This window comes from Janthinobacterium sp. GW460-12-1-14-LB5 (genome assembly GCF_059423585.1).
In genome coordinates, this window is record NZ_JBWKYD010000016.1 from 1 (window position 1) to 115,343 (window position 115,343).

The 115,343-nt window shown below is 64.4% G+C and carries 97 protein-coding genes and 1 pseudogene (1 of these 98 running past the window's edge); 68 read left to right on the plus strand and 30 right to left on the minus strand.

The features are described 5' to 3' along the window. On the plus strand, positions 1-1,060 hold a 1,060-nt coding region (locus tag AC07X6_RS17280; RefSeq protein ID WP_494791773.1), incomplete at its 5' end, for a chitinase. Positions 1,061-1,096: 36 nt separating this feature from the next. Here AC07X6_RS17280 and AC07X6_RS17285 read toward each other — a convergent pair. Then, positions 1,097-1,681, minus strand: a complete 585-nt coding sequence (locus AC07X6_RS17285) for a TetR family transcriptional regulator (RefSeq protein WP_494791774.1) — start codon at positions 1,679-1,681, stop codon at positions 1,097-1,099. Positions 1,682-1,773: 92 nt separating this feature from the next. On the opposite strand from AC07X6_RS17285, the gene AC07X6_RS17290 reads away from it, so the two are divergent. Next, positions 1,774-2,175 carry a nuclear transport factor 2 family protein gene (locus tag AC07X6_RS17290; RefSeq protein ID WP_494791775.1) on the plus strand — a complete coding sequence of 134 codons (402 nt, stop codon included), beginning with the start codon at positions 1,774-1,776 and terminating at the stop codon, positions 2,173-2,175. A gap of 148 nt (positions 2,176-2,323) precedes the next feature. Beyond that, positions 2,324-2,746, plus strand: coding sequence for a DUF2061 domain-containing protein (locus AC07X6_RS17295; RefSeq protein ID WP_230537817.1), 423 nt, complete (start codon positions 2,324-2,326; stop codon positions 2,744-2,746). A 9-nt stretch (positions 2,747-2,755) separates the two neighbouring features. On the opposite strand, the gene AC07X6_RS17300 is transcribed toward AC07X6_RS17295, so the two are convergent. Continuing rightward, a complete protein-coding gene (locus tag AC07X6_RS17300; RefSeq protein WP_494791776.1) occupies positions 2,756-4,192 on the minus strand; it encodes an amidase in 1,437 nt (478 codons plus the stop codon). A 101-nt stretch (positions 4,193-4,293) separates the two neighbouring features. On the opposite strand from AC07X6_RS17300, the gene AC07X6_RS17305 reads away from it, so the two are divergent. The 5 genes and pseudogenes from AC07X6_RS17305 (at position 4,294) to AC07X6_RS17325 (ending at position 9,282) form a co-directional block, all read left to right on the plus strand. Next, entirely contained in the window at positions 4,294-5,217 is a 924-nt protein-coding gene (locus AC07X6_RS17305) for a LysR family transcriptional regulator (protein ID WP_494791777.1), read from the plus strand. 96 nt (positions 5,218-5,313) lie between these two features. Beyond that, positions 5,314-5,541, plus strand: coding sequence for a hypothetical protein (locus AC07X6_RS17310; RefSeq protein ID WP_494791778.1), 228 nt, complete (start codon positions 5,314-5,316; stop codon positions 5,539-5,541). A 266-nt stretch (positions 5,542-5,807) separates the two neighbouring features. Further along, positions 5,808-7,160: a S41 family peptidase gene (locus AC07X6_RS17315; protein WP_494791779.1), complete on the plus strand. Its 1,353-nt coding sequence runs from the start codon at positions 5,808-5,810 to the stop codon at positions 7,158-7,160. A gap of 255 nt (positions 7,161-7,415) precedes the next feature. Then, positions 7,416-7,919: pseudogene (locus AC07X6_RS17320) on the plus strand (c-type cytochrome); the annotation flags it as partial. A gap of 82 nt (positions 7,920-8,001) precedes the next feature. Continuing rightward, positions 8,002-9,282: an NRAMP family divalent metal transporter gene (locus tag AC07X6_RS17325; RefSeq protein ID WP_494791780.1), complete on the plus strand. Its 1,281-nt coding sequence runs from the start codon at positions 8,002-8,004 to the stop codon at positions 9,280-9,282. A gap of 6 nt (positions 9,283-9,288) precedes the next feature. Here AC07X6_RS17325 and AC07X6_RS17330 read toward each other — a convergent pair whose 3' ends face one another. Continuing rightward, positions 9,289-10,080 carry an SDR family NAD(P)-dependent oxidoreductase gene (locus AC07X6_RS17330; protein ID WP_494791781.1) on the minus strand — a complete coding sequence of 264 codons (792 nt, stop codon included), beginning with the start codon at positions 10,078-10,080 and terminating at the stop codon, positions 9,289-9,291. Positions 10,081-10,152: 72 nt separating this feature from the next. Here AC07X6_RS17330 and AC07X6_RS17335 point away from each other — a divergent pair, with 72 nt between their 5' ends. The 7 genes from AC07X6_RS17335 (at position 10,153) to AC07X6_RS17365 (ending at position 15,089) form a co-directional block, all read left to right on the plus strand. After that, entirely contained in the window at positions 10,153-10,545 is a 393-nt protein-coding gene (locus AC07X6_RS17335; protein WP_230537831.1) for a MerR family transcriptional regulator, read from the plus strand. A 3-nt stretch (positions 10,546-10,548) separates the two neighbouring features. Then, positions 10,549-11,199, plus strand: coding sequence for an SMI1/KNR4 family protein (locus AC07X6_RS17340; RefSeq protein ID WP_494791782.1), 651 nt, complete (start codon positions 10,549-10,551; stop codon positions 11,197-11,199). 100 nt (positions 11,200-11,299) lie between these two features. After that, positions 11,300-11,851 (plus strand): DUF4142 domain-containing protein, encoded by a 552-nt coding sequence (locus tag AC07X6_RS17345; RefSeq protein WP_494791783.1) that lies wholly within the window; start codon positions 11,300-11,302, stop codon positions 11,849-11,851. 113 nt (positions 11,852-11,964) lie between these two features. Beyond that, complete coding sequence (locus AC07X6_RS17350) at positions 11,965-12,351, plus strand: hypothetical protein (protein ID WP_230537841.1); 387 nt, start codon at positions 11,965-11,967, stop codon at positions 12,349-12,351. A 28-nt stretch (positions 12,352-12,379) separates the two neighbouring features. Next, entirely contained in the window at positions 12,380-12,796 is a 417-nt protein-coding gene (locus tag AC07X6_RS17355) for a hypothetical protein (protein WP_474291222.1), read from the plus strand. Between the two features lie 226 nt (positions 12,797-13,022). Beyond that, positions 13,023-13,478: a cache domain-containing protein gene (locus tag AC07X6_RS17360; protein ID WP_230537857.1), complete on the plus strand. Its 456-nt coding sequence runs from the start codon at positions 13,023-13,025 to the stop codon at positions 13,476-13,478. Positions 13,479-13,538: 60 nt separating this feature from the next. Further along, complete coding sequence (locus AC07X6_RS17365) at positions 13,539-15,089, plus strand: methyl-accepting chemotaxis protein (RefSeq protein ID WP_494791784.1); 1,551 nt, start codon at positions 13,539-13,541, stop codon at positions 15,087-15,089. Here AC07X6_RS17365 and AC07X6_RS17370 read toward each other — a convergent pair. Continuing rightward, a complete protein-coding gene (locus AC07X6_RS17370) occupies positions 15,086-16,168 on the minus strand; it encodes a hypothetical protein (protein WP_494791785.1) in 1,083 nt (360 codons plus the stop codon). The two genes, AC07X6_RS17365 and AC07X6_RS17370, sit on opposite strands and share 4 nt — an antisense overlap. Positions 16,169-16,180: 12 nt before the next feature. After that, on the minus strand, positions 16,181-16,612 hold the full coding sequence (cadR, locus tag AC07X6_RS17375; protein ID WP_034787498.1) for a Cd(II)/Pb(II)-responsive transcriptional regulator: 432 nt from the start codon (positions 16,610-16,612) through the stop codon (positions 16,181-16,183). A gap of 98 nt (positions 16,613-16,710) precedes the next feature. On the opposite strand from cadR, the gene AC07X6_RS17380 reads away from it, so the two are divergent. The 3 genes from AC07X6_RS17380 to AC07X6_RS17390 all read left to right on the plus strand — a co-directional run bounded on the left by AC07X6_RS17380 (position 16,711) and on the right by AC07X6_RS17390 (position 21,603). Next, positions 16,711-18,996 carry a heavy metal translocating P-type ATPase gene (locus tag AC07X6_RS17380; protein WP_494791786.1) on the plus strand — a complete coding sequence of 762 codons (2,286 nt, stop codon included), beginning with the start codon at positions 16,711-16,713 and terminating at the stop codon, positions 18,994-18,996. 85 nt (positions 18,997-19,081) lie between these two features. Beyond that, entirely contained in the window at positions 19,082-20,524 is a 1,443-nt protein-coding gene (locus AC07X6_RS17385; protein ID WP_494791787.1) for an alpha/beta fold hydrolase, read from the plus strand. A gap of 29 nt (positions 20,525-20,553) precedes the next feature. Further along, positions 20,554-21,603, plus strand: a complete 1,050-nt coding sequence (locus tag AC07X6_RS17390) for an alpha/beta hydrolase (protein WP_494791788.1) — start codon at positions 20,554-20,556, stop codon at positions 21,601-21,603. Between the two features lie 4 nt (positions 21,604-21,607). Here the strand turns inward: AC07X6_RS17390 and AC07X6_RS17395 are convergent, their stop codons facing one another. Continuing rightward, complete coding sequence (locus AC07X6_RS17395) at positions 21,608-23,086, minus strand: MFS transporter (protein ID WP_494791894.1); 1,479 nt, start codon at positions 23,084-23,086, stop codon at positions 21,608-21,610. 128 nt (positions 23,087-23,214) lie between these two features. Next, a complete protein-coding gene (locus tag AC07X6_RS17400) occupies positions 23,215-23,799 on the minus strand; it encodes a GNAT family N-acetyltransferase (RefSeq protein ID WP_494791789.1) in 585 nt (194 codons plus the stop codon). 97 nt (positions 23,800-23,896) lie between these two features. Between AC07X6_RS17400 and AC07X6_RS17405 the strand changes: the two genes are divergently transcribed. From AC07X6_RS17405 to AC07X6_RS17415, 3 genes are all read left to right on the plus strand, one after another. After that, positions 23,897-24,778, plus strand: a complete 882-nt coding sequence (locus AC07X6_RS17405) for a LysR family transcriptional regulator (RefSeq protein ID WP_070254474.1) — start codon at positions 23,897-23,899, stop codon at positions 24,776-24,778. 634 nt (positions 24,779-25,412) lie between these two features. Next, positions 25,413-25,634, plus strand: a complete 222-nt coding sequence (locus tag AC07X6_RS17410; protein WP_230537889.1) for a DUF6434 domain-containing protein — start codon at positions 25,413-25,415, stop codon at positions 25,632-25,634. A gap of 33 nt (positions 25,635-25,667) precedes the next feature. Then, the gene (locus AC07X6_RS17415) at positions 25,668-26,120 is read left to right on the plus strand and encodes a hypothetical protein (protein ID WP_494791790.1); all 453 of its coding nucleotides are present in this window, start codon (positions 25,668-25,670) and stop codon (positions 26,118-26,120) included. Between the two features lie 3 nt (positions 26,121-26,123). Here the strand turns inward: AC07X6_RS17415 and AC07X6_RS17420 are convergent, their stop codons facing one another. Next, complete coding sequence (locus tag AC07X6_RS17420; protein ID WP_494791791.1) at positions 26,124-27,188, minus strand: NAD(P)/FAD-dependent oxidoreductase; 1,065 nt, start codon at positions 27,186-27,188, stop codon at positions 26,124-26,126. Positions 27,189-27,208: 20 nt separating this feature from the next. Further along, positions 27,209-27,751: a GNAT family N-acetyltransferase gene (locus AC07X6_RS17425; protein WP_494791792.1), complete on the minus strand. Its 543-nt coding sequence runs from the start codon at positions 27,749-27,751 to the stop codon at positions 27,209-27,211. Positions 27,752-27,851: 100 nt separating this feature from the next. Between AC07X6_RS17425 and AC07X6_RS17430 the strand changes: the two genes are divergently transcribed. From AC07X6_RS17430 to AC07X6_RS17470, 9 genes are all read left to right on the plus strand, one after another. Next, the gene (locus AC07X6_RS17430; protein ID WP_494791793.1) at positions 27,852-29,033 is read left to right on the plus strand and encodes a citrate synthase family protein; all 1,182 of its coding nucleotides are present in this window, start codon (positions 27,852-27,854) and stop codon (positions 29,031-29,033) included. A gap of 44 nt (positions 29,034-29,077) precedes the next feature. After that, positions 29,078-29,602: a MarR family winged helix-turn-helix transcriptional regulator gene (locus AC07X6_RS17435; protein ID WP_494791794.1), complete on the plus strand. Its 525-nt coding sequence runs from the start codon at positions 29,078-29,080 to the stop codon at positions 29,600-29,602. A gap of 71 nt (positions 29,603-29,673) precedes the next feature. After that, positions 29,674-30,126: a PaaI family thioesterase gene (locus tag AC07X6_RS17440; RefSeq protein ID WP_070288367.1), complete on the plus strand. Its 453-nt coding sequence runs from the start codon at positions 29,674-29,676 to the stop codon at positions 30,124-30,126. A 234-nt stretch (positions 30,127-30,360) separates the two neighbouring features. Beyond that, positions 30,361-31,692 (plus strand): S41 family peptidase, encoded by a 1,332-nt coding sequence (locus AC07X6_RS17445; RefSeq protein WP_494791795.1) that lies wholly within the window; start codon positions 30,361-30,363, stop codon positions 31,690-31,692. After that, the gene (locus tag AC07X6_RS17450) at positions 31,685-32,170 is read left to right on the plus strand and encodes a MarR family winged helix-turn-helix transcriptional regulator (protein WP_494791796.1); all 486 of its coding nucleotides are present in this window, start codon (positions 31,685-31,687) and stop codon (positions 32,168-32,170) included. Before AC07X6_RS17445 ends, AC07X6_RS17450 begins: the two co-directional genes overlap by 8 nt. Positions 32,171-32,350: 180 nt before the next feature. Further along, positions 32,351-32,935: a LysE family translocator gene (locus tag AC07X6_RS17455; protein ID WP_494791797.1), complete on the plus strand. Its 585-nt coding sequence runs from the start codon at positions 32,351-32,353 to the stop codon at positions 32,933-32,935. Between the two features lie 9 nt (positions 32,936-32,944). Further along, entirely contained in the window at positions 32,945-34,414 is a 1,470-nt protein-coding gene (locus AC07X6_RS17460) for an aminotransferase-like domain-containing protein (RefSeq protein WP_494791798.1), read from the plus strand. A gap of 13 nt (positions 34,415-34,427) precedes the next feature. Then, positions 34,428-34,703, plus strand: a complete 276-nt coding sequence (locus tag AC07X6_RS17465; protein ID WP_494791799.1) for a hypothetical protein — start codon at positions 34,428-34,430, stop codon at positions 34,701-34,703. Positions 34,704-34,853: 150 nt separating this feature from the next. Further along, the gene (locus AC07X6_RS17470) at positions 34,854-35,186 is read left to right on the plus strand and encodes a hypothetical protein (RefSeq protein ID WP_494791800.1); all 333 of its coding nucleotides are present in this window, start codon (positions 34,854-34,856) and stop codon (positions 35,184-35,186) included. Between the two features lie 65 nt (positions 35,187-35,251). On the opposite strand, the gene AC07X6_RS17475 is transcribed toward AC07X6_RS17470, so the two are convergent. Then, positions 35,252-36,271 (minus strand): site-specific integrase, encoded by a 1,020-nt coding sequence (locus AC07X6_RS17475; protein WP_494791801.1) that lies wholly within the window; start codon positions 36,269-36,271, stop codon positions 35,252-35,254. A 221-nt stretch (positions 36,272-36,492) separates the two neighbouring features. Between AC07X6_RS17475 and AC07X6_RS17480 the strand changes: the two genes are divergently transcribed. After that, entirely contained in the window at positions 36,493-37,509 is a 1,017-nt protein-coding gene (locus tag AC07X6_RS17480; protein ID WP_494791802.1) for a DNA-binding protein, read from the plus strand. A 69-nt stretch (positions 37,510-37,578) separates the two neighbouring features. Here AC07X6_RS17480 and AC07X6_RS17485 read toward each other — a convergent pair whose 3' ends face one another. The 3 genes from AC07X6_RS17485 to AC07X6_RS17495 are packed head-to-tail and all read right to left on the minus strand — an operon-like array spanning position 37,579 to position 39,199. Further along, entirely contained in the window at positions 37,579-38,130 is a 552-nt protein-coding gene (locus AC07X6_RS17485) for a hypothetical protein (RefSeq protein ID WP_494791803.1), read from the minus strand. Continuing rightward, positions 38,127-38,561, minus strand: a complete 435-nt coding sequence (locus AC07X6_RS17490) for a DUF1801 domain-containing protein (RefSeq protein WP_494791804.1) — start codon at positions 38,559-38,561, stop codon at positions 38,127-38,129. The genes AC07X6_RS17485 and AC07X6_RS17490 overlap by 4 nt, the downstream gene beginning before the upstream one ends. Before the next feature lie 29 nt (positions 38,562-38,590). Then, positions 38,591-39,199, minus strand: coding sequence for a hypothetical protein (locus AC07X6_RS17495; protein ID WP_494791805.1), 609 nt, complete (start codon positions 39,197-39,199; stop codon positions 38,591-38,593). A 188-nt stretch (positions 39,200-39,387) separates the two neighbouring features. Between AC07X6_RS17495 and AC07X6_RS17500 the strand changes: the two genes are divergently transcribed. Together AC07X6_RS17500 and AC07X6_RS17505 are read left to right on the plus strand one after the other, a co-directional pair. Next, positions 39,388-40,296 carry a VirK/YbjX family protein gene (locus AC07X6_RS17500; RefSeq protein ID WP_494791806.1) on the plus strand — a complete coding sequence of 303 codons (909 nt, stop codon included), beginning with the start codon at positions 39,388-39,390 and terminating at the stop codon, positions 40,294-40,296. 136 nt (positions 40,297-40,432) lie between these two features. Next, on the plus strand, positions 40,433-41,785 hold the full coding sequence (locus AC07X6_RS17505; RefSeq protein ID WP_494791807.1) for a serine hydrolase domain-containing protein: 1,353 nt from the start codon (positions 40,433-40,435) through the stop codon (positions 41,783-41,785). 3 nt (positions 41,786-41,788) lie between these two features. Here the strand turns inward: AC07X6_RS17505 and AC07X6_RS17510 are convergent, their stop codons facing one another. The 3 genes from AC07X6_RS17510 to AC07X6_RS17520 form a co-directional block, all read right to left on the minus strand. Further along, the gene (locus tag AC07X6_RS17510) at positions 41,789-42,142 is read right to left on the minus strand and encodes a hypothetical protein (protein WP_494791808.1); all 354 of its coding nucleotides are present in this window, start codon (positions 42,140-42,142) and stop codon (positions 41,789-41,791) included. After that, on the minus strand, positions 42,139-43,707 hold the full coding sequence (locus tag AC07X6_RS17515) for an EAL domain-containing protein (protein ID WP_494791809.1): 1,569 nt from the start codon (positions 43,705-43,707) through the stop codon (positions 42,139-42,141). Before AC07X6_RS17515 ends, AC07X6_RS17510 begins: the two co-directional genes overlap by 4 nt. 92 nt (positions 43,708-43,799) lie before the next feature. Beyond that, on the minus strand, positions 43,800-45,296 hold the full coding sequence (locus AC07X6_RS17520) for an MFS transporter (protein ID WP_494791810.1): 1,497 nt from the start codon (positions 45,294-45,296) through the stop codon (positions 43,800-43,802). A gap of 63 nt (positions 45,297-45,359) precedes the next feature. Here AC07X6_RS17520 and AC07X6_RS17525 point away from each other — a divergent pair, with 63 nt between their 5' ends. Beyond that, positions 45,360-46,265, plus strand: a complete 906-nt coding sequence (locus tag AC07X6_RS17525) for a LysR family transcriptional regulator (RefSeq protein WP_494791811.1) — start codon at positions 45,360-45,362, stop codon at positions 46,263-46,265. A 2-nt stretch (positions 46,266-46,267) separates the two neighbouring features. On the opposite strand, the gene AC07X6_RS17530 is transcribed toward AC07X6_RS17525, so the two are convergent. Next, positions 46,268-46,837, minus strand: coding sequence for a helix-turn-helix domain-containing protein (locus AC07X6_RS17530; RefSeq protein WP_494791812.1), 570 nt, complete (start codon positions 46,835-46,837; stop codon positions 46,268-46,270). An 80-nt stretch (positions 46,838-46,917) separates the two neighbouring features. Between AC07X6_RS17530 and AC07X6_RS17535 the strand changes: the two genes are divergently transcribed. Next, positions 46,918-47,448, plus strand: a complete 531-nt coding sequence (locus AC07X6_RS17535) for a GNAT family N-acetyltransferase (protein ID WP_494791813.1) — start codon at positions 46,918-46,920, stop codon at positions 47,446-47,448. A 13-nt stretch (positions 47,449-47,461) separates the two neighbouring features. On the opposite strand, the gene AC07X6_RS17540 is transcribed toward AC07X6_RS17535, so the two are convergent. After that, the gene (locus AC07X6_RS17540) at positions 47,462-48,652 is read right to left on the minus strand and encodes a low temperature requirement protein A (RefSeq protein WP_494791814.1); all 1,191 of its coding nucleotides are present in this window, start codon (positions 48,650-48,652) and stop codon (positions 47,462-47,464) included. A 167-nt stretch (positions 48,653-48,819) separates the two neighbouring features. On the opposite strand from AC07X6_RS17540, the gene AC07X6_RS17545 reads away from it, so the two are divergent. From AC07X6_RS17545 to AC07X6_RS17565, 5 genes are all read left to right on the plus strand, one after another. Beyond that, positions 48,820-49,278, plus strand: a complete 459-nt coding sequence (locus tag AC07X6_RS17545) for a hypothetical protein (RefSeq protein ID WP_494791815.1) — start codon at positions 48,820-48,822, stop codon at positions 49,276-49,278. Between the two features lie 461 nt (positions 49,279-49,739). Next, the gene (locus AC07X6_RS17550; RefSeq protein WP_230538010.1) at positions 49,740-50,117 is read left to right on the plus strand and encodes a hypothetical protein; all 378 of its coding nucleotides are present in this window, start codon (positions 49,740-49,742) and stop codon (positions 50,115-50,117) included. 182 nt (positions 50,118-50,299) lie between these two features. Then, positions 50,300-53,968, plus strand: coding sequence for a hypothetical protein (locus tag AC07X6_RS17555; RefSeq protein ID WP_494791816.1), 3,669 nt, complete (start codon positions 50,300-50,302; stop codon positions 53,966-53,968). Next, positions 53,965-55,464: a hypothetical protein gene (locus tag AC07X6_RS17560; protein WP_494791817.1), complete on the plus strand. Its 1,500-nt coding sequence runs from the start codon at positions 53,965-53,967 to the stop codon at positions 55,462-55,464. Before AC07X6_RS17555 ends, AC07X6_RS17560 begins: the two co-directional genes overlap by 4 nt. 67 nt (positions 55,465-55,531) lie before the next feature. Beyond that, positions 55,532-66,052: a LysM peptidoglycan-binding domain-containing protein gene (locus AC07X6_RS17565; protein ID WP_494791818.1), complete on the plus strand. Its 10,521-nt coding sequence runs from the start codon at positions 55,532-55,534 to the stop codon at positions 66,050-66,052. 13 nt (positions 66,053-66,065) lie between these two features. Here AC07X6_RS17565 and AC07X6_RS17570 read toward each other — a convergent pair whose 3' ends face one another. Next, positions 66,066-67,016 (minus strand): 2-hydroxyacid dehydrogenase, encoded by a 951-nt coding sequence (locus AC07X6_RS17570; RefSeq protein ID WP_494791819.1) that lies wholly within the window; start codon positions 67,014-67,016, stop codon positions 66,066-66,068. 112 nt (positions 67,017-67,128) lie between these two features. Next, positions 67,129-67,806 (minus strand): hypothetical protein, encoded by a 678-nt coding sequence (locus AC07X6_RS17575; protein ID WP_494791820.1) that lies wholly within the window; start codon positions 67,804-67,806, stop codon positions 67,129-67,131. A 235-nt stretch (positions 67,807-68,041) separates the two neighbouring features. Between AC07X6_RS17575 and AC07X6_RS17580 the strand changes: the two genes are divergently transcribed. The 10 genes from AC07X6_RS17580 (at position 68,042) to AC07X6_RS17625 (ending at position 80,200) form a co-directional block, all read left to right on the plus strand. Continuing rightward, positions 68,042-70,225 (plus strand): TonB-dependent receptor, encoded by a 2,184-nt coding sequence (locus AC07X6_RS17580; protein ID WP_494791821.1) that lies wholly within the window; start codon positions 68,042-68,044, stop codon positions 70,223-70,225. A 99-nt stretch (positions 70,226-70,324) separates the two neighbouring features. Then, positions 70,325-71,200 carry a hypothetical protein gene (locus AC07X6_RS17585; protein WP_494791822.1) on the plus strand — a complete coding sequence of 292 codons (876 nt, stop codon included), beginning with the start codon at positions 70,325-70,327 and terminating at the stop codon, positions 71,198-71,200. A 226-nt stretch (positions 71,201-71,426) separates the two neighbouring features. Further along, a complete protein-coding gene (locus AC07X6_RS17590; RefSeq protein ID WP_494791823.1) occupies positions 71,427-72,872 on the plus strand; it encodes a hypothetical protein in 1,446 nt (481 codons plus the stop codon). Between the two features lie 86 nt (positions 72,873-72,958). Beyond that, positions 72,959-73,198, plus strand: a complete 240-nt coding sequence (locus AC07X6_RS17595; protein ID WP_494791824.1) for a hypothetical protein — start codon at positions 72,959-72,961, stop codon at positions 73,196-73,198. Positions 73,199-73,266: 68 nt separating this feature from the next. Continuing rightward, the gene (locus AC07X6_RS17600) at positions 73,267-74,424 is read left to right on the plus strand and encodes a sensor histidine kinase (RefSeq protein ID WP_494791825.1); all 1,158 of its coding nucleotides are present in this window, start codon (positions 73,267-73,269) and stop codon (positions 74,422-74,424) included. A gap of 128 nt (positions 74,425-74,552) precedes the next feature. Continuing rightward, on the plus strand, positions 74,553-76,022 hold the full coding sequence (locus tag AC07X6_RS17605) for a circularly permuted type 2 ATP-grasp protein (protein ID WP_494791826.1): 1,470 nt from the start codon (positions 74,553-74,555) through the stop codon (positions 76,020-76,022). Continuing rightward, on the plus strand, positions 76,016-76,960 hold the full coding sequence (locus tag AC07X6_RS17610) for an alpha-E domain-containing protein (protein WP_076572169.1): 945 nt from the start codon (positions 76,016-76,018) through the stop codon (positions 76,958-76,960). The genes AC07X6_RS17605 and AC07X6_RS17610 overlap by 7 nt, the downstream gene beginning before the upstream one ends. Then, positions 76,960-77,769, plus strand: coding sequence for a transglutaminase family protein (locus AC07X6_RS17615; RefSeq protein ID WP_230538020.1), 810 nt, complete (start codon positions 76,960-76,962; stop codon positions 77,767-77,769). The genes AC07X6_RS17610 and AC07X6_RS17615 overlap by 1 nt, the downstream gene beginning before the upstream one ends. Positions 77,770-77,860: 91 nt before the next feature. Then, positions 77,861-78,739: a proteasome-type protease gene (locus AC07X6_RS17620; protein WP_494791827.1), complete on the plus strand. Its 879-nt coding sequence runs from the start codon at positions 77,861-77,863 to the stop codon at positions 78,737-78,739. Between the two features lie 108 nt (positions 78,740-78,847). Continuing rightward, complete coding sequence (locus AC07X6_RS17625; RefSeq protein WP_494791828.1) at positions 78,848-80,200, plus strand: alpha/beta hydrolase; 1,353 nt, start codon at positions 78,848-78,850, stop codon at positions 80,198-80,200. 10 nt (positions 80,201-80,210) lie between these two features. Here the strand turns inward: AC07X6_RS17625 and AC07X6_RS17630 are convergent, their stop codons facing one another. Further along, positions 80,211-81,233, minus strand: coding sequence for an AraC family transcriptional regulator (locus AC07X6_RS17630; RefSeq protein ID WP_494791829.1), 1,023 nt, complete (start codon positions 81,231-81,233; stop codon positions 80,211-80,213). Positions 81,234-81,391: 158 nt separating this feature from the next. Here AC07X6_RS17630 and AC07X6_RS17635 point away from each other — a divergent pair, with 158 nt between their 5' ends. The 3 genes from AC07X6_RS17635 (at position 81,392) to AC07X6_RS17645 (ending at position 84,775) form a co-directional block, all read left to right on the plus strand. Continuing rightward, complete coding sequence (locus AC07X6_RS17635; RefSeq protein ID WP_494791830.1) at positions 81,392-82,870, plus strand: parallel beta-helix domain-containing protein; 1,479 nt, start codon at positions 81,392-81,394, stop codon at positions 82,868-82,870. 83 nt (positions 82,871-82,953) lie between these two features. After that, positions 82,954-84,162, plus strand: coding sequence for an SO2930 family diheme c-type cytochrome (locus AC07X6_RS17640; RefSeq protein ID WP_494791831.1), 1,209 nt, complete (start codon positions 82,954-82,956; stop codon positions 84,160-84,162). 187 nt (positions 84,163-84,349) lie between these two features. Continuing rightward, positions 84,350-84,775: a Fur family transcriptional regulator gene (locus tag AC07X6_RS17645; protein ID WP_070218730.1), complete on the plus strand. Its 426-nt coding sequence runs from the start codon at positions 84,350-84,352 to the stop codon at positions 84,773-84,775. A gap of 27 nt (positions 84,776-84,802) precedes the next feature. Here AC07X6_RS17645 and AC07X6_RS17650 read toward each other — a convergent pair whose 3' ends face one another. The 3 genes from AC07X6_RS17650 to zigA all read right to left on the minus strand — a co-directional run bounded on the left by AC07X6_RS17650 (position 84,803) and on the right by zigA (position 87,645). Continuing rightward, positions 84,803-85,321, minus strand: a complete 519-nt coding sequence (locus AC07X6_RS17650; protein ID WP_230538026.1) for a GNAT family N-acetyltransferase — start codon at positions 85,319-85,321, stop codon at positions 84,803-84,805. A 91-nt stretch (positions 85,322-85,412) separates the two neighbouring features. After that, entirely contained in the window at positions 85,413-86,399 is a 987-nt protein-coding gene (locus AC07X6_RS17655) for a CobW family GTP-binding protein (protein WP_494791832.1), read from the minus strand. A gap of 13 nt (positions 86,400-86,412) precedes the next feature. Further along, positions 86,413-87,645, minus strand: coding sequence for a zinc metallochaperone GTPase ZigA (gene zigA, locus AC07X6_RS17660; protein ID WP_494791833.1), 1,233 nt, complete (start codon positions 87,643-87,645; stop codon positions 86,413-86,415). 239 nt (positions 87,646-87,884) lie between these two features. On the opposite strand from zigA, the gene AC07X6_RS17665 reads away from it, so the two are divergent. The 5 genes from AC07X6_RS17665 (at position 87,885) to AC07X6_RS17685 (ending at position 93,984) form a co-directional block, all read left to right on the plus strand. After that, positions 87,885-88,931 (plus strand): hypothetical protein, encoded by a 1,047-nt coding sequence (locus AC07X6_RS17665; protein ID WP_494791834.1) that lies wholly within the window; start codon positions 87,885-87,887, stop codon positions 88,929-88,931. Between the two features lie 114 nt (positions 88,932-89,045). Further along, positions 89,046-91,148, plus strand: coding sequence for a bifunctional 2',3'-cyclic-nucleotide 2'-phosphodiesterase/3'-nucleotidase (locus tag AC07X6_RS17670; RefSeq protein WP_494791835.1), 2,103 nt, complete (start codon positions 89,046-89,048; stop codon positions 91,146-91,148). Between the two features lie 49 nt (positions 91,149-91,197). Then, positions 91,198-91,896 (plus strand): tetratricopeptide repeat protein, encoded by a 699-nt coding sequence (locus AC07X6_RS17675; RefSeq protein WP_494791836.1) that lies wholly within the window; start codon positions 91,198-91,200, stop codon positions 91,894-91,896. 128 nt (positions 91,897-92,024) lie between these two features. Continuing rightward, complete coding sequence (locus AC07X6_RS17680) at positions 92,025-92,288, plus strand: hypothetical protein (protein WP_230538031.1); 264 nt, start codon at positions 92,025-92,027, stop codon at positions 92,286-92,288. Positions 92,289-92,547: 259 nt separating this feature from the next. Beyond that, a complete protein-coding gene (locus AC07X6_RS17685; protein ID WP_494791837.1) occupies positions 92,548-93,984 on the plus strand; it encodes a catalase in 1,437 nt (478 codons plus the stop codon). A gap of 105 nt (positions 93,985-94,089) precedes the next feature. Here AC07X6_RS17685 and AC07X6_RS17690 read toward each other — a convergent pair whose 3' ends face one another. Next, positions 94,090-94,401, minus strand: coding sequence for a hypothetical protein (locus AC07X6_RS17690; RefSeq protein WP_230538033.1), 312 nt, complete (start codon positions 94,399-94,401; stop codon positions 94,090-94,092). Between the two features lie 170 nt (positions 94,402-94,571). Continuing rightward, positions 94,572-95,750, minus strand: a complete 1,179-nt coding sequence (locus tag AC07X6_RS17695; RefSeq protein ID WP_494791838.1) for a chymotrypsin family serine protease — start codon at positions 95,748-95,750, stop codon at positions 94,572-94,574. Positions 95,751-96,009: 259 nt separating this feature from the next. Between AC07X6_RS17695 and AC07X6_RS17700 the strand changes: the two genes are divergently transcribed. The 3 genes from AC07X6_RS17700 to AC07X6_RS17710 are packed head-to-tail and all read left to right on the plus strand — an operon-like array spanning position 96,010 to position 100,756. Then, positions 96,010-97,992, plus strand: coding sequence for a serine protein kinase (locus AC07X6_RS17700; RefSeq protein ID WP_494791839.1), 1,983 nt, complete (start codon positions 96,010-96,012; stop codon positions 97,990-97,992). A 2-nt stretch (positions 97,993-97,994) separates the two neighbouring features. Further along, positions 97,995-99,239, plus strand: a complete 1,245-nt coding sequence (locus AC07X6_RS17705; protein WP_494791840.1) for a DUF444 family protein — start codon at positions 97,995-97,997, stop codon at positions 99,237-99,239. Further along, the gene (locus AC07X6_RS17710; protein WP_494791841.1) at positions 99,236-100,756 is read left to right on the plus strand and encodes a SpoVR family protein; all 1,521 of its coding nucleotides are present in this window, start codon (positions 99,236-99,238) and stop codon (positions 100,754-100,756) included. Before AC07X6_RS17705 ends, AC07X6_RS17710 begins: the two co-directional genes overlap by 4 nt. Before the next feature lie 71 nt (positions 100,757-100,827). On the opposite strand, the gene AC07X6_RS17715 is transcribed toward AC07X6_RS17710, so the two are convergent. Both AC07X6_RS17715 and AC07X6_RS17720 read right to left on the minus strand, forming a co-directional pair. Beyond that, complete coding sequence (locus tag AC07X6_RS17715) at positions 100,828-102,012, minus strand: SDR family oxidoreductase (RefSeq protein ID WP_494791842.1); 1,185 nt, start codon at positions 102,010-102,012, stop codon at positions 100,828-100,830. After that, positions 102,012-103,316 carry a nucleotide sugar dehydrogenase gene (locus AC07X6_RS17720; protein ID WP_494791843.1) on the minus strand — a complete coding sequence of 435 codons (1,305 nt, stop codon included), beginning with the start codon at positions 103,314-103,316 and terminating at the stop codon, positions 102,012-102,014. Before AC07X6_RS17720 ends, AC07X6_RS17715 begins: the two co-directional genes overlap by 1 nt. 219 nt (positions 103,317-103,535) lie before the next feature. Here AC07X6_RS17720 and prsT point away from each other — a divergent pair, with 219 nt between their 5' ends. Genes prsT through AC07X6_RS17735 form a run of 3 tightly spaced genes read left to right on the plus strand, consistent with a single transcriptional unit; the run spans position 103,536 to position 109,598 of the window. Further along, on the plus strand, positions 103,536-106,319 hold the full coding sequence (gene prsT / locus AC07X6_RS17725; protein ID WP_494791844.1) for an XrtA/PEP-CTERM system TPR-repeat protein PrsT: 2,784 nt from the start codon (positions 103,536-103,538) through the stop codon (positions 106,317-106,319). Between the two features lie 4 nt (positions 106,320-106,323). Further along, positions 106,324-108,819 (plus strand): hypothetical protein, encoded by a 2,496-nt coding sequence (locus tag AC07X6_RS17730; RefSeq protein WP_494791845.1) that lies wholly within the window; start codon positions 106,324-106,326, stop codon positions 108,817-108,819. Then, positions 108,816-109,598, plus strand: a complete 783-nt coding sequence (locus AC07X6_RS17735; RefSeq protein ID WP_494791846.1) for a S1 family peptidase — start codon at positions 108,816-108,818, stop codon at positions 109,596-109,598. The genes AC07X6_RS17730 and AC07X6_RS17735 overlap by 4 nt, the downstream gene beginning before the upstream one ends. Before the next feature lies 1 nt (position 109,599). Here the strand turns inward: AC07X6_RS17735 and AC07X6_RS17740 are convergent, their stop codons facing one another. Further along, positions 109,600-110,346 (minus strand): N-acyl amino acid synthase FeeM domain-containing protein, encoded by a 747-nt coding sequence (locus AC07X6_RS17740; protein WP_494791847.1) that lies wholly within the window; start codon positions 110,344-110,346, stop codon positions 109,600-109,602. A 199-nt stretch (positions 110,347-110,545) separates the two neighbouring features. Further along, on the minus strand, positions 110,546-111,169 hold the full coding sequence (locus tag AC07X6_RS17745; protein ID WP_230538044.1) for an XrtA/PEP-CTERM system exopolysaccharide export protein: 624 nt from the start codon (positions 111,167-111,169) through the stop codon (positions 110,546-110,548). Between the two features lie 243 nt (positions 111,170-111,412). On the opposite strand from AC07X6_RS17745, the gene AC07X6_RS17750 reads away from it, so the two are divergent. The 4 genes in view from AC07X6_RS17750 to wecB are tightly spaced (at most 19 nt apart) and all read left to right on the plus strand, a layout consistent with a single transcriptional unit that may run on beyond the window. Beyond that, positions 111,413-112,942: an XrtA system polysaccharide chain length determinant gene (locus AC07X6_RS17750; RefSeq protein ID WP_494791848.1), complete on the plus strand. Its 1,530-nt coding sequence runs from the start codon at positions 111,413-111,415 to the stop codon at positions 112,940-112,942. 19 nt (positions 112,943-112,961) lie between these two features. Further along, on the plus strand, positions 112,962-113,786 hold the full coding sequence (locus tag AC07X6_RS17755; RefSeq protein ID WP_230538046.1) for an XrtA-associated tyrosine autokinase: 825 nt from the start codon (positions 112,962-112,964) through the stop codon (positions 113,784-113,786). After that, positions 113,770-115,299 (plus strand): TIGR03016 family PEP-CTERM system-associated outer membrane protein, encoded by a 1,530-nt coding sequence (locus tag AC07X6_RS17760; RefSeq protein ID WP_230538047.1) that lies wholly within the window; start codon positions 113,770-113,772, stop codon positions 115,297-115,299. The genes AC07X6_RS17755 and AC07X6_RS17760 overlap by 17 nt, the downstream gene beginning before the upstream one ends. A gap of 10 nt (positions 115,300-115,309) precedes the next feature. Continuing rightward, positions 115,310-115,343 carry the beginning of a non-hydrolyzing UDP-N-acetylglucosamine 2-epimerase gene (gene wecB, locus AC07X6_RS17765; protein ID WP_494791849.1) on the plus strand. 1,127 nt of this gene lie beyond the right edge of the window, so the window shows 34 of its 1,161 coding nt (coding positions 1-34); its start codon is at positions 115,310-115,312; its stop codon lies beyond the right edge, outside the window.

The following is a 115,343-nucleotide window of genomic DNA, read 5'->3' on the forward strand; positions in this document are numbered from 1 at the left end:
GCCTACGCCAACTCCCACCCCGACACCGACGCCTACACCAACTCCGACACCTACACCGACTCCGACTCCGACACCCACGCCAACACCGACGCCGACGCCGACGCCGACGCCCACCGGCCTGGCGAAGCACGCGCTGATCGGCTACTGGCACAACTTCACCAACCCCAGCGGCGCCACGTATCCGATCAGCCAGGTCAGCGACGACTGGGACGTGATCGTCGTCTCGTTCGGCGACAACGCGGGCGGCGGCAATGTCAGCCTCACCATCGATCCGGGCGCGGGCACGGAAGCGCAATTCATCGCCGACGTGGCCGCCAAGCGGGCCAAGGGCAAGAAAGTCATCCTGTCGCTGGGCGGGCAAAACGGTTCCGTTTCCGTCGGCAACACGGCCGAAGCGACGAATTTCACCAACAGCCTGTACGCCATCATCACCAAATACGGTTTCGACGGCATCGACCTGGACCTGGAAAACGGCGTGGCGCAAGGCGCGGCCATCCAGACCTATCTGCCGATCGCCGTGAAAAACCTGAAAACCAAGGTCGGCAGCAGCTTTTATTTGTCGATGGCGCCGGAATGGGTGTATGTGGAGGGGGGCTACACGAGCTACGGCAGCATCTGGGGCGCCTACATTCCCATCATCAATGCCTTGCGCAGCGAGCTGACGGTGCTGCACCCGCAGTACTACAACAATGGCGACATCTACACGCCGTACGCCATGGGCGCCATCAAGGCGGGTTCGGCCGACCAGCTGGTGGCCACGGCGCGCATGCTGATCGAGGGTTTTAACTATGGCGGCAATACCTTCGCCGGCTTGCGTCCGGACCAGGTGGGCTTCGGCGTGCCGTCGGGCCGCAGCTCGGCCGGCTCCGGCTTCACGACGAATGCCGACGTCAGCAATGCCCTGAATTGCCTGACGCGCCTGCTCAACTGCGGCACCATCAAGCCATTGCAGGCGTATCCGGACTTCCGCGGCGTGATGACGTGGTCGATCAACTGGGACCGCCACGACGGCTATAACTTCTCCGTGCCGACGAAGAATGTCCTGAAAACCTTGCCGTAAGCGGCATTGCCCGACTGCGCATGCGGGCTTTGCCGCTCACATGCGCAGCAGCGCCGCGCCCAGCACGCGCATCTGCAATGCAATGCCCTGGCGCAAGGCCTCCCCTCCCCCTTGCGTGTGCTTGATGCCATCCATGGCGGCCACCAGCAAGGCGGCCACTTGCGCGGCAGTCGCGTCCACCCGGTGCAGCGCGATGTCGCCTGCCGCTTCGGCCTGTTCCAGCGCGCCGGCCAGCGACGCCACCAAGGTTGCCCGCGCCGTCAAGGTGATGCCGGCAGCCAGGGTCATGTTGGCATCGAACAACTCCTGTCCGTGGGCGCTGGCCGAAATTTCCGCCATCAAGCCTTGCTGGAATGCCAGCAGCGCCGTTTCGATGCACGCAAGAACGGGACGGGGCTCGGCCAGTGCCGCCGCCACGTGCGCCATCACGGTCGCATGGGCCCGTTCGGAGCCGGCGCGGAACACGTCTTCCTTGTTCTTGAAGTGCAAATATAGCGCGGCGCGCGACATGCCGGCCGCCTGCGCGATATCGAGCATGGACGTCTTGCGGTAGCCGTAGCGGCAAAACACGGCCAGCGCCGCATCGAGGATCTGCTGGCTTTTAGGGGTATCGGTTGTCATGCGCGCATGTTGACACTATGGTCATATAGTGTCAACATGACTTTTGGACAAAAACCGTCAAAGTGTCAATCACCTACCCGAACAGGACTGCCATGCACGATTTCAATGCCGCACCGACTGAAGAACAACAGATGGACCTGCTGCGCCACACGGAACGCTGCCGTTTGCGCGCCCTCGTGGCTGCCGATACGGAAGCGGCGCGCGCCCTGCACGCCGACGACTTCCAGCTGATCACGCCCATCGGCAGCATGCTGTCGCGGGAACACTACCTGGGCGCCATCGCCTCCGGCCACATGCGCTATGTGAGCTGGGAACCGGAAGCGATCAGCGTGCGCCTGTACGGCACGGCCGCCGTCCTGCGTTACCAGGCGCAGCTGGAAATCGTCTTTGGCGGACACGCCGTGCCGCGCGCCCGCTATTGGCATATGGATAGCTACGAATGGCGCGATGGGCGCTGGCAAGCCGTCTGGTCGCAGGCGACGGCGGTTGCCTGAACGGGCGTCTTGCATCATTGCAAATGAATGTCTTTCTTGTGATAGTTTTAAACTATAGATGTGGTTGAAATATTTTGCTTCCTTTTGTAAATGAGAATCGTTACTATCTAAATCAAGGATAAGCGAATTCAACAGAAAGGAGCATCCCTTGTTCACTGCCATCAAAACATTCAGCCAGGTTTGCACGCACATGTCGATCGCCTTCGGCCTCGCCTATTTGCTGACGGGCTCGCTGGCACTCGGTGGCCTGGCCGCGATCATCGAACCCGTCATCAACGTGGGCTTGCTGCCCATGCATGAAAAAGCCTGGCACGCGATCCGCCGCCGCTATGCGGCCAGCCGCCTGGGCTTTGCCGCCCTGGCTGGCGAAAAACTGAGCCAGACGGCCATGCACATGGGCGTGGCCTTCGGCGTCATGTACTGGGCCACGGGTTCCATGGCCTTCGGCGGCCTGCTGGCCGTGGTCGAGCCGATCTGCAACGTGATCGTGCTGCCCTTCCATGACCGGTTGTGGGAACGATTTCGTTTTCGTATGGAAAGCCGTGGCGCGGCGCAGCTCGCGGCGCTGTAATCGCCCTTCTTAATTACCCGCCCACACAGGCGGCCGCCTTTGCCCCCACGGCGCCGCCCGCTCCAGCTGGCCGGCCAGGCGCAGCAAGGTTCCATCGTTTGCATACCCGGCCATGAACTGCATGCCGATCGGCAAGCCATCATTGGACATGCCCAGCGGCACGGACATGGCCGGCAAGCCCGCCACGTTGGCCAGCGGCGTGTACGGCGAATGCTCGAACAGGCGCGCCGTCCAGCCCAACCCATCGAGCTGTTCCTGCTGTTCTCCATAGCGCCCCAGCGGCCACGGCACATCCGGCATGGTGGGCGTGAGCAGCACGTCGTACCGGCCGAACAAGGCGCCGGCCTGGCGCGTGACCGTGTTGCGCACGTCGAGCGCGGCGACGACATCGACGGCCGACACCGTCTGCCCGTACCGGTAGCAGGCCAAAGTGGACGGTTCCAGCGTATCGGGCGACACGGCGCGCCCGCTTTCCTGCGCCAGGCCGGCTATCCACGGCACGAGGTTGGCGCACCAGATGCCGGCGTTGGCGTGGACAAATGCTTGCCACGACACGCCCAGCGCGGGCGCCACTTCTTCCACATGGTGGCCCAGGCTTTCCAGCAGGCGCACGGTGTCTTGCAGCGCGGCATCGACGGCAGGCACGGGTTGGGCGCCATTGCAGGCCATGCGCTGCACGGCGATGCGCAGCCGTCCCGGTTCCTGGCTGACCTGCGACAGCCAGCTGTGGCCGGGCGCAGAGGTCACATAGGGTTCGCCCGGCATTATTCCCTGCACGCAGTCGAGCAAGGCGGCGCTGTCGCGCACGCTGCGGCTCACGCCCAGCTGCACGCCCAGGCCGCTGAAGATTTCGTCCATGGCGGGGCCGTTCGAGACCCGGCCACGGCTGGGCTTGAAGCCGAACAGGCCTGTCGAGGCGGCCGGCACGCGGATGGAACCGGCCGCGTCCGTCGCATGGGCCAGCGGCACGATGCCGGCCGCCACGGCCGCCGCCGCGCCGCCGCTGGAGCCGCCCGCGCTCAGGTTGACGTTCCACGGGTTGCGCGTGGCGCCATATAAAACGGGTTCGGTGGTGGTGGCAAACGCCATTTCCGGCGTGCTGGTGCGGCCGAACGTGGCCAGGCCCGCTGCGCGGAACTGCGTCATCAGGTGGGAATCGAACGCGGCGACATGGCCGGCGCCCAGGCGGCTGCCCGCTTCGCTGCGCTGGCCCGCCATCGTGACGGCCACATCCTTGATCAGGAATGGCACGCCGGCGAATGGCGCGGTGTTGTCGATGTCAGTCAAATCGGCCGGCCACAGCTCAACCACGGCATTGATCTGCGGGTTGACGGCGGCGCAGGCGCGCTGGGCCGCGTCCTGCAATTCGGCGGCCGAGACGCGGCCCTCGCGCAGCAGCTGGGCCAATCCTAAGCCATCAAAGCTTGTATATTCATGGAGTTGCATCAGTTAGTTCCTGTAAAAGGTGAAGAATAGAAGTCACAGGAACAACTGTAGGGCTTGCGCTATCATAGCGGAAATGAATAGTTGATATACAAGGTATAGTCATGGACAATTTACGCAAGCTGGACCTGAACCTGCTGCTGACACTGAATGCCCTGTTGATCGAACGCAACGTCACGCGGGCGGCCGCGCGGCTGCACCTGAGCCAGCCTTCCGTCAGCGTGCAGCTGGGCAAGCTGCGCGCGGCCTTCGACGATCCGCTATTGCTGCCCGGCCCGCGCGGCATGCTGCCCACGGCGCGGGCGCTGGCCCTGCTGGCACCGTTGCAAGCCGTGCTGGCCCAGCTGGAACAGGTCTTGCAGCCCGAATCGGCGTTCGATCCCGCCACGGCCCAGGTGCGCTGGAACCTGGCGGCGGCCGACGCCGCCGAGTATGCGATCCTGCTGCCGATGCTGCCGTCCCTGCGCGCGCAGGCGCCGTTGTCGCGCATGGCCGTGTTCGAAGCCGTGCCGGCGCGCATGGAGCACGACCTGGAAATGGGCCAGGTCGACCTGGGTTTCCTGGCGCAGGAAGAAGCGCCGCCCGGCTTGCGCCACCGCACCTTGTTTACCGAGCACTACGTGCTGGCGGGCCGCCACGGCCACCCGCTGCTGCAATCGCCGCCCGACCTCGACCAGTTCTGCGCACTGGAATTCATCGTCGTCTCGCCCAACGGCGGCGGCTTCCGCAGCAACGTCGATACGGCACTGGAAAAGCTGGGGCGCACGCGCAAGGTGGTGCTGTCCGTGCCGCATTTCCTGATCGTGCCGCCTTTGCTGGAAGCGTCCGACATGGTGGCCTTGCTGCCGTCGCGCCTGCTGAAGAATGCGCTGGGCGCGCTGCGCACGTGGGAGCCGCCCGTCGCCCTGCCCGACTACGAAATGGCCATGGTCTGGCACGACCGCATGCATCTGGACCCGGCGCACCGCTGGCTGCGCGAGCGCATCCTGGCCAGCTTGCAGGCACCCCTACACGATTTTCCAGCGTAAAACACCAGGGAAGATTACCTAGTTGTTCGAAAGAACTTCCCAATGTTCGCCGTGGTGACGACTGCGTAAGCTTGCGCGTAATAATAAAGGGTCACCATGAACGCCATTTCCATCCTGCACCGCGGTTCGCGCCGCCCTCCTGCTTCTTCCCCCTCGATGTTCAGCCGGCTTGGCGCGACGGCGGCGTCAGTCACGTCGGCTGAACTGATCAAGCGCGGCGGATACGTCGCCCGCCTGGGCGACTGCGTGGCCTGCCATACCAGCCCGAACGGCGCCGCCATGGCAGGCGGCCTGGAACTCAACACGCCGTTCGGCACCATCTAGGGGGTGTAAGCCGGAACCGCCGAAATGTGTTTTACGACAGACCGTTATCTCCGGTCATTTGCAAGTTATAGCGATGCATTAAAGACGTCAGCCCGTTGCCGATAGCGTCCGCAGGACGTACGCAGACAAGCGCCGGGCCAGCGCAAATCGGCGCGCTGGGCCGGATGGTGTACTATTATTTTTCTGGTATGTAAATTGCTTGTATAAATTAGCCACCACTCTATAAAGGTCTTTGTTCAATGCGCAATCCATGCCGTTCGTTTCTTATGATGTTGGGACTGTTGCTGACAGTCGCGCCTGCTTTGGCTGAAGTCGCGCCCGTCCCGCCTCTGCTTTCAGTTATCCAGTTGCAGGAAGATCTAGCCTTCCTGAAAAAATCGATCCAGAAAACTCACCCGAATGTCGCCTACTCGGCAGATCCGGCGCAGCTAGAGCAGGCTTACGGGAAGCTGGAGCGCCAGCTGCAAACCCCGATGACGCGCGATGAGGCCTGGCGCGTGTTCGGCGCGCTGAACCCCGTGTATAACGACGCCCACCTGCAGGTCTCGATGGGCGACTTCGGTCCGGACGCCGCCGCGCATATGGCTGCCGGAGGCGGCTTTTTCCCGTTCGAGGTGCAGGTCAATGTCAGCGGCGAATTGATCATTCGCGCGGAAGTTGGCGGTGCGCCCAGCGCACTGGCGTCGATGCGGATTGAAACGATCAACGGCGTTCCCGCGCGCCAGGTGACGAGCCAGCTGCTGGCCCTCACCTTCGGCGACAACGCCACGCTGCGCGCAAACCTGCTCTCCGGCCGTTGGTGGCGCTTCTACTGGAAATCGTATGGCACGCCGGCCCGCTTCGACCTGACGCTGGCCACGCCGGCCGGGCCGCAACGCATCACCCGCGCCGCCGTTGCCTTGCCTCCCTCCAAGGACTCCGACTTCAGCAAGGCGTATCACTTCGAGATGCTGCCCGGCGGCGTCGGCTTGCTGACCGTGGGCACTTTCCTGTGGCCAGACAAGGAATTGTTTTATGCGTTTACCAAAAAGGTATTCACGACATTGCGCGACGCCAAGGTGAGCACCCTGCTGATCGATGTGCGTGACAATGGCGGTGGCGACGACGACATGTGGAAAGAGGGTTTGCTGCGCTACCTTGCCGACAAACCTTACCGGCACGGTTCTACCTACGAAAAGAAAGTGATCGAAGGGCGTGCTAGCGGCACCGAAAAGGTCGGCGATATCGTGCACGGTGAAATTGCAACCTGGCACCAACCGGAGTTGGCTAATCCGCTGCATTTTTCCGGCAAGACCTATGTGCTGATCGGCCGCACCACGTATTCCTCGTCCATCCTGTTCATCAACACGATGCAGGACTTCAAGTTTGGCACGCTGGTCGGCGAGAGCGGTTACGCGCGCGCCCGGCAGAGCGGCGGCATCCAGCATATGGTGCTGCCCAACAGCAAATGGGGCGTCATAGTGCCGCGCTTCATTCTCGACCGGCCGTCCGGTGCGCGTACGCCGGAACTGGTCTACCCTGACCTGATCCTGCCCGACAGCCCGCTCGACAAGCGTGCGTTGATCAATGCCTTGCATGCGCGCATCGCATTAGCGAAGCCTTTAGGCGCTAATCCGTAGAGCAAGACTGCCGAAAGTAGTTTCGCGCCGCTGGGCCGAGGTCGAGTGACGGAAATTTCGGCGGTTCCGGCTTACAACCCCATCTACAGCACGAATATCACGCCCGACGGCATGCAGGCGCACTACCTGCACGGCTTGCCCGCCAGGGATGGCGCGGCCGCGCCGCCGAAGAAAACGGCGCCCCTCGTGGCGGCCAGCAACGACGCGCTGTACAACACGCGGGGCGGCCTCGGCTACCTGCAGTTCTGCGCCACCTGCCACCGCCGCTCCATGCACGGCAAGCCGCTGCCCGTGGACGGCCCCGACCTGCAGGCGATGGTCGCCTGCATCGACTGGATGAAGGGCGCCACGCAGGCGGGCGACAAGGTGGCGGGACGCGGCGTGGCGAAGATCGACCGGGCTCTGCTGCCCGATCCCGTGCATGGCAAAAAAGTGTACGCCGAGCAATGCGCCGTCTGCCATGGCGCGAATGGCGAAGGCATCCGTGGCGCCAATGGCGTCGTCGCCTTCCCGCCGCTGTGGGGTGACCGTTCCTTCAACATTGGCGCCGGCATGGCCCGCACCTACACGGCGGCCGGCTTCGTCAAGGCGAATATGGTGATGGGGCACGGCCAGAAATTCCCGCTGGGACAAGGCAACCTGTCCGACCAGGACGCCGTCGACGTGGCCGAATATTTTACCCACATGCCCCGTCCGGACTTCCCCGACAAGGTCAAGGATTGGCCCAAGGGCGGCAAACCCAAGGATGCGCGCTACTGAGGCATGAATTTCCCGGGCGGCGCCCCTTCTGGCCTCCGCCCGCCTGTGATACGCTGCTCGCTCCATCACGCAGGAGCGACGCATGCAGACCGACAGCGGCCAGGCCGACCCATCCGACACCTGGCTGGGCAAGCTGGGGCCCGGCCTGATTACGGGCGCGGCCGATGACGATCCCAGCGGCATCGCCACGTATGCGCAGGCGGGCGCCCAGTTCGGCTTCGGCATGCTGTGGACCGTGTGCCTGACGTTTCCCCTGATGCTAGGTATCCAGGTCATCAGCGCCAAGATCGGCCGGGTCAGCGGCCATGGGCTGGCGACGAATATCCGCCGCCATTATCCGAAATCCTTGCTGTACGCCATCGTCAGCTTGTTGCTGCTGGCCAATGTCATCAATATCGCCGCCGACGTGGCCGCCATGGGCGATGCCCTGACCCTGATCATCGGCGGCCCCACGCATCTGTACGCCGTGGGCTTCGGGCTGCTGTCGCTGTTGCTGCAAGTCTTCATTCCCTATCAACAATACGTGCGCATCCTGAAATGGCTGACCCTGGGCTTGCTGGCCTATGTGGCCACCGTGCTGACCGTGCACATACCCTGGAGCGAAGTGGCGCTGCGCACCGTCTGGCCACAGTTCGCCTGGTCGGCCGCCTCGGTCACCATGATCGTGGCCGTGTTCGGCACCACGATCAGTCCCTATTTATTCTTTTGGCAAGCCTCGCAGGAAGTGGAGGACTTGCAGGCCGATGCCAGCGCACAAGCCTTGCGCCGCGCGCCGGAACAGGCGCCGCGGCAATTCCAGCGCATCAAGATGGACACGGCCATCGGCATGGGTTTTTCCAATCTGGTGGCCTTCTTCATCATGCTGACGACGGCCGTGACCCTGGGCGCGCAAGGCATCACGCACATCGACACCTCCGCCCAGGCCGCGTCCGCCCTGCGCCCCATCGCGGGCGACTTCGCGTTCGCCCTGTTCAGCCTGGGGATCATCGGCACGGGTTTGCTGGCCATTCCCGTGCTGGCCGGCTCGGCCGCCTACGCCATGGCGGGCGCCTTTCACTGGAAAAACAGCCTGGAACTGGCGCCCCGGGCCGCCAAGAAGTTCTACGCCATCATCATCGGCGCCACCATGCTGGGCGCGGCCCTGTGCTTTTCGCCGCTCGACCCCATCAAGGCCCTGTACTGGAGCGCCGTCATCAACGGCGTCATTTCCGTGCCCATCATGGCCCTGATGATGGTGATGGCGTCGCGCCCCGCCATCATGGGCACCTTGACCATTTCGCGCCGCCTGCGGGCGCTGGGCTGGCTGTCGACCAGCGTCATGGCGACGGCCGTGCTGGCCATGTTCGCCACCATGGCGTTTTGATGCGCATCAAGTCCGTGGCTTGAGCATGCCTTCCACGATGCCCAGCACGGTCTGGCGCGGCAGCAAGCGCGGCAGCCATGCCAGCAGGCGGTTGGGACGGCCCGCCACGTGGCTGCTGCGGCCCCGGTCAAGCGCGCGCAGCGCTTCGTCGACGACGGCTTGCGGATCCATGCGCTTGCCCACAGCCGCTTCGGGCGCGGCCACCACGTCAAAGAAGGCCGTTTCCGTGGCGCCCGGGCACAGGGCCAGCACGCGCACGCCGCGGCTGCGGTTTTCCGCCCACAACGCTTCCGAAAACGACAGCACGAAAGCCTTGCTGGCGCCGTAGACCGCCATGTAGGGATCGGGCTGCAGGGCCGCCGTGGACGCCACGTTGATGATGGCGCCCCGCTTTTGCGCCAGCATGTGCGGCAAGGCGCAGTGCGTCAGTTCCATCAGGGCCGTGCAATTGACGGTCACTTCGGCCGCCTGGTGCGCGAGAGGGATGGTCTCGAACCTGCCATGCGTGGCAAAACCCGCATTATTGATCAGCACGTCGGGCGGCATGCCCAGCGCGCAGGCCTGCGCATGGGCGTTCTGTGCGGCGCCAGGCAGGCTCAAGTCCGCCACCAGCGCGTGGGCGCGGATGCCGTGGCGCTTGGCAAGGTCGGCGGCCAGCGTCTCGAGCACGGCGCCGGAGCGGGCCAGCAGCAGCAAATGCGCGCCGCGCGCGGCCAGGGTTTCCGCAAAGACGCGGCCGATGCCGGACGAGGCGCCCGTGATCAGCACGGTCTGCTTGGTGTAGTTGAAGGCGGTCATGGCAAAAGTGTCGTAGTTGAAAGTGTTTTTACTATAAACTGTGGTCTTTAGTCCACGGTCAATAGAAAAACCATGCGTATCGGAGAAATCACCCGCCTGACGGGCGTCAGCAAGGACACGGTGCGTTTCTACGAGCGCCAGGGGCTGCTGGACGAAGCCCCGCAGCCGGGCATGACGAACAACTATAAAGAGTACTCGGCGCAGGCCTTGCGGCGCATCGAGCTGATCGGCCACGCCAAGGCCTTGGGCTTTACCTTGAAGGAAATCGCCGAGGTCATTGCCGTCTGGCAGGAAAATGCGCTCGATGCGGCCACCAAGCGGGCCATGCTGGAAACGAAGATCGCGCAGATCGATGACAAGGCCCGCTCGATGGCCGTGCTGCGGGCCGGCCTCGTCGATGCGCTGGCCAAGGTGGAGACGGGCTGCGACGATGGCGTGGCGGCCGCAAGAAAATTACAAGGATAATCGATGACCTATTACACGCAGTACCGCCACCTGGCGCTCGAGGGCACCAAGCCTGCCCCCACGGCGCAGCAGATCGCCGCCATCGAAACCTTGCTGGAAGCACCGTTGCCGCCCGCCTTCCTGGCTTTCCTGCAAGCGGCCAACGGCGCCTGGTTCGACTACACCACGGACGTGCCGGACGGCAATGGCGGCGTGGAAAAAATGGGTTTCAATACCTTTTTCAGCGCCGACGAGGGCGATTTCTGCGATGAAACCTTGGTCGGCGAAATCCGCGCCGCGCGCCAGCATGCGGACATGCCCGTGAAAATCCTGCCCTTCGCCCGCGATGGCGGCAATTCCATGCTTTACCTGGACTTGACGGACGAAGGCGGCGGCCGCGTGCTGGCCTATGTGCAGGAGTTGCCGGACTGGACGGGCAAGCGCGCCCACGGCCTGATGGAACTGGCGCCCTCGTTCGACGCCTGGCTGGACAGCCTGTACATCGACCGCGACACGGTGCTCGATGAAATCGAACACAGCGTTTCGGAGCCATCGCACCTGGACGCGATGGCGGAATGGCTCGATATCGGCATGCCCGCCTGGCGCCGCGATGCGGGCATCGCCGCCTTGTTTGCCCTGAAACAAGTCGAACTGTGCGCTAACGAACAGGACTAGTCCTACTGGGAGCTTCGACAGTGTCCTATGTGTGTGCGCGGACTGCTGGCTTAACATTGTCATCAGCTTGCAGAAAAAACCACACCCGAAAGGAGTTCCCATGCCTATCCCCACCACCAGTTCCCGCGCGCCCTCCCTGAAAAGCGTCGCCATCGGCGCCGCCGTGGCGCTGCTGAGCGGCATCGCCATCAACAGCATCGCCGCCGCCGCGCCCGGTGCGTACGACAAGCAATTCCTCAGCAAGGCGGCCGACGCGGGCAGCACGGAAATTGCCGCCAGCAAAGTGGCGCAAAGTAAAAGCAGCAATGCGGAAGTGAAGAAATTCGCCGATGCCATGGTCACGGACCACACGAAAGTGGCGGACGAGCTGAAACAGCTGGCCAGCAGCAAGCAGATCGAGGTCAGCGACCAGCCCGGCAAGAAGCACCAGGCGCAACTCGACAAGCTGGGCCGCCTGGAAGGCGCGCAGTTCGACAAGGAATATGCGGCCAGCATCGGCGTGGCGGCGCACAAGGATGCCGTGAAGCTGTTCACGGACGCCAGCCAGAAGGCCAGCGATCCCGACATCAAGGCCTTTGCCGCGAAAACCTTGCCGGCGTTGCAACATCACCTGGAGATGGCGAACGCCCTGCAGGCGTCCCTGGCGAAATAGACGGCCATACCCGGCAATAAACGCATAAATGCTTGCCGTACGTGCTGTACGGCAAGTATTTCCGCACTTGACATACAATGCGGCAACTCAGTTTTTGGCTCCGCCATGACCACATGCAGCTACTCAAGAAAACCGGCCTGATCGCCGCCGCCCTCCTGTTCGCCATTTTGCTGGCAGCCTGGCTATTCATCAAGGTGAGCGCGGCGCGCAATGCCACCGTGTATGCCCAGGAATGGAATGACCAAGGCACGTGCGTGATCAAGACCTATGTGCCCCACTATGGCGACGGCGTGCCGCAGAACATCGTGCGCGCCCTCAGCACTTCCACCTTCTTCCGCGTCTATCACAAGGATGGCACCTTGCTGGAAAGCACCGAATGGGTGCTGGACATGCATGAAGACGGCATTCTCGACCATGCGCGCTGGGGCCAGAACCAGACCCGCGCCATCTACCCGACGGACATGGGCGACGAAGGCTGGACCTTGCCCGAATGCGCGTAACCCTGTAGCAATCAAACGAAAGACTCCCATGCTGCGAGGCCCCTGGAGCGACGCTCCCTATCTTCCCACGCTCCACTATTTCCTCGGCCCTTTCGACGTGTATGACCGCGAAGAAACCATGGGTGTGGAGCTGGACACCTGGGACATGAACGACCCGGTCCAGCGCGCGGCCCTGATACGGCGCGACATCACCTCGCAATACAAGGAACTGAGCTACCGCCACCGCCACGCGCTGGTGGCCGTGCTGGCGCAGGCGCTGCAAGACCCCGCCTACGATTTCCAGGCCATCCTCGAACACGACCCCGAAAGCACGCACGCCCTGCCCGCCATGTGGGATGAAATGGCCGATCCGCGCGCCTTTTTTGCCGATATCTACCGGCTGGTGCAGCAGGACTGGCGCGACGACCTGGCGCGCGCGGCGGCGGAAGACCAATCCACCTGGTAGTGCGGTGCGGATGCCACACTAGCGTATCGATAGCCGGTAGTGGCCTTTCCCCTATGAAAGATCCATTTCGGCAACGTGCGCGCGATGTTGCGAAAACGCCCCACTGAAAAAAAATTTGTTGCACCAGCGCATGCCCGCTGGCATCGCGCTACCATGAACCGTCGGCACTCCCCCACCGCGCCGGTTCCCTGCCGGCATCCCTTGCCGCAATTTGAAGGAGACACTCATGCCCAAGTTCACCCCCGCCCTTTGCCTGGCCCTTATCGTTGCCGCCAGCACGGCCAGCGCTGCCGAAGGCGGCGCCACGCGCGCCGACGCCGAAGCCATGGTCAAGAAAGGCGTGTCCTACATCAAGAGCGCCGGCGACGCCAAGGCATATGGCGAGATCACGGCCAAGGCGCCGCAATTCATCCTGCACGACCTGTACCTGGTCGTGTATAAACTCGACGGCACGGTCGTCGCGCATGGCGCCAACCCGAAAATGGTGGGCAAGAACTTGATCGAACTCAAGGATATCGACGGCAAGGCCTTCGTCAAGGAAAGAGTCGACCTGGCCAAGAGCAAGGGCACGTTCTGGCAGGAATACAAATTCACGAATCCGGAAAACAAGAAGATCGAACCGAAGGCCATGTACTGCGAAAAACTGGCCGACACCGTCGTCTGCGGCGGCATTTACCTGTAGCCAGCCGCCGCGCCGCCAGCGCCGGGATGGTTTTCCGCTCTCTTGACGATATGGGTTCCGATGAAAATCGCACAGAAGATGTTGATCGTCCCGGTGGTTGCGCTGGCTTGCCTGCTGGCCATGGGGGCCTTGTCCTACTTCGCCATGCAGCAAAACGAAAGCCGCATGCGCGACCTGAAAGACGTCACCCTGACGGCCGAGCGGCTTGCCAACCAGCAAGCTATTGCCCTGGGCCAGGTGCATGCCGATGCGTTTGCGAAGATCGCCATCGCCGCCAGCCTGTCGGACGAACAGTTCAAGCAATTCGGCACGCAAACGGATGGCCAGCTCAATGCCATTGCGCAAGGATTGAAGGAACTGCAGAAATTCCCGGGCGCCGCCACGGAAGCGGCCCAGGCCCTGCCAGGCCTTGAGCGCTACCGCGCCAGCGTGGCGCAGGCGCTGGACCTGGCGTCGATGGACCCGAATACGGGCGTGGCGGCGATGCAAAATGCCTCCACGCACTACCAGCAAGTGCGGGGCCAGCTGCGCCAGGTGCTGCAGAATCTCGACCACCGCACCGTCGACGCGCTGCAGGAGACAAAAAATGCGGGCCAGCGCGCCGGCTGGCTGTCGCTGGGCACCATGGCCATCGGCTTTGCCTTGCTGGCCCTGATCGCCACCTGGGTGGCCCGTTCCGTCGTGCGCCCCATCGACGAAGCCTGCCGCGCCGCCGAGTCGCTGGCCGCCGGCGACCTGACCATGCGCATTGAGGCGCAGGGCAACGACGAGGTGGGCAAGCTGTCGCGCGCCCTGGCCACCGTATTGAAAAACTGGAACACCTTATTGGGCGACATACGCCAGGCCGGCTCCACCATCACGGTGGAAGCGAGTGAAATCGCGCTCGGCAATGCGGACTTGTCGGCCCGCACCGAGTCGCAAGCCCATTCCTTGCAGGAAACAGCCTCATCCATGCATGCCCTGACCGATACCGTGAAGGAAAACGCCAGCCATGCGCACCAGGCCAACCAGATGGTGCTGTCGACCTCGAACGTGGCGCTGGAAGGCGGGCGCGTCGTGGGCCAGGTGGTCGAGACGATGGGCTCGATCAAGGCCAGCTCCGGGCGCATCGTCGACATCATCGCCGTCATCGACGGCATCGCGTTTCAGACGAATATCCTCGCCCTGAACGCGGCCGTGGAGGCGGCGCGCGCGGGCGAACAGGGACGCGGCTTTGCCGTCGTCGCCACGGAAGTGCGGGGCCTGGCGCAGCGCTCGGCCACGGCGGCGCGCGAAATCAAGCAACTGATCGAGGATTCCGTGGCCCGCATAGAAACAGGCAGCGAGCTGGCCGACAGCGCCGGGCGCACCATGGGAGATATTGTCGCCTCCGTGCAGCAGGTGACGGAAATCATGAACGACATCACGGCGGCCAGCCAGCGCCAGAGCAAGGGCATCGAGGAAGTCAACAATGCCATCACGGAAATGGATGAATTGACTCAGCGCAATGCCGCCCTCGTCGAGCAATCGGCCGCCGCCGCGCAAAGCATGCAGGACCAGGCGCATGATCTATTGCGCGTGGTCGACGCCTTCCGCCTGGGCGACGGTGGCCCGCCGCTGCTGCCGCGTTAGCGCCGGTGCGGCATGGCGGCCCGGGAACAGGCTTGCATGGCCTTGCCTATTTCGACCAGCGCGGGGTCGGTTTCCCGCCGCAAGACATTACCCATGCGGAATTGTTGATGGTAATCACCGAGTTGCGCGGAATACAGAAAAACCTGATCCCGCCTGCGCCAGATGGCACTGTAGTTGCTGCCGGGAGCGACCGGCATGGCGCCGATGAAATAACTGTAAAGGCCGCTAATCTTCTTCTTGTGCAGCCATTCCATCAATTGCACGATGCGGTACTGTTCCAGCAGGCTCAGTTCGCTGACATTGGCGCCGGACAAGGCGTAATACAGTTCCAGACGGGCCATCCAGTTACCCTTTTCGCCTGCCGCCACCAGCGCATTCCAGGCGGGGCCGGTGCGTACCTTGCCCACTTCATCAGGCGATCCCAGCCAGGCCTCGACGGCTGCCTGGTCCGGCACGGGGCCATAGTAGGCCGGTGCGCGGCAGACGAACTGGCGCGCGTCGGGCCCGTCCTGCGGCACTTCGTCGGCGATGTACCTGGAGATCTTGTCGCCGATGCCCAGCAGGCGCTTGCCATAGCCTTCCAGGGTCCAGCTCGAAGGCAAGCGGCCCAGCCAGGCCAGTGCATCGTCGTTGGCCTGGGCTTCCACCGCATAGGCGGCGATTCTGGCCTGCATTTTCAATTCTTTCTGCTGTTCCGCCAGCTTGAGCGCCTCTTGCTCCTCGTCATAGCGGCTGGTGGTCTTGGCCAGCTTGACGCAATCGAGGAAAGCCTCGGGCGCGCCCTGCCAGCACCGGGCCGGCACCTTCAGCTGCCAGCGCATGCTGACGGTTTTCAAAATATAGTTTTCTTCGCCCTCTTCCCCTTTGAGATAGGCGCGGCCGTCCGCCTTGGTCACGCCCTTTGTCAGTTGCTTGCCGCCCACCGTGCTCCAGGTGTACGGATCATCGTCTTGCGGCACGCCGGGGGCGGCGTACAGGGTCAGGTAGTGGCCGGCGGCGGCCGGCGCATCGGCCGCATGGCACAGCGGCGACAGCAGGGACAAGGTGAGTAAAGTTTTTTTAGGCAACAGTTTCAGCATGCAGCAATCGGTTCAATGAAGTTCGGTATGGCAGGCGCAGTCGTGGCCGCTGGCCGCCTCGGACAGGTTTTGCAAAATGGCGCAGTCTTGCGACGGCTGGGGCTGGTCGCACTGGTGGCGCAGGGTCACCAGTTGCTGCTGCAGGGTTTGCAGGTTCGCCATCTGCTCGGCGATGCGCAGGATATGGTGGTCGAGTAATTCGTTGACGCTCTGGCAGCCTTCGGCGGGATTGTTCTTAAATTCCAGCAAGGCGCGGATATCGGTCAAGCCGATCTGCAAGGAGCGGCAATGGCGGATGAATTGCAGCCGTTCCTGGTGTTCTTCGCGGTATTCGCGGTAGCCGGCGCTGTTGCGCCCCGGTTCCTGCAGCAAGCCCGCCTTTTCATAGTAACGCACGGTTTCCACGTCACAATCTGTCCGTTTGGCCAGTTCTCCGATACGCATGGCATCCCCTTTTCATTCTTTCTTGCAAATTCTCTTGACCCTGTAGCGGCTACAGGGTTTCTAATGGAAGCATACACGAAACCGGAAGGACGAATGCGATGCCGCACGATAGCCACGATCATACCCACGAGCACAAGCACGACCATGAGCACAAGCATGAGCATGCACCCAAGGCGGCCAGTTGCTGTTCCAGCCAGCATGCGTGCTCGTCCACGCCTGCGGCCAATGCCGCGCCAGCCCTGCCCAGCGCTCCCATCGCGGGCGCCAACACGGCCAAATACCGTATCGCCAACATGGATTGCCCCACGGAAGAACGCTTGATCCGCAACAAGCTGGCCAATATGGCGGGCGTCGTGGGCCTCGATTTCAACCTGATGAACCGCGTGCTCGACGTGCATCACACCCTGGCCTCGCTGGCCACGGTGGAAGCGGCCCTGCACGGCATCGGCATGCAGGCCATTCCCATGGAAGCGGACGCTGCCGTCGCGCGCGACCCGAACGAAGGCAATCTGTCCGGCATGCAAAAGGGCTTGCTGGTGGTCTCCGGCCTGGCTGCCGCCGGCGCCGAGGCGCTGGCGTGGACCACGCACGCAGACAGTTCGCCCCTCGTCATCGCCCTGGCCCTGCTGTCGATCGCCACGGGCGGCTGGCCGACCCTGAAAAAGGGCTGGATCGCGCTGAAAACGTTCACCCTGAACATCAATTTCCTGATGAGCCTGGCGGTCTTCGGCGCCATCGCCATCGGCCAATGGCCGGAAGCGGCCATGGTCATCTTCCTGTTCGCCATCGCCGAGTTGATCGAAGGCTTGTCGCTGAACCGCGCGCGCAACGCCGTGCAAAGCCTGATGCAGCTGGCGCCCGACACGGCGACCGTTGCCGACGCCAGCGGCGCCTGGCAGCAAGTATCCGTCGCCACGGTGGCCATCGGCGCGACCATGCGCGTGAAACCGGGCGAGCGCATCGCCCTCGACGGCGTGGTGGCCAGCGGCGAGTCGTCCGTCAACCAGGCGCCGATCACCGGTGAAAGCATGCCGGTGGACAAGGCCGTGGGCGACGTCGTGTATGCGGGTACCATCAATGAACGGGGCTTGCTCGACGTCACCGTGACGGCCAACAGCGGCAACAGCACCCTGGCCAAGATCGTCAAGGTGATCGAGGAAACGCAGGGCAAACAGGCGCCCACGCAGCGCTTTGTCGACAATTTTGCCCGCTACTACACGCCCGCCGTGGTCGTGTTCGCCATTCTGGTAGCCGTACTGCCGCCCTTGCTGCTGGGCCAGCCCTTCATGGCCTGGATCTACAAGGCCTTGGTCATGCTGGTGATCGCCTGCCCGTGCGCGCTCGTCATTTCCACGCCCGTCACGGTCGTCAGCGGCCTGACGGCGGCCGCGCGGCGCGGCATTTTAGTGAAAGGCGGGCAATTCCTGGAAACGGGTTATCGGATCAAGGCCATCGCCGTCGACAAGACGGGCACCTTGACCATGGGCAAGCCGGCCGTCACGGACGTGGTGGCCCTGGAAGGCAGCGACCGCGACGCCATCCTGCTGCTGGCCGCCAGCCTGGACGCCAATTCGGCCCATCCGCTGGCCGCCGCCATCGTCAAGGCGGGTCCGCCCGCCGGCAGCCACTTGCCCGTCACCCAGTTTGCCGCCCTGCATGGACGCGGCGTGCAAGGCAATATCGATGGCCAGACATATTATCTGGGCAATGCGCGCCTGATGACGGAATTGAAGCTCTTGACGCCGGCACTGCAAGCGATTTTGGCGCGGCTGGAACAGCAAGCCTACACGGCCATAGTGCTGGCCACCCCGGCCGGTGCGCTGGGCGTGATCGCCGTGGCCGACGTGCTGCGTCCGACGGCAGCGTCCGCCATTGCCCGCCTGAATGCGCTGGGCGTGACGACAGTGATGCTGACGGGAGACAATTTACTGACGGCGCAGCGCATCGGCGATGAAGTCGGTGTCAGCCTGGTCAAGGCGGAATTGCTGCCAGAAAACAAGCTCGATGAAATCAAGGCCTTGCAGCAGCAGTTCGGCGTGGTCGCCATGCTGGGCGACGGCGTCAACGACGCCCCGGCGCTGGCGCAGGCGGACATCGGCTTTGCCATGGGCGCGGCCGGCAGCGACACGGCCATCGAAACGGCGGACGTGGCCCTGATGGACGATGAACTGGGGAAATTGCCTGAATTCATCAGCCTGAGCCAGCGCACGCGCGGCATCCTCGTGCAAAACATCAGCTTTGCCATCGGCATCAAGGCCGTGTTCTTTGGCCTGGCCCTGGCCGGCACGGCGACCTTGTGGATGGCCGTGTTCGCCGACGTGGGCGCCAGCCTGCTGGTGGTGGCGAATGGTCTCCGCTTGCTGCGTGGCAGCAAGAGCAACTAAATCCTGTCAGAAATATTTCAATCTGGACAATTGCTGTAAAAAACGCTACTTTGGCGCTTGACCTCCACCTTCGCCAAAGTAGCCGATGACCTTCCTGCCCCGTTTGACCCTGCTGGCCACGCTGCTGGCAGGCGCTTCCTTGCACGCCGAACCGATGTTTTTCACGCCCTGCTCCGATACGGCCGCCCCCGGCAGCCTTTGCTCGGGCTTGAACGTGCCTGGCAGCTACGATGCGCAGGGCCGCGCCGTCGGCGACGCGGACGCCATGCACGTCTTCGTGCGCAAGTTTGCCGCCGACGTGCCAGCCGGCAAACCCGCCAAGGGCACGCTGTGGCTGGTGGCGGGCGGCCCCGGCGAATCGGGCGCTTCGTTCTACAGCCTGCTGCCCACCTTGCGCCGCAGCTTTCCCGGTTTCGAATTCCTGATCCCCGACCATCGCGGCACGGGCCATTCGTCGCGCCTGTGCAAGGTGGAGGAATCGGAACAAAGCCCGGGCGGACGCGCGCTGGCCGGCGCCGAATGGGCCAGCTGCTTCAAGGGCATCAATCTGATGCCCGAATACGCGGCGCAGTTTTCCATCACCACGGCCGCGCGCGACTTGAAAGCCTTGATCGAGGGCGAGCGGAGCAAGCGCAAGCGGCCGCCCGTGTATGTATACAGTGTGTCGTACGGCACGCAGCTGGTCTTGCGCACCTTGCAGCTGGGACCGCTGCCCGTCCAGGGCGTCATTTTCGATTCGCTGGTGCCGCCGCAAGCGGATGCGCGCTGGGACTTGAGCCAGCGCTCGCACGTGGTCAACCAGGTCGGCCTGCAGGTGCTGGCCCGCTGCGACGCGGATGCGGCTTGCCATGCGGCATTGGGCGAGCCGGCCGCCACCTTGTACCGCCGCGTGCTGGACAAGGCGCAAGCCGATCCCGCCCTGCTGGCGAAGATCCCCGGCAAGAACCTGAAAAACTTCCTCGGCGGCATGCTCGACGTGCCGGCCGCCCGCGCCCGCATCCCGTATCTGCTGCGCGACCTGGACCAGGGCGGCGAGACGGAACTGGCGGCCGTGCGCGCCACGTTGACGGACGCGGCGGCCGGGCTGGGCAGCTATCCCCAGTCGCCGCTGTCGATTCCGCTGGTCAGCATCATCAGCAATTCGGAAAACAATCTGCAGCCATCGTTGCGCCCCAACTGGACGGCCGCCGACCTCGACCGCGAAGAGGCGGACTTGCTGTTGACCAGTCCCCTGCCCCGCATCCTGCTGGGCGGCGGCTTGCCCACCTACCCGCGCGATGCCTATTTCGGCGCCCTGCCGGCGAAAGTGCCGCCAACTTTGGTGCTGCAGGGAACGCTGGACCCGAAGACGCCATACGCGGGTGCGCAGGCGCAAGTGCAGGCCTTGACGCAGCGCAAGGCGGGCAAGGTGTCGCTGTCCACCGTGCACAACGCCCCGCATTTCATCCTGTGGACGGCGCCCGCCTGTTTCGAACAAGCCAGCGCCCGCTTTATTGCCGGCAAGCAGGCACAGGATTGCACGCTGTAGTTCCCCCACACTATATAGAAGAGGACGATATGCGCATCACAGGCCTGGCATTGCTGTTGTTAACTTGTATCGGCACGGCGCAGGCGGCGCCCGCCTCGCCGTCCATCTGCGCCTCGCCTGCGCAAGCCGTGCGCGAACAGGGCTATGTGCCCATCAATGGCATCGGGCAATGGATCACCGTCACGGGCGCCGCTTGCGGCAATCCCGTGATCCTCTTCATCCATGGCGGCCCCGGCAATGCCTTGAGTCCGTTTGCGGACGCCATCTATGCGGGCTGGGAGCGCCACTACACGCTGGTGCAATGGGACCAGCGCGGCGCGGGCATGACATATGCGAAACAGCGGCCCACGGACGACGTGCCGCTGACGGTGGAACAGATGCGCGACGACGGCATCGCCGTGGCCCGCTATCTGCAGCAGCGCCTGGGCAAGGACAAGGTCATTTTGATGGGCAGTTCCTGGGGATCGATCCTGGGCGCGCACATGGCCAAGGCGCAGCCGGACCTGTTCCACGCGTACATCGGCACGGCGCAAGTGGTCAATGCGCGCGACAACGAGAGCGGCATGTACCGGGAAGTGCTTGCGCTGGCGCAAGCAGCCGGCGATAGCGCCACGGTGAATAAACTGACGGCGCTCGGTGCGCCGCCATGGACCGATCCGCGCAACTTCGGCATCCTGCGCCGCTTCGACCGCAAATATGAGGGATTGGCAACGGATGCGCCGCCGAAGCACTGGTGGCAGCCGGCGCCGTTCTATGCCACGCCGCAAGCGCTGGCCGCCGCCGAGGCGGCCGATGATTACTCGTACATCCAGTTCATCGGCCTGCGCGGCGACGGCATGTTTGCCAAGGTCGACCTGCCCGCGCTGGGCACGCGCTTCGACTTGCCCGTGTTCTTCATCATGGGCGAAGCGGACCTGCTGACCTCGCCCGCCATCGCGCGCACCTACTTCGACAGCATCACGGCGCCGGCCAAGGGTTTTACGGTGGTAAAACGCGCCGGCCACGATCCCAACCAGGCCGTGCTGGACGCCCAATGGACAGTCTTGCGCGACCAGGTGGCGCCGCTGCTCGGTCGTTGAGCACTTAAACCGCGCGGCGCGCCCGCAGATGCAGGTGGCGGATGGTGGCAGCGGCCGCCATCAGGATGGCGGAAGCCGTGGCCAGCACAACAATAAATGCCTTGTCAAAGGCCGAGCGGGCCAGTTCCGACACTTGCAAGCCCAGTTCGGCCGGCAATTGCTCGGCGGCCAGCAGCGCCGCGTCGAGGGTGTCGTGCGCGTTCGGCAACAGGCCCGCGCTTTCCGGGATCACCAGGGTGGCGCTGTAGACGGCCGACATGATGGTGCCCAGCACCGTCACGCCGATCACAGCGCCCAGCTCGTACGACACTTCCTCGATCGAGGCGGCCATGCCGGCTTGCTGGGGAGCAACGTTGAGCATCACGGCGCTCGATGCGGCCGTCATGACGGCGCCCAGGCCCAGGCCCAGGATCACCAGGCTGGCCACTTGCGCCGAGACGGCGGCGTCATGCAGCAGCAGATACGACGCCATGCCGATGCCGGACAGCAGCAGCGAACCCCACAGGACCTTGGCCTTGTCGGCGCGCGGCAGCATGAAACCCGTCAGCGGACCGGCAAACACGGACGCCAGCGGCAGCGGCAACAGCAGCAAGCCCGCTTCCAGCGGCGACAGCTCGCGCACCAGCTGCATGTGCTGGCTCAGCGCCAGTTCCATGCCGATCAGGGCGGCGGACGCCACCATGGCGGCGGCCACGGCGCTGGAAAACGGCAGTTCGCGGAACAGGGCGAAGTCGATCAGCGGCTTGGACTGGCGCTTCTGGCGGCGCACGAACTTCAGCATGAAGAAGGCGCCCACGGCGAACGAGGCGGCGGCCAGCGCATACGAGGGCTGCGACTTGCCTAGCTCCTTGATCGCATACACGCCGCCAAGCAGACCCATCATGATTTGCAGCGAGCCCTTCAAGTCCCACGGCTTGTCGCGGTTACCGGCCCGTTTCGGCAGGACGACGGTGGCCAGGACCAAGGTCAACAGCACGATGGGCACGTTGATCAGGAAGACGGAACCCCACCAGTAATGTTCCATCAGGAAACCACCGAGCACGGGGCCGAACGCGGCGCCGCCGGAGGCAATCGCCGCCCACACGCCGATGGCGAACGAACGCTCGCGGTTGTCCGTAAAGGTCAGGCGGATGATGGACAAGGTGGCCGGCATCATCAGCGCGGCGCCGACGGCCAGCAGCACGCGGGCAAAGATCAGCCATTCCGCGGCAGGAGAAAACGCGGCGCACAGCGAGGCGACGCCGAACACGGCCAGGCCGGCAAGGAAAACGGGTTTGTGGCTCAAACGGTCACCGAGGGTGCCGAGGCCGGGCAACAGACCGGAGACGACCAGCGCGTAGACGTTGATGATCCACAGTTTTTGCGAGGAAGTGGCCTGCAAGTCGCGCGTCAGCGCGGGCAAGGCGGTGTAGAGCACGGTCATATCGACCACGATCAGGAACAGGGCGCTGGAGACGATGGCCAGCGTCAGCCATTTTTTCATTGGATGCATAAACAACTCATGGATTTTAGTGTAACTTTTAACAACTATCGGTTTGGATGAATTTGGTACTGCGCAAATATTTACGTTCCAGGCTGCCACGGGCCTGGGCTTGTCGGGGGCGGCGGGCGTCAGCCACGGTCGCCATCCTTGTCATCCACGGCGGCACTCGTTGTGGTTGCGTCAAGTTCGCGCAGCATGACGACGGACACTTGCTTGAAGCCGCGGCCCTGGAAGAATTGTTGTGCCGTCAGGTTGTGCGCGCCGCATTCGAGGAACAAGCGGGCGATGCCGTGGCTGCGCAGCTCGTCGGCCACCCACTCCACCAGCAAGCTGCCGATGCCGCTGCCGCGCACGGAAGGCAGCAAGACCAGGTCATCCAGCGCGGCGAACGATTTCGAGGCGCGCTGGCGCGTATCGATGGACACCAAGGCCATGCCGACGATGGCGTCGCCTGCGGTGGCGACGGCCAGCAGGGTCGAATCGCCATGCGTCCAGTCGTGCGACAGGGCGGCGCGGATTTCGCCGCGTATGACTTCAGGCAAGTCCGCGCGCCAGTTGCCGGGCGCGTCGGCCCGTTCGCCCTGCAGCTCCGAATGGGAGATATAGTCGGCGCTGACGTTATCAAGGTAGAGCTTGCACAGCGCATCTTCGGCGGTGGCGTCGTGACACCAGCTGAAGCTGATGGCGGGGGTATGGACTTGGGCGTTTTTCATGGCGGATCTCGTGTTATTGAAGTAGTAAAAGCATTTTATGTCGCCCCTGAATGGCATTCAAGTTAAAATCCATCTGTAAAACAGATAGGTTGATGCCATGCAATGGACTTTGGAACAAATGCGTTACTTTGAAGCAGCTGTCGCGGCCGGTTCTTTCTCGGGCGCGGCGCGCCGGCTGGGCCGCGCGCAATCGGTGGTCAGCACCTCGATCGGCTTGCTGGAGGCGGAATTCGGCGTGGAACTGTTCGACCGCTCGCGCCGCAGCGCCGTGCTGACGGAAGCGGGCAAGGTGATGCATCTGGAAGCGTGCGAACTGCTGCGCCAGGCCGAGCGCTTGCAGCTGCGCGCCCAGCTGCTGAGCGAGGCGCCGGAAGCCCAGCTGACCCTGGCGCTGGACGAAGCCCTGCCCTACCTGGCCATCGGCACTTTGGTAAAAGAGCTGGCGGCGCGCTATCCGGCGCTGGAACTGGTGATGCTCAACGCCACGGCGTCCGAAGTGGCGCAATACGTGGAGCAGCAGCAAGCCGACGTGGCCTTCCACTTCGACCGCGGGCCGATTTCTCCCGTGCTGGAACAGCAGCACATCGGCAGCGTGGCGCAAGGCGTGTTCGTGGCCAAAGGCCATCCGATGGCGCATGGCCAGGAAGTGAGCCGCAACGAGCTGACCCGTTACCGCCAGCTGATCATGGATTCCGAGCTGAACCGCGAACACGCCTTCAGCCCCGCCGTCTGGTTCTCCGACAGTTTTTACAGTATTGCGGAAATGGTCGCGGACGAGCTGGGCTGGGCGATTCTGCCCTTGAACATCGCCAATTACGACAATTACAAGGGGTATCTGCAGGAAGTACCCTGCCCTGCCCTGGCTTTATCCAGGCTGCCGGTGCGGCGGCTGTCGATACATGGGAAAAAGCTCAGCGAGACGAGTTTGTGGCTGACGACGAGGCTGGCGGAGTTGCTGGCGGATGGGCCGCGGGGGTGATTAGTGGCCATGGTGGAGCTTGACGACGCCGGCGGCGAAAGCTCCACCAAGATGCTGGCATGGAAAGTCGGCGCCAGCCTTTGAATTGTAGAACTTCATTCGAACGATTGATATCAGCCCAATTCATTTAAAATCAAATTACCAGCAAGGCATGAAATTATGAAGATAAGCTGCGACTATGCAAGAGAAGTTGAAATTGCGGTGGAATTTCCAATGTCAATACTATGCGAATATAATGGCCATGACAATTTAGATGTGACGCTCGATGACAATATAATATATCTGATTAATGAGGCCTTGAGAAAATCCGGAGTATATGTAAAAAACTCAGCAATGAAGACATATTATTCCGAGAAAAATGAAGAAATTCTAAGTTATCAACTGACATTGATCGTTCGGCCACCAGGATTTGACTTATATTGCATTGTGAATGACTTGACTCAGGAGAATTTTCATCAAGGATTATGTATTAAACTACAATCTCAGCATCATGGTTTTAGAATAGTATATGCGGAATCTGCAGTCGGATGAGGCTGAACTGAGCATTGATGTATTTCCGAGGCCTGAGTTCAAGAGCAAGCTCACCTGCAGGTCGTTCTCTACCCAGGCTTCATATGTCAGGAAGGATTGCAGCATGGATTTCGATTGGCATGGCAGTACCATCACCCGGCACACGGTCATTGACGCCAACTACAGGAACACCCAAAACGTCAGGCGCTTCCTGCTTGCCCAGTGCGGGCCAAAGTTCAAGCTTGACCGTGAATTCATGGCCTGGATCGGCGATGGCGCCGTCAAAAACATGGGCGATGTCGCGGATGAATGGATGCGCCGACATAATCAAGCCGGTGATGCGTAAATAAAAAATATTGATAAGCACTGAAAGCGTTACATGATGCACTCAACCGTCGTAAGCAGCTGGTTCGCCATGGCAAAAGATGATGCCGTGGAAATCGATCCCGACGATATCAATTACGAAGCCCGAACCAATATGTGGAGCTTTTCGCCCACGGACGAGGAAACGCCGCAGATTCATGCGGCCGATATCGTCGCCTTCATCGGCCAGGTGATCGCGGCGCGGCGCAGCGCGGTCCAGGGCGAGGACATGCTGTTCTATTGCTGGCACGATGCGCAATGCCGGCAGTTGCGCTACAGCCTGGTGTCGCGCTCGCACGGCCGGCTGCCGTTTCGTTGCGCGCTGCAGGAAACGCAGGATTTATCTCTGATCGCCGAACGCGTGGTGAACGGGGACTGGCGCAACGAGGATTTCATGCAGGCCCCGTCGGAGGACGGCGATGAGCAAGTGCCGTTCGTCCTGCCCGTGTTCGTGGTGCCAGTGCCGTAGGAATCAGCACGCCAGAAAGCGTGCTGGCCGGCAAGCCTCCAGGGCTAGCGCCGGCTGGCCATCGACGATTTCCCCGCTGGCCAGCTGGCCCACGATGGCCGCCAGCACGACGCCCGGATGCATGGCGCACACGTACACGCCGCCCACCTGCGGCAGATAGCCGATGACGGGCACGCCGTCAAGCGGCATGGGGCGCAGGCCGATGCCGGCGAATGCCGGCACGATGGCCTCCGCCCCCTCCAGTTCGTCCCGGATCGCGCTGGCCGTGCGTAGCGCGATGGCGGCGGGCTGGTTTTCCGGCGCGTCGTCCAGGTAATCTTCCGCTGCCAGCATGGTCCCGTCCTCGGCTTGCCGCACTTCCATTGCATGATTGGAAATAATCGCGCGCACGAGTCCCGGCGGCGCCTGGTAGCGCAGGAAGATGGCGGGCGAGGCGTGAATCGGCAGGCTGGCGCCCAGTTGCGCGGCCAGTTGGGCAGTGCCCGTGCCTGCCGCCAGCACGACCATATCGGCCCCGATGAGGCCCGCGGCCGTCTCCACGCCCGTCACCTGCGCGTCCCTGGCGGTAAAACCCAGCACGGGCGTGTGCGTGCGGACCGTCGCACCGAGCGCCTGGGCCGCTGCCAGCAAGGCGTGCGTGGCGGCAACGGCGTCGAGCGCGCCCTGCTCCGGCTCGTACAGCGCTTGTTCCGGCGGCTGCCGCAGACGTGGTTCAAACCGGGCGATGCGCGAGCGGTCCAGCACGATGGATGACGAAGACACGCGCCCATCCTGCGTGCCATACGACAAGGCGCCGTGCCAGCGCACCGTCAGGCCGGGTACCTGCGTTTCCAGTTGGCGCCAGGCCGCGATGGCGCCGCCGCGCAGGGCCGCGATGGGGTCAATCCCCGCGCAGGACGCGTTAATCCACGCAAACGAGGTGCCCGTCACGCCGGACGCGACGCCGCCCGCCTCGACCACGGTGACTTGTGCGCCCTTGCTGGCCAGGTGGTAGGCGAGCGACGCGCCGACGATGCCGGCGCCGATGACGACGATGCGTGCTGGACGTTTGAGGCTTTCCTGATTCATCTCTGATAATTGTTTATTTCTCACAGGATAGAGTCTACCCCAGCCGCCCGCAAATCCAGCGCATAGGCATGGCCATCGACAACATTGCCTTCCACCATGGCAATATCGGGCACGGCCATTCCCTGCACGAAACCGCAGCGCTCCAGCACGCGGATCGATGCCGCATTGCCGTCGATGGCGTAGGCGCACAGGCTGGCCAGCTGCCATTCGTCTTGCGCCAGATCAATCAGATGGCGTAGCGCGGCCGTTGCCAGGCCCTTGCCCGCCTGCTGCTCGCCGATGCGGTAGCCGACTTCGGCTACGCCTTGCTCGCGGTCAATGTCCTTGAGGTTGGCGCGCCCGATCAATTGTCCGTGTTCATCCACCATGATGCAGGGGTGCATGCGGCCCTGTGCGTGCTCGCCCAGAAATTGCGCGACGTGGGCATGAATGCCGTCGAGGCTGTAAAAATCATCGGGGCGCCGGTCGATATGGCGCTCGAACCAGGCCCGGTTGGCTTGCTCGAAAGCCAGCAAGGGCGCGGCATCGCCGGGGCGCAGGGTGCGAATGGTAAATATGCTCATGAAGACTCCTGGAAAGGCATGAGTCTAGTGACGCGCCGCCCGGCCCGTCAATCTTGATTCCATCAATCAATATAAAGCGACAGCCGCTACAATGGCCGCCATGAACAACGATCTGTCCGCTGCCGAGGCTGCGCGCCTCTTGAACGTCAGCCTGCCCACCCTGTATTCCTACGTGAGCCGGGGTTTGCTCGCTTCCGTCAGCAATGGGGCATCGCGCCGCAAGCGCTATTCGCGGGAAGACGTGCTGCGCCTGGCGGCGCGCAAGAACGATGCCAAACGCGGTGGCCAGACGGCCATGGCGGCCATAAACTGGGGCTTGCCCGTGCTGGAAACGCGGATTTCCCACATACTCGATGGACGGTTGCTGTACCGGGGCTGCGATGCGACGGCGCTGGCCGAGTCCGCGACGCTGGAGACGGCCGCCGGCCTGCTGTGGGACGACAACGCGGGCGACTATTTTCAGCAGGATGCGTCAGCCCAGCGGCCGGGGCTGGCCGGCGCGCCGGACGGGCCGCCGCTGGCGCGCGCCATGCTCGCCCTGGCCATGCTGGCGTCCACGTCCGCGAATCTGCCTGCAACCATGCTGCCATCCGGCCCCGCCCTGATGCGCATCCTGGCCGCCGCCCTGCTCCGGACGCCGCCGTCCATCCTGCCGCTGCACCTGCAGCTGGCCCGGGCGTGGCAAGCCGATGCGGAGCAAACAGAATTGATCCGCGCCGCGCTGGTATTGCTGGCCGACCATGAATTGAATGCATCGACCTTTGCCGTGCGCTGCGTCGCTTCGACGGGCGCCAGCCTGCCCGCCGCGCTGATGGCCGGGCTGGCGGCCTTGTCCGGCGACAAGCACGGCGGCGGCAGCGCGGCGGCCCGGCGCATGTTGACGCAGGCGCTGGCCGCACCGGATGCCGGGGCCGCCATCGTCGCCTGTTACCAAGCCGTCGCGCCGGAATTCGCCGGTTTTGGCCACCCGCTGTATCCGCATGGCGACCCGCGCGCCGCGTATCTGCTGGGAATCCTGTCGAGAATGGCGCACGAAAAACCGGAACTGGCCGCCATTCTGTCCGTCTGCGCCACGGCGGGCAAACGGCTCAATGCCCGCCCGAACGCCGACCTGGCGCTGGCCGCCATGGAGCTGGCGTTCGGCTGGCCCGAGGGCGCCGGCATGAGCGTGTTTGCGCTGGCCCGCTCGGCCGGCTGGATCGCGCATGCCGCCGAGCAAGCCGCCAGCGCTGCCCTGATCCGTCCGCGCGCCCGCTACATCGGACGCCATCAGCGCGATTAAAATAGTCGCTTGATTTATTACGCATACGTAGTAGCATACTCCGCATGCGTACCAATACCTTCCCACAATCCGACCTTCCTGAAGCCGCCGCCTGCCCGCTGGGCGAGCGTTCGCCGCGCCTGTTCAACCTGCTCAACCTGGCGCGCCAGAACCTGTTCCGCTCGGCCGATGCCGTGTTCACCAGCGAACTGGGATTTTCCGGCACGCAAGTTGTCGCCCTGTTTGCCTTGAAGGGCGAAGAAGGCTGCCAATTGAAGGATCTGGGGCGGGCGCTGCAGCTGAAAAACTCGGCCGTCACGGGCCTGGTGGCGCGCATGGAAGAAAACGGCCTGATCGTGCGCGGCCAGTCGGCGCTTGATGCGCGCGCCGGCACCCTGCACATGTCGGCCAGGGGCGGCGAGGTGCTGGCCGCCGCCCTGCCCCTGCTCGACAGCCTGAATGAACAACTGAAAGCGGGTTTCAGCGAGGAAGAACTGGCCATCGTCGCCCGCTTCCTGCTGCACGCCTCGCGCCTGCGTTTTGCGCAAGATCAAGCCACCCCACAGACAAAAGCTGGGGTCAGACCCTGAGGGTCTGACCCCGGTCATTGCCCTTGGGTTAAGCATTTTCATACCCTTTTTTCTCACCCACAGGAGTTACCATGCACCCCAACGACATGACCGGCTTGCAACTGATGCAAGCTTTCGCGCAAGGCCTGTTCCCCCGGCCCGGCATTTCCAAGACCATGCCCATGGATGCGCATACGATCGAGCACGGCCGCGTGATCTTCACGGCCACGGCGAATGAAAACCACACGAATCCCATGGGCGGCGTGCATGGCGGTTTCGCTGCCACCGTGCTCGACACGGTCACGGGCTGCGCCACGCACACTGTCTTGCCGGCCGGCGAAAGCTATGGCACGACGGACCTGAACATCAAGATGTGCCGTCCCCTGCCCTTCAACGTGACGGTCTTTGCGGAAGGCAAAGTCATCAATGCGGGACGCAACCTGGTCATTTCCGAAGGCACGATCCGCGACGAAGCGGGTAAAGTCTACGCGCACGCGACGGCCACCTGCATGATCATCCGGCCCCGGGAACAAGCGGCCGCATGATACGGCCCGGCAATGTCGAGGATGCCTGGCAGAAGTGGGCGGCAAGCTGGGCTACGGCGCCGAGGATGGCTCTTTCTACAACTGGCGAAGGGCATCCCGCAATTGAATGTTGATAGTTGCTGCTTTCATCTTGGCTGGGTTGACATTCAGAAAAGTGGAAGCCCACATGAAAGTTCTACAACATATTGCGCAATATATTGTATGATCGGCTTTCACCGTGGGGGAACATTAAGAATGCGTTATCACTTATGTCTGCTTCAAACGCTGTCGGCACTGTCCATCGTCTGCGCATCAAGCGCTTTTGCCGAGGCACCTGGCATCTCGCGAGACGAAAAGAGCGCGGTCATCGCCTCCCTCGATAGCGCCCTGAATGCGAACTATCCGTTTCCGGACATCGCAAGAAAAATTGCGCCGGTGCTTCAGGAGCGTCTGAAAAAGGGAGACTATGACGCGGCGGCCACGAAGGCTGAGTTTGCGAGCAAGCTGACCGACGATCTCGTCAAAGTCAGCGGCGACCTGCATTTTTTCGTCGGTGCCGATGCGAAGTGGATCGCCGAATTCAAGGCGAAGGCCGATCCGGCGCTCAAGGCCAGTATACGAAAAGAAGAATCGCGCAGGCTGGAGGAAACCAATTTCGGTTTCGACGAGGTCGCCCGCCTGAAGGGAAATATCGGTTATATACGGTTCAGCTATTTTGCCGATCCCGAACTTGCCTATGATACGGCCGCGTCCGTTATGCGCTTCGTCGGCAATACGGATGCCGTTATCATCGATTTGCGCTATAACAATGGCGGACATCTGGAAATGGCGCAATTCCTGGCGAGCTATTTCTTTTCCAGCGAGAAAGACCAGCTGCTCTTCGACTATTATTATAATGAGGATGGCAAGCGTATCCAGCGCGGGCAATGGGTGCTGCCGGGCTTGCCGGGCAGGCGCATGGTGGACAAGCCCGTCTATATCCTGACCGGCTCCACGTCGTTTTCCTCCGCAGAATGGTTTTCCTATGCGATGAAGAAGCTTGGGCGCGCAACCCTGATCGGGGAGCGGACCGCCGGCGGTGCGCATCCGGTCGCGCGCAAGCCGCTCAACGACGATTTTTTCGTGCAAGTGCCGATCGGCCAGATCCAGGATCCCGTGGACCATGGCGATTTTGAGGGAACCGGCGTGCAACCCGATATCGCCAGCCCCTCGATTCGCGCGCTGCCGCTGGCGCACAAGCTGGCGCTTGAAAATCTGGCGAAGAACGATGAGGCCAGGCGAACCGAACTGGCCTGGCTGCTCCCCAGCTTGACGGCAGCGATCGAGCGCCCGCACGCCGATGCCCGGATGCTGGCGAAAGCGGCCGGAAAATATGAAGGCCGCCAGATCATTCTGGACAATGGCACGCTCTATTATCTCTGGCGCGAACGGTTTCGGGTCGCGCTTGAGCCGATCGGCCCCGACCTGTTCGCGGTGGAAGGCGTGTCAGATTTTCGATACCGCTTGAATGTTTCAAGCGGGAAAGTGACGGAGCTGGAACGCGTGAACAAGGATGGCAGCATCCAGAGGTACAAGCGCCTTGACTAAAGAGACACTTCACCCGGCCGCGATCGATGACGCGGTGTTCCTCGGCCGCGCCGTAGAACGGCTGAGCGTCCTGATCGCCGAGCAATCCAAGGCGGTCTTCGATACGATGGGGATCGTCATCCCGGTTCGCTCCTGTTCGCTGATGACTGTTCTGGCAACGCTCGGCTCGGCCTCCGCCTCGGATCTGGCGCGCGAACTCGGACATTCGCACCAGCTGGTCATGCAAAAGATACCAAAGCTGCTACGCCTGGGCCTCATCCGGTATCGGAACGACGACCATGATGCCCGGCGACGGATATTGATGCCCACCGATGAAGGCTTGTCGCAACTGGCGAAATTCGAGCAGTGCACGGTGCTGATACGGGCGGCCTATGCCGGCTTGTTTGCCGAGGTGGGAGACGTCAGGCAATTCGTGGACCGGGCCGCCGATGCGCTCAACGCGAGGCCGCTGGACAAGCGCATCAGTTCCCCGGGCTGACGGAGACGGTGTCCACGCCTGCCTGGCCTGGTCAGAATGTCTGAAATGCGGGGCTCCGGTTTCTCCGCTGTAGCAGTCGTCCGGCTGATACAGCATGTGCGTGTGCGCGCCGCCTTGTGTCTTGTCGCTGCCGCGCCGCGCTTCTAGACTGGGGCCTTCTCCACGCTGCGACTGCCTGCCATGACCGAACTTCTGCCCCTGATGAGTTATTGCTTTGTGATGTCCGCCACGCCCGGGCCCAACAACGTCATGCTGGCCACCACCGGCGCCAATTTCGGTTATCGCGGCGCGCTGCCGGTCATCCTCGGCATCCAGGCCGGCATCTTCGTGCAGACCATGCTCATGTGCGTGGGACTGGGCAGCGTGTTCGTCGCGTACCCGATGGCGCAGCAGCTGCTGCGCATCGCGGGCGCGCTGTACCTGATGTTCCTGGCCTGGAAGCTGGCCGGCGCCTCGGTGGCGGGAAGCAGCGCACCGAAGGCCGTGTCGTTCGCGCAGGCGGCGCTGTTTCAGGCGCTGAACCCGAAGAGCTGGCTCAAGGCGATCACCATGGCCTCGGTCTTCATGCCGGCGCAGGGCAACATGCTCGCCAGCGCGCTGCTGGTGTCCGTGACCGGCACCGTCGTGGGCACGCCGTGCAACGCCATGTGGGCGCTGTTCGGCGTCTCGATCCGCGGCGTGCTGAAAGCGCCGCGCAACCAGCGCATCTTCAATCTGGCGATGGGGGCCGTCCTGCTGGTCCTCGCCGTGACGTTTTTACGCTAGACTGGCACCATGTTCGCCATCGACCGCTCTTCGCCTATCGCCCTCTTTAAACAGATCGAGGCCGCCATGCGCCAGCAGATCGCGCAACGCGTCCTGCCTGGCGGGACCAGGCTGCCGTCGATCCGCCAGCTCGCCACGCAACTCGCGGTCAGCACCAACACCGTGGTGGTGGCGTATGACAGGCTGGTGGCCGCCGGCGTCATCGATACGCACGGCACGACGGGCTTCTTCGTCTGCGCGCCCGCTGACGCCAGCCGCGCCATTCCCGACGAGGTGGCGCTGGAAGCGGGACAGGAGCAGGAGCCGGTCTGGCTGAGCCAGCAAGTGAACGACCAGCGGCCAGGCGTGCTGCTGGCCAGCAGCGGCGCCCTGCCGCCCACCTGGCTGCAGGATGCGCTGCCAGCGGCCGCCGTGCAACGCGGCCTGGCGCGCAGCGCGGCCGGCATGGCCTCGCGCTGCCCGCCGCAAGGGCTGGCCGAACTGCGCGAGCAGATCGCGCTGCTGTTGCGCGGCATCGGCATCGCCGCGGACGCCGGCCACATCCTCACCACGTTCGGCGGCACCCATGCCATCGACCTGATCTGCCGCACCTTCCTGCAGCCCGGCGATACGGTGCTGGTGGAAGACCCCGGATACTTCCTGATGTTCGGCCGGCTGCGCCAGGACGGCGTGCGCCTGGTGCCGATCACGCGCCGCCCCGACGGCCTCGACCTGGACGAGCTGGAAGCGGCCTGCCGCGCGCACCGTCCGCGCCTGCTGTTCATGCAGACGGCCTTGCACAATCCCACCGGGTGGAGCAGCAGCGCCGCCAACCTGCACAAGGTGCTGATCCTGGCGCAGCAGTACGGCTTCCTGATCGCCGAAGACGACGTGCACGGCCATTTCCAGCCGGGCCACAGCACGCGGCTGGCATCGCTGTCCGGACTGGATGGCGTGATCTACTACTCCAGCCTGTGCAAGGCGCTGAGCCCGGCCCTGCGCATGGGCTACCTGGCCGCGGCGCCCGCCCTGCTCAAGCCGCTGATGCGCACCAAGATCCACTCCATCATGACTTTGCCGGCGCTGAACGAATACGTGCTGCTGGAAGTGCTCAAGGCCGGCAACCTGCGCAAGCACCTGGAGCGGCTGCAACGCAAGATTATGGTGGCGCGCAACGCCAGCACGCGGCAACTGAGCGCGGCCGGCGTGCTGTTCGAGCAGCCCGGCGACGCAGGCATTTTCCTGTGGGGCAGCATGCCCGCAGGGCTGGATGTGGACTTGCTGGTGCAGGACGCCTACCGCAACAAGATCCTGCTGATGCGCGGCGCCGCGTTCTCGGCCAACGACACGCCCGACCAGCACATCCGCTTCAACGTCGCCTTCAGCCAGCATCCACGCGTAAGCGCCTACCTGGAAGAACGCCTGCGCGCCGTGGCCGGAGCGCGCTCAAGCCTGGCCCGCGCCAGCGCCGCCGCCGGCATCGTGCGCAAGGATGCTTAACAGGGTAGTGTTTATGGCACTGGGATTCCTGGCCGGCATCGCCTTCGCCATGCTGCCGCATGCGTTTGAGATCGTTGCAAAGACCAGCGTTTGTCGGGAATCATGCTCCAGTTCGCTGAAAGTCGTATCCGTCGCCATCTATGCGGCCTTGCCGATAGCATGGGGCGGGCTGTTCGGGATAACGACAGGAAAACCTCATGCAACACGCATATTGCTCACCAGTGCGCTCTTCTCCCTGCTTGTCATGGCAATATTGACCTGGTTTCTCTACAGGCAGCAACATCCTTGATTTTCAAATTTTTCACCAGACAGGCACCAGGATGCTTTTTTTCTCGCTGGCGGGCAAAAGAATTGGCGTATCAAATGTTCATGTTCCCGGCACCTCGATTGGCTGCCCGGACTTGAGCAAGGCGAGGCGCATCCTGTTTGTGGAGGTCGAGTGAAACGCATAGGCTTGTCGCTCGGCTTTCTCATTGTCGGACTATTGACAACCTGGGCTGCATTGGTCGCTGGCAGTCACATGTCGTTCAGGTTTCATTTCAAGCTGTTGCACCGCGACGCGGGAGCTTGCTACGAAATAGGACCGTGTTCGGTGCCCTGGTGGGTCATTGCCGCGCTGGTAGCCTATCTTCTTGGCCCATCGTTCATTTTTACGGTGACGGGATGGCTTAGCGCACGGCCCGGCGTTACCGCATCTAAAAAACTGCGCAGACTCTTGCTGCTGACCGTCCTTACCGTTTTCCTGTATCTGCTGGGGTATGCCATCAGTTGAATGGTCAACGCAACCCACTGTTCAAACCCTTGCCGGCGCGCCGCCGCAAGCTGTTGTCGGGTGCCTCAGTCCGCCGCCTTCCTCTTTCCCTTCAACAAACTCCCCGCCGCATTGTCCTCGAAGCGCCCCGCCTCTTCTATATAGCCATGCACGGTGCCGTCGTGGCGCCAGCCGCCTTGGCGCTTGATGGCCTGGAAATCGGCGCCGGCCCGGTGCGCGCTGGTGGCCATGCCGCGGCGCAAGCTGTGGCTCGATAGTTCCGGCACGTAATCGAGGCCGGCCAGCCGGGCGCAGCCTTCCAATATCGTGTTGATGCTGCTCGCGTGCAACCCCTTTCCGCCCACATGGCCCCACTGGTTGACGGTGCGCAAGAGCGGGCCGCTGGCGATGGCGGCCACGCCCAGCCAGGCGCGCAGGGCCGTGGCCGGGCAGCAGACGCCGTCGCCGAACGGGATCGCCTTGACGATGCCTTCGCCCGACTGGTCCGTTTTCGAGCGGGGCAAGGTGATCACCAGGCCTTGTGGCTCCCAGCTCACGTCTTCCAGCTTCAAACCCACCAGTTCGCTGCGCCGGAAACCGCCAAAAAAGCCCAGCTGCAGCAAGGCGTTGTCGCGCAGGGCCTTGTTCGTGCCCAGCGCGGCCAGTCTGGCGACGATCAACTCCAGGTCTTCCAGCGGCAGCGCCCTCGCCTTCTTTTTCGGCTTGCCGTGCAGGCGCGCGATGCCGGCCAGGGTCTTGCGCACGGTGGGCGTGGACGCGGGGTCCGCAAAGCCCTGGTACACATGCCACTGCGACAGGGCCGTCAGGCGCAGGGCCAGCGTGCGCGCATTCAGGCTGTCCGCATACGCCATCAAATAGCGGATGACGGTCGATTCGTCGGCGGGCAGCACCCCGCCCCAGGCCTGGAAGTGGCGGATGGCGGAACGGTAGGTGCGGCGCGTGTTGTCGGACGTGGCGGCGGCCAGAAACGCCTGGTGGCGCGCGGCCAGCTCCGCATCGATCAGGGCGCCGTGTAATGGCACAGGAGCCAAGGCGGCGCTTTTCGGCACGGCTAGGCGGCGTTTAGTCAGGGGCAAATCAGGCATGGCGGCAGCGAAATCGCGGTTTTGTACTGGGAGGGTCACAGAATAGCATGCCAGACACCCCCATAACACGCGATAAGCGATCTTATCGCAGCTTATATTTTTCAAGAATCATTAAAATTTATATCGTAATATTATTCGATATTACGTATCATGTAATACGTTACTAAATTTCGCTCATAGGTGATTTCATGGCCCGCACCGGCATTTTGTACTCTGATGTTATGAAAGCAGCCCAAATCGTTGCTGCCGATGGGCGCAATCCCACGGTCGACAGCGTGCGCGAAGCGCTGGGCAGCACGGGCAGCAAGAGCACCATCGCGCCCCTGCTCAAGCGCTGGAAGGAGGAGTTTCAGGGCGCGGGCGCCGTGAAGACGGAGGCAGGCTTGCCGGCGGAGCTGATGGAAGCGATGCGCGGTGTCTATGAAAAACAGCAGCGCGACGTGGCGCAGCAGCTGGAAACGGGCATGCAGCAACACCGCGCGGAACGCGACGCGGCACTGGAAACATTGAAGAAGACGGAAACGGAGCGTTTAAAACTGACGGAGGCGCGCGCCGCCCTCACCCAGGAATTGCGCGCCACCCAGCACGCGCTGGCGCAATTGAAGGAAGAACACCATTTCCGGGCCGTCACCCTGGCGACCTTGCACAGCGACAACGCGGGCCTGACGCAGCGCCTGGCCGACCGCGGCGAGGAAATCGCCGCCCTGAACCGCCAGCTGGCGCAGGTGCGCTCGCAGTTCGATCATTACCAGGAGGCATCAGCCGCGCAGCGCAGCGAGGAACGGGCGCAGGCACAGCAACAGATCAGCCGCCTGGAACAGGACAATGCGCAATTGCAGCAGCGGCTGCAGGGCCAGCAAGCGACCCTGGTGCAGCAAGACATGCGCCTGGCGCAATTGCAGGCGGAGCAAACGCGCCTGGCCAGCGAAGCGGCGGCCGACCGCGAGGCGCTGGCCACCGTGCGCCCCGAGCGCGACCAGTTCGAGTTTCAATACTTGCAGGCGGCCGCGTCCGCCGACGCCCTGCTGGCCAAGCTGGACACGGCCCTGCTGGCGCTGAACGACGCCAAGGTGGCGCTGGCCGCCCAAGACCGCCAGCTCGACATGCTGGCGGAAAATACGCAGGCAACGCAGCAGCGCGCCGAAGCGCTGGCGCTGGAACGCGATGCCTTGCTGCGCGACAATGCCGGGATGGCCGCGCGCCTGGCGCTGCACAACAAGGGGAAGCGCGATGTTTGAGCCCGTCTACATGGTGCGGGATCTATATGATGGTCCCGGACAGGCCGGGGGCCGCATCCGAAGCCATGCTTACAGGCGCCGGTTCAGCACGCTGTCGATATCGTGGGTTGCCAGTTCAAGGTCGACCACGCCGTCCTGCAGCCAGTAGCCGTCGCCTCCCTGCTGCAGTGCATCCATGTCGAGCGCGCCCAGCGCTGGCGCGATGGCGCCGGCGAGCAAGGCCGCCGCGTCGTCCCATTCCCCGTAAAACAGTTTCAGATACCAGCCGTCGTCGTGGGCAAAGGCAAGAAAGCGGCCGCGCAAGGCGGGCAGTGGGATGAGCGCGCCACGGTGGCCGAGCAGCGCGGACACGTCCGCATCGCCGGGGGCCGGCGGCGCGCCCCGGTAATCGGCCCAGGCATGGCTGCCGCAGGCGTACAGGTCTTCCCTGGCCAGGGCCGCTAATTGTTGCCGCGCCAAGGCCTGCCAGGCGGCAGGCTTTTTGATTGTGCCGGCGCCGCCCTTGCGCAGCACGATGCCGTCCGCGTCCAGCAGCGCGTGCACCACATCCTTGAATTCGATGCCGGAAGCGACCAGCATGCGCTCGGCCGGGTCGTGCCAGATATACAGATAATGTCTCAAGTAGCGGTCCGTTTTGGTTTTGGCGCCGTATTCAGCGCCACGGCGGCGCGTATCAGCGCCTTGAATGCGGCGGTATCGAGGTGCTCGCCTTCATGCAGGTCGATGGCCCGGCGCGTGTTGCCGTCCAGGCTGGCATTGAAGAGACCGGCCGGATCGGGCAAGGCGGCGCCCTTGGCAAAGGTGAGTTTCACCGCCCGTTGATAGGTTTCGCCCGTGCAAATCATGCCCGCGTGCGACCAGACGGGCACGCCGCGCCATTTGACTTCCTCGACCACGTCCGGATCCGCCGCGTGGATCAGCGCCCGCACGGCGGCCAGGGTTTTGCCGCGCCAGTCGGCCAGCGCAGCGATTTTCGCATCGATCTGGCTGGCGGCGGACGCGCTGCTTGCCGCCTCATTCCCGGGCGGCGCGCCGCTTGCTGCTCTTTTCATGGCTCACGTCTCCTTCCTGTGCGCTTGCCTCACTGCCCCGTATCGGCCATGCAGGCGGCCAGCGCGGCAATGAACTGGTCGCGCAAGGCCAGGTATTGCGCATCCGTCGCGAATTCCCGCTTGCCCGCCGGCTGATTGAGCAGATAAGCGGTGGCGACCGTCCCGCTGGCCGCATGCAGCAAGGTATATAAACTGATCACGCCTGACGAATGCGTGATGTACGGGTTGTTCAATCCTAGCACTTCCACGCCCTGGCGCGCGTCCGTTTCCAGCGGCACCTGCTGTGGCGGCTTGCTGTTGGCCGACATCTCCTGCATTTGCGCCACGATGGTCTCGCGGTCGGCGGCAAAGCCGCCTGCGGCACTGCGTTCGATTTTCAGGTTCACGAAGGGCAAGCTGCTTTTGTGAAACAACATCAGCCGATAGCCGTCGGCCGTCGATACCCGGCGCTCTCCCGCCTTCATCTTGATGACGCGCGACGTCGCGCTGAGCGGCAAGCGGTCCTGCTGGCGGAACTGGAACTCGCTGCGGTTGATGCATTGCGCCAACGGCGCCAGGGGATCGGCCGTGCGCTCTTGCGCCTGGGCGGCCAGTGCGGCAACGAGCAAGGGAAGGACAAGCAATTGGCGGTGGTTCATGAAAGGCGTCGTTCATCGGGTTGGCGAGCAGGGAGAATAAGCGTCAACATTACCAAAAGGCAACTGTTTAGTTGCCATCCTCTAAATACCCATGGGCATAGCTTCTTAATATGAAATTCACCTGGCCCGCGTAGCATTCAGCTTGGCAAGGCGCTCACTGTGCAGCGCCTGTCCTCACCGGCTCAATCATGAATGACATCGCATTACCCTTGCGCCACGGCCCTGTCGTGGCACACCCCGCCAGCGGGCACCGCCTGAAAGCGGCGCTGGGCGCCCTGTTCTTTCCCCGCCAGCGCACGCGCTGGCTAGCGTTTCTGGGCAGCATGCCCGGCTTGACTTCCCTGGCGCAGCTGCACCCTTGCCTGCGCTTCAAGATCTACCGCCCGTACGCCTCGCGCCAGCTCGCTTGCGCGGACCGCCTGGCCTTGCTGGAAGGACATTACCGCTTCCTGTGGCAAGCGGGCGCCCGCGTGCTGGTCGAGCGGGCCGCGCGCCAGCCCCTGGTGCTGGCCGCGTTCGAGGGCAAGGATGGGACGCTGTTCCGCTTGCAGCTGACGGCCATCCACGACAGCTACCGCGAAGGCGAACTGTGTCTGCGCCTGACGCGCGATGGCCAGCCGCTGTACCTGGCCAGCTTTCTGTTCCTGCCGCGCGCCGATGGCGTCTCGCTGCAGCTGGGCGCGCTGCAAGGCTTGCGTTCCGAGGCGGGCAAGCTGGCCGTGAAGGCGGCCACGCGCGCGCTGCACGGTTGCCGCCCGAAAAACCTGATGGTCACGGCCCTGCGCGATTTCGGCGATTTTTTTGCCTGCAATAACCTGTTCTTGATCAGTAATGACAACCGCATCGCCCTGAATGCACGCCGGCGGCGCCATATCGCCACCGATTACGACCTGGCGTGGCAGGAATTGCACGCCTTGCGCATGCGCGACGGCAATTATCACTTGCCCTGCGCAGCCTACCGCGTGCCGGATCTGGCCGACGTGCCCTCGAAGAAACGCGCCGATGCGCGCCGGCGCGGCGAATTGCTGCAAGGCATGTCCGCCGGCATGCGCGCACAGCTGGCGGGCTTGCTGGAAGCGCCGATGGCTGAACATTGAGCAAGCACAAGCGTTGCCATACCGGCAAACATAAAACTCAGGCAACCTTCATGTTGACGCCGTATCCTTCCCCATGCATGCCAGCCACCATATGCGGGGCCGGCGCGCATACGGCCCACCCTGGACAAGGTTTCCCATGACACCCACTTTCGCCCTCCTCCCCCTTTGCCTGCTCGGCAGCGCCGCATTGGCCGCCCCCGTGCTGGACGACGCCGTGCGCCAGCGCGCGGAAGAATTGACAAGCACGGGCATGCACGCCAGCATCGTCATCGCCGTGATCGACGGCAGGGACAGCGCCGTCTACGGCTTTGGCAGCGTGCAGGCAGGCAAAAACACCAAGCCGGGCGCCGACACCGTCTACCAGATCGGCTCCGTCACCAAGACCATGACGGCCCTGCTGTTGGCCGACGCCGTCGTCGAAGGCAAGGTCAAACTCGACGAGCCGGTGGCGGCAGTATTGCCGGGCTACACGGTGCCGGCCTTCGAGGGCAAGCAGATCAGCCTGCTCGACCTGGCCACGCATTATTCAGCGCTGCCGCGCCTGCCCGACAACTTCGCGCCGAAAGACCCCGCCAATCCGTATGCGGACTACACGGAAGCGAAGCAGCGGCAATTTCTCGCCGCCTACCATCTGCCGCGCGCGCCGGGCACCAAATTTGACTACTCGAACATCGGCTATGCCGTGCTGGGCACGGCCCTGGCGGCGCGCTCGGGCAGCAGTTATGAAGCGCTGCTGCAAAAGCGCATCGCCGTGCCGCTGGGCATGCGCTCGACGTCGAACACGCCCACGCACGGCATGCTGGCGCGCCTGGCGCCCGGCCATCTGCTGTCGGGCGAGCCCACACCGGCCTGGGAGCTGAACGTGGTGGCACCGGCCGGCGGCGTGTATTCGAGCGCGCGCGACATGGTTGCCTACCTGCAAGCGTACATGTTCAAGCCGCTGCGCCCGTATGCGCTGGCGATCCAGCCGCAGCGTCCGGTGGCGTCTGGCGACGACACGAAAATCGGCCTGTCCTGGCTGCTGGAGCAGCGACAGGGACAAAGCTACGCCTGGCACAGCGGCCAGACGGGCGGCTACAGCAGCTACGCGGCATTTACCACGGATGGCAAGCGGGGCGTGGTGGTGTTGACGAACACGGCGCGCACCATCGACGCGCTGGGCTTGTCCGCCTTGCTGCCCGGTACGCCCTTGCCGCCGCTGAAAAAGCCGCAAGCGGCCATCGAGCTGCCGCGCGCAACATTGGCCGAATACGTGGGCGAGTATGCGCTGGGCGAGGATTTCACGTTGACGGTGTCGTTGGGCAAGCATGGCCTGGAAGCGGCCGGCTCGGGCGTCGGCTCGGCGCCCCTGTTTGCCAGCGCAAAAGATGCTTTCTTCTTCCGCGCCATCGAGGCCGACCTGGCGTTTACGCGCGACGCGGCGGGCAAGATTGCCGGCGCCGTGCTCACGCAAGGCGGGCAGGACGCCGTCTTGCCGCGCAAGCAGTAAAACTCAAGCGCCCGGGTCTTGCATGAATTGCTCGACCCGGGCGACAAATTCCGCCTTGCTGCGCGTGCGGAATTCGCCCAGGAAGACGTCGCTGCCGGGGACGATCTTGCCATGGCGGTCGTATGCCACCTTGGCCATCTCCAGCACGAACTCGCCCTGCGGATCGTCTTCCGGCTCGAAATGCGAATTGAAGCAGTAACCGCTGTCGCGGCAATGACCCCACAGCAACAATGCGCTGCTGAACCACTGCATGGTATCGGCACCGGGACCCACCTCGAACAGGGTGTTGACGGTGAGGTGCCAGCCGCCCGGCACGCGCAGCGGCTGCAACGGATAGGGATAGCGCGGCTGTTTCATGTGGACGATGGCAGGCGGCGGGTTGCGTAAAAGGCGAGGAATTCGGCAGCCGGCAGCGCTTTCGCAAACAGCCAGCCCTGGCCGAATTCCACCTTGCGTTCCAGCAGATAATCGGCCTGCTGCTGCGTTTCGATGCCTTCGGCCACGATCAGCATGTTCAGGGTGCGCGCCATGGCGATGATGTGCGGCGTGACGCTGCTGGTGGCCGCGTCCGTGCCGATGGTGTCGACGAAGGATTTGTCGATTTTCAGGGCGTCGAGCGGCAGGTTTTGCAGGCTGGACAGGCTGGAATAGCCGGTGCCGAAGTCGTCGATGGCCACCGCATGGCCGCGCGCCCTGGCCTTGTCAATGGTGGCGCGCGCCGCTTCCACGTTGATGAAGCCCCGTTCCGTCGCTTCCAGCCAGATTTGCTGCGCCTCGATGCCGGTGCCGTCCAGGGCGCGCTCGAGCACGTCGAGCACCCGCCCCGTCTCGATATCGCTGGCGCACAGGTTGATGGCGATGTGCAGTTCGCGGTCGGCCAGCAGCGCGGCGCGCATGTCGGCAATGACGCAGGCGATCACCTGGTCCGTGATGGGCAGAATGAGGTCGCTTTCCTCGGCCACGGGGATGAACAGGTCGGGCCGTATCATGCTGCCGTCGGGACGGCGCCAGCGTATCAGCGCCTCGGCGCCCACGCACACGCCCGTGTCGAGCGCAATAATCGGTTGATAATGGACAAAGAATTCGCGCCGTTCGACCGCCGTTTCCAGTTCGCCGCGCAGCGACAGCCGGCGGCGCGACAGCCACACGACGATGCCGACGATAAAGGCGGCCATCAACAAACCCATGGGCAGGAGCAGCAGCTGTTCGCGCCGCAGCCTGTCGTTGAGCTTGCTGCGCGGCTCGATCATGACGGCCGTCAAGCCATCGCGGTACAGCATCGCATGGATGTGGCCGTCGTGCGCCGCGTCTACGTTCGCCGGCAGCCCGGCGAGCAAGCTTTGCACCAGCGCGGGATCGGGATGGTGCAAGGTGTCGAGCACGCCTTCCTTGCCGATGGCCACGGCCATCTGGATGTCGCTGTCGACGATGACGTCGGAAAAGCGCACGGGATCGATCAGCACTTTATAGGCGCGGTGGGACAGCCCCACCATGCGCTTGCCGCCGCTGACGACGGGGCGCAGGTTGAAATCGATGCCCATGCCGTTGGCCAGGGTGAAGTCGGCGGGCGTGACGGCGATGCGCGCCTCTTCGATGCCCGTGGACGTACATTTGAGCAAGCCGTTTTCCACGTAGCCGATATCGTCGATGCTGCGCGTGGTGATGGTGATGCGGCGCAATTGCTGGATATGCGCCTCCGAGCACGGCGCCAGATCCAGCGCATCGGCGCTGCGCAGGGCGGCGCTGGCCGAGGCGATGGAACGGTGGGCGCGCTCGAGCGCGTAGCCGGCCAGCAGGCGCAGGCGTTCCTGCTCGCCCTGCTCGGCGCGCACGGACGACAGATAGAAGGCCAGGCTCAGGGGCGCGGCCACGCCGATGACGGCGACCAGCACGCTCGTGATGATAATGCGTTTTCTGCGCATGCGGATACCTGTGGTAGTTATATGATTGCCATGTATTGCTCGATGGCATCATATTACAAGTGCGGGCGGCGCACGCGCATATTACTGAAGAGTTACACTTTTTCCAGCGGCCGCGCCAGCACGAACACCAGCGCCGCCACCACGGCCGCCAGCCCGCCAGCCAGGTACAGCACGCTGGCAAAGCCGTCGATGAAGGCGTGCCGGGCGGCCTCCTGCGCCACGGCTTGCAGCGCGGGCGGCAGCTGGCCGAAGGCGTCGGCCGCGTTGCCGGCGACGATGCGCCCGATCATCTCGGGCGAAGCCTTCAAGCCGTGCAGCCACGCCAGTTGCTCGAACGAGGCGGCCGTGCGCATGGCCAGCACGGCCCCCAGCGCGCCCACGGCCAGCACGATGCCGACGAAGCGCGTGGTGGTGCTGATGCCGGAGCCCATGCCCGTGCGCTCGCGGGGAATGCAGGCGAGGATGGCCTTCTGGGTCGTGCCGTTCAGCAAGCCGGCCCCCGCGCCCGTGACGACCATGCCGGCCCCTACCAGCCCGTACGACAGGCTGGCGGCGGCCAGGGCCGTGGCGACGTTGCCCACGGCGACGATCAGCAAGCCCGTCACGAGGATGCCGCGGTCGTCCAGCACCCGCATGGCGCGCGGCGCCAGCCTTGACATCACCACCATGGCGACGGCGAACGGCAGCATGGCGCAGCCGGCCAGCACGGCGGAAAAGCCGAAGCCGTTCTGCAGGTACAGCGGCAAAAACGTCATCATCACTTGCGCGGCGATGGCGTAGCCGAACATGCCCAGCACGGCGCCGACGAACACGCGCCTCCCAAACAGGCTCAAGTCGACCATCGGCGCGCGCTGGCGCCGTTCCACCAGCACGAAGACGGCCAGCAGCGCGGCGCCGGCCGCAAAGCGCAGCATGGTGGCATGGCTGGACCAGCCCGCCACGCTGGCGTCGATCAAGCCCCAGATGATGCAGAACAGGCCGGCGGAGAACAGCAGCGCGCCCAATGGATCAAAACTGGCGTTGGACGCGTCCTTCGACTCGTCCACGTGCTTGCCTACCAGCCACATCAAAATGGCGACGACGGGCAGGTTCAGATAGAAGATCCAGCGCCAGTTGATGGCGCTCGTGACCAGGCCACCGAGCAGTGGCGCCACCGTCATGGCCACGCCCATGGCCGCGCCCCACACGGACCAGGCGCGCGCCCGCTCCTTTTCCGCATGGAAGGTGTGGCCGATGACGGCCAGCGCGGAGGTCAGCAGCAGCGCGGCGCCGAGGCCCTTGACGGCGCGCGCCACGTTGAGCACGAACGGCGTCCATGCCAGGCCGCACAGCAGCGAGGCCAGCGCGAACACGGCCAGGCCAGACAGCATCACCTTGCGGCGTCCCAGGCGGTCGGCGATGCTGCCGGCGGGCAACAAAAACGAGGCGAACGCCAGCATGTAGGCGCTGACCACCCATTCCACGTCGACGAAGCTGGCGTTGAGCGAGCGGGCGATGGACGGCAGCGAGACGGCGACGACGTTGGTGTCGAGCATGATCAGCGCGCACACGCCCGAGCACGTATAGAGGGTCCAGTTGGTATTTTTCATGCCTGTATTTTAAGCAGGATTGTATTATTTCCTGTTATAAGACAAGCGCCTTATAATTTACTCATGGTGAATACAGACAAAGACATGGAATTGCGGCACTTCCGCTGCGTGCTGGCCGTCGCGCACAGCCTGCATTTCGCGCGGGCGGCGGCGGAACTCGGCATCTCGCCGCCCGCGCTGACCAAGCAGGTGCAGGAAACAGAACACTTGCTGGGCACGCGGCTGTTCCAGCGCAGCAAGCGCGCCGTGTCCCTGACGGCCGCCGGAGAATTGTTCGTGCTGGAAGCGGCGCGCGCGCTGGGGCAGTTGGCGCAGGCGCAGGAAGTGGCGCGCCGCGCCGGGCGGGGCGAGCTGGGACGCCTGGAAATCGGCTACGTGGCCTCGGCCGCATACTCAGGCGTGCTGCAGGACCAGTTTGCCCGCTTTCGCGCCAGCCACCCCGGCATCCACATCAGTGCGCGCGAATACGCGATGGATGCCCTGCCCGGTTTGCTGGACCAGGGCAGAGTCGACCTGGCTTTCGTGCGCCCGCCCCTGCACCTGCCGGACGGACTGGACAGCGTGGTCTTGCTGCGCGACCGCTTCGTGCTGGCCGTGCAGGCGGACAGCCCGCTGGCCCGGCTGGAAGTGGCGGAAATAGCTGCGCCAGTCGCGCTGGCGCAGCAGGCCTTCATCGTGCCGGAACAGGAATTGGGCACACTGGAGGTCAGCCGGCGCGGCGGCTTTGCGGCGCAGGTGGTGTCGCGCCCTGGCAGCCTGGTGGCCGTGCTGACGGAAGTGTCGCTGGGCGTGGGCTGCGCCATCGTGCCCCATTCCGTGATGGCCAGCGTGCAGTTGCCTGGCGTGGTGTTCCGCGAGCTGCAAGGGCCGCAGATCAGCTCGGAAATCGCCGTGGCCTTCCGCCGCCACGAACAGGCGCCCGCCGCGCGCGCCTTCATTGCCCAGCTGCGCGCGGCGGCACTGGCTTAGGGTCAGGCGCCTTTCAATACCGCCACGGCGTAGGTGCAGGCCGTAGTCGTTTCATTGCGGAACACGCAGTCGGCCGGCGGCCCCAGTTCCAGACAGTCGCCCTCGTCCAGCACGTGGCGGGCGTCCCCTTCGAGGAAGACGAGGCTGCCGGTCAGCGTCCAGATCAGCTGGCGCCGCGCCACATAGGCGGCGGCCGGCATGGCCACTACGGCGCCGGGCGGCAAGGTAATATGCACGAGGTCGAGCGGCATGCCGGACGACGGCGACACGTGGCGCCGCACATAGCCGCTCTGCGGATCCACCCACACGGGCTGCTCAAGCTTGCGCAGCAAGCGTCCCTCGCGCATCTCGGCGCGGGCGATCAGTTCGGACATGCTCAGGCCAAAGGCGCCCGACAAGCGCGCCAGCAAGGTGGCCGTGGGGCTGCAATCGCCGCGCTCCACCTTGTGCACCATCGCGCGCGACACGCCCGAGCGGGCCGCCAGCTGCGTCAGCGACCAGCCCAGGTTTTCCCGCTCGGTGCGCACCCTGGCGCCGATGCGCTGGTTTAATTCGTCTGGTTTAGTAGACATTTATTTGATTTTATTGGACAAGAAATGGACGGCAATCTATGATTTGTCCATTATAGTAGACGACCAGCAAGGAGAGCAATATGCACATACGCGATGCCCACGCGGGCGATATCGAGGCCATCACGGCCATCTACAACGATGCCGTCAGCCATACCCTGGCCATCTGGAATGAGCGGACGGTCGATGCGGCCAACCGCGCCGCCTGGCTGGCCGACCGCCAGCGGGCCGGCTATCCGGTGCTCGTCGCCATCGATGCGGAAGGAACGGTCTCTGGCTACGCCTCGTTCGGCGACTGGCGCCCGTTCGAGGGTTTCCGCCATACGGTCGAGCATTCCGTGTATGTGCGCGCCGACCGCCGTGGCGCCGGCGTGGGCAAGGCCTTGATGGGGGAATTGATTGCGCGGGCGCGCGGCCTGGGCAAGCACGTGATGGTGGCGGGCATCGAAGCGGGCAATGCCGGTTCGATCGCCCTGCACAAGCAGCTGGGTTTCGAGGAAGTGGGCTTGATGCGCCAGGTGGGCACCAAGTTCGGCGCCTGGCTGGACCTGGCGTTTTTGCAGCTGCAGCTCGATGCGCGCAGCGATCCGGACGGCATTACACCGCCCGGCTAAGGTCAGGCAAACGTCAAGGATCAATCTCCGGCGGCGGACGGCGCAGCGCCATATGTTCCCACACGGCCACCAGGACCAGCACGCAGCTGGTGATGCAGGCGAGGGTCAACGGCGAATACAGCCGTCCATATGCCATCGGGATCAGCGCCAGGATGATCAATATGCCCAGCAGATGCGACAGCGGCGGCGCGGCGCGCTCGCTGCTGACCCATTTGAATAACGCATTGCCCAGCAGATACAGGATCGGGCCGCCCAGCAAGGCGCTGATGCCGGCGAAGCTCGCTTCGTCCGGATGCACGAGCGCCAGTTCATCGGCCACGGCGGAAACGATCACGCCGCCCACGATCAGCACGTGGATATACGTGTAAGCCTTGCGCGCGATACGGCCCGGGTCCTTCGAGTGGGCGATGCGGTGGTGGCCCGCCTCGGCGCCCGTGTCGAAATAAATCCACCACATGGCGATGCTGCCGGCCAGTGCCGCCAGGAAACCGAGCCAGTTGCCGGCCGTCCATTCCAGGCCCGCGAAGGTCGCGCCCGTTACCAGCAAGGATTCGCCGAGGGCGATGATGACGAACAGGCCGCAGCGTTCGGCCATGTGGCTGCCGTCGACATCCCAGTCGGCCGTCGACGAACTGCCCAGGCCCGGCACGCCGAAGCGCATCCAGGGGCCGGCCAGGTCGATCGCCAGGGCCGCGCCCCACCAGAAGATGCGCTGTTCGGGCGTGGCGATGCCGCCGGCGATCCAGAAGATGCCGGACAACACGGCCCACAGCGTGATGCGCTGGAAATTGCGGCGGCGCGACAGTTCTTCATGGCGCACTGCCCACCAGGCGAACAGGGGCCGGCCCACCTGCATGGCGACATAGGCGCCCGCGAAACCGAGGCCCCGCGTGCCGAACGCTTCGGGAATCGAGGCCGACATGATGAGGCCGCCCAGCATCAGCGCAAACAGGCTGATGCGCACGGGAATGCGCTCGGGGTCGAGCCAGTTGGTGATCCACGAGGTGAAGATCCACACCCACCAGACGGCCATCAGCAGCAGGCCCGTCTGCAACCAGCCCATGGCGCTCAGGTGCGCCAGCAAGCCATGCGACAGTTGCGTTACCGCAAACACGAACACGAGGTCGAAGAACAGCTCGATCATGCCCACCTTGCCGCTGTCCTGCGCACCGCGCTGGCGCAGCAGGGAAATGCGATTATTCATTTTTTTCCTTGCATAAATACCGGGCCGGCGCCCGCGGCGCGGCCAAAACGGCACGATGATAGCAGATGGGGATGGCGGCAGTGGCGATGCGGCGCGGCCGCCATGCGTTTGCTCTTCCGCCAGAATTTCGCTACGATGGGCCGCATGCGCGGGACACCACCTCCACCATGTATCAGCTGAATTGGCGCGGCCCCTGGCTGGTTGCCGTGCTGCTGCTATCGCTCGGTGGCGACGCCCCGGCGCTGGCGCGCCAGCTGGCCGAACCGGCTCCCGCGTGCCGGGCGCCGCAAACCATGGCGCTGACGGTCAACAGCGACGCCGTCGCCACGGCCAGCAACGATATCAATGACAACACCCTGGTGGCGCTGCGCGCCAACGGCACCGCGTACTGGACGGTTTTATTGTCGACGGCGACCATCCTGCTGCAGCTGGACGCCGACCGCGGCGATACCATCGTGACGTTCCAGAAAGGTCTGACCCTGCGTTTCCAGGCGCTCGGTCCGCAGCAATATCAAATCCTCATCGACGGCCCCATCCTCGATGACGGCACGCAGTACACGCTGACTGGCAAGGTGGTGGCCGTTTTTGAGCGCTGTCCGGCCGTGCCCGCGCCAACCGTGCCATAAACGGTCGACAAATGCGCAGTAAATCCCCGCATGCCCTCTATTTAAATCAATAAACCGTTTATATTCAATTCCATTCCCTGCCTGCCTAGCCCCGGCTTGCCTGCCGCCGCGACCGGATGCCGCACGATTCTTGCCTTTGCGACAATTTGAGAGAATCGCGCAAAAAAATAAGCATAGAATCGCTACTCGTGATGCGCATCAACCGGCATGCTTATATTCCGAATAGCCGGAAACTATTTTTTTGAATAAGTAAATAAGAAATATATTCATCCATTGCGGATTGATGAATATCAAATGTCTTGTCTTTATTTGAAATTGCGTATTGTCCGGCCATATTTTTATGGCATGGTCGCAAAGCCGTTGCCATACCGTTTTCCACCGACTTACCCAACTGCCCCGAACCTGTCGGCCACGGGGCGCCCACCGCAAGTGCAGGCCGATATCACCTCATGGAGAATGTCATGTCTAACTTACCTCGCGTCGAAGTCACCAACCATACGCTGGCCGCCGGCCAAAGCGTCACCACCAACACCACGCCGAACAGCCTCGCGCTGTCCATCGCCAGCAGCGACAGCAACAACCAGACCGGCATCGCCTTCCAGTTCCAGGGCCGCACCACGTACTGGAATCCCAGCGTCAGCACCGGTTTCACCACGGCCAAGCTGGCCAGCGACACGGGCAATGGCGTCGTCACGTGGAAAGCCGGCCTGACGGTCACCTACTCGCCGCAAAGCACGGGGCTGTATAACGTGCTGCTCTCCGGCGACATCGTCGACAGCGGCACCGTGTACACCTACACGGGCTTCGTGCTGGCCACCTTTACCTCCAACTCGCAGTAAGCGGCAGTTCCGCGTCCGCCTGCGGGCGGGCGCCCTGGATGGCCGCCCGCCACCGCACCCAGGCAGCCAGCCTGGCCATCCGACGCCCTTTCCGGGCCCACCCGTTGTAAACGATTGCGATGCCGCGCGGCGCGCCATGCCGCCGCATCGCAGCCCGAGTCGCGTCTTGAGTGGAGGTTGTCATGGGTTTCAGCTTCGTCGCCACCGATTCCGCCAGCAAGGTCAGCCTGTATGAAGCGCCGCCGCAGGCGGGCCATGCCTGGGCCGGCTATTTGCTGCCGCCCGTCGCGCCGCCGGCCACGCCCCCGGAAAGCATCAGCTATGCCGACAGCCTGTCGCCGCAGCGCATGGGCAGCTACGTGTTTGCCAGCGCCCGTCCGGCGGCGCTGGACGCGGCGCCCGGCCCCTTCATCGCCGCCCTCGCCGCGTATATCGACCAGCAGTCGTCGGCACCGGGACTGAACCTGAACGCGCTGCTGTGGCTGCGCGACGCCGATGCGGCGCCGGCCGATCCCTTCAAGAACTACGGCTGCAGCTACAGCTATAACCCGCTGACCAAGGGCTTTGCCACCAGCACCAACGTCAATTTCCGGCTGGGACAGGACCTGCTGTTCAACGTGCTGTCCGGCGTCGGCCTGTCCATCGACGCCGCCAACGGCAGCCTGCGGCTGTCCGCGCCGCTGGCGACGCCGCCGGCCCTGGCCTTCCAGCGCAACGCCGGCGACATCGGCATACGCGTCACGGGCAGCGGCAATACGATCCGCACTTTCGTGCCACTGGAGGGCGCGAATGCGGGCTGCCTGACGTTTACGGCCACCGTCAACCCTGCCGTCACCTTCGGCCCCGGCGGCCTGGCCGTCGGCTTCCCCCTGAGCGCGCGCGACACGGCCAGCGGCCAGCTGCAGCAGCTGTTCTACCCGGCGCTGAGCGCGCCCGCCGCGCTGCCCGCCAGCCTGGCCTGGGTCGGCACGGTCGACCCGCTCGATCCCTACAATCAGAAGCTGTCCGCCCAGGCCAGGCTGGAAGGCGTATTGCGCTGCGGCTTGCTGCCGGCCGGCCAGCCCGCCTTGCCGTCCACCTACCGCACGGCGCTGGGCCATGCGACGGCCTTGCTGCCGCTGGGCGCCGCCAGCGGGCAGCCGCCCGTGATCGGCCTGCAGTCGGGCGCCCTGGCCTTTGGCTGCGCCGCGCGCTCACCGTCTGCGCCCGCGACCAGCAAGGCCCTGGTGACGCCGGCCGGGCGCTTCGGTCTGAGCGCCAGCGGCCAGGCGGCGGGGACGCAGATAAACTTGTTATGCGGCATCTTCGGCTCGGAACAGCTGAGCATGACCACCTACGACGGCGCGGCGCCGGAGAATGACAGCCTGCTGTTCGTGCCCGCTTCGCCCGCCTTCGCGCCCGTCTTCCCGTTCCAGGCCGCGACCCTGGACTTGCCCGATTCCGGCAACGTGGCCACGCCGCTGACGGCCGATTACCTCAGTTGCTGGGCCAGCGTGCTGAAGGGCGGCGCGGCCATGCCGCAATACCATGCGGAGCCGGCGGGCAGTCCCATGTACGGCCTGCCGCCGGCCGCCCGGGCGGCCGCCTTGCTACGCGCCGTGGCCGCCGACACCGTGCTCGCCTCGACCCCGCCCGCGCTGCCCGTGCCGCAGGGCGCCGCGCACGCCTTTCCCCTGCTGCCGTACGGCGGCGCCGTCAGCGGCGGCCCGCTGGATATCGACGCCGCCCTGCTGTCGAGCTTTGAAAGCAGCATCGTGGCCGCCACGCGCAAGGCCGTCATTTCCGGCGGCGCCGGCGCCACCTGGCGGGCGCGCGCGGCCGCCAGCCGCCGCGTGCGCGGGCTGGCCGCCGGCGAGGCGGTGGCGGAAGCGCCGCACTACCGCACCACGCCGCAGGGCGCCGTCGCCACCGTGTCCAGCCAGGCGCAGGACCAGGACGCCTTCCTGTCGGTGACCCTGGGCCAGACCCTGGGCGCCGGCGGCCAGGTCTTGCCGTTCGGCTTCCGCTTCCCGGACGCCACCTTGCAGGACGCCTTGCAGACCAACCAGCTGTTCCTGGTGGCCGTCAACGCGGCCCACCTGTCGGACGGCGGTGCGCGCTTCGACAATACCGTCGGCATCGCGGGCTGGACCATGCAAGCCCAGGTGGGCGTCGGCGTGACGCCCACGTCCTACCGCAACGTGATGCTGCTCAAGTATTGCAGCGGCAGTGTCAGGGACCGCGTCGCCAATCCGAACGCCTGGTCGGGCGCGCCCGATTTTTCGCTGGCCGCCGGCGCCGGCACCGGCGTCCAGGGCATCGCCTACACGGGGTTGTCGCAGTGGCTGCAGGACCTCATCGAAGCGGCCGAGGTGCTGGCGGCGGACAAGCCCGAATCGCCGTACCGGCATTTCCTGGAACTGGTCAGCGATCCCGCCTGGACGGGCGTGCTGGTGCTGCAGGCGGACCTGGATCCGTCCAGCCTGCCGGCTGGCCTGCAGGGCATCGCGGCCGGCCTCGACCTGACGCGCTTCGTCGCCCACCATTTCGGCTTCACGGCCAGCCGCGTGACGGTGCATGGCGACGGCAGCATCACCCTCGACGGCAATTCCAGCACCTTCGGCCTGGTCGACTACCAGGACCCGGCCTTCGCCGCCGGCCAGCGCAACGGCTTGCCGCCCGATACGCCGATCGCCCTGCCCGACACCGACAACTATGCGTTCCGCGTGCTGCAATTGCAGGTGCTGTTCGACAATGCCGCCATCAAGACCTTCAAGAGCTACGTGCAGCTGGCCGTCAACGGCCTGCTCGGCTCGCGCGTGACGGCCACCACCTTCGGCGGCAATGCGATGCCGAACAACGGCGTGGTCCTCGACGGCAGCTATATCGACCAGAATGGCACCGGCATCTACATCTTCGAGCAAGCCACGCCGTCGATATTCAGCCTCGACAGCAACCTGCTGCGCCACGTGGCGTTCCAGCGCATTCAGTTCAACTGCCTGGGCACCACCGACGCGGGCGCGACCGTGCTGAACCGTTTTTCCGTGTGGGGCACGCTGGACTTCGCCAGCCTGGACGACCGCACGGGCGCCGCGCTGGACCTGCTGTCGTTCGGCGCGCTGGCGCCGGACCTGCCGCCGGACGGCGCAGGCCTGGCCTTTTCCAACCTGGTGATCGACATGCGCTATCCGCAGACGACGCCGTCGGCCGTGCGCTTCGACGAGGTGACGGCCAACCTGGCCTACGACCTCGACGCCAGCCAGGCCAGGCCGGACAGCCTGTTCAGGGGCTTCGGCCTGGAACTGTCGGGCTTTATCGCCGCCGCCGACGGGCAAAAGCCGGCCGATTTCGGCTTCCTGCCCGTCAGCACGGCGCTGAACCTGGGCACGCTCGGCGGGCCCTGGCACGGCATCGTGTACGACGTCACCATGGGCGGGCCGGGCGCGCTCGTCTCGGCCGCCGGCTTCCATTCGACCCTGCTGCTGGCCTGGTCGCCCGCCAGCACGGCCGGCGACGACGAGCAAGCCGTCTTCGTCGGCCTGTCGCTGCCCGGCGCGGCGCCGGGCGCCAGGCTGATCAGCCTGCAAGGCATCTTCAAGCTGGCCATCGACAATATCGGGCTGATGCGGCAAAAAGTGCCCGATGGCGACTCCTATTATTACTGCCTGCGGCTCGACAACATCGCCATCAAGTTCCTCGGCATCGCCAAGCTGCCGCCCGACGCGAACATCCAGTTCTTCCTGTTTGGCGACCCGAAGAATACGGGCAGCCTGGGCTGGTATGCCGCGTACATCGCCGATGCGGCCGCCCGGCAGGAGCCGGAACTTGCCGCGCTGGCATTGCCCGCCATCTCATTGGGGAGCGCAGCATGACCAACGTCGTGTACTGGAATATCGAGAACTTCGGCATCAACAAGGTCAACAATCCCAGCCGCAAGCGGCCCCGCTATGGCGAAGGCGGCCGCTGCGGCGGCAATCTGCCGGCCGTGGCCGCGCAGCAGCGCTGCAACCATATCCTGACCATCCTGCGCGCCACGCAGCCCGATATCTTCGTCCTGATCGAGGTATCGGCCAGCGCCGCCGGCGCCGGCGACCTGGCGCCCGACACGGGCGGCCTGCAGGGCGCGATCTTCCTGCTGCAACAGCTGCGCAACGACGTCGCCGACCCCAACCGCGCTGCCTGGCGCATGGTGCCGCCGCTGAAAGTGGGCACGGGCGGGCGCACGGAATCGGTCGCCGTGCTGTACCGCGGCATATCGGGCACGGTTGGCACGCCCACGGAAGTGCGGCGCTATTTCACGGGGCCGAACGTGTGGACGGGCGGCGGCGTGTCGGCCGTGGCGGCCGGCGCCGTGCCCGCCGCCTACCCGGCCGGGGGCGCCGGCGCGTCCAACATCCAGGATTTGCTCAACCCGCCGGGCCAGCCGGCGCGCACCATCCCGGCCGGCGCGCAGTACAACGGCGGCCTGGCCGAGGGCATGGCGGCGGCGCGCATCGCCTTCGCGCCCGCGCCGCGGCCGGCCGCGCCGCCCATCGCTGGCGGCCTGGTCAATTTCAACGGCTTGCGCCAGCCCTTCATGGTCAGTTTCGTGGAAACCAACCAGGCCAACGCCATCACGCGCAACCTGACCCTGTTTGCCGTGCATGCGCCGCCCAACCACGGCGGCGCCACCAATTTCATCAATATCCTGCTGCGCGGCGTGCTCGACGTGGCGGCGGCGCCTGCCGGCGCGCCGCACAATGAAATCAAGCTGATCTGCGGCGACTTCAACCTGAACGCCATCTACGCGCAGCCGCCCGCGGCGGGCGGGCGGACCACGGCCTACGACCAGTTGCGCGCGATCAACTACATACCGCTGCTGGACCCGCCGCCCGTCATGCCGGTGGCCGCCAACCTGACGCTGGACGCCTACCAGGGCTACCTGGCCACGCATATCCGCCCCAAGCGCACCAAGCAGCAGCTGACGCAGCAATCGCGCTTCCTGTGGTCCGACAATACGGGCGGCGGCCCGCTGCTGGCATCGCCGTATCCGGGCTATAACTACATCGGCAGCGATATGGTGAGCAACTTTTTCTCGATCGACAATATGCTCGTCAACCCGCTGGTGCCGGCGAATAACTACCAGTTTACGGTGATGAATCCCGTCTCGGGCACGCCGTTCGCGCTGGCGGGCGCCATGCCCCCTGGCGTGCCCACCGGCACGCGCCCCCTGCCCGCGCAATTTACGAACTTGCCTGCCGGCATAGCCTGGCCGCAATCGCCGGCGGCCGTGTATGCCGTGGGCGAGGCGCGCACGCTGAACGGCTGGGCCAATTACGGCTACCTGCGCAGCACCAGCGACCACCTGGCGCTGTTTGCCGTGCTGTAGACAGAGCGTCCGGGCGGGTGCGAGCGTCCGCCCCGGACATCACGACTGATTCAAGGAGCAAGTTCGTATGGCCACCACCGATACCGCGCTGGAAAACCTGCAGCAAGCCATCGTCAACGCCGCCAGCAGCGGCCCGTTCGCCCTCGATGCCGCCTTCCTGGCAGCGGGCCTGGCCGACCCGGACGTCGCGCCGCCCGAAAAATTCGACGCCATCATCGGCCAGGCATTCCAGATCGACGCGGCGCAGTTCCTGATCAGCTGCGCGGCGGCCGACGTGGGCGCCGTCAGCGACGGCGTGTTTACGGTCAGCAAGGCGAGCCTGCCCTTCATCGGCGGCCTGCTGCACACCCCGGCCACGCTGGTGTTTTCCACGCAGCCTGCCGCCGCGCGCGCGCCGGGCGACGATGGCGACGGGGATGACGCGGCCGTGCTGGTGGTGCAGGTGGCCGCCAGTCCCGCCGACTGGAACTGGGACAGCAGCTTTCCCTTCATGGGCGGCTGGCCGTTCAGCGAGTTGCCGCTGGCGGGCGCGCTGCTGGTGTTTTCCAGCGCCGACGGCGTCTATCCATGGGGCGGCGACGGCGCGCTGTCCGTCACAGGCGGCGCCAAGCAGAACCTCAGCGCCAGTGTGGCCCTGCCCGCCTTCGTGACGCCGTTTCTGGAACTGTTTTCCGACCTGGCGGCGCCGCCGGGCAAGCTGCAGATCGGCGGCTACCTGGACATGGCGCTGTACGACGGCAAGACGTTCGAACTGGGCGGCCTGATGCCCAGCGGCGTGCTGTCGGCCACGCTCAGCGAGCTCGACTGCACGTTCGCCGGCTACCTGCGCGTGGCCGCGCCCAGCCTGACCGTGACGATCCCGCCGCCCGTCGATGCGCCGCCGCCCGACGCCCTGCTGCTGGACGGCGGCATGCAGCTGCTGCTGCGCGGCGAAGGCGAACTGGCCGACGAGGAAGCGGCCGACGGCGACCAGGCCGCCACGCTGGCCCTGACGGCCACGCTCAGCGTGGAAGGCGCAGGCGCCGCCGACTACACGCTGTCGCTGCTGCTGCAGCCATCGAACGCCGAAGGCGACGGCAACTACACGGTCAGCCTGGAAGCGGGCAGCGACGGGCCGCCCCTCAGTCCCGGCGCCGCCATCAGCCTGATCGGCGGGGGCGCCAGCTATTTCCGCGCCACCCCGGCCGTGCTGCAGGAGTTCCTGACGTCATTCGGCCTCGGCGGCATGACCATCAGCGGCAGCATCCCGCCCAAGGCGGCGCCCACGGTGGACCAGGTGACGCTGCAGCTGCGCAGCGTGCGCGATCTGAGCTGGCAACCGATCCCGGCGCCCACGCCCGAGCTGAGCTTTACCGTCACCTCGTTCTTCCTCGACTGGACGGCGTACCAGCCGCTGGCGAGCAAGGCCAGCGGAAAGTCGCGCTATGAATACCTGTTCGGCACCACCTTCACCCTGTTGCCCACGGTATTTCGCAATCTGGACGGCACGCCGGGCGGCGAATTCGAGGTGCAGTTCAACTCGGCGCAGCTGTTCCAGGCCAGCTTTCCCGGCAAGGCCACGCTGTCGGACTTCCTGTCCGTCGTCTCGAACGGCCTCGTCAGCCTGCCCGACAGCATCCAGGCCGAGGTGTCGAATATCGTGCTGAGCATAGACGGCGCGGCCCAGTCCTTCGCGTTTTCCAGCGACTACGCCATCAGCCTGTCCTTCCTGACGGTGGGCGGCGCGCCCATCCTGAGCATTTCGGAAGGCCAGATCAGCCTGTCGGGCATCAGCGCCACGGTGGCCGCGGACAAGCAGGAAGGCGCGCTGGCCCTTGTCGAGGCCGGCAAGGCGGGCGCCGGCACGGCCTGGGCCGGTTCCATTTCCGGCTTGCTGGGCGTGGGCGCCAGCCTGCAGGCGGCCGTCAGCGTGGCCTACAGCAGCCAGGAAACGCCGCCCCGCTGGACCCTCTCCGCCTCGCTCGCGCAGGAGCTCGACGTGGGCGAGATGATCAAGCAATTCTTTGCCGCCGGCGGCATCTATGATTTCCCCATCTTCTTGCCGGGCAACCTGAAGATTTCCGCGTTCGCCATCGAAGCGGTCATTCCCAGCGGCAAGCCCAGCACGGACCTGGCCACCAGCTACACGGTCGACACCACCTTCACCTGGCTGTTCTTGCTCGGCCAGCAAGAGATCGGCTTGCAGAAAGCCACGCTCTCGGTGCAGTATGACGGCGCCAAGCCGGCCGCGCAGCAATTCTCGGGCAAGGCCGATGCCGTCTGGATCTATACCGCCATCAATCTGAAACTGGGCTTCGGCTATGCGTTCCAGCCGACGGACAAGGGGCCGAACCACACGCTGTACGTGAGCTGGGAAGGCTTCACGGCAACCTATACCAGCGGCAACGAGATGCTCAGCTTCACCCTGGCGGGCTGGTCGCTGGGCAGCCTGATCCAGGCGCTCGTGCGCACGCTGGGCGATCCGTATTTCGTGCTGCCGTCGCCGTGGGACTTGCTGAACCAGGTCACGCTGGACGGCCTGTCCATCAACGTGTCGCTGAAAAGCGGCGAAAAGAACCGCCTCAGCGCCACCTACACGCTCAGTTCACCGCTCAACCTGGGGTTCATCGTCATCCGCAGCATCGTCTTCAAGCGCAATACGGACGGCAAGGTGACCCTGGCGCTGGACGCCACGGTGCCGCCATTACTCAAAGGCAGCATGGGCGACTTGCTGGACCCGGCCAAGGGCCAGGACGTGGAAGAGATGCCCAGCGTGCCGGGCGCCGGTTCCAGCTATTTCAAGGTCTTCCTGCTGATGCTGGGCCAGCGCGTGGCCATCAACGGTGCGACCGACTTCAGCTCGACCAAGGCCGTCATCGACGCGCTGGCCGGCGTGCCGCCTACCACGGGCAAGAACAATCCCGTCAATCCGGGCAGCGGCGTGCCGGGCCAGCCGTATTACCAGCCGGACAGCAACTGGCTGATCGCCGCGCATTTCGGCGTGCTGCAGACCGCCGGCGTGTGGGCCGTCGACGTGCAGATCGTCTTCAACGATCCCAACCTGTACGGCCTGCGCCTGACCCTGGGCAGCCCCAAGATGGGCGGCCTGGCCGGCCTGGTGGTCGATATCCTGTACAAGAAGATCAGCGACGACGTGGGCCTGTTCCAGATCGACTTCACCTTCCCCGACAGCATACGCAACCTGAACTTCGGCGCCGTCAGCGTGGTGCTGCCGATGATCGGCATCAAGATCTACACGAATGGCGATTTCCTGATCGACATCGGTTTTCCCTATAATATGGACTTTACGCGCTCGTTCAGTTTCAGCGCCATCGTCTACGGCGTGCCGGTGATGGGCTCGGGCGGCGTGTATTTCGGCAAGCTGTCGAGCGCGACGGCGACGCAGGTACCGAAAACCGAGCTCGGGTATTTCAATCCCGTCATCGTCTTCGGCCTGGGCCTGCAGCTGGGCCTGGGCTACAACTTCGTCAAGGGGCCGCTGAAAGCGGGCTTCGCGCTGACCGTGTTCGGCATCATCGAAGGCGTGATCGCCACCTACCATCCGTACGACCGCGCCAACGCCGTCGCGCTGGCCAACGCCGGCGCGTCCGGCAGCGTCCAGGAAAGCAGCTACTTCAAGCTGACGGGCACGTTCGGCGTGATCGGCATGCTGTACGGCGAAGTGGATTTGAAGATCATCAGCGCTTCGCTGCTCGTCAATATCACCGTGTCGGTGCAGATCGGCTACGAATCCTACCGCGCCATCCCCCTGTCCGTGACGGCTTCGGTGCGCATCAGCCTGCGCGTCAAGATCGACCTGGGCATCTTCAGCTTCACCATTTCCGTGGGCTTTTCCGCCACCGTCAGCGCGCAATTCCGCATCGGCAGCGACAGCCGCGCCCCGTGGGACGGCGGCGGCGCGTTGCGCCTGGATAGCCTGGCGCGCGGCCGCGCGCGCACCTTGCCGATGGAATTGCAGGCCGCCATGCTGCGCGCCGGGCCGCGCCGCCAGCCGCGCCGCGTGCTGCGCACCGGTGCCAAACCGGTGCTGCAGCTGGTGACGGCGCCGCAATTCACGGTGCTGGCGCCGCAGGGCGCCACCGCCAGCAGCGCGCAGCAAGGCGCGTTCGTCTGCCTGTTCGCCATGGATGCGCCGGACCCGGCCGCCGGCGGCGCGGGAACGGGCACGACCTCGTTCGACCTGCTGTGCACAGCGTATTTCCCGTGGCTGCTCGACGCCTTGCAGCCGGCGGTGCCGGCCGACGGCGCGGCGCTGGACCTGGCTGCCGCCGCGGCCGCCAGCGTCACGCTGGCGCAGCTGGTGGCGGGCATCCAGGTGCTGGCCGACCCCGCCATGCAGCCATTCGGCATGGGCGACCTGCTGCACTTCCTCGCCGACAGCTTCACCGTGAACATCAGCGCGCCGGGCGCCAATATGGACGGCGCCACGCTATTCCCCCTGTTCGACGGCCTGCGGCTGGACGTGCCCGACCCGCAAGGCGGCGCCGGCACGCAGGCGATCGACCTCGAGACCTACGCGACGGCGACGGAGCAGTACCGCAGCACGGTGGCCGGCGTGCTGCGCCAGGTAGCCGCCAGGGTGGGCAAGGCGCCCGCCAAGCCCGCAATGCTGGCGCAGGACGACGCTGAGCCCGAATCGATGGCGGCCTTCATCTTCGTCGACGTCTTCAGCCTGATCGGCCGCGCGCTGCTGCAATCGGCCATCGATGCCTTCGACAATTACAGCTATGCGCTGCAGCCGGGCGACAGCATCGCCGGCATCGTCGCCGCCTTCAACGGGGCCGGCAACGCCATCGACGCGGACGACGTGTCGCTGCCGAATGCCGCGTACCCGCTGAACGGCGCGCTGCCGCTGCAGGTCGGCGGCTTGTCCGCCGTGATCCAGGCCGGCGATACGCTGGCGGCCATCGCCGCCCGCTACACGGATCCGGCCGGCGCCGGCGGGCGCTGGCAAACCACCGCGGCCCAGCTGATCGGCGCGAATGCGGCGCCGCGCGCGCTGCGCACGGGCGTCACGCTGGTCTTCGACTTCGGCGCCGGCGCCGTCAGCCACGTCACCGCGCCCGGCGACAGCTTCGGCGCCATCGCCGCCGCGCTGGGCGTGCCGCTGGCCGCCCTGGCGCAGCAGGCGTCGCTGTATGCGCGCGCCGACCTGCTGCTGCCGACGGCCATCCTCGCCGTGCCGCCGCTGGCCTATGCCTCGGCCGCCGGCGATACCCTGGCCGGCATCGCCAGCCGCTTTGCCGCCACGGTCGCCACGCTGGGGCGCGACAATGCCGGCGTCGCCAATCTGTTCGCCGCGGCCCCGGGCCGGCTGGCCATCGCCCGCCTCGACGCCTTGCCGCTGGAGCAGCTGTGGAGCGGCGTGCAGGCCAGCGGCGCCGTGGCCCAGGCCGCCGGCCAGGTCGCGCGCTTCGTCACCTATGGCTTGCGCCTGCCCGTGGCGCCGGGCCTGAGCCTGTCGCCATCCTTCCTGTATAGCAAGACGCAGACCGACTACGCGCTGTACCAGCTGACGGGCCAGCAATTCCCCACGCCCGCCAGCGCCGCCGGCGGCTACCGCATCGGCCTGGGGCGCAATGCCATGTCGCATGGCGTCACCCTCGATTTCATCACCTTCGCCGGCGCGCCCGGCACCAGCCTGCCCATCGACCTGGACGCCGCCTATGGCTTGCTGTCGGGCGTGCTGGCGTATGCGCAGGCGGGCAGCTTCGTGCCGTCGCCAACGCTGCAGATCCTGCCGCTGGCTTCCTTGCAGCCGCGGCAGTTCCCTGCGGCAGGCTACGCCGCCTGGATCACCGCCGACCTGGCGCGCCTGACGGCCGTGACGTCGGGCGCCGCTATGGCGGCGCGCGCCGCCGCCAGCCAGGCCACGCCGGCGCCGTATTTGTGGCAATTGCCCGACGCCATGCTGGCCAGCATCGCCCAGCGCCAGGACACGCTGCAGGCGCTGTACACCGAGGCGCAATACGCGGACATGCTGGCCCTGATGCCCGCCTACCGTCCCCGCATCGGCAACACGCCGCCCAACAGCAGCAGCACGGTATTCCAGGACGTGAGCGGCTATGCCTATGCCACGCGCGTGGACTTCCAGATCACGCGCATGCCGGCCGCCACCGTGGCCACCAACGACGCCAGCGGCACCGCGCTGGCCAGCGCGGCCACCCTGGCCCACGTCTACGAGCTGGTGGGACCGTCGGCCGCCGATGCCCAGCGCCTGCAATACTTGCTGAGCGGCATGGCCGCCGTGGGCGAAACCCTGGTGGCCGGCCTGTTCCTGCTGTACAGCGAAGGCGGCAGCGACCAGGTGGCGCTGACGGGCCAGGCCGATGCCGACTACCTGTGCTTCCTGACGCAAACCAATCTGTCCACGGAAAGCCATCCGCCAGCCAGCCGCATGCTGCTGGACGCGGCGGGGACGGCCTTGCCGCGCGGCATAGCCAACAGCCCCTCGCAATTCATCAAGCTGCTGTGGGAGCAATCGGTGGTGCGCGGCGGCGGCTACTATCTGTATTTCGAGGACATGGTGTCGGGCGCGGGCCTGCCGCCATCCGTCTTCGACGCCACGGGCACGGCCACGCTGACCCTGGTGGTGCCGCTGGCGCGCCAGGCTGTCGCCGCCGCCGGCACCGTGCCGAACTTCGTCAACGCCCTGCTGACGACGCAGGCGATCGATCCGCAGCAGGACGTGCTGGTGTTCGAATCGCAGAGCAAGCCGGCCAGGACCCAGCCTCTGGCGCGCGCCGCTGCGAGCACCCTGGCCGCCCTGGCCGCCACGTACGGCATGGGCGTGGGGCAGCTGGCGCAGCAAAACGCCGTGCTGCCGCTGCGCGCCGGCGCCAGCGTGCCCGTGGCCGGCATCCTGCACCAGCTGAACCAGCAAGACATGGCCGCGCCCGCGCAAGCGCTCGAGCGGCTGGCCGCGTATTACTCGGCCGGCGCCACCCCGCTGAGCGCGGCGCAGATCGCCGCCTACAATCCCGGCGTGACGGTGGCGCTGGGCGCGACCATGCGCATTCCGCCGCTCGTCTATCGCGTGCCTGCCGCCTCTGACGGTCCCGGCAATACCTTCGCCGCCCTGGCCGCCTACTACGGCCTGTCGGTGGACGCCCTGGCCCTGGGCGCGGCCGCCACCGAAGGCCTGTACGCCGATGGCGCCGTGCTCGACGTCGACAGCCTGGCCCTCGATGCGCAAGCGACCTTGGCGCCGGGCAACCTGTCGTTTCAGCTCGAGCGCAGCAACGACGGCGTGCCCGTGCTGCCGCCCGATCCCACGCCGCAGCAACGGCAGCAATATGCGCAAGCGACCCTGTCCGCGCTGTACAACACGCTGTCGGCCGGCCTGGGCGCCAACCCGTATTTCCGGCCCAGTCCCTACAGCCTGCCCTTCGGACCGCAGGACCACGCGAACGACGGCGACGGCGACGGCGGCGATGCTGGCGAAGCGCACCGCCGGCGCTATGCGGCCGCGGCCCTGGCCGATTACGACTACCGCCAGGCGCTGGGCTACCTGGGCAACGACAGCCAGGGACGGCCGTTCGCCACGCTCAATGCGGCGCCGGCCAATCCGCCGGCCGGCCTGCCGCCCGCCGCCGACAATCCCTACCTGGGCGTGGGCGGCCATGCGTCGCTGGCCCTGCGCTGGCAAGACCTGTTCGGCAACACCACCGTCACGCCGTTCGAGGCGCCGCCGGCAGGCTACACGGGCGCGCTGGACCAGGCCCCCGCCCCGCTGCGCTACACGGATCGCCTGCTGGGCCTGTCCGCCTGGCCGAAAGTCCAGGCCAGCTACCTGTATGGCACGGATGCGGGCGGCGCGCCTGCGCTGCTGCTGACCTTGCGCATGGATGGCCTGGCCTATGCCACGCCCGCCGATGCGATGCAAGACTTGCCCACCTACCAGCGCCTGTACTTCCAGCTGCACCAGGACTATACGGGCCTGGGCGTGCCCGGACTGAGCGGCAATGCGGTGAGCATCTCGCTCAGCAACTCCCTGCTGGCCACGCCGCTGCAGCCGCTGGGCGAGGCCCAAGCGCGGCAGGTGCGCGACTTCGCCGCCGCCTGCGCCATTTACCTGCAGGCCCTGGCCGGCGGCGGCAGCGCCACGGCGCCCGCCGCCACGCTGTCGGTGCCGGTGCCGCTGGCGCAACTGGCCGGCGCCAACCGCATCGCGCTCGACGTGGCGCTGGTGCTGACGCGCCAGGCCATCCTGCTCGATCCCCTGCTGGCGGCCCTGCCGGACGGCGCCAGCGTGGTCAGCGCCGTGCTGCCGCAGGCCGACACGGATGGCGGCGCGTCCAGCTACACCACGTTTGCCAAGGCGCTCGAAGCGTGCCTGAAGACGCCGCAATGGTCGATGCGCGCGGGCGCGGGGCTGACGCGCGTGGGCAGCGCCGGCCAGCAGACGCAGCAATTGTTCGCCGTGCGTTTCAGCGACACGCCCGGCCAGGGCATTCATTTCCGCCTGGGCCAGCAAGCCAGCTACTACGCGCCGCTGCCCGTCGCCAATTCGCTGGAAAGCCGCACGGTCAGCATCGACGCCTATCCGACCAATGCGCCGCATGCGCTGACGTTCAACAGCGTCGACCTGAACCTGTGGCTGCAAAGCTGTCTCGACGCCATCGACAAGTTCCTCTCGGCAACCTATGCGCCGCCCGCCTACATCCTCGATCGCCTCAACGGCATCGCCGATCCGCTGCAGAGCGGCCAGCTGGGCCTCGTACTCAAGGCGAAACAGACGCTGGCCGACGCCATCAGCGCCACGGTCAGCCCCGTGCTCAGCAGCAGCGCCGCGGACGAAGCGACGCGCGCCAGCGCGGCCGCCACCATGCGGCAGCAGCTGCTGACCACCCTGGGGCCGGCCTTTGCCGCCGGCGCCGTGGTGGTGTACGGCGTGGACCAGGTCACGGGCGCGGACGGCATCTACGCGGCCGGGCCGCCCGCGCTGTACGGCCAGCCCGCCGGCGCGGGCGCAGCCGACGGCGGCGACAACCAGAACTACACCTTGTTCCCGACCCGGCTGCCTTTGCTGGGCGCGGCAGTGCCGGAGCAGAGCCGGCTGTCATTCAACTTCATCTCGAAGAATGTCGAAGGCCAGGCCTATGTGCCGCTGGACTTGCGCTATCAGATCACGCACATGGAATTCGACCAGCAATTCGTGCCCGGCATCGAAAACTACGCGCAAAGCCAGTGGCTGCTGTTCATCACCGGTCCGTTCGAGGTGCCGCTGGGCAATGGCACGCAATACATCCCCGTCCTGAACCGCGCCCTGCCCGTGCCGCCCACGGTCAACCGGCAGACGGCCACCGCGTCCGCCGCGCCGCAGGCCGGCCGCCTGCGCCTGGCCGCCGACGGCTTGCAGCCGGCCCAGCTGGCCCAGTGGGATTACGGCTTCAGCTATACCTATCGCCAGGCGGCGCAGGATGCCGTGCACGTCAGCATCGTGCTCAACGTGCCGCCGCAGGCGGCCAGGCTGTCCGCGGCGGCCGGTCCCGACCTGTTCACGGCGCTGGCCGCCTTCGTCAGCAACTATCCGCTCATCTCGGCCGACCTCGACGCGTTCCTCGCGCCTCTCGACGGCAAGCAGGACACGGCCGATAGTATCGCCAAGGCAACATTGGCCACCACCGCCTTCCAGCAACTGGTGAGCCAGGTGGCGGCCAGCTATGGCGAGCATTTCGGCGCGGCGCGGCTGGCGGCGGCGCAAGGCGAGGCCAGCGTGGCCGTGGAATTCGACGCGCGCCTGGAAGACCACGACGGCGACGCCTGGTATGCGCTGCTCAATGTCACCGTCGGCGGCGCGCCCGCCACCTACGACCCGCAGGCCGGCACCCTGAGCAACGGCGCCGTCAGCGTGCCCGTGCCCGTGCTCGGCATCGATGCGCAGCAGTACCGGGCCACGCCGGCCACGCCCACGCCGCCCGATGCGCTGCTGGCCTACCGCTACGCGGCTAGCGCCGCCGGCGCGCCCGACCTGTCGTTTGCCGCCGCGCTGGCCAATACCGGCCGCGAGGTGCGCATGCCGGGGCTGAACGTGATGGTGTACCAGAATGCCCAGGCCTCGCTGTACGTGCAGCGCAACCGCTACCTGTGCCCGCCCAGCCAGACCCAGGTGTCGACCATGCCCGCCTTCCTGTACCAGACGCCGGTCGTCAAGTTCAGCGACCCCATCCTGCCACGCCTGAGCTGGCAAGGCTATGATTTGCGGCAAGTCGCACCGGTGGGCGGCAGCGACGTGGCGGCCTACATGAGGGGCTTCTTCAACGCCCTCTTCACGGGCGCCTCGGGCAGCGTGCGCATCGCCATGGATGGCAGCTATTCCTACAGCGTGATGCCGGCCGTGGCGGGCTTTCCCCGCACCTCGCTGCCGGTCAGCCTGCTGCCGGCCGTGCTGGCGCCCATCGATGCGGCCCAGCCGCCCGCCGCGCCCATGGCGCTGGTGGCCCAGGTGCAGCAATGGTATGACACGCAGCAGCCGACCACGGGTGGCGGCGCGGCCATGGATTTCCGTCTGAATTTCTTTACGGACGGCGCGCCCGAGCAACTGCTGCTGTCGCTCGACGACGTGCGCTGGGTGGTGCGGCCCTGACGCGGCGGCAGCGTCAGGGCACGGGCGTGCGCAGCGGCAAGCCGGCAAAGTGGGCGGCCAGGTTATCGACCACCAGTTGCCCCATCGCGTGCCGCGTTTCCACGGTCAGGCTGCCCACGTGGGGCGTGAGCACTACGTTCGGCAAGGCGCGCAAGGCTGCCGGCACGCGCGGCTCGTCGGCAAACACGTCGAGGCCGGCCGCGCCCAGGCGGCCCTGCTGCAAGGCGGCGATCAGGGCGTCTTCGTCGATCAGGGCGCCACGGGCGATGTTGATCAGGGTGCCTTGCGGACCGAGCGCGTCGAGCACCGTGCGGTCGATGCTCTTGCGCGTGGCCGGCGTGCCCGGCGCGCAAACGATCAGGTAATCGCTTTCCTGCGCCAGGGCCAGCAGCGATGCGGCGCGTGGCGCGCTCGCGCCGGGAATGGCGCGCGGCTGGAAGTAGCGGACCTGGACGCCGAAGGCGGCCAGGCGCAGCGCGATGGCTTGCCCGATCTGGCCGAAGCCGAAGATGCCGGCCGTCTTGCCGCGCAGGCTGGACGCTGGGGCGATGGCTTCGCGGCGCTCCCAGCCGCCGTCGCGCACGAAACGGTCGAGCGCCACGACGTGCCGCGCGCTGGCCAGCAGCAAGGCCAGCGCCAGGTCGGCCACGTCATCGGTCAAGACGTTCGGCGTGGTGGTGACGGCGATGCCGCGCTCGCGCGCTTGATCGAGCGCCACGCCGTCGAGGCCCACGCCATTGACGGCGACGATTTCCAGGTTCGGCAGCAAGGCCATGTCGCCGGCGTTCAAGCCCAGCGCGCCCGTGGTGACGACGGCGCGGATGCCGGGCGCCCGTTCGGCCAGCCAGGCATGGCGCTCGTCCGCCGGCACTTGCCAGGCGTGGTGGCACGTGTAGTGCTGTTCCAGCTGCGCGTTGACGGCAGCCGAAGGGCTGGGGGCGAGGATGAGGAGTTCGGGTGGCATGGGCGTCCTGGGTCGTGTCGACAAGATTTGCAGACGCAACTTAGCATAGTTGGGAACCAGCCGGGGCTGAGCGCCCGTAATTGCCGTGAAAACCGTGTACCGCTTGGAAACTTTAGCCCGGGCAAGGCACGCGCTTGACCTTGCCACCCGTCTTGAACGGGTCGGCGCCGGAGCCAGGATTGTCGGCCATTCCATAGCAGGTGGCGCCGCCGGCGCTGACGACGCGCGTGGCGGGCCGGCCGTCGGCCGTCAGGTATTCTTCCACGCGGATGATGGGGCCGCCGCGCCAGGCGGAGGCGACCAGCTTCTGGAAGGCGCTTTCACTTTTCAGGTCGGCAGCGGCCAGCCAGGGTTTGTCTTGTTTCAGTTCGCCGCGCAAGGCCTTGTCGGCGGCGCCAGCGGCCAGCCGGGCGCGCGTGCGCAAGTCGGCGCCGGCCGGCGCGGCGGGCAAGTCTTCGGCGGGCACGGTGATGCTTTCCGCAGCCACGGCCGGTGGCGCGGGGATGGCGGGAGGCGCGGCCGGCGGCGCACTGCTGCGCGCGCGCGGCACGGGAGCCGGCATGGGCAGCGGCAAGGCCATCGGCGGCGCCTGCGGCGTTGGACGGGGCGGCAGCAGGGTCATGAAGGCCACTTCCGTGTATTGCTTCAATTGCCGTGCCGGCAGCAGCAGGAAATACAGGCCCAGCACGTGCATGGCCAGGATCAGCGCGACGGCCGCGCCTTTCAGGCTCAAGCCGCCCCGTATGCGCAGGCGCAGGGAGGCGGACGGTAGATGGCGGTGCAATGGCATGCGGTTTCCTGTGGGCGCCGGGCGCGATGGCCTATTTTAGCGAAACTTGACCGTAGGCATTAATAAATCCACAAGGTATCGTCTGGCGCGCCTTTTCCCGCCAGATTCCGGCACTTTTAGGCGCCCGGTGTGGCACGGATGGCGACTTTTTTTTGCCGCTTTCTCACACTTTCCCACGCGCGGCGCCTCACTGGAATATAATGATAATCATTCTCATTAATATCCGGATAACTCCATGCGCACCTTCCGCCGCGTCCCTACCCCGTTCGCCCTGGCCGCCTTCCTGCTGGCCAGCGCCGCCGCCCATGCGCAAGACGCGCAAACCATGCCGACCGTGGTCGTGAGCGCCTCGGCCGACGCCTCGGCGGAAGGCTTGTCGAAAGCCTACGCGGGCGGCCAGGTGGCGCGCGGCGGGCGCATGGGCATCCTCGGTGCCGTGGACATGATGGACTCGCCATTCGGCAGCACCAGTTATACGCAGCAATTCATTGCCGACCAGCAAGCGCGCAGCGTGGGCGACTTGCTGCAAAGCGATCCGGCCGTGCGCATGTCGCGCGGCTACGGCAATTTCCAGGAAGTGTATGTGATCCGCGGCTTCGCCCTCGATTCCGATGACGTCGCGTACAACGGCCTGTACGGCGTGCTGCCCCGCCAATATGTCTCGCCGGAACTACTGGAAAGAGTGGAAGTGTTCCGTGGCGCCAGCGCCTTCCTGAACGGCGCGGCGCCGGGCGGCAGCGGCATCGGCGGCGCCATCAACCTGATGCCCAAGCGCGCCGGCAACGCGCCGCTGACGGAACTGACCGTGGGCGTGGAATCGGGCGGCCACGCCTATGCGGCCATCGACGTGGCGCGCCGCTTTGGCGAGCAGCAGGAATTCGGCGTGCGCGTGAATGCCGCCAAGCGCCAGGGCGAGACCGGCATCCAGCGCGAAGACCACGACGTGGGCATGTTTTCCGTCGGCCTCGACTATCGCGGCCGCAATTATCGCCTGTCGGCCGATGCCGGCTACCAGAATTTCGACCTGACATCGCCGCGCCCGTCCGTCGGCATTGGCAGCGTGGCCGTGCTGCCATCCGCACCCGATGCGTCGAAGAACTTTGCCCAGCCGTGGAGCTATTCGAAGGAACACGATGTGTTCGGCACGGCGCGCGCCGAAGTGGATCTGGCCAAGGATGTCGTGGCCTGGGCCGCATTTGGCTCCCGCTCGACCAGGGAAGCCAACAGCCTGGCCGAGCCGACGTTGACTTCGATCAATGGCGACGCCGAGGTGTCACGCTTCGACAATGCGCGCAAGCAGGAAATCCGCACGGGCGAACTGGGCATTCGCGGCAAGCTCGTTACGGGCACCGTCAAGCACACCCTGGTGGCCAGCTGGTCCGGGCACTGGAATGAAGCGAAGAACGCGTATGCGATCGGCGACAAGTTTGCCACCAACATTTACGCACCGGTCGACGTGACCGCGCCGCCGACGCCATACGCGGGCGGCATCATGAGCGACCCGCGCATCACCCAGAAAACCATCCTCAACAGCTACGCCCTGGCCGACACCATGGCCTTCCTCGACGACAAGCTGCTGCTGACCGCGGGTTTGCGCCGCCAGCAGATCAAGGATGCCGGTTACGACTACAACACCTCGGCGCCGCAAGGCAAGGCCTATGACGAGAGCGCCACGACGCCCGTGGCTGGCATCGTCTTCAAGGCCAGCAAGGACGTGTCGCTGTACGCCAACTACATTGAGGCGCTGGTCAAGGGGCCGGCGGCCACGGGAACGTACGTGGAAAACGGCCAGCAGCTCAATGTCGACAACATGGGCGAGGTGTTTGCGCCGTACAAATCGAAGCAGAAGGAAATCGGCGTCAAGTATGACGGCGGCAAGCTGGGCATGAGCGCCGCCCTGTTCACGACAAGCAAGCCTTTGCTGGCCGTGGTCGGCAAGCGGGCCGAACTTGATGGCGAACAGCGCAACCGTGGCCTGGAATTGTCGATTTTCGGCACGCCGATGCAGGGCGTGCGCCTGCTGGGCGGCTTGACCTGGCTCGATGCAAAGCTCAGCAATACCGGCGTGGCCACCAACAATGGCAAGAAACCCATCGGCGCACCGGAAACGCAGATGAGCGTTGGCGGCGAATGGGACGTGCCCGGCGCGCCGGGCCTGACCCTGAACGCCCGCACCATCTACACCTCGACGCAATACGCGGACCTGGCCAACAGCAGGCAACTGCCATCGTGGACCCGCCTCGACATCGGCGCGCGCTACCTGACGCAAGTGGCGGGCCGTGACGTGACCTTGCGCGCCCGCGTGGACAACGTGACGGACCGCAATTACTGGTCGTCGTCCGTGTCGTCCTTCAATATCGGCTCGCTGGTGCTGGCCGCGCCGCGCACCGTGGTGGTGTCGGCCAGCGTGGCGTTTTAAAGACCGCGCGCCTGTCGCGCGACGAAAAGCTGCCTTCGGGCAGCTTTTTTTTATGTGTGCGCGCCTGTGCCGCAAGCCACGCTTCGGCGACAATGCGGCATGAAACGACTCCCTGCCCTGCTGCTTTTGCTTTGCCTGTCCCTGCCAGCCGCTGCCCAAAAGCAAGCCGCCTGTCCCTACGCCGCCTGGAAAAGCGGCTTCAAGGGCGATGCGCGGGCGCAAGCCACGTGCTTGTTGCGTCCCGTCAAACTGTATGCGCGGCTGGGCGACAGCGCGCCGCTGCCGGACTTTCTTGCCGAGCACATCGGCCAGCGCACGGACGTCGCCCCGTCCCGGCTGCGCGCCTGGCTGGCGCAGCAATCGATCAGCGAAGCGGACGCGGGCGGCGCCGTCGATGCACCGCTGTCGCGCGCCGTGGGCCGGCTGGCGGCACCGATGGCCCGCTATTTCGTCATCCACGACACCAGCTACCCGAATTTCTTGTTGGAAACCATTCCCGAGCACATCAACGACGCCAGCTGGGATTTCAACAACTTTACGCTGCGCAATCCGGCCTTGGGCGGCGGCCCGAAAGGCCATGTCTACGTGAACCGCCTCGGCGGTTCCCTGGCCGTGCGCGACTTCGGCACGGCCGGCTATGCCAGCAAGCTGGAAAAGGACAAGCCGTCGCTGACGGGCCTGTTCCTGCACGTGGAACTGGTGCAGCCGCGCCATTCCGTGCCCGGCGGCGGCAAGGGCAACGACGGCCTGGCGCCCGATCCCGGCTTTACGCCCGCCCAATACGAGCGGCTGGCCCTGCTCTACATCGCCGCCAGCGTGCGCAAGGGCACGTGGCTGATCCCCGCTTTCCACGCCGTGCTCGATACGGGCTTTGCGAACGGTCATGACGACCCACAGAACTTTTCAATAGCTCAGTGGTCGCATCAAATCGCATGTTTGACACTCGTCATTAAAAACAGTCAACTGAAAAATTAAGGGCATTACATTTGTTAGGCTGGAGGATAATATACAGACGTAAAAAAAACTTTTGCACTATCACACCTGCCCTGAAAAATTTATGACATTCACAGAAATTTTTTTCACGCCCCATATGTGAAATAGAAAACAGGCTTTACGGCAAGCCGGCTCACCACAGGTAGTTTTCGTGGGATGCCAAATATTTATCTTTCATTTTTTTATTCCCTGGATACATGGTGCAAATATGAAAAATACTCTTCGATTTTTCAGTGTGCTGTTTGGAATTTTTCTATACTTTACTTGCAATGCGGCAACCAAGGAGGAAATTGATATTGCAAAAAATCAAGCGGATTATCTTGAACAGATAAAACGAATATCAGATGCGAACAAAGCTATTGCTGAAGCGAATAATGCAACAAAATTAATTGAGGGAAATTCTTTGAATTTACTCTCAAAAACACAGATAGAACTCGCAAAAGCCACAGCCGATGTAGATAAGGCTCGAATAGAGGCAGACAAGGCGAGAATCGAGAAGGAAAAGAGCTTGCTTCCAACTCCACTAGATCCATCAAAATACAGAGTAAATGCCCCAAAAGCTCCAGCAGTAGATGCGGCGGCGATTGAAATGACTTACGACAGTGTGTTACTGATTTCCGATATCGTTTCCAAAAAAATCAAGGCTGCCATTTCAAACCCTGCATTGGGTTGCCAGCGAGAAATAACCAAAAGCACATCACTCCCTATCATTGTCCAGGAAGAAAGCAAGCCCCGACAACTTATAGATATTTACAGATCAACATTGATTAACGTAAATTTTTTTGAGAAAAAAATTAATGCGGCAAATGCAGAACTAAATTCCGCTCTCACGGTATCAAAGCCTGAATTGGGAACCATTACTATAACAGGATTAAATTCTGCATCAGCAATTATTGAAACGGCAATTTCTTTGGCGGCAGCATTGAAGCCTCAATATACCATGACATCTATTTCTGGAAAAACTATAGCAGATAGTGCATTCAGATGGAGTTTATATTCCTCACTCGAAGGAAGTGCACGCATAATCAATCCTGAGCATGCCATAAGCAACATAAATTTCCCAGATTCGGAAAATGACAACGAGGAAAATGGCGACAATCATAACGTTTATGGCACTTTGACAAAAAAATTCAGCAAACTGAGTGACTCAATAAATGATTCAGTCGATTTAATAGATAAATCAAATGAAAAGATTAAAGAAGCAAAAAACGAGATATCGAAATTACCGAAGAAAAAAGATGCGTCCCCCAACAATATGAAGCCCGATGCGAAGGAACTAGCGGCGCTGAATGCTTATATTGCTTCTGTCACAGATTCCACCAAAAAACTTCAGGCAACTGTGGATTTGACAAAAAAGGCAATGATTGACCTGAATGTGCCATACGAAAATGGCATTAGCACAATGAATGCCGCGACCCAAGGGGAGCTAATCCTGGACGCCATGCGGACTGGATGCCTGTACACACTATCAACGCAAGTCATTGATTCCGCCATTGACGTCATTGCCAAAGATGGATTATTTTCTGGCTTGCAAGTCAGAACTGGACAGGCTTCGATTGTACGTTGGGCATTACATAATGAATTTGGTATTTTAATTTCATCCGGGATTGCAAAAAATAGAATTCCTCCCAAGAAAATCGCGTTGAATGAATGACTATGATTGCAGCCAGATAATAAGAATATGAAACTGAATAATTTGATATTCCTGTTTTCCAATGCCAGGCACGAAAACTGAAACACATGAGGGCGGATATCAAGGAAATAGAATATGCATTTGATATCTTTAATGCGTATGCAGAATTTGAAAACTACTCTATCGTTCTGCGGCTGTTATTACCCCAGGTTAGTGCAGGTATGCATGAGCATATTACGGGCTTTGCGAATGGTCATGACGACCCACAGAACTTTTCCCTGGCCGAGTGGTCAGCCTCGCTTTCCCGCCTGTATGCGGCCTTGCGGCAGGCCGATACTGGTCAATAAGGCGTTTTCCTGGCGGCGAATCAGGCGCATACTATGATGAGCATAGTCATTCCTGTCCGGGAGTCCAGGTGAATATTGCCACGGATCATCATGCGGGTCGCCAGGCTCGCGCGCGCCAGCCACTGCAGCGCGCGCAGCGCATCTTTGCCATGCGCGACGCCGTCCTCAACGCCTGGGAACAGCGCGTGCGCGCCAAGGTGCGCGGCGCCGACCGCTTGCTCACGCCCATACTCATCAATACCCTGCCCGCCTTCTTCGACAACCTGGCCGAAGCCCTCACGCCGGGCCATCCGCGCGACAATGCAGCCAGCAACAGCAACGTGCCCGCCGTGCATGGCAACGAACGGGCGCGCATGACCAATTACGGGCCGGAACAGGTGATCCAGGAATACCAGATCTTCCGCGACTGCTTCGCCGCCGCCGCCCACGATGCCCATATCACCTTGCGCCGCAAGGATTGGCAGGTGCTCAACGAGTCGATCGACTCGGGCATCCGCGAATCGATACGCGAATTTACCAGCATGCACGAAGGCTTCCGGCGCCGCATCGCGGCCGGCCTGTCGCACGACATGCGCAACCCGCTGGCCGTGATCAGCACCAGCGCCCAGCTGCTGCTGCGGCCAGCGGAGCCGGAACGCGTGGTATTGCTGGCACGCAAGATTGCCGAGCACAGCAAACGGCTCGACAGCATGATCGAGGAATTGCTCGACACCCTCAGCTACCACCAGGGCCAGCGGCTGCCGCTGGCCCTGAGCCAGTTCGACGTGCTGCCCCTGGTACACGCCGTGGCCGGCCAGGTCAACCTGCAGCGGCCCGGCAAATGCCAGGTCAGCGGGCAATCCGTCACCGGCTGGTGGTGCGAGAACTCGCTGCGGCGCGCACTGGAAAACCTGCTCGGCAATGCCATCAAGTACGGCGACGACGCGCCCGTCAAGGTGCATGTGGAAGCGTGCCACGAACGCCTGATCATCACCGTCCACAACGGCGGCCACGCCATCGCGCCGGCCCAGGCGGAGCGCATCTTCGACTACCTGCGCCGCGAGAACGACAGTCCCGCGCCCGGCTGGGGCATCGGCCTGCCCTTCGTGCAGAACGTGGCCGAAAGCCACGGCGGCAGCATCGCCGTCGACAGCGCGCCGGAAACGGGCACCAGCTTCATCTTCGACGTGCCCGTCGATTGCCGTCCCTTCGTCCCGCCCGCTGGCGTCCCCAACAGTGACAGCTGACGCACCAAAACGGTGCAAAGGCTGGCGCGACGCCACAAAAGTGGTCATCTTTACACCTGTTCCCGTCCGCACTGTTGGCACGTTTCCTGCTGAGCTATACACAGACACGGCTCAAGGGACATCACAACATGGCAAATTTTTTCAATGAAATGACTGCAGATGACGTGGGGACGGACAGCAAGGTACGCGAACACTATCGTGAATTCGACAACTGGCTGGCGCAGCAATCCCCGGAAACCATCGCCCGCAAGCGGGCCGAAGCCGACCTGACGTTCCGCCGCGTCGGCATCACGTTCGCCGTCTACGGCGACGATGCCGGCACGGAACGCCTGATTCCGTTCGACACCATTCCCCGCATCATCCCCGCCGCCGAATGGGCGCAGATGCAGACGGGCCTGGTGCAGCGCGTGCAAGCCTTGAACATGTTCATCCATGATATTTATCATGAGCAAAACATCATCAAGGCGGGCATCATTCCCGCCGAGCAAATCTACAAGAATGCCCAGTACCGCCCGGAAATGCAGGGCATCGCCGTCGCTTCCGACATTTACGCCCACATCGCCGGCGTCGACATCGTGCGCGCGGGCCAGGGCGAATTCTATGTACTGGAAGACAATTTAAGGGTGCCCTCGGGCGTGTCCTACATGCTGGAAGACCGCAAGATGATGATGCGGCTGTTCCCGGAACTGTTCGCCCGCAACCGCATCGCCCCAGTCGACCATTACCCGGACATGCTGCTCGACAACCTGCGCTCCGTCGCACCGATGGGCATCGATGACCCCACGGTCGTCGTCATGACGCCGGGCATGTACAACTCCGCCTACTTCGAGCACGCCTTCCTGGCCCAGCAAATGGGGGTGGAACTGGTCGAGGGCAAGGATTTGTTTGTCAACGACAACTCTGTTTACATGCGCACCACGCGCGGACCCAAGCGCGTGGACGTCATCTACCGCAGGGTCGACGACGATTTCCTCGACCCGCTGGCTTTCCGCTCCGATTCGTCGCTGGGCGTGCCGGGCCTGCTGTCCGTGTATCGCTCGGGAAGAGTCACCCTGGCGAACGCCATCGGCACGGGCGTGGCTGACGACAAGTCGATCTATCCGTTCGTGCCCGACATGATCAAGTTTTACCTGTCGCAGGAGCCGATTTTGAACAACGTGCCCACCTACCAGTGCCGCAAGAGCGCCGATTTATCCTATGTGCTGGCGAACCTGGCGAAGCTCGTTGTCAAGGAAGTGCATGGCGCGGGCGGCTACGGCATGCTGGTGGGGCCGGCGTCGAGCGCCGCGCAGATCGAGGACTTCCGCCAGCGCCTGCTGGCCAATCCGGGCGGCTATATCGCCCAGCCGACCCTGGCCCTGTCCGCCTGCCCCACGTATGTCGAGGCCGGCATCGCGCCCCGCCACATCGACCTGCGTCCGTTCGTGCTGTCAGGCAAGACGATTTCCATGGTGCCCGGTGGCCTGACCCGCGTGGCGCTCGGTGAAGGCTCGCTGGTGGTCAATTCCTCGCAAGGGGGCGGCACCAAGGATACCTGGGTACTGGAAGCCACATTATCAGAAGAAAAAGCAGCTTTTGCAGGAGAAAAAACATGCTGAGCCGCACTGCCGATCATTTGTTCTGGATGGCCCGCTACACGGAGCGGGCGGAAAATACGGCGCGCATGCTCGACGTCAACATGCAGACGTCCATGCTGCCCCAGTCCGAGCAGGACGCGGAGCAAGGCTGGCGCGCCACCCTGGGCATTTCCGAGCTGCAAAGCGCGTACGACCACAAATATGGCCGCTTCCACACGCGCGACGTGCTCGATTTCATGGTACGCGACCCGAACAACCCGTCGTCGATCCTCGCCTGCCTGACGGGCGCGCGCGAAAACGCTCGCGCCGTGCGGGGGACCTTGACGACGGAAGTGTGGGAAATCCAGAACGCCACCTGGCTCGACATGCAGAAGCGCTTGAAAAGCAATCTGCTGGAAACGGACCCCAGCGCCTTCTTCGAATGGGTCAAGTACCGCTCGCACCTGTCGCGCGGCGTCACTTTAGGCACCATGCTCAAGGACGAGGCGATCCACTTCATCCGCCTGGGCACCTTCCTGGAGCGGGCCGACAATACGGCGCGCATCCTCGACGTGAAGTTCCACGGCGCGCGCGACACCTCGAAAGACGTCGCCCAGCGCGATTTTTACTACTGGGCGGCCCTGCTGCGCTCCGTCTCCGGCTTCGAGATCTACCGCAAGGTCTACCGCGACGTGATCACGCCGGCACGGGTGGCGGAACTGCTGATGCTGCGCGGCGACATGCCCAGGTCGCTCCTGGCCTGCATGGATGACGTGGTGGAAAATCTGAAGCATATCCGCAACGATGTGTCGGCCGATACGGAGCGGTTCGCCGGCAAATTGCATGCCGAGCTGAAATTCGGCCATATCGACGACATCATGAAGGCGGGATTGCACCATACCTTGACGGAGTTTCTGGAAAACATTTATGACCTGGGCAACCGGGTCAGCCGCGACTTCCTCGTTCCCCTGGCGGCCTGATGCAGCTCACCATCCGCCACGAAACCCGCTACGCCTACAGTGCGCCGCTGGCCTACACGATACAGCAGCTGCACCTGACGCCGCGCGTCGAGCCGCAGCAGCGGGCACTGTCCTGGCAAATCACCACGCCGGGCCAGTGCCACGCCTACACGGATGCCTACGGCAATCTGTCGCACATGCTGACGATCAACGGCAGCCACCAGTCGCTGAGCCTGGTCGCCCAGGGCGTGGTGGAAACCATCTACCCGCACAAGGGACGGCTGAACCTGGTCGACACCCTGTCGCCGCTGTTGTTTACCATGCCGACGCCGCTGACGCAGGCCAATCCCGCCATCGTGGAGCTGGCGGCCGCCAGCCTGCCGGACCGCCGCGTGACGGCCGGCACGGGCCATCTGCTGCGGCTGGCCGAACACATCGTCGGCAAGGTGGCGTATGAAAGCGGCGCCACCATGGTCACCACCACGGCCGGCGACGCCCTGGCGCTGGGGCGCGGCGTGTGCCAGGACCACGCGCATCTGTTCCTCGCCTGCTGCCACGCCTGGGGCATCCCGGCCCGCTATGTGTCCGGCTACATCGATCCGGGCACGACGGGCCACGCGGCCAGCCACGCCTGGGTCGACGCGTGGACGGAAGACACGGATTTCGCGGGCTGGGTCAGCATCGACGTCACGCATGCGCGGCTGATGACGGACGCGTATTGCCGTCTGGCCATCGGGCGCGACTACGATTCGGCCGCGCCCGTGCGCGGCGTGCGCCAGGGCGGCGGCACGGAAACCTTGCACGTGGACGTGCAGATCGCGCCCGTGTAAATGGGCAGGAATGAGGCTGGCCGGGGCTTGCGGCGGATAGCCCAGCCCCGGCTGGTGTAGAATGTTCCCCCTTTTGATTTGATTTACGACAATGACATACTGCATAGGCATGCGCCTGAATGAAGGCCTGGTCTTCCTGTCCGATTCCCGCACCAACGCCGGCGTGGACCAGGTGGGCACCTTCCGCAAGATGAGCGTGTTTGAAAACCCGGGCGACCGCATGCTGGTGCTGATGACGGCCGGAAACTTGTCGATTTCGCAAGCGATCCGCCAGCTCGTTTCCGACCACGTCGATGCGGACGGGCGCAGCATCTGGAACGTGGCCAGCATGTACGACGCGGCCCGCATCGTGGGCGACGCCGTGCGCGCCGTGCACCAGCGCGAAGCGAAGGCCCTGGCCGACTGCGGCATCGACTTCAACGTCAGCATCATCGTGGGCGGCCAGATAGGCGCCGAGCGCTGCCGGCTGTTCCAGGTGTATTCGGCCGGCAACTTCATCGAATCGCACGATGAAAACACGTATTTCCAGATCGGCGAAGCGAAATATGGCAAGCCCATCATCGACCGCGTCGTCAACCCGACGACCCGGCTCGACGAGGCGGCCAAGTGCGCGCTGATCTCCATGGATTCGACCCTGCGCTCGAACATTTCCGTCGGCTTGCCGCTGGACTTGCTCGTCTACACTGCGGACAGCCTGGCCGTCACGCGCTTCGTCGCCATCGATGAAAAGAACCAGTATTTCCGCATGATCCGCGACACCTGGGGCGAGCAATTGAAGCAGGTCTTCGAAGGCATCGCCGATCCCGTGTGGAATGCGGCGCCGGAGACCACGGCGAACGTGCTGTCGTCCACCAGCATGCAAAGCAAGCCCGTGCGCGTGGCCATCCCCGGGCACGTGAGCCGCGGCGGCCTGACGATGGCGCCCCTGCAATCCTTGGCGCAGCAGTTCAGCGACGACAAGCAACATTGATCCGCCGCGCACCAGTTGCGCGCAGTGCTGGACAAGTCGCTTTCCGCGTGCTTTTATAGCAATATGAGTTGATATTTAATTCATATTGATCAGAGAGGCAGGTGGCGCATGGACTTGATCACTTCCGCCGTCGTCGCGGCCATCGAACATGGCGCGCCCGGCCACGCCCCGGCAGCCGTCGCCAGCCACTATCAACGCCTGAAGCTGGCCATCGCCAAGTTCGACGGCGCGGCCGCCATCCTGGCCGCCATCGGCGCGCTGGAGGCCGAACCCGGCAATACCCAGCTGCAACTGGCCCTGTCGGCCGCCCTGTCCACGGCGAAAGTGCCCGACGACATGGAAACCCTGTTTGCCGCGCAAGGCTTGCTCGATGCGCTGCGGCGCCCGCCCTCCCCGTTGCCAGAGGTGGCAACCGCGCCCGCCCCGGCCGATAAAAGCACCGTCGTGTCGAACTATGCCGTGGTGAAAGTGTATTTCGCCACCGACCGCCAGCGCGACGTGGGCAAGCCGCCGGCGCAGCGCTTCAGCGGCGAACGCAGTATCACGGGGGGCAATGGCGGCAGCGATGGCCCGCTCAGCTATGGCAGCTGCGACATCAGCATCCCCCGCGACCACCGCATGGGCCAGCTGGAATCGCCGTCGCTGTGGCGCCTGGAGTTTCGCGACGACCCGGCCAAGCACGTGGTGCTGCTGTCTGCCGAGGTGCAAGACCGCGACAACTTCTTTGCCGCATTAAAAACGCAGATACGCGCCTCGGCCGGCAAGAGCGCCTTTGTCTTCGTGCACGGCTACAACGTGAGTTTCGAGGATGCGGCGCGGCGCACGGGGCAGATGGCCTACGACCTGGGCTTCGACGGCGCGCCCGTGTTCTACAGCTGGCCGTCGCGGGGCGACCTGGCCGCCTACACCATCGATGAAAACAATATCGAGTGGAGCACGCCTCACCTCACGGCCTTCCTGGCCGACTTTCTCGCCAGCACGGAAGCGGCGCAAGTGTATCTGGTGGGCCACAGCATGGGCAACCGGGGCCTGGCGCGGGCCGTGGCCGACCTGCTGGCCGCGCAGCCGCAGCTGGCGCAAAAGATCACGGAAATCATCCTCTCCGCGCCCGACATCGACGCCGCCATCTTCAGGCACGATCTCGCGCCGCAACTGGCCCGCGCGCGCCATCCCGTCACTTTATATGCCTCGTCGCAAGACCTGGCCCTGGCCGCCTCGAAAGCCGTGCACGGCTACCCGCGCGCGGGCGACAGCGGCGCCGGCATGCTGATCGTGGCCGGCGTGGAAACCATCGACGCCACCGGGGTCGACACGAGCTTCATGAAGCACGCGTACTTTGCAGAAAAACGCTCTGCCCTGTCCGACATGTTTTATTTGATACGCAACAATGCGCGCGCCGACCAGCGCTTTCTCGACCCCGTCGATACGGTGGCGGGCCGCTACTGGACGTTCAAGCCCTGAGCCGGGCCGTTCAATGGCACTTTTCGCTGCCCCCGAGACGGCGGTACACCCCCGGGGCGCTGCCGGTCCATAGTTTGAATGCCCGGCTGAACGTGGTGGGATCATCGAAGCCCAGGCTCTGCCCTATGGCCGCGATCGTCAAATCGCTCTTGATCAGCTGCAAAATCGCCATGTCGCGCCGTAACTCATCCTTTACCGTCTGGAACGAGCTGCCTTCTTCCGCCAGCCGGCGCGACAGTGTGCGCACGGAAAAATGCAGCGCCTTCGCACAAGCACCTATCGTCATCACATCGGCCAGGCGGGAAGCCAGGTAGTCGCGCAGCCGGTGCGTGAGGATCTTGTCATTGAATGGCACGTATAGCCAATCGGCGGGCGCATTGCGCAAGAACTGGTTGAGCGCACTCTTGTCCTGGCGCAATGGCGCGCCCAGATACCCGGAGCCGATGTACAGCGCGGTCTGGGCTTGCTCGAAATATATGGGGCCAGGAAATAAATATACGTATTCCGCCACCCGCGCCGGCCGGGGAAACGCAAAATCGGCCCGCGCCAGCGGTATCTCGCGCCCTATCATCCAGGAAGCGAGGCCATGCACCAGTTTCAGCATCAGCTCATGGACGAGCACCCGCTCCCCTTGTGGCGGCACATATTCAATCAGGGCAATGCGGGTCAGCCGATCGTCGTGCGTGACATCGAAGCCCATGTCATCGAGCAGCAAGCGGAAATAACGGACGAAACGATGCAGTGCAATATCCAGATTCGGTGCGTCGAGCATCGCCAGGCAGAGAAACTTCAGCGTGCCATTGCGCAAGGGGCGGGAAAAGAAGCGCGGGGTTTCATCGTCGAGCAAGAGCGCAGTCTGGCGCAGCAAGGTGGAAAATTGCTCTATCGTAATGCGCCCCCCTTGCTCCAGCAATAATTCGGGAGCGATCTTGGCGCGCGCCAGCACGGTCCTGACCAGGTCCGAACCGGGATCGAGTCCTTGCAGCAAATCGGTCGCCAGCCCCACCGAAATGGTCGCGCTCCGGTGGCTCATTAAATAATGCAATGCAACATTTTATCTCCCGAAATTTGGCATGAAATGCACATATTTAGGCCATTTCTGTCACTAATGAAATACAAGGGCAGAACTATAATCATCGCATAAATATGGATAAAAAGATAAAAATCACCATACAACAAGGGAGACACAGCATGAACAAACTACCGCGCCTCAAGCGCTGTCTAACCATCGCATGCGCAAGCACCATGCTCCTGCTGGGCAGTTGCGGCGGCAGTTCCAGCGAACCCGTTGCCGAGGCCGTGGCGCCGCCGGCACTGGACGTCGTCGTCACGGCGGCGCAAATGAATGACAGCGACATGAGCAATCTGCTGTTTCGTCTCAGGGAAGGCTCCACCGTCATGCTGCCGGCCGGCAAATTTCACTTTGACCGGCCCCTGATCATGAACACCAGCGGTGTGACGATTATCGGCAAGGGCAGCGGCAGCAATCCGGCGAGCGATACCATTTTGTCCTTCAAGGACGCCAGCAGCCGCAACGGCTTGCAGGTCAGCAATGTCAAGACCATCACGCTGAAAAATTTCGCGGTGGAAGATGCGGCCGGCAATGCCGTGTTTGTCTCAGCGTCGAGCAATGTGACCATGGATGGCTTGCGCGCCGAGTGGACCACCGATCCGACCAAAACGTCCAAAATGGCGTATGGCCTGTATCCCGTCAATTCCGACAATATCATCGTCAAAAACAGCAAGGTGATTGGCTCGGAAGACGCGGGCATCTATGTCGGCCAATCGCAAAATATCCGCGTCAGCAACAATGAAGTGTATTTGAACGTGGCCGGCGTGGAGATAGAAAACTCGCTCAATGCCATCGTGGAGAACAATGATTTGCATGACAACACGGGCGGCGTGCTGGTGTTTTCCCTGCCCGGCACCTATCGCTTCAAAAAAGGTTCCGGGGTTTTGATACAAAACAACAATATCCACGACAACAATACGCCCGTCGCCGACAATGCCACGGGCTTTGTCACCTCGGTGCCGGTCGGCACCGGCATCATGGTGCTGGCGGCGGACAATACCGAGATCAAGAACAACGTCATCAGGAACCATAAGACCACCAGCATACTGGCGCTCAGCTATCAGGCAACCGGTTTCGCCATCAACGACCCGGACTACAATCCCTTCATCCATGGCCTGTATGCCTACGGCAATACCATCTCGCTATCGGGCCATGCGCCGGACGGCGCCTTCAAGACGGAGCTCAAACCCCTGGTCGATGGCCTGTTCGCGCAGCTGGCGTCGAGCGGCTTGCCGGCGCTGCTGCCGTACGGCGTCTGGGACGGCATACTCGATCCGGCAAAAAGCAGCGGCCTGATCCCCTTGCCCGGCATGGGCGGCCTGGGCATCGGTGGCGTGGCCAGCGATGACAGCCGCATTTGCATCAAGAACAATACCTCGCTCGATACGCCCGTCATCGACGGCGTGATTTCCTATGAGACGCTGGATATCAACCTGATCGGGCTGAAGCTGGGCGCGTCGGTCGCGGCGGGAGAAACACCGCCGGAAGCGATTGCGGGCCTCCCCGCCGAGCTGTTACAGCCAGGCTTTCCATTCGCGCCGCGCATGCACTGTGAATTGACGCTGCCAGCCATTCCAGCCTTTCCGATCATTAAGTAAGCAAACCGGGGCGGCCGCGCGTGCCCGCGCCACAGGGCGCAGCGTGCCCGCCATCCAATCCTTGCTCGCCAGGAGTCCATGATATGAAGACCAGATTGACCTTTTTTGCCGCACTTTTCCCCCTCATGCTCGCCATGAGCTTGCTCAGCGCCTGCGGCGGCAAGACCGCCGAGGGCGACAGCTTTGCCGCCGAGGTGAAGCTGTTTGAACGCACCACCGCACCGGACAAATTATCGAGCTGGAATTTGGTGCAGAGCGATGGCAAGTTGATGCGGCTCAATGCCGCTACCGTGGCGTATGATTTGAACAGCCCCCTGTTTTCCGATTACTCCAGCAAGTTGCGCGCCATCTATCTCCCCAAGGGCGGCAAGATCAGCTATAACGGCAATGGCGCCGACCCCTTTGTTTTTCCGAATGGCGCGGTCATCGTCAAGACTTTCTATTACCCGAAGGCGACAGGCAGCGATGCCGGCTACATCGGCGCGCAGGCAGTCAGCCATCAAACCGTGCAGGGCAATTCCATCGACTTGAGCAAGAACCATCTGGTCGAAACCCGCCTGCTGGTCAAGCAGGCCGATGGCCGCTGGCTGGGCCTGCCCTATGTGTGGGATGACGACCAGAAAGACGCATCGCTGAAAATCGGCGGCGACGTCAAACGCGTGGAGCTGGTCAGCGACAATGGATCGCACCAGAAAATCAGCTATCAAGTACCGAGCGCTCAGCAATGCCAGCAATGCCACGCCACCACCTCGGCTGGCGGCGGCGAGCTGCTGCCGATAGGCACCAAGGCACATCATCTGAACAAGACTTATGTGTATGGCACGGGGGCAAAGAACCAGCTCGACAATCTCAACGACCTTGGCATGCTGAGCGGCTATATCAGCGCCGCAGCCGCGCCCAAGGCGGCCGATTGGAGCGATGCCTCGCAAACGCTGGACGCCCGCGCCAAAGGCTACCTGGAGGCAAACTGCGCGCACTGTCATTCCACCACTGGCCAGGCCCAGCAAAGCGGACTATTGCTTGGATTCAACCAGACAGCCAATCCGCTGATCGACTCGATCAAGCGCGGCATCTGCAAGAAGCCGCTGGCCTATGGCGGCCCGGGACTGCCTTATCAGTACGATATCGTGCCGGGCTCGCCTGAAACCTCCATCTTGCTGTACCGCACCAGCCATACGGATTCGGAATCGGTGATGCCGGTGATCGGACGCGCCGCCAATCACGCGGAAGCGAACGCCATGTTGAGCGCGTGGATCGCCGGCATGGCCAAGGCCGAATGTTCGATGCCCTGAGCCATGGCCCGCTCCGCCGGCACTGCCCTCTGCCCCGGGCATGCCAGCGGCGCCGGCATGCCGGATTGGACGTTCGAAGCATAACGCGGCTTCATGCACAGGGGCACACATGCTAAGATATGGCCCAGAGGGTGGCAACGGGCACGGCGATGACGCCGCCAGCCGATCCCCCGCAAGCAGGCTTATCATGTTGACATCATCTTCTACACCGCACGCCGAATCGCTGATCCGCAACACCAACGCCCGCGTCACCAAGACGCGCGTGAAGGTGCTCGACTTTTTAATGGCGCAAAGCCGTTCGCTGACCCACCATGAAATCCAGCAAGCGCTGTCGCAGGACAGCGATATCGATTCCGTCACCCTGTACCGGGTGCTGGAATGGCTGACGGAAAATGAACTCGTGCACCGCATCGCGGGCGCCGACCAGGTGTGGCGCTTCAGCGCCGGCGCCGGCCACCAGGCGCACGAACATGCGCATTTCCAGTGCACCAAGTGCGCCAACGTCACCTGCTTCAATGAAGTCAAGCTGCCGCCGCCCGTGCTCTTGCCGGAAGGCTTCAGCGGCGGCGAAGTCGATTACCTGATCAAGGGCCTGTGCCCGCGCTGCAAGTAATTTTCAAAAAGACATCACCTGAAGGTATCACTTGAGCAGCAACGCCAGGTGATGCTCGTCGTAAAACAGCTCGCCCACGCGCATCGAGCGCGGTTCCGTCCCATACGCGATAAATCCCAGCGATTCATACAGCCGCAAGGCGGCATTGTTTTCCGCATTCACGCTCAGGTGCACCTGCATGACGGCAGGGTCCGTCTCGGCCTGTTCGATGCAGGCGTTGACGAGCCGCCGCGCCACGCCACGGCCGCGCTGAGGCGCATCGACGAACACGCCCCACAGCATGGCCTTGTGCCACAGCTGGCGCAAGGGTTCGCGCCGCAAGCCGGCAAAGCCGACCAGGCGTTCGCCATCGAAGGCGCCGAAAGCCCTGTGCAGGGGGCCGCCGGCGATGCGCTGCGCATGTTCCTCCGGCGTGCGCGCCAGTTCATCCTCGCGCGACGAGGAAAACGAGCTGGGCGAGTCAAGGATGGCGCGCAGGCGCAGCGCGCGAAAGGCGGCGGTGTCGGCTGGCGTCAACAGGCGGATGACGATATCGGGTGCGGGCATGGGAGGACTCGGGAGTTTTTTCCCATTATACCCACGCCCTTTCTCCATGCACGCACGCGGATGGCGAGAATGGCCAAGCCCGCTTCCACGCTCACGCCGCTACCGTTGCCGCGCAGCGGTCCAGGCCCCGTGTCAGCATATCCTGCGGCAAGTCGCGGCCGATAAAAATGATCTTGCTGGCGCGCGTTTCCCCGTCGCGCCACGGCGCGCCCAGTTCCGAGCCCATCAGCATGTGCACGCCCTGGAACACGGCGCGGCATGGCAGGTCGGCAACATATAAAATGCCCTTGTAGCGCATCAGCTGGCTGCCGAACAGTTGCACCACGGCATCAAGAAAGTTTTCCACCTGCAGCAGATCGAGGGGCTGGGCCTGGTGGTAGACGAACGATTGCACGCCGTCGCCATGGCGGTGGCCCAATTCTCCGAGGAAATCCGGCTCCAGCTCGACGATGGCGTTCAGGTTGAAGCCGCGGATGTTCAGGATGTCGCCCAGCGGTACATTGCCGAAGCGCACTTTCTGTATGCTGGCGCGGCCGTTGATGGCGGCCAGGCGCTGGCGCAGCGCGGCCAGCTCATCCTTGCTGACCAGGTCCGTCTTCGACAGCAGGATGCGGTCGGCAAAGCCCACCTGCTCCTGCGCTTCCTGGTGTGCCGTCAATTGCTGCTGCGCGTGGCGCGCATCGACCACCGTCAAAATGGCGTCCAGCATGTAGCACTCGCCGACGGACGGTTCCGCAAAAAAGGTTTGCGCCACGGGACCGGGCGCGGCCAGGCCCGTCGTTTCGATGATGACGTGGTCGAATGCGATGCTTCCCGCCGCGCGCCTGGCGTGCAATTCGCCCAGGATGCGGATCAGGTCGCCCCGCACGCTGCAGCAGATGCAGCCATTGTTCATTTCCACGATCTGCTCGCCGCTGTCCTGCACCAGCAAGCCGTGGTCGATGCTTTCGGCGGCGAATTCATTTTCGATCACGGCGATGCGCACGCCGTGATCGCCCTCCAATATGCGCTTGAGCAAGGTCGTTTTCCCGCTGCCGAGAAAACCCGTGATGATGGTGACGGGGATCAATTCTGTCATGGCGCGTTCCTGTTCAAGCTTGATCTTCAATTTCTTCCATCCGTTGCCATAGTGGAAACGGGTCGGGCAGCTGGCGCCAGGCGGCCATGCCCTGGCGCGTTTCCGTATAGTTAAGTTGACATTTCTTCAAGTCCGCCTCGATGGCGGCCTGGTCCATGTCCTGGCCGATGAAGACGAGCTCCTGGTAGCGGTCGCCATACGTTTCGCTCCAGCCCGCCTTGACTTCCGCCAGCGAGGCCGCATCCGTGGGCCAGCGTTCCTGCGGCACGGCCGCCCACCACAGGCCCACGGGTTCGATATTCATCAGCTTGCCCGCGCCGGACAGGCTGGCCACCCATTCGGGGCGGCTGGCCAGCCAAAAGTATCCCTTGCTGCGCACCACGCCCGGTATCGGTTGCGAAATATAGTCGTGCAGGCGCTGCGCGTGGAACGGTTCCTTCGCCCGGTAGACGAAGCTGGCGATGCCATACGTTTCCGTTTCCGGCGCATGACTGCCCGCCAGCTCCTGGGCCCAGCCCGGCATGGCGGCCGCCTGCTCCAGGTCGAACAAGTTCGTGCCCAGGATGGCGTCGAGCGGCACGATGGACTGGTTGGTTTCGATGATGCGCGCGCCCGGGTTCAGGGCTTTTAACACGGCCAGCACGCGCAGGCGCTCGGCCGCATCGACCATGTCGACCTTGTTGAGGACGATGACATTGGCAAATTCGATCTGTTCCGTGAGCAAGTTGGCCAGTTGGCGGTCGTCGCCCTCGCCCGCCGTTTCTCCCCGCTGCTCCAGGCTGTCTTCGCTATGAAAGTCCGCCAGCAGGTTGGCGCAGTCGACGACGGTGACCATGCAGTCGATGCGCGCCACGTCGTTCAGGCTGTCGCCGTGCTCGTCCTCGAAGTCGAAGGTGGCGGCCACGGGCATCGGCTCGCCCACGCCCGTCGATTCGATCAGCAGATAATCGAAGCGGTCCTCCAAGGCCAGGCGCCGTACTTCCTGCAGCAAATCGTCGCGCAGGGTGCAGCAAATGCAGCCGTTCGACATTTCCACGAGTTTTTCTTCCGTGCGCGACAGGGCCGCGCCAGCTGCCTCGGCACTGTCCTTGACAAGCGAGGCGTCGATGTTGACTTCGCTCATGTCGTTGACGATGACGGCCACGCGCTTGCCTTCGCGGTTGCGTAGTATATGGTTGAGCAAGGTGGTCTTGCCGGCGCCGAGAAAGCCGGACAGGACGGTGACGGGGAGTTTGCGCTGGGGCATGGGGAATCCTTCGAATTGGTGGGTGCGTGATGGCGGATATAAATGCAATTAAATTGCATTTGCGAATTATAATGCAACTTACTTGCATTGAGCATGCTAATCGTCACCTGCCATCCTGAACACGCCGCGCAATACAGGCCACGCTCCTCAAGGTGCTATAGTGGAATCGCACCGGCTCTGCTATCGAAGCAAGCGCCTGGCGACTGAACGGCTAAATTCTCACAGTGCCCAAGGAATCGATGATCTTACGCAGCCATACAACGTTTTTTGCATTAGTTATTTTGATGATGGGCAGTACGATTGCCGCGGAAATAAAGCACCCGATCAAGCACTATATTTACTTCAATCACCGTGAACCGCACGGGGAAAACATCCGCGCGGATAAGGCATTAAGCGATCCGCGCTTCAGCGGTGCTCAAATCGTGTACACCTGGCGCAGCCTGGAGCCGGAACAGGACCGATACGATTTTTCGGCGATCCGCCACGACATCGCCTATCTCGATTCAATCGGGAAAAAACTGTGGATACAACTGCAGGAAAAATCCTTCACGCCGCGCCATAATGTGCCGGCCTATTTGCTCAGCGATCCGCGCTACCGGGGCGGCATCATCAAGCAGAGCATGCTTTCCGCACCAGAACGCGACCCGCATAAAGCGGTGACGGATGATGAATATGGCTGGTCGCCAAAAATGTGGGAAGCGCCGGTACGCGAGCGTTATCGACGCTTGATCCAGGCGCTGGGCAAGGAATTTGACGGGAAAATCGAGGGCATCAATTTCAGCGAAAGCTCGATCGACATCGGCATTGAGGACGGCAAAGGAAATACGACGTTCCCCGATGATTTCAAGCCGCAACACTATGTCGATGCCATCAAGGACAACATGCGGGTACTGGCCGCGGCTTTTCCCCACACTACCGCCATGGTGTATTTGAATTTCCTGCCCGGTGAATGGCTGCCGTGGACCGACAAGGGCTATATGCGCGGCCTGTTTGCGCAAGCGCAAGCGCTGCATATGGGCGTGGGCGGTCCTGACCTGATGCCGTATCGGAAAAGCCATATGGGCCAGAGTTACGGCTTTATCAAGGACTATCCGGCGAACCTGGTCAAGGGCATGGCCGTACAGGACGGCAACCTGCGCCAGATCAATCCCCGTACCGGGAAAAAAAATTCAGTCGAAGACTTGCTCGATTTTGCCCGCAACTACCTGGGCCTCGACTATATTTTCTGGGTGGAAGACGAGCCTTACTTCAGTAATGAAGTGCTGAAAAAACTGCCGGCGCATTGACAGGCGGTCGCGCCATCGCGCGCGCGCCTGCCTCCATGCGCCCTGCACGGCTGTCATCGCCGCGTCATATGGCGGCGTTACAGTCGCGTCCTTTGAATCTTTCCGAGGGCGGTAATGAAAACAAATTGGGTCATGCTGGCGGCGCTGGCAAGTGCGGGTCTCGTCGGTTGCAACGGCAGTTCGAATACGCCGGCGGCGCCGGCCATTCCCGAAGGCACGACGGTCACCGTGGCATTGCTGGAAACCACCGATATCCACTCGAACGTCTTGAGCTACAACTATTACGCGCTGGCCGAAGACACGAGTCTGGGCCTGGAGCGCACGTCCACCCTGATCCAGGCGGCGCGCGCGGAAAACCCGAACAATGTGCTGCTCGACGATGGCGACGTCATCCAGGGCACGTTACTTGCCGACCTGCAGGCCGTGGCCGCGCCCGTGCCTTGCAGCAGCACCTTGGCCGTGCACAAGGCCATGAATGCGCTGAAATACGATGCGGGCGGCATGGGCAACCATGAATTCAACTATGGCCTCGGTTACCTGAGCCAGATCACCAACACGGATTTCGGCATTCCCGGCGTGGCCAAGCCGACGGGCACCTGCGGCGCGCCCGCCTTCCCTTCCGTGCTGAGCAATGTCGTCGGCGTAGCCACCGGCAAGCCCATCTTTCAGCCCTATACCGTGCTGCCGCGCGATTTCGCCGCCACGGCGCCCGACGGCAGCAAGCTGACGGTCAAGATCAATGTGGGCGTGCTGAGCTTTGTGCCGCCGCAAATCCTCGAATGGGATCAAAAAGTGCTCGCCGGCAAAGTCAGCGTGACGGGCGTGCAGGAAGCGGCGAAACAATACGTGCCGGAATTGCGCAGCAAGGGCGCCGACCTCGTCGTGGCTCTGTCGCATGGCGGCCTGGACACGAGCACCTACAGCCCGAAGATGGAAAACGGCAGCTATCATCTGACCAGCACGGGCATCGACGCGCTGATGATCGGCCACTCGCACTTGATCTTCCCGAAAGGCAAGGAAGAAGGCGCAGCCGCGCTGGACGCCTCGTTTGCCGCCTTCCCGGCCAGCGCCAAGATCGACGCCGTCAACGGTTTTGTCAACGGCGTGCCGACCGTCATGGCGCAAAGCTGGGGCCGCCGCTTGGGCATCATCAAGCTGACGATGGCATACCAGGGCGGGAAATGGGTGGTGCAGCCGGCCAAGACGACGGTGGAATCGCGCGGTTTCAAGTACACGGATGGCAAGACGCTCGTGAAAGCCGACCCGGCCATCGCCCCGCTGGTCGCCACCGAACACGCGGCCACCATCGCCTATGCCAAGCAGCCGCTGGGCATCAGCACGGATTTCGAGATGTCCGCGTATTTTGCGCTGGTGGGCGACGTCAGCGCCATCCAGCTGGTAAACCAGGCGCAGCTCGACTACGTGAAGAATTTCATCGCCACCAGCACGGATGCGACCTTGTCCAGCTACAAGAACATTCCCGTGATCTCGTGCAGCGCGCCGTTCAAGGCGGGCCGCAACGGGCCGTCGGACTTCACGGACGTGGCATCCGGCGCCTCGCCTGCCGCGCCGGTCGGCTTGCAAGTGCGCAATCCGGGCGATTTGTATTTATATAGCAATAACAACCTGCAAGCCGTCAAGATCAAGGGCGCGGACTTGAAAGCGTGGCTGGAAACGTCGGCCAGGCAATTCAACCAGATCGACCCGGCCAGTACTGCCGAGCAAGACCTGGTGCCGTCGTATGGCACGATCTATAACTATGACGTGTTCTACGCGGAAAACAATGCGCTGACGTACCAGATCGACGTGACGAAAAAGGTCGGCAGCCGCATCGTCAACCTCACGTACAAGGGCGCACCGGTCGCCGACGGCGATGATTTCATCGTCGCCACCAACGACTACCGCGCCGGCGGCGGCGGCGCCGTGCCGGGCATCGACGGCAGCAAGACCATCATCAAGTCGCCCGATGCGAACCAGGCCGTGGTCAGCAACTACCTGGCGTCGCTGAGCACCAAGGGCGGCAAGGTGACCCTGGCGGCGAATGGCAGCGCGCGCAGCTGGAGCTTCGTCAAGACGGCCACGGCCGGCCCCGTGATCCTGCGTTCGGCGCCGGGCCACCTGGCATTGGCGCAGAGCAGCGGCATCGCCAACGTGGCGTCCGAAGGCGGGCTCGACGCCAGCGGCTTTGCCAAGTACGGCATCGACCTGAGCAAATAAGGTCCACGGGCCGGGACTGCTGGCTTCCCGGCCCACGTCATGAAAGTTAATGCAGATGAAACAAGCGCTTTCCCTCCCCGCCCTCGTGCTGGCTGCCGCCCTGGCCGCCTGCCAGGCGTCGCCGCCGCCCACGGCGGCGGAAATCGAAGTCGTCGCCATGCATGCGCGCCAGGCGGGCGACCGCCAGGCCGAGCGCCGTGTACGCAGCTGGGCCGGCAAGGACATGCCCGTCGCCGAGCGCGAACTGGCGCTGATTTACCAGCCCCGGCCCGAGCGCCGCGCCGAGGCCTTGAGCCTGTTCGAACAGGCGGCCCGCGCCGGCGACACGGAAGCGGCGTTCGAGCTGGGCCAGATGCTGCGCGCGGCCACGCCGGCCCAGGCCTGGCCGTGGTACCGGCTGGCGGCGCAGCAAGGCCATGCGAAGGCGGCCCTGATGCTGGGCTTGCTGGCGGCGAATGGCGAAGGCGTGCCGCAAGATCCCGTCATAGCGGCCCGCTGGCTGGCCAAGTCGAGCGAACTGGGCAACCCGCACGCCATGTTCCTGCTGTACAACGCCTACCGCGAAGGCCGCGGCGTGCCGCGCAACCTGGCCAAGGGCCATGCATTGCTGGAAGAAGCGGCCCACCACGAATACCCTCCCGCCCTCCAGGAACTGGCCATGACGGTGCAAGCCGGCGACGCCCTGCGCGCCGGCCACCTAATGAAGGAAGCGACGGAGCACCGGCACAATAACTGGAACAAGTTTTAAGCCAGATCAAGACCGGCTCATATTGCTGAATGGAATGCTTGCCGGTGGCATAAGCTTGCCTGGCACGCACAGGTGTTCGTGCGCAATCTCATCGCGAGGCAAGCATGGCAGATCACCGGTTGGGCCCCATGAAAAAGAGCGACTTGCAGTTCAGCTACCCGGACGGCCCGGCGGACGGCGATGACCCGGCCCGGCGCGCCATCCCCGACAGCGTCTTGCTGAACCGCCATGAATGGTATGAAGTGCTGTACAGCTGCAACAGCTGGTCGGGCGGCAGCCTGGCCACGGCCCTGAAATGCGAACGCCTGATCCAGCGCCACTTGCCGGCCGACATACGCGGCCATGGCGCCGTGCTGACCTGGCTGCGGGCCAATTGGGCCAACTACCGCTGACACGCGGAAAAATCACGCCATCCTTTGCGCCAGGTCAATCGTGTTGGGCTAGACATTGCCGACGGGCTATGATGAACCAGCTGCCTCTCCGGAGACGGCGGGGCAGCAGCGTGCCCCGAAAATGCATTACACTGAATTTGCTTTTTAGAAATTTGTTACTCTGGACCAGCCTCGGTGAGCACGTTAGATGCGCTCAGCCCAGCCAGTGTTTGGGTAGGCCCTGGCTCGTCCGTTGACCTCCCTATAAAGAAAGAGTCCAATGAAAAAGCTGACCACCGCCTTTGGCGCGCCTGTCGTCGACAACCAGAACATCCAGACGGCCGGCCCCCGCGGCCCTGCCCTGCTGCAAGATGTATGGTTCCTGGAAAAGCTGGCCCACTTCGACCGCGAAGTCATCCCCGAGCGCCGCATGCATGCCAAGGGATCGGGCGCGCACGGCACGTTTACCGTCACGCACGACATCACGCGCTACACGCGGGCGAAAATCTTTGGCGCAGTGGGCAAGCAAACGCCGATGTTCGCGCGCTTTTCCACGGTGGCCGGCGAACGGGGCGCGGCCGATGCGGAACGCGACATCCGCGGCTTTGCCCTGAAGTTTTATACGGAAGAAGGCAACTGGGACCTGGTCGGCAACAATACGCCCGTGTTTTTCATGCGCGACCCGCTGAAATTCCCCGATCTGAACCACGCCATCAAGCGCGACCCGCGCACGGGCTTGCGCAGCGCCAACAGCAACTGGGACTTCTGGACCTCGCTGCCGGAAGCGCTGCACCAGGTGACGGTGGTGATGAGCGACCGGGGCTTGCCGCGCAGTTTCCGCCACATGCACGGCTTCGGCAGCCATACCTTCAGCTTCCTGAATGCGCAAAACGAGCGTTTCTGGGTCAAGTTCACCTTCAAAACCCAGCAAGGTATACAAAACCTGACGGACGCCGAGGCCGAGGAACTGGTGGGCAAAGACCGCGAAAGCTCGCACCGCGACCTGTACGACAGCATCGAAAACAAGGATTTCCCCCGCTGGACCCTGTACGTGCAGATCATGCCGGAAAAAGAGGCGGGAACCTACCACATCAATCCCTTCGACCTGTCGAAAGTATGGCCGCACGGCGACTACCCGCTGATCGAGGTGGGCGTGCTGGAACTGAACCGCAATGCCGACAACCATTTCGCGGAAGTGGAGCAGGCGGCCTTCAACCCGGCCAACGTCGTGCCCGGCATCAGCTTTTCGCCGGACAAGATGCTGCAAGGCCGCTTGTTCTCGTATGGCGACGCGCAGCGCTACCGCCTCGGCGTCAACCACAGCCATATCCCCGTCAACGCGCCGAAATGCCCGTTCCACAGCTACCACCGCGACGGCCAGATGCGAGTCGACGGCAACCAGGGGGGAACCCTGGGCTATGAACCGAACAGCGAGCAGGAATGGGCCGAGCAGCCCGATTTCCGCGAGCCGCCGCTGAGTATCGAGGGCGCGGCCGACCACTGGAACCACAGGGTCGACGAGGATTACTATTCGCAGCCGCGCGCCCTGTTCCGCCTGATGACGCCGGCACAGCAGCAAGCCTTGTTCGACAACACGGCGCGCGCCATCTCGGGCGCCTCGGAGCAGGTCAAGCAACGCCACATCGGCAACTGCACCCTGTGCGACCCCGCGTATGGCGCGGGCGTGGCCGAAGCGATAGGCCGCCTGAGCAAATAAGGCAGGCTGATCGAAGGCAGGCTGCAAGACGGCATGGAAGGCCTGGCAACAGGCTTTCCACCACAATATTTGGCTGCAGGCAGGCCAGCCGCCCGGCCCGCCTGCCTACCAGCGCTGGATATCGATCTGGCCCGTGATGCTCGTTTCCACGGGATAACCGTCGACCTGCAACGGCACGCGCCGCTTGACGGACGAGTCGCGCAGATACACGACGAGGGCTTCCCCGCCCACGGCCGTCTGCCCCAGACTGACGCCTTCCACGCCGTCGATGGCCATCAGCGCCCGCTCGTTGCGCCGCCTTGCCGCTTCCAGGCGGCCAGGCGGCGGGGCATGGACAAGAGCCTCATCCGGCAAATACGGCATGGCGGCGTCCTCGAAGACGGCATATGGCGATTGTGCGAATTTACTGTTTGACATGACACACCCTCCTGATCCACTCCATGATACACCCGGCCACCCGGTGCTGCGGCGCCCTTCGCCGGACGCAACCATGCGCGACTGCTGCCCCCTGACAAGATCATCATCGTACAAAAAGCCGCCTTGGGCAAGGCGCCGCGGCGGGGCCGCACCGCTGCCTGTTGGCGTACTCAAGTGTATAAATTGATGTCGAGCGCCACCACCACGCGCCGCATCTGGTTGGCAAACGTGATGTTGTTGCCGCCAGCAAACAGCAGGCCGACGGGATTGCGCTGCTGGTTCCAGGTCCAGATGGAGGAGCCGGAATCGCCGCCCGCGCTGAAGGCCCCGCTCAGGCCCGTGATGGCGATCTGGTCCTGGAACAGCGCGATCCTGCCGCTGCCGTAATTGACGTTGATGGTGGCGCCCAGGCCCGTGATGCGGCCCTGCGTCAATTGCGTCGTGCGGCCGGACTTGCCGACCAGCATGCCCAGCGCGGGCGCCACCAGCGCATTGCTGATGCGGAAGTACGCGGGCACGCCGCCGCTCAGGTAGACCAGTTCGGGCCGCACGCGGTCTGGCCAGGCCCAGCCGGTGGCGCAATCGACATAATTGACGCCGCCGCTGAAATTGATGGGCACGAAGCGTTCGAGCACGGCCACCTGGTCTTGCGGGCAGCGGCCGCCGTCGATGGGGCCAGGCTGCACGATGCAATCGTTGAACACGCCGCCGTTGGAATTGGCCAGTACGTGATTATTGCTCAGTATCATCAAGCGGCCGTCGCGCGGCGCGCTGCGCCCCACGGCCAGGCAGCCAATGGTGCCGGCCGTGATGCGGAAATGCCCGACCGACACGCCGCCCGGTGCCGGGCGCAAGCGGAAACGGTGCGGCTGCGCATCGATCACGCCCGTGACGACGATGTTGACGGGCACTTTGTCGCTGGCTGCGGCGCGCACGCCCATGGCGCCCACGATGGCCGCCTTGGCGCGGTCGACGGAGGTGGGTTCGGCCACGTACAGGGTCAGCGCAGGCAAGCCCGGTTCGCCGGACGAGCTGTCGCTGGCGCCCTCGCCCAGGCCGATGGACACGCCCTGGATATTGCCGCCGTCGCTGAAGGCATCGGCCGCGCGCACGCCGCCCGCCTGGGTGATACCCTGGCGCATGCCGTCCTCGATGCTGCGCTTGATTTCCAGCAATTCCATGCTGACGCCGCTCAGGGCGTCGGGCACCTCCGCGACGGACGCGCTCTCGATCATATTGTCGTCTTCGCCGGGGACGGCAAACTGGCCGACGGCCTCTTCATCGTCCGCGCTTTGGCCCCTGCCGCTGCTGCCCGGCGGGGCGCTGAAACCGTTCTCAATGCCTGTCATCGTGTTCTCCTCGTGGGTCGTCGCAAACCACCAGTGTGGACGGGCCGCGCCAGCCGGTATTGATCTGGATTGAACTGCACTGGCGCATGGCTGCCCTTTCTTAATGAGGGCAGCGAGGATAAAAATAGTTCCCTCGTCAAGGTTGAGCCAGATCAGGCGTGTGGACAGTGGCCGCGCCGTATACTTGGCTGGCAGGCTGGAACTGGGCCTGCGTCACGGCAGCAACGGTATGGATGGGGAAACGATGACGAGTCCAGGGATGACAAGCCACGACGACGCGCCCGCGGGCGACGGCGCCGAACAGGCCGCTGGCGCTGGCCAGCATGCGGGTTTCATGCACGGCATGGCGGCCTGGGCAGAAAAACACCGCATCAGCCCCTGGCGCGGCAGTTTTGCCGACTTCATCGAGCAAATCCTGCCCGGCCGCGCGGCCCTGCTGACGCGCAGCGCGCACCAGTACCTGTGGGACATGATGCGCTGGAATGGCCAGACCGATGACAGCGGGCGCTTCCGCTGCCGCCTGTTCGACGACGAACTGTTCGGCATCGACGAAGCCATCGACCGCGTGGCCGCCTATTTCAAGGCGGCCGCCGCCGGCTCCGAGGTGGGCCGGCGCATGCTGCTGTTGCTGGGCCCCCCGTCGGGCGGCAAGTCGACCATGGTGATCCTGCTCAAGCGGGGGCTGGAAGAATACAGCCACAGCAGCGAAGGCGCGCTGTACGGCATCGCCGGCTGTCCCGTGCACGAATCGCCGCTGCACCTGGTGCCGCACAGCATGCGCGCCGACTTTCGCGCCAGCTACGATGCCGAGCTGCATGGCGAGTTGTGCCCCCACTGCCGCGCCCGCCTGGAAGAGCAGTACGGGGGCGACTTCCTGCGCATGCCCGTCGAGCGCATCCACCTGTCCGAGGCGGGCCGCTGCGGCATCGGCACGTATGCGCCGCATGATCCCACGACGGCCGACCTGGCCGACCTCGTCGGTTCCGTCGACCTGTCGAAAGTGGCGCAGTACGGCGACGAAGGCGATCCGCGCGCCTGGTCGTGGTCGGGCGCCGTGTATGCGGCCAGCCGCGGCATGCTGGAAATGATCGAAATCCTCAAGGTCAAGCGGGAATTCCTCTACCTGCTGCTGACCTTGACGCAGGAAAAGAATGTCAAGGTGTCGCGCTTTCCCCTGATTTACCTCGACGAAACCATCCTCGCACACACGAACCTGGCCGAATTTCGCAAATTCCTGCAAGAAAGCGAAAACGAGGCGCTGCTCGACCGCATGGTCATCGTGCAAGTGCCGTACACGCTCAATTACCGCGAAGAAGCCCGCATCTACCGCAAACTGATCCTGGCGGCCGCGCCCGCCTTCCGCGGCGTGCACCTCGATCCGCACGTGCTGCACGCGGCGGCCGTGTTTGCCATCCTCAGCCGCCTGCCCGAAGGCGACGACAAGGAAGCCGAACTGGTCAAGAAACTGCGCATCTACGCCAACGAAGACGTGGACGACTTGCAGCCTGCCGACATCCGCCGCATGCGCGAGCGCGACAAGGCGCCCGACGAGGGCCTGTCGGGCGTGTCGCCCCGTTTCGTCATCAATGCCCTGTCGCACGCCATCATTTCCGCCCAGCGCAACAGCCTGTCCACCATGGACGTGCTGCTGGCCCTGAAGGACGGCATCGAAAACGATGCGCGCATCGAGCCGCGGCGCAAGCGCAAGTGGGTCGATTACCTGGTGCTCACGCGCAAGGATTTCTATAACCGCTGGGTCAAGGCCGATGTGCACAAGGCCTTGTTTGTGTCATTCGAGCAGGAAGCGCAAGACTTGCTGAACAAATATCTCGATGAAGTCGAAGCCATGCTCGACAACCGCCAGATCCGCGACCCCATCACCAGCGAAGAGCGCCGTCCCGACGAGCGCTTCCTGCGCGCCGTGGAAGAAAAAATCCACATCAGCGACTCGGGCAAGCAGTCTTTCCGCCAAGAAGTGGTGCGCAAGGCCATGAGCGCCTTCAAGCGGGGCGAAGCGTTTGGCCTGGGCAGCCATGCGCAATTGCACGATGCCATCCAGCAATATCTGTTCGAGCAGCGGCGCGACGTGCTGCGGCTGGTCGGTTCGGCCAAGCGCCCCGATGACGATGTGCGGGCCAGGATCTCTGCCGTCGAGCAGCGCCTGGTCGACGAATACGGCTATGACGCCCACAGCGCGCGCGAAGCGCTCAACTACGTGACCACCTTGCTGGCGCAGGAATAGCCATGTCCGCCACGACCACGCCAGGCAGCGGCAACCGGGATGGCGCTCCGGCACGCCCCGCCGGCGCGCCATCGCAGGCGGAGGCCGTGCCTGGCCTCGCCCGGCCCTGGTACGCGCTGTTCTCGCGCGGCGCGCGCGACTGGCTGCGCCACAACCAGAAAGTGCGCGAAGCCGTGCAGGCGCACTTGCCCGAGCTGATCGCCACGCCCGACCTGATCGGCGGGCCGCAGCAGCGCACGGTGCAAGTGCCCATGCGCCTGCTCGAACATGCGCGTTTCCGCCTGGCGCCCGCGCGCAACAGCGTGGGCGCAGGCCAGGGCGACGGCCAGCCCGGCGACATCCTGCGCCCGGCGCATCCCGCCGCCACGGACGGCAGCGGAACGCAAGGCGAAGGCGGCGATGGCGAGGGCGCCGTGCGCCTGCTGCTGGAATTCCCCATCGACGACATCCTCGACTGGCTGTGGGACACCTTCGAACTGCCGCACCTCAAGCCGCGCCACCTGGGCGCGATCGACGAGGTGCGGCTGGTGCGCAGCGGCCTGGACCGTCATGGCGCCCGTTCGCGCCTGGACCGGCGGCGCACCGTCAAGGAAGCGATCAAGCGGCGCGCCCTGCAAGCGCAGCCCGTGCCCTTCACCAATGAGGACTTGCGCTACCGCCAGGTGCTGCAGCAGCCCCGGCCCAGCGCGAATGCCGTCGTGTTTTTCGTGCTCGACGTATCGGCCAGCATGGCGCAGGCCGAGCGCAAGCTGGCCAAATCGTTCTTTTTCTTTGCCCTGCAAGGCTTGCGCCGCAGGTATGCACGCGTGGAAACGCGCTTTATCGCCCATACGACGCGGGCCTGGGAGTTTTCCGAAGCCGAGTTCTTCCGGGTCAATGGCATGGGCGGCACCATGGCGTCCACGGCGTTTCTTCTGAGCCGCGACTTGCTGAAAGAACACTATGCGCCGGGCCGCTACAACGCCTACCTGTTCTATGCTTCCGATGGCGAAAATTTCAGCGAAGACCGGGCGGCGGCCAGCCTGGCCTTGGGCGAACTGGCCGCCATGCTCAACTATATGGGCTATGTGGAAACCGTGCCCGGCGTGCCGCGCAGCCTGGAAACGGAAATGCACGGCTTGTGCGCCGAGCAGGAACACCGGGGCTTGCCCTTGCACAGCAGCATCCTCAGCAAGGCCGACGATGTGTGGGGAGCCATCCGCACCTTTTTCCTGCACGAGGCGGCCGAGACGGAGGACGCGGCATGACGCAGCATGACGTTCACCGCCATGGCGACGCGGCAGACACGGCCGGGCTGGCCGCCTACGCGGCGCGCATCGAAACGCTGGCGCGCGAGCTGGGCCTGGCCTTTGCCCCTGTCGAGTTCGAGCTGGTGCCAGACAATTTCATGAACGAGATCGCCATCTATGGCTTGCCCGTGCGCATGCGCCACTGGTCGTTCGGCGTGCGCTACATCCACCAGCTCGTCCATCAAAAGATGGGCAACTCGCATATGTTCGAAGTCATGTTCCCCGGCGACCCTTGCCATGCCTACATGGCCGAACACAATTCCCTGGCCGAAAACACCCTCGTCACGGCGCACGTGCTCGGCCACGCCGACTTTGCCAGCCGGAACAGCCTGTTCCTGCGCTTCGGCGCCATGGCGGGCCAGCGCATCCTGGAACAAAGCGCGGCGCGGGCGCGGCGTCTGGAAATGGCGCTGCAACGCCACGGCCAAGAGCAGGTGGAAGCCGTGCTCGACGCGGCACTGGCGCTGGAGCAGCATGTGGACATCCACGCCGAGCTGCACCGCCCGCCATACGCCGTACCATCCGCGCTTTCCGCACCAGCCGGCGTGGCGGACAAGCAGGACGGCATCGGCGCAGACGGCCCCTTTGCCCGACGCTACCGGCGCCTGCCGGGCGAAGCGGCCGCGCTGGCGGTGCACGAGGCGGCGCGCGCGCGCGTGACACAGCGCCCCCTCGTGCCGCCGCAAGCCGAGTACGACTTGCTGTGGTTCATCGCACACCACGGGCCGGAACTGGCCGACTGGGAGCGCGACATTTTCCTGGCCGTGCGCGAAGAGTCGTTCTATTTTTATCCCGTGTACGCCTGCCAGATCATGAACGAAGGCTGGGCCTCGTACTGGCACGCACGGCTGCTGCGCGAAGCCGACTTCCTGCCGCCGGCGCTGTACCTGTCCGCCCTCAAGTCGCATTCCGACGTAGTGCGCCCTTACGCGGGCGAACATCAGCAGGCGCTGGCCGTCAATCCCTATCATTTGGGCTTTTGCATGTGGGAACACATCATCGAGCGCGAAGGATTGGCGCGGGCGCGCCAGATTTGCCGCGACGACGACGACTTCAGTTTCATACGCAATTATCTGGACGGGGAACTGGCCGACCGCCTGGGCCTGTTCGTGCATGAAAGCCGCCGCGATGGCGAAACCCGGCTGGCCAGCCGCGACTTGCGGGCCATCCGCGAAGCCATCCTGGCGCCCAAATACAACTATGGCGCGCCATGCATCGCCGTCACCCTGCTCAACGACGACGGCAGCCTGGTGCTGCGCCACGATCACCAGCGCGATGGGCGCGGCCTCGACCTGGAGCGGGCCGAACAGGTGCTGGCGTACATCGCCCGCATCTGGCGCCGTCCCGTCACCCTGCATACGGCCGATTTCAGGGGCACGCCCCGGGTTTTGCACAGCAAGACCGACGGCGTGCCGGAGCCGCCCGCGCCGACAGCGTCATCAACAACGCCGACAGCGCCGCCCGTGCAACGCTAAAAGGCCGCCGATCGGACGAATATGGGAGTGTACCTGGCCAGCTTGTGCCTCCGGCCTGGCGGGCCAGGTTCTCATGCACGGCCAGCCTGCGCCACATACCAGGCAATGGTCTGCCGCAAGCCTTGCGCCAGGTCGTGCGTGGGCACATAGCCCAGCAAGCGGGACGCCTTGGCGATGTCCGCCTGCGAATGGCGCACGTCGCCGGCGCGAAACTCGCCATACAGGGGCGCCTGCGGCACGTGCTGCGGTCGGGCGGCCAGCAGCATCTGCTGCATCGTGGCGTGCAATTGGGTCAGGCTGGTGCGGGCGTTGACGGCCACGTTGTAGACCTGGTTGACGGCTGCCGGGTCGGCGCGCGTGGCGGCGAGGATATTCGCTTGCACGGCGTTGTGCACGAAGCAGAAGTCGCGGCTGGTGGCGCCGTCGCCATGGATGTGCACGGCCTGGCCGTCCAGCATGGCGGCGATCCAGCGGGGAATGACGGCCGCGTAGGCGCCCAGCGGGTCCTGGCGCGGACCGAAGACATTGAAATAGCGCAAGCCCACCGTCTGCGTGGCGTAGCAGCGCGCGTACACCTGCGCATACAGCTCGTTGACATATTTGCTCAAGGCATATGGCGACAGGGGCGCGCCGATGTGCTGTTCCACTTTCGGCAAGGCCGGATGGTCGCCATACGTGGCGCTGGACGCGGCATACACGAAGCGCCGCACGCCCGCGTCGCGCGCGGCGGCCAGCATGTTCAGGAAGCCGCTGACATTGACGGCGTGGCACAGCAGCGGGTCTTCCAGCGAGCGCGAGACGGAACCGAGCGCCGCCTGGTGCAGCACATAATCGACGGCGCCGGATCCGCCCGGAGCGGCAGCCGCGCCCGCGCCGAGGCTGCCGCTGCCAGCGGCAGCGCCATTGGCACTGGTATAGGCAACATTGGCAACATTGACAACGCCTGCCGCAGTCCCGCCGCAGGCATGCGCGCAGGCCCGCGGGTCGCGGATGTCGCCTTCGATGAAGGTGAAGCGCCGCCACGCCGATTCCCCCACGCTGGCGCGCACCTGCTCCAGATTGTGGCGGTGGCCCGTCATGAAATTATCGAGGCCGCGCACTTCCTGGCCCAGGTAAAGCAAGGTTTCCAGCAGGTGCGAGCCGATGAAGCCGGCCACGCCCGTCACCAGCCAGCGGCGCGGCGTTTGCGCCAGCTGCGCGCAGGCCTGGGCGCAGGCGCTCGCGCCGGCGGCCGGATGCGAGGTATCGGCCGCCATCACAGCCGCCACACGTGCAAGCCGCCATCCTCGAGCGGACGGGGGTCGAAATGCGACTTGATGTCGATGAAACAGCCATTTTCCAGCACCTTGGCCTGGAAGTCGGCCAGCGGGCGGGCCAGCAAGGCCTGGTGCGAGACGGCGCTGATGATGGCCTCGGCCTGCGGCAGCTGTTCCCAGCTTTCCAAGGTTAAACCGTACTCTTCCAGCGCTTCGCGGCCATCGGCGACGGGGTCGTGCACGTGCACCTGCACGCCGTACGATTGCAGTTCGTGGATCATGTCGACCACTTTCGAGTTGCGCAAGTCCGGGCAGTTTTCCTTGAAGGTCAGGCCCAGCACGTTGACGTGCGCGCCTTTCAGCTTGAAGCCGGCGCGCACCATTTCCTTGATGGTCTTTTCTGCCACGAACTTGGCCATGCCGTCATTGATGCGGCGCCCGGCCAGGATCACGTGCGGGTGGTAGCCCAGCATTTCCGCCTTGTGCGTCAAATAATACGGGTCGACGCCGATGCAGTGGCCGCCCACGAGGCCGGGGCGGAACGGCAAGAAATTCCATTTCGTGCCCGCCGCCTGCAGCACTTCCAGGGTGTCGATGCCGATGCGGTCGAAGATGATGGCCAGCTCGTTCATCAGCGCGATGTTCAGGTCGCGCTGCGTGTTTTCGATGACCTTGGCCGCTTCCGCCACCTTGATGCTCGACGCCCGGTGCACGCCGGCCTCGACCACGCCTTCGTACAGGGCCGCCACCTTTTCCAGGGTGGCCGCGTCGTCGCCCGAGACCACCTTGCGGATGCTGTGCAGGGTGTGGTCCCTGTCGCCGGGGTTGATGCGCTCGGGCGAAAAACCCACGTGAAAATCCTCCTTCCAGCGCAGGCCCGAATGCTGTTCCAGGATAGGGATGCAGATTTCTTCGGTGGCGCCCGGGTACACGGTCGACTCGTAGATGACGATGGCGCCGCGCCGCATGTGGCGGCCGACGGCGGCGCTGGCGCCGGCCAGGGCGGAGAAATCGGGATTGTGCGCGCTGTCGACGGGCGTGGGCACGGCCACGACGATGAAATCGGCCAGTTGCAGTTCGGCCGGATCGCAGCCGACGCTCAGCCATTGCGCCGCGCGCAGCTGTTCCGTGCTTACCTCGCCCGTGGGATCGACATGGCGCCGGTAGCTGTCTACCTTGCGTGCCGACAAGTCAAAGCCTATCGTGCGCTGGCGCATGCCGAACGCCACGGCCAGCTGCAAGCCCACATAGCCGAGTCCCACCACCGCCACCACGTCCGCCTTGCCATCCACCTTGCTGTCCATATGCCTGTGCTCCCAATGGTTGCGGCCTGAGCAACGCCGTCCAGGAAATTCTACGGTTGCCGGACCGGCCATTCTTGAGCAGGAACAAGGAACGCAGGGCTACGGCGGCCGGGCGCGGGGCGAATCGGCGGCTTGTTGAGCGCAATCAAGGAGAGCGGCAGCCATCTTTTTAAGCTAGGCCATGCCCATCCCTCATGCACGCCGCTACCGGAGACTTCCATGGCCCGTTCCCTGTCCCGCCCTTTTCCTGGCTTGCCGGCCGCCGCGCTGTGCTGCACCCTGCTGCTGCCCTTGCTGACGGCTTGCAACGGCACGCAAAGCAGCGCCTCCCTGCTGGCCGACGCGCAGCAGTACCGCCAGAAGGGCGAGGCGCGGGCCGCCATCATCCAGTTGAAGAACCTGCTGCAAAAGGAACCGGACAATGCGGCGGCGCGCTTGCTGCTGGGCAGCATCTATATCGACACGGGCGAATCGCTGTCGGCCGAAAAAGAATTGCGCAGGGCAAAGTCGCTGGGCCTGTCGGCGCAGCAAGTGATGCCGCTGCTGGCCAAGGCCTGGCTGATGCTGGGCCAGTTCGACAAGGTACTGGCCGAGATCCCCGACGATGCGGCCCAGCCCGCAACCGTGCTGGGCCTGCGCGGCGACGCCTTGCTGGCCCTGGGGCGCCAGGACGAGGCGCGCGCCCTGTTTGCGCGCCTGCTGGAAGCCCATCCGGGCCAGGTCGAGGCCCTGCTGGGCCTGGCCCGCCTGGCGGCGCTGGAGCAGCAGGTGGCGGCGGCCGAGCTGCTGCTGGCGCAAGCCCTGAAAAGCGCGCCCGCCAACCTCGACGCCTTGCGCCTGCAGGGCGACCTGCTGCGCCTGCAAGGCAAGAGTCCCGCGGCGCGGCTCGCCTACATGCAGATCCTCAAGATCAAGCCGGACAATACCCAGGCGCATATCGACCTGGCCAACCTCGATATCGCGGAAAACCGCTACGCGGAAGCGGCGGCCCAGCTGGCCTCGGCCCGCAAGACGGCGCCCAACAGCCTGGGCCTGTTGCAAGCCCAGGCGCTGCTCGATTTTCGCCAGGGCAAGAACAAGGCGGCCTTGCAAGCCTTGCAACTGGTGCTCAAGGTGGCGCCCGACCACATGCCGACCATCCTGCTGGCCGGCGCCGTGCAGCTGGCGCTCGGCTCGCCGCAACTGGCGGAAAGCTATCTGCAGCGCTTCCTGGCCGTGTATCCCAGGCATTTGTATGCGATCAAGATGATGGCCTCGATCGAATTGAGGCGCAACAAGAGCGATGCGGCCCTGGCCTTGCTGCTGCCCATGCTGGCCGCCTACCCCGAAGACGTGGAATTGCTGTCGATGGCCGGCGAAGCCCACTTGCGCGCGCGCGAATACGACAAGGCGACGGCGTATTTCGAAAAGGCCAGCACCCTGGCGCCGGACACGGCCAGGCTGCATACGGCGCTGGGCATCAGCCGCCTGGGCCAGGGCGAGAACAGCCGCGCCATCAATGAACTGGAACGCGCCAGCATGCTCGACAAGAGCACGCCGCAGGCAGGCACCATGCTGGTGATGACCTTGCTGCGCAACAAGCAGAACGACAAGGCCCTGGCCAGCGTCCAGATGATGGAGCAACAGCAGAAAGGCACGAATCCCCTGCTGTTGAACCTGAAAGGCGGCGTCTACCTGGCCTTGCGCGACGTGCGGGCCGCGCGCGCCAGCTTCGAGCAGGCGCTGACGATGAACCCCGTGTACGTTCCCGCCCTGGAGAATCTGGCGCAGATCGACCTGGCCGAGAAAAAACCGGAGCAGGCGCGCCAGCGTTTCGAGCGGGCGCTGGCAAAGGCGCCGAAAAATGCGGACCTGTGCGCCGCCCTGGCCAAGCTAGCCGCCTCGCAGGGCCAGACGGACGAGGCGCGGCGCTGGCTCGAACGGGCCCAGCGCGACAATCCCGACGCCGTCGCGCCAGCCCTGCTATTAAGTAACTTCTACCTGAAAACGGGCGCGCCCGACAAGGCGCTGCAACTGGCGCGCACCCTGCAGACGGGCCATCCGGGCGACGCCGATGCCCTGGCCCTGCGCGCCCAGGTGGAATACGGCGCCGGCCAGGCGCAGGCGGCGCTCGACAGCTACAACAAGCTGGCCAGCATCCAGAGCGGCTCGGCGCCCTTGCAGATGCGCATCGCCAGCCTGCACATGACGCTGGGCGACCATCATCAGGCGTTGCTGGCCGTCAAGCGGGCGCAGGCGCTGGACCCGAACCTGCTGGAAGCGCGCGTGATCGAAGTGGTCATGCTGCTGAGCCTGAATCGCCAGCGCGAGGCCCTGGCCGTGGCGCGCCAGGTGCAGGAACAGCACCCGAAGCTGGCGGCCGGCTACAAGCTCGAGGGCGACGTGCTGATGGAACAGAAACTGCCGCAGCAAGCCGTCAAGCTGTACGAGCGTGCTTTCGAGATCAGCAAGATCGGTCCCATGCAGCTGCAGCTGTACCGCGCCCTGCTGGCGTCGGGACAGGCGCGCGAAGCCGAGGCGCGCATGGCGGCGTGGCTGAAGGAACACCCGGAAGACCTGGGCACGCGCACCTACCTGGCCGGCGCGATGCTGGCCGCCAGACAATACCGCGGCGCCATCGATCACCTGCAGTACATCGCGGGCAAGGACGGCAACAATGTGATGGCACTGAACGACCTGGCCTGGGCCTATCAGCAGGAAAAAGATCCGCGCGCGCAAGCGACGGCCGAGCAGGCGTTCAAGCTGGCGCCCGATAATCCCGCCGTGCTCGACACCCTGGGCTGGATCGTCCTGCAGCAAGGCGACGTCAAGCGTGCCACGGTGCTGCTGCGCAAGGCGGCGGGGCTGGCGCCGAAATCGCCCGAAGTGCAGTACCACCTGGGCGCGGCCCTGGCGCAAGCGGGCGACAAGGGCGGCGCGCGCAAGCAACTGGAACAACTGCTGGCCGCCAACAAGGACTTTCCGCAGCGGGCCGCGGCGCAGGCCTTGCTGACCCGGCTCTAAGGCCATGCAAGCTGCCCTGCCCGGCCTGGCAGCGCGGCCGCTGGCCCTGCTGGCGGGCGCGGCCTGCGCGCTGGCCCTGCGCCATTACCCGCTGGGCCACGGCTGGCCCGGCCTGCTGTTTGCCGTCCTGCTGCCCGCCTATTTCCTGCTGCTGTGCTGGCGTCCCGCCAGCTGGCTGTTCTGCGTGCCCGCGCTGCTGCCGGTGCTGGACCTGGCGCCGTGGACGGGCTGGTTCTTCCTCGAAGAAATCGACGTGCTGCTGTTGCTGACGGTGGCGTGCGGCTACTGGCGCCTGGGCGGATCGCCCCAGAGCGCGGCGGCGCGGCTCTCGCCGGGCGCCCGCATATGTTTGCTGCTGTGCAGCCTGGCCTGGCTGGCGGCGCTGCTGCGGGGCGTCCTGCCGCTGGCCCCCCTCGACGCGAATGCCTGGGACAATTATCTGAGTCCCTACAACAGTTTGCGGCTCGGCAAGGCCTGGGCCTGGAGCATGCTGCTGCTGCCGCTGCTGCTACGCGACGGCGATGCGTCCGCCCTGCGCCGCTATGCGCTGCCGGGCATGCTGGCCGGGCTGGCCATGGTCTCGCTGTTCGCGCTGTGGGAAAGGGCCGTGTTTCCCGGCCTGCTGAACCTGTCCAGCGACTACCGCATCACGGCGCCGTTTTCCGCCATGCACACGGGCGGCGCCGCGCTCGACGGCTACCTGGCCCTGAGCCTGCCGTTTGCCGCGCTGTGGCTGGCCTGCGCCCGCAGCCGCTGGCAGGCGGCGCTGGCCATGCTGCTGCTGGCCCTGGCCCTGCATGCGGCGTTCACCACTTTTTCGCGCGGCCTGTACGCGGCCCTGGCGGCGGCCATGCTGCTGGCCTTGTCGCAAACCCTGCGGACGGCGCCCGGCGCGGCGCGTCCGCCCGACCGGCGGCGCGGGCGCAGCCTGTTGCTGAAACTGCTGCTGGCCGCCCTGGGCACCGTCCTGCTCGTGTACATGTTCGGCGTGGCCGGCTACCGGGGCTTGCTCGCCGCCGCCGTCCTGCTCGCGGCCAGCTTCGTGCTGGCGGCGCGGCCCCTGCCGTGGCGCCTGGCGCCGGCCAGCCTGCTGTGCGCGCTGTGCCTGCAGGGCGTGCTGGCCGCCTGGTGGCCGGAACCGTCCGGCCAGCAAACGGCCGGCTGGCTGAAAGGCCCGTATTTTTTGTTCCTGCTGGCCGCCATGCTGCTGGCGGCCGTGCTGCTGCCCGGCCCCCTGCAGCCGGCCGGTCACGCCGGCAAAGGCGCGGCCAGGCTGGGTCTGGCGATGATGGCGTGGACCATGCTGGCCTGCAATCTGGCCTGGATAGGCTGGCACTGGGCGGGTGCTGCCGCCCTGGCGCCGGCCGGCCTGGTCGTGCTGCTGGCCATGCTGATGCTGTACAACGGCCGCTTGCGCACGCCGCTGTGGCGGCTGGACCGGGCCAGCCTCAGCATCGCGGGCGCGGCCGGCATCCTGTTGCTGCTGGCCATCCCCGTCTCGGCCAGCTATTACGCCACCGAGCGTTTCGCCACCACGGCCTTCGACATGCAGGGCCGCTTGCGCCATTGGCGGCAAGTGCTGGCCATGCAGCCGTCCGACTGGGGCGACCGCCTGTTCGGCATGGGCATGGGCAGCTTTCCCGCCACCTATTACTGGCACAATCCGGGGCGCGAAGTGCCGGCCAGCATTGCGTATGCGCAAGAAGACGGCCAGCCAGGCAATTCCCCCAACACCTATGTGCGCCTGGCCAGTCCCGGCTACAGCGCCGGCTATGGCGAACTGCTGCGGCTGCTGCAACGGCTGCCCGTGCAGCCGGCCACGCGCTATACCCTGGCGCTCGATGCGCGCCGCGCCGGCCCCATGCCCGTGCTGCTGGTGCGCCTGTGCCAGCGACAATTGCTATATGCACAAGCTTGCGTGAATATCCCCCTGCGCCTGCACGCGCCGCCGCCTGGCACGCCGGCCGGCGCCTGGCAGCACCATGAAGTGCCGTTCGACAGCGCCTGGCTGGGCGCCGGCGCCTGGCTGCTGCGTCCGCCCGTGCAGCTGGAACTGGCGGCCAGCGGCACGGCTGACTCGTCCGTGCTCGAGGTCGACAATCTGAGCTTGCGCGCGCCGGGCGGCGAGGAATTGATCGCCAACGGACGCTTCAGGCAGGCCAATAATTACTGGTTTTTCAGCAGCGACCATCATCACTTGCCGTGGCATATCAAGAGCATGGCGCTGCACCTGCTGGTAGAAACGGGCTGGTGCGGCGCATTGTCCCTGCTGGCCCTGCTTTCCCTGGCCGGCCTGCGCCTGCTGCGCCAGGCGGCGCGGGGCGACCCGGGCGCGCTGGCCTGCGCCGCCGCCCTGCTGGGTTTTCTCGTCGTCGGCCTGTTCGACAGCCTGCTCGACGTGCCGCGCATCGCCCTGTTGTGCTATCTGATGCTGCTGTGCGCGCTGCTCGGCCCGGCCCCCTCCCCGCCACCTCCTCCCCTTGAAAGCACGCCGCCATGAAAGCCCTGCCGTCGACATTTTTCCGCGCCCAGCTGTTCTGCCTTGCCCTGCTGCTGGCCGGCGCGCCGTGCCGCGCGGAAGCGCCGCTGGCGCAAACCATCGCGCGCCTCAAGCCGTCCATCGTCGGCGTGGGCAGCCTGCAGACGACGCGCACGCCGCCGGTGAATTTTCTCGGCACGGGCTTCGTGGCGGGCGACGGCTTGAGCGTGCTGACCTGCGCCCATGTGGTGCAGAAACTGCTCGACGCCAATCCGGACGAATCGCTCGGCATACTCACGGGCCAGGGCGAGCGGGCGCAATTTCGCCCCGCCAGAATCGAGGCGGTGGACACGGAGCACGACCTGGCCTTGCTGCGCCTGGCCGGCGCACCGCTGCCGGCCCTGGCGCTGGGCGACGCGGCCACGGTGCGCGAAGGCCAGGCCATGGCGTTTACGGGGTTTCCACTGGGCAGCTTGCTGGGTTTGCACCACGTGACGCACCGCGCCACCGTGTCATCGCTGACGCCGGTAGTCAGGCCCAGCGCCAACGCGCAGCGCCTGGACACCCGGCGCCTGGCGCAACTGCAGAAAGCACCGTACACGGTGTTCCAGCTGGACGCGACGGCGTACCCGGGCAGCAGCGGCAGCCCCCTGTTCGATCCCGAGACCGGTCTCGTCTACGGCATCGTCAACATGGTGTATGTGAAGGGCCTGAAAGAGGCGGCCATCACCGCGCCCAGCGGCATCACGTACGCGATTCCGGGCAGCCACATGCAGGCGATCCTGCTGAAAAGCAAATAAATCAGTTGCGCCCCTGCCTGAGCCGGTCGGTAATGCCAGGCTCATCCCATGTCGGAAAAAAAAAGGGGTAAAACGACCGTTCACCCCCATGCTGTTCCATCATGCCGCCGTACTTGCGTATCTGGGCCCCCATGTAGTCGAGGTCCAGGCGCAGCAGCACGGCCGGCGCCCCCACGCGCGTGCACTCTCGCTCGCCGCCGAAGTCCTTGAAACCGAGCATGCGCTTGTAAAACACCACATGGCGCGGATTGACTTCGATCACGTAATCCGTAAAGCCGTGAATATTGTGGGCATAGATATAAGAAATATGGATCAGCGCCGCAAACACGCGCTTGCTGACGCCCTTGTCGATGGCCAGGCGCGACGGTTCGCACAGGCGGCGGCCCTGCTCGCGCAGCACGTCGAGCTTGTCGCGGAAGTTTTCGTCGGCGGGCAAGCCCGTCTCGTCATTGTCCAGGCACAGGGTCATGGTGCCGACGGTGGAGCCGGCCGTTTCCGCGAACAGGGTAATTTTGTTGAGCGCATGCGCGATCCCGGGATCGACGGCATAGCCGCGCCAGCCGTACATCTTGCGGATCAACAAACTGGCCGCTTCGCGCCGGCCACGCGAATTGGCCATGCGGATATGAAAGCGCTGCAGGTCGAGCTCGTGCTCCATGGCCGGATCGATCTGCCCCTCGCCCACCACCAGGTCGCTGAAAGTACCTGGCGTGTCGAAGGAAATAATGGGTTCGTCGTCAAAGCTCATCTTGTCCTCACGTTCATCGGCAGCCGTCGAAACGGACTGAAGCCAATGCCTTGTGACAAGACAAAAACTGGAGAAGTTCCCAGCAAATGCAAAAAAACAGAAGAAATTTACATTTGAATGGCAAAATTACACGATAAAATTTGCCAAACAGTGCAAAATTGCAAATATAAATGCTGTTTTGACACCATTGAAGGCGCGCCTAAAAGAAACTCTCCGGTATCAGCAAGACGTCGCCCGGCCGCATCATGACGTTGGCGGAAATATCGCCATTCTTCAGCAGGTCGTCCAGGCGCACGCCCAGCTGCTGCTGGTTGCCTTCGCGCATGCGGATGATGCTGGCTTTGTTGCCGGCGGCAAAGTCGGTGATGCCGCCCACGGCGATCAGCACGTCCATCAGCGACATGCCCAGCCGGTACGGCAGCGCCTGCGGCTTGGCCGCCTCGCCGATGACCCGGATCTGCTCGCTGTACGGCCCCGAGAAATTGGTGACGATGACGGTCACCACCGGTTGCTGGATGAACTTGCCCAGGGCTTGCTCGATGTCGCGCGCCAGCTGGGTCGACGTCTTGCCGCTGGCCGCCAGGTCTTCCACCAGCGGCGTGGTGATCTTGCCGTCCGGCCGCACGGCCACCGTCAGCGACACTTCCGGATTGCGCCAGACGATGATGTTGACGGAGTCGCCCGGCCCGATCAGGTAATCGTGCATGGGCGCGCTGTCATCGGTGGGCGCTGGCGGATGGGGCGTGCGGCAGGCGCCCAGCAGGCTGGCGCTGCCCGCCAGGACCAGCGCGTTGATGACAAATGCACGGCGAAACAGATTCATGCGGAGCCTCTTCGAGTCGATGGCGCGTCCATGGGCGGCCCCGCAGAACCAGCCTGGGCCGCGAACTTCCTATGATTATTAAAACCGGGCAAGTGAACCTTGAGGCGTATCAAGAAGCAATCATTTGGGGAAATCTTGCCCCTCAGCCGCCCTATACTTTGCTTACTCAACAGGCAAGCATTTCTTGCAAGACGCCGTCGCCCGCCCATCTGCCGTGCAGCACCGTTACCCGAAGGAAGCGACATGGAGCAATTGATACAGCAACTGCTTTCCGGTCTGAAAGGCATCTGGAAATACCGCTGGCATGCGGTTCTGGTGGCGTGGCTGGTGGCCATCGCCGGCTTCATCAAGGTGATCACCCTGCCCGACGACTTCCAGACGTCGGCGCGCGTGTTTGTCGATACGCAAACCATCCTCAAGCCCCTGCTGGCCGGCATGACCAGCGTGCCGAACACGGAACAGCAGGTGGCCATCATGAGCCGCACCCTGCTCAGCCGCCCGAACGTGGAGCGCGTCATGCGCATGGTCGACCTCGACCTCGATTCGAAGACGGCGCGCGAGCACGAAGCCCAGCTCGATGACTTGATGAGCCGCATCAAGATCACGGGCACCAATGCGTATGACATCTACACCATCAGCTACAGCGGGCGCGACCCGAAGCTGGTGCGCGACGTGGTGCAAAGCCTGCTGACCATCTTCGTCGAAGGCAGTTTCCAAGGCAAGAAGGGCGATTCGCAGAAGGCGGTGCAATTCATCGACGAGCAGATCAAGAATTACGAGGACAAGCTGAGCGCGGCGGAAAACCTGGTGAAGGAATTCAAGATCCGCAACAACCTGCTGCTGCCGCGCCAGGGCATCGACTATGGCAGCCAGCTGCTGATGTCGTCCGATAGCCTGAACAATGCCAAGCTGGAACTGGTCGAGGCGGAACAGGCGCGCAAGGCCATCCAGAGCCAGATCGAGGGCGACGAACCCGTGCTCGACCTGGAGCCGAACGCGGCATCGATCACGAATCCCGAACTCGACGAGCGCATCGCCACGCTCAACAAGAACCTCGACAGCCTGCGCATGCAATTTACGGAATTGCATCCCGATATCATCGCCTCGAAGCGCCTCATCGCCCAGCTGGAAGAACGCAAGATCGAGGAAAGCAAGCTGAAAACGGCGTCCGGCGACCCGGGCAAGAACTACAGCCCCATGCTGCAGCAGCTGAAGGTGGCGCTGACGGACGCCGACGCCAAGGTGGCCGCCATCCGCGCCCGGGTGCAGGAATACGCCGCGCGCAACGAGCGCCTGCTGGCGCAAAGCAATGCCGTGCCCGAGGTGGAATCGCAGCTGGCGCAGCTCAACCGCGACTACATCATCAACAAGGAAAACTATGAAAAGCTGATCGGCCGGCGCGAAGCGGCCAAGCTGTCGGGCGAACTCAGCTCCACCACCGAAATGATGGCCTTCAAGATCATCGATCCGCCCACGGTGCAATATGCGCCCGTCGGCCCGAACCGCCCGCTGCTGTTTTCCGCGGCGCTGGGCGCGGCCCTGGTGGCCGGCGTGGCCACGGCCCTGCTGATCAGCCAGGTGCGCCCCACCTTCCTCAGCCCTTCCGAATTGCGCGATGCCACGGGCTTGAACGTGCTGGGCACGGTATCGATGAACTGGACGCCGCTGCAGCAGGTGCGCCGGCGCCGCGCCCGCTATGTGTTCAGCGCCTGCCTGGGCAGCCTGTTCCTGCTGTACGGCGGGGTCATGACGGCCGCGCTGCTGAAATTCTAGAGCCACCAGGGGAGCGACGATGAGCAGCAAGGACAGCGGCAAGCAGGAACCGACGATACTCGGCGTGGCCGAGGCCAGCGTGCCGTATGGCGTGGATGGCGCGGAGGCGGCCAGGTCGCCGCAGTACCGGCCCCTGAACCTGGACCGGCTGGCCGAGCAAGGCATGCTCACGCACGATGGCGGGCGCAGCGCCGTGGCCGAGGATTTCCGCATCATCAAGCGCCCGCTGCTGCGCCAGGCGCGCGCCAGCGGCGCCGAGGCCATCCGCAACGGCAACCTGATCGTCGTCACCAGCGCCATGCCCGGCGAAGGCAAGACGTATTGCGCCGTCAACCTGGCCATGAGCATCGCCATGGAAATGGATATCACGGTGCTGCTGGTCGATGCCGACGTGGCGCGCCCGTCCGTGCTGAAAGTGCTGGGCCTGCCACCGGAGCCGGGGCTGATGGACGTGCTGCTCGACCCGCAGCTGGCCATGGCCGACGTGATCCTGAAAACCAACGTGGCCAACCTGAGCATCCTGCCCGCCGGGCGCAGCAACAAGCACGCGACGGAATTGCTGGCCAGCCGCGCCATGAGCCGCCTGCTGGCCGAGATCGCCAGCCGCTACGCCGACCGCGTCGTCGTCTTCGACTCGCCGCCCCTCTTGATCACCAGCGAGGCGCACGCGCTGGTGGGCCAGATGGGGCAAGTGGTGATGGTGGTCGAGGCGGAAACGACGACCCAGCACGCCGTCAAGGAAGCGCTGCGCCAGATCGAAGGATGCGAACACATTCATCTGATCTACAACAAGACCAAATCGTTCCCCGGCAATGACTACTACGGCTATGGCCATTACGATTAGCCGCCGGATTCCGCTGCCGCTGCTGCCCTTGCTGTCCCTGCTGCTGCCCCTGCCGGCCGGCGCGGTCGACTGGCTGGTCAAGCCCTCGCTGCGCCTGCGCGAAAGCTATACGGACAATGCCACGCGCGCGCCGCCCGGCCAGGCGCAATCGGACTTCATCACGGAAATCGCGCCCGCCATCGCCCTCATCGGCACGGGGCCGCGCCTGCGCGTCGACCTCGATTACAGCTGGCACAAATTCATCTCCGGGCAGCGCGGCAATACGGACGACCACCAGCTGCACGCCGCGGCCGACGCCGAGCTGGTCAAGGACTGGTTCTTCATCGATACCCATGCCAGCGTGAGCCGGCGCAACATCTCGCCGTTCGGCCCGCAACTGATAGCCGAGCTGCCCGACACGGACAATACCAGCACCGTGCGCACCACCAGTATCAGCCCCTACCTGCGCCACCGTTTCCGCGGCCTGGCCACGGCCGAGCTGCGCTACACGCGCAACACGGTCGCCAGCGGCGGCGGTCTGCTGTCCGTGCACAGCGATGAAATGGAATTGCTGCTCAGCGGCGAGCCGCGCGCCGGCGGCTGGTCCTGGAATGCCAGCCACGACGTGCGCCGCACGCAGGACAGCAAGCTCGCTTCCGTGCGCATGCAGCGCAGCAGCGTGGGCCTGCGCTATGCGTTCAGCAGGAAGTGGGCGGCCACGGCCAGCGGCGGCATGGAAAAGGAAGGCTATGCGTCGACCAGCGGCAAGGCGCCGGCGGGCCGCTTCTGGTCGCTGGGCGGCGTGTGGACCCCGTCGCCGCGCACCAGCGTGGCCTTCAGCACGGGCAAGCGCTTCTTTGGCACCACCTACAGCCTGGACGCCAATTTCCTGCAGCGCCATACCAACTGGCAACTGAGCTACAGCGAAAACATCACCACCCTGCCCACGCAGTTTGCGCGCCTGGGCGACCGCGACGCGGCCCAGCTGCTCGATCAATTGTGGCGCGGCCTCTTTCCGAATGCGCGCGACCGGCGCTTGCGCATCAATGCCTTCCTGCGCTACGCCAACAGCCTGGGGCCGGAACGGGGCGCCATCAATTACTTCAGCCACCGCTATTTCCTGGAAAAGCAGCTGAAGCTGACGATGGCGCGCGCCACGGCGAAAAGCACGATGGTCGCCGGCATCACGGCCGTCGACCGCACGGCGCAAACGGCCAGCGGCATCGACAGCGGCTTGCTGCCCGACATGGAGTTCGGCAGCGAAGACCGCACGCGCCAGATCGGCAGCAACGTGGGCTGGAGCTGGCAAGCCAGTGCGCGCACCAGCGTGAACGTCAATGCCGGCTACGCCAGCGTGCGCTCGCTGAGCGTGCCCCGGCGCGACAACAACATCACCGTGACGGCCGGCTACAGCCGCATCCTGCAGCCGGACATGACGGTCAGCATCGACGTGCGGCATACGCGGCACGCCAGCAACCACGGCGGCGATTACCGCGAAAACGGCGTCAGCGCCACGCTCAACATGCAATTCTAAGGAGCCCGCAATGTCCGACCCCGATCTTGCGTCCGCCGCGCCGG

Excerpts from the sequence above, each read along its gene's own strand:
- AC07X6_RS17285 (WP_494791774.1), bottom strand. The coding sequence starts at position 1,681 with ATGACAACCGATACCCCTAAAAGCCAGCAGATCCTCGATGCGGCGCTG.
- AC07X6_RS17290 (WP_494791775.1), top strand. The coding sequence starts at position 1,774 with ATGCACGATTTCAATGCCGCACCGACTGAAGAACAACAGATGGACCTG.
- AC07X6_RS17300 (WP_494791776.1), bottom strand. The coding sequence starts at position 4,192 with ATGCAACTCCATGAATATACAAGCTTTGATGGCTTAGGATTGGCCCAG.
- AC07X6_RS17305 (WP_494791777.1), top strand. The coding sequence starts at position 4,294 with ATGGACAATTTACGCAAGCTGGACCTGAACCTGCTGCTGACACTGAAT.
- AC07X6_RS17310 (WP_494791778.1), top strand. The coding sequence starts at position 5,314 with ATGAACGCCATTTCCATCCTGCACCGCGGTTCGCGCCGCCCTCCTGCT.
- AC07X6_RS17315 (WP_494791779.1), top strand. The coding sequence starts at position 5,808 with ATGATGTTGGGACTGTTGCTGACAGTCGCGCCTGCTTTGGCTGAAGTC.
- AC07X6_RS17325 (WP_494791780.1), top strand. The coding sequence starts at position 8,002 with ATGCAGACCGACAGCGGCCAGGCCGACCCATCCGACACCTGGCTGGGC.
- AC07X6_RS17330 (WP_494791781.1), bottom strand. The coding sequence starts at position 10,080 with ATGACCGCCTTCAACTACACCAAGCAGACCGTGCTGATCACGGGCGCC.
- AC07X6_RS17335 (WP_230537831.1), top strand. The coding sequence starts at position 10,153 with ATGCGTATCGGAGAAATCACCCGCCTGACGGGCGTCAGCAAGGACACG.
- AC07X6_RS17340 (WP_494791782.1), top strand. The coding sequence starts at position 10,549 with ATGACCTATTACACGCAGTACCGCCACCTGGCGCTCGAGGGCACCAAG.
- AC07X6_RS17345 (WP_494791783.1), top strand. The coding sequence starts at position 11,300 with ATGCCTATCCCCACCACCAGTTCCCGCGCGCCCTCCCTGAAAAGCGTC.
- AC07X6_RS17350 (WP_230537841.1), top strand. The coding sequence starts at position 11,965 with ATGCAGCTACTCAAGAAAACCGGCCTGATCGCCGCCGCCCTCCTGTTC.
- AC07X6_RS17355 (WP_474291222.1), top strand. The coding sequence starts at position 12,380 with ATGCTGCGAGGCCCCTGGAGCGACGCTCCCTATCTTCCCACGCTCCAC.
- AC07X6_RS17360 (WP_230537857.1), top strand. The coding sequence starts at position 13,023 with ATGCCCAAGTTCACCCCCGCCCTTTGCCTGGCCCTTATCGTTGCCGCC.
- AC07X6_RS17365 (WP_494791784.1), top strand. The coding sequence starts at position 13,539 with ATGAAAATCGCACAGAAGATGTTGATCGTCCCGGTGGTTGCGCTGGCT.
- AC07X6_RS17370 (WP_494791785.1), bottom strand. The coding sequence starts at position 16,168 with ATGCTGAAACTGTTGCCTAAAAAAACTTTACTCACCTTGTCCCTGCTG.
- cadR (WP_034787498.1), bottom strand. The coding sequence starts at position 16,612 with ATGCGTATCGGAGAACTGGCCAAACGGACAGATTGTGACGTGGAAACC.
- AC07X6_RS17380 (WP_494791786.1), top strand. The coding sequence starts at position 16,711 with ATGCCGCACGATAGCCACGATCATACCCACGAGCACAAGCACGACCAT.
- AC07X6_RS17385 (WP_494791787.1), top strand. The coding sequence starts at position 19,082 with ATGACCTTCCTGCCCCGTTTGACCCTGCTGGCCACGCTGCTGGCAGGC.
- AC07X6_RS17390 (WP_494791788.1), top strand. The coding sequence starts at position 20,554 with ATGCGCATCACAGGCCTGGCATTGCTGTTGTTAACTTGTATCGGCACG.
- AC07X6_RS17395 (WP_494791894.1), bottom strand. The coding sequence starts at position 23,086 with ATGAAAAAATGGCTGACGCTGGCCATCGTCTCCAGCGCCCTGTTCCTG.
- AC07X6_RS17400 (WP_494791789.1), bottom strand. The coding sequence starts at position 23,799 with ATGAAAAACGCCCAAGTCCATACCCCCGCCATCAGCTTCAGCTGGTGT.
- AC07X6_RS17405 (WP_070254474.1), top strand. The coding sequence starts at position 23,897 with ATGCAATGGACTTTGGAACAAATGCGTTACTTTGAAGCAGCTGTCGCG.
- AC07X6_RS17410 (WP_230537889.1), top strand. The coding sequence starts at position 25,413 with ATGGATTTCGATTGGCATGGCAGTACCATCACCCGGCACACGGTCATT.
- AC07X6_RS17415 (WP_494791790.1), top strand. The coding sequence starts at position 25,668 with ATGATGCACTCAACCGTCGTAAGCAGCTGGTTCGCCATGGCAAAAGAT.
- AC07X6_RS17420 (WP_494791791.1), bottom strand. The coding sequence starts at position 27,188 with ATGAATCAGGAAAGCCTCAAACGTCCAGCACGCATCGTCGTCATCGGC.
- AC07X6_RS17425 (WP_494791792.1), bottom strand. The coding sequence starts at position 27,751 with ATGAGCATATTTACCATTCGCACCCTGCGCCCCGGCGATGCCGCGCCC.
- AC07X6_RS17430 (WP_494791793.1), top strand. The coding sequence starts at position 27,852 with ATGAACAACGATCTGTCCGCTGCCGAGGCTGCGCGCCTCTTGAACGTC.
- AC07X6_RS17435 (WP_494791794.1), top strand. The coding sequence starts at position 29,078 with ATGCGTACCAATACCTTCCCACAATCCGACCTTCCTGAAGCCGCCGCC.
- AC07X6_RS17440 (WP_070288367.1), top strand. The coding sequence starts at position 29,674 with ATGCACCCCAACGACATGACCGGCTTGCAACTGATGCAAGCTTTCGCG.
- AC07X6_RS17445 (WP_494791795.1), top strand. The coding sequence starts at position 30,361 with ATGCGTTATCACTTATGTCTGCTTCAAACGCTGTCGGCACTGTCCATC.
- AC07X6_RS17455 (WP_494791797.1), top strand. The coding sequence starts at position 32,351 with ATGACCGAACTTCTGCCCCTGATGAGTTATTGCTTTGTGATGTCCGCC.
- AC07X6_RS17460 (WP_494791798.1), top strand. The coding sequence starts at position 32,945 with ATGTTCGCCATCGACCGCTCTTCGCCTATCGCCCTCTTTAAACAGATC.
- AC07X6_RS17465 (WP_494791799.1), top strand. The coding sequence starts at position 34,428 with ATGGCACTGGGATTCCTGGCCGGCATCGCCTTCGCCATGCTGCCGCAT.
- AC07X6_RS17475 (WP_494791801.1), bottom strand. The coding sequence starts at position 36,271 with ATGCCTGATTTGCCCCTGACTAAACGCCGCCTAGCCGTGCCGAAAAGC.
- AC07X6_RS17480 (WP_494791802.1), top strand. The coding sequence starts at position 36,493 with ATGAAAGCAGCCCAAATCGTTGCTGCCGATGGGCGCAATCCCACGGTC.
- AC07X6_RS17490 (WP_494791804.1), bottom strand. The coding sequence starts at position 38,561 with ATGAAAAGAGCAGCAAGCGGCGCGCCGCCCGGGAATGAGGCGGCAAGC.
- AC07X6_RS17495 (WP_494791805.1), bottom strand. The coding sequence starts at position 39,199 with ATGAACCACCGCCAATTGCTTGTCCTTCCCTTGCTCGTTGCCGCACTG.
- AC07X6_RS17500 (WP_494791806.1), top strand. The coding sequence starts at position 39,388 with ATGAATGACATCGCATTACCCTTGCGCCACGGCCCTGTCGTGGCACAC.
- AC07X6_RS17505 (WP_494791807.1), top strand. The coding sequence starts at position 40,433 with ATGACACCCACTTTCGCCCTCCTCCCCCTTTGCCTGCTCGGCAGCGCC.
- AC07X6_RS17510 (WP_494791808.1), bottom strand. The coding sequence starts at position 42,142 with ATGAAACAGCCGCGCTATCCCTATCCGTTGCAGCCGCTGCGCGTGCCG.
- AC07X6_RS17515 (WP_494791809.1), bottom strand. The coding sequence starts at position 43,707 with ATGCGCAGAAAACGCATTATCATCACGAGCGTGCTGGTCGCCGTCATC.
- AC07X6_RS17520 (WP_494791810.1), bottom strand. The coding sequence starts at position 45,296 with ATGAAAAATACCAACTGGACCCTCTATACGTGCTCGGGCGTGTGCGCG.
- AC07X6_RS17525 (WP_494791811.1), top strand. The coding sequence starts at position 45,360 with ATGGTGAATACAGACAAAGACATGGAATTGCGGCACTTCCGCTGCGTG.
- AC07X6_RS17530 (WP_494791812.1), bottom strand. The coding sequence starts at position 46,837 with ATGTCTACTAAACCAGACGAATTAAACCAGCGCATCGGCGCCAGGGTG.
- AC07X6_RS17535 (WP_494791813.1), top strand. The coding sequence starts at position 46,918 with ATGCACATACGCGATGCCCACGCGGGCGATATCGAGGCCATCACGGCC.
- AC07X6_RS17540 (WP_494791814.1), bottom strand. The coding sequence starts at position 48,652 with ATGAATAATCGCATTTCCCTGCTGCGCCAGCGCGGTGCGCAGGACAGC.
- AC07X6_RS17545 (WP_494791815.1), top strand. The coding sequence starts at position 48,820 with ATGTATCAGCTGAATTGGCGCGGCCCCTGGCTGGTTGCCGTGCTGCTG.
- AC07X6_RS17550 (WP_230538010.1), top strand. The coding sequence starts at position 49,740 with ATGTCTAACTTACCTCGCGTCGAAGTCACCAACCATACGCTGGCCGCC.
- AC07X6_RS17555 (WP_494791816.1), top strand. The coding sequence starts at position 50,300 with ATGGGTTTCAGCTTCGTCGCCACCGATTCCGCCAGCAAGGTCAGCCTG.
- AC07X6_RS17560 (WP_494791817.1), top strand. The coding sequence starts at position 53,965 with ATGACCAACGTCGTGTACTGGAATATCGAGAACTTCGGCATCAACAAG.
- AC07X6_RS17565 (WP_494791818.1), top strand. The coding sequence starts at position 55,532 with ATGGCCACCACCGATACCGCGCTGGAAAACCTGCAGCAAGCCATCGTC.
- AC07X6_RS17570 (WP_494791819.1), bottom strand. The coding sequence starts at position 67,016 with ATGCCACCCGAACTCCTCATCCTCGCCCCCAGCCCTTCGGCTGCCGTC.
- AC07X6_RS17575 (WP_494791820.1), bottom strand. The coding sequence starts at position 67,806 with ATGCCATTGCACCGCCATCTACCGTCCGCCTCCCTGCGCCTGCGCATA.
- AC07X6_RS17580 (WP_494791821.1), top strand. The coding sequence starts at position 68,042 with ATGCGCACCTTCCGCCGCGTCCCTACCCCGTTCGCCCTGGCCGCCTTC.
- AC07X6_RS17585 (WP_494791822.1), top strand. The coding sequence starts at position 70,325 with ATGAAACGACTCCCTGCCCTGCTGCTTTTGCTTTGCCTGTCCCTGCCA.
- AC07X6_RS17590 (WP_494791823.1), top strand. The coding sequence starts at position 71,427 with ATGAAAAATACTCTTCGATTTTTCAGTGTGCTGTTTGGAATTTTTCTA.
- AC07X6_RS17595 (WP_494791824.1), top strand. The coding sequence starts at position 72,959 with ATGAGGGCGGATATCAAGGAAATAGAATATGCATTTGATATCTTTAAT.
- AC07X6_RS17605 (WP_494791826.1), top strand. The coding sequence starts at position 74,553 with ATGGCAAATTTTTTCAATGAAATGACTGCAGATGACGTGGGGACGGAC.
- AC07X6_RS17610 (WP_076572169.1), top strand. The coding sequence starts at position 76,016 with ATGCTGAGCCGCACTGCCGATCATTTGTTCTGGATGGCCCGCTACACG.
- AC07X6_RS17615 (WP_230538020.1), top strand. The coding sequence starts at position 76,960 with ATGCAGCTCACCATCCGCCACGAAACCCGCTACGCCTACAGTGCGCCG.
- AC07X6_RS17620 (WP_494791827.1), top strand. The coding sequence starts at position 77,861 with ATGACATACTGCATAGGCATGCGCCTGAATGAAGGCCTGGTCTTCCTG.
- AC07X6_RS17625 (WP_494791828.1), top strand. The coding sequence starts at position 78,848 with ATGGACTTGATCACTTCCGCCGTCGTCGCGGCCATCGAACATGGCGCG.
- AC07X6_RS17630 (WP_494791829.1), bottom strand. The coding sequence starts at position 81,233 with ATGAGCCACCGGAGCGCGACCATTTCGGTGGGGCTGGCGACCGATTTG.
- AC07X6_RS17635 (WP_494791830.1), top strand. The coding sequence starts at position 81,392 with ATGAACAAACTACCGCGCCTCAAGCGCTGTCTAACCATCGCATGCGCA.
- AC07X6_RS17640 (WP_494791831.1), top strand. The coding sequence starts at position 82,954 with ATGAAGACCAGATTGACCTTTTTTGCCGCACTTTTCCCCCTCATGCTC.
- AC07X6_RS17645 (WP_070218730.1), top strand. The coding sequence starts at position 84,350 with ATGTTGACATCATCTTCTACACCGCACGCCGAATCGCTGATCCGCAAC.
- AC07X6_RS17650 (WP_230538026.1), bottom strand. The coding sequence starts at position 85,321 with ATGCCCGCACCCGATATCGTCATCCGCCTGTTGACGCCAGCCGACACC.
- AC07X6_RS17655 (WP_494791832.1), bottom strand. The coding sequence starts at position 86,399 with ATGACAGAATTGATCCCCGTCACCATCATCACGGGTTTTCTCGGCAGC.
- zigA (WP_494791833.1), bottom strand. The coding sequence starts at position 87,645 with ATGCCCCAGCGCAAACTCCCCGTCACCGTCCTGTCCGGCTTTCTCGGC.
- AC07X6_RS17665 (WP_494791834.1), top strand. The coding sequence starts at position 87,885 with ATGATCTTACGCAGCCATACAACGTTTTTTGCATTAGTTATTTTGATG.
- AC07X6_RS17670 (WP_494791835.1), top strand. The coding sequence starts at position 89,046 with ATGAAAACAAATTGGGTCATGCTGGCGGCGCTGGCAAGTGCGGGTCTC.
- AC07X6_RS17675 (WP_494791836.1), top strand. The coding sequence starts at position 91,198 with ATGCAGATGAAACAAGCGCTTTCCCTCCCCGCCCTCGTGCTGGCTGCC.
- AC07X6_RS17680 (WP_230538031.1), top strand. The coding sequence starts at position 92,025 with ATGAAAAAGAGCGACTTGCAGTTCAGCTACCCGGACGGCCCGGCGGAC.
- AC07X6_RS17685 (WP_494791837.1), top strand. The coding sequence starts at position 92,548 with ATGAAAAAGCTGACCACCGCCTTTGGCGCGCCTGTCGTCGACAACCAG.
- AC07X6_RS17690 (WP_230538033.1), bottom strand. The coding sequence starts at position 94,401 with ATGTCAAACAGTAAATTCGCACAATCGCCATATGCCGTCTTCGAGGAC.
- AC07X6_RS17695 (WP_494791838.1), bottom strand. The coding sequence starts at position 95,750 with ATGACAGGCATTGAGAACGGTTTCAGCGCCCCGCCGGGCAGCAGCGGC.
- AC07X6_RS17700 (WP_494791839.1), top strand. The coding sequence starts at position 96,010 with ATGACAAGCCACGACGACGCGCCCGCGGGCGACGGCGCCGAACAGGCC.
- AC07X6_RS17705 (WP_494791840.1), top strand. The coding sequence starts at position 97,995 with ATGTCCGCCACGACCACGCCAGGCAGCGGCAACCGGGATGGCGCTCCG.
- AC07X6_RS17710 (WP_494791841.1), top strand. The coding sequence starts at position 99,236 with ATGACGCAGCATGACGTTCACCGCCATGGCGACGCGGCAGACACGGCC.
- AC07X6_RS17715 (WP_494791842.1), bottom strand. The coding sequence starts at position 102,012 with ATGGCGGCCGATACCTCGCATCCGGCCGCCGGCGCGAGCGCCTGCGCC.
- AC07X6_RS17720 (WP_494791843.1), bottom strand. The coding sequence starts at position 103,316 with ATGGACAGCAAGGTGGATGGCAAGGCGGACGTGGTGGCGGTGGTGGGA.
- prsT (WP_494791844.1), top strand. The coding sequence starts at position 103,536 with ATGGCCCGTTCCCTGTCCCGCCCTTTTCCTGGCTTGCCGGCCGCCGCG.
- AC07X6_RS17730 (WP_494791845.1), top strand. The coding sequence starts at position 106,324 with ATGCAAGCTGCCCTGCCCGGCCTGGCAGCGCGGCCGCTGGCCCTGCTG.
- AC07X6_RS17735 (WP_494791846.1), top strand. The coding sequence starts at position 108,816 with ATGAAAGCCCTGCCGTCGACATTTTTCCGCGCCCAGCTGTTCTGCCTT.
- AC07X6_RS17740 (WP_494791847.1), bottom strand. The coding sequence starts at position 110,346 with ATGAGCTTTGACGACGAACCCATTATTTCCTTCGACACGCCAGGTACT.
- AC07X6_RS17745 (WP_230538044.1), bottom strand. The coding sequence starts at position 111,169 with ATGAATCTGTTTCGCCGTGCATTTGTCATCAACGCGCTGGTCCTGGCG.
- AC07X6_RS17750 (WP_494791848.1), top strand. The coding sequence starts at position 111,413 with ATGGAGCAATTGATACAGCAACTGCTTTCCGGTCTGAAAGGCATCTGG.
- AC07X6_RS17755 (WP_230538046.1), top strand. The coding sequence starts at position 112,962 with ATGAGCAGCAAGGACAGCGGCAAGCAGGAACCGACGATACTCGGCGTG.
- AC07X6_RS17760 (WP_230538047.1), top strand. The coding sequence starts at position 113,770 with ATGGCCATTACGATTAGCCGCCGGATTCCGCTGCCGCTGCTGCCCTTG.